Here is an 87770-nt window from a genome sequence, read left to right as displayed (position 1 = left end):
GCTGCTGATCGCCGCGCCCGCGCCGGTGGTGGACCTGTTCCCCGCCACCCCCGCAGTCCATACCATGGCGATCGCGATGCTGCCGGTCTGGGGGCCGTTCATCCTGTTCGACGGGATGCAGGTGGTGTTCGTCTATGCGCTGCGCTCGCTCGGCGATCAGGTCGCGGCGGGCGTCAACGGCATCATCGCCTTCTTCGTCATCACCGGCGGCGTCGGGCTATGGCTCGTCCATCTCGACATGGGCCCCAACGCGCTGGTCTTCGCCTCCGGCATCGGCATGGTCGTCGCCGCCCTGCTCAACGGCAGCCGCCTGGCCTGGGTTGGGGTCCGCATTCAATACCGGCGATGGCCGTGATCGCCCGGAGAGCGGCGCTGGCAAGGAGCGCCGCGCAGTCGCGTAGCTGAAGCTACGCGCAAGCAAGCGACGCCGTCCAGCGCAGCTCTCCGGGCGACCGCAAAGCGGCGGGCGGATTGGGCGCACGGCGGCGTCGCTCGTCGGTCACGATGCTTCGGCATCGCTCCCTCCTCACTCCTGGCCGTGCGCCCAATCCGCTCCGTCACGACCGTCGCCGGTATTGAATGCGGACCCTAGCCGCCGATTTCGCTCGCAAAGCTGAGCTGCACCACCTTGGCGCTGGCCGGCACGTCCACCTTGGCGCCGTTGAACTCGATCGTGCCCTTGCCGTCGAGCGCGCGGACCTGCGGGGTGATCCGCCAGCTATAGACCAGCCGGTCATGCGCGTCGGTCAGCTCCACGCGGATATCGGGCACCGATTGCCTGCTGCCCGTGGGATTGACCACCTTGCCCGAGACCATGAACAGCTCGCTGCCATTGGCCATGGTCCGCCGCTCCACCGCCTTGTCGGTGAAGAGCAGGGGCGTATTCACTTCGCCGCCGATGCCGAGCCCCAGCTGCGCGGCGATCCCCGGCGCGCCCGAATAGAGGATGGCGGCGGTGCCGAGCAGCATCGACACGCCGGCGACGATCGCCGCCACGGTCCAACGCCGCGCGGGATTGCGGCGCGGCTTGAACGGCGGCTGCGGCGCGAAGGGATCGTAATCGGGAACGTCCGGCGCGGCTGCCACCGGATCCTCGAAGACCCGGGGCGGCTCGGGTGGCGGCGGCGTGGCCTCGCGCTGGACGGCAGGCGCCGGCTGGCCGTCGCCCGGCGCGGCGCGGGTGGCGAGGTCGAGGATCTCGGGCGCCTGGAACCAGCTATGCTTGCAGCTCGCGCACCGCACCGTGCGCCCCTCGCCGATCGCGCTGTCGGGGACGAGGTACCGGGTACGGCACTGGCTGCATTCCAGGATCATTGCTTGTTCTCGCTGAGCGGCAACCCCTGGCCGCTGAACGCGATTCTAACCCCAACGACTCGGCGCAGCAAGAGTCACGCCATCTTTGCCTCCAGCCGGACGACTTGAGCCTCCCCGGCGGCTGTGCGATGGCTGGCCGGCCGAACGGATAGGGAGGACGGCCGAGCGGCGCATGGCGAACATCGTTCAATTCGAGAATGTCGGCCTGCGCTACGGGACGGGACCGGAGACGCTTTCGGACGTGAGCTTCACGCTCAGCACCGGCGCCTTCTATTTCCTCACCGGCCCCTCCGGCGCGGGCAAGACCTCGCTGCTCAAGCTGCTTTACCTCGCCCAGCGGCCGACGCGCGGCACGGTTCGCCTGTTCGGCGAGGATGCCGGCGCGCTCCCCCGCCAGCGCCTGCCCGGCTTCCGCCGCCGCATCGGCGTGGTGTTCCAGGATTTCCGGCTGGTCCCGCACCTTTCCGCCTATGACAATATCGCCCTGCCGCTGCGCGTCGCCGGCGTCTCCGAAGGCGATATCGAGGCGCCGGTGCGCGAGATGCTCGAATGGGTGGGCCTCACCGATCGCGGCCGCGCGCGCCCTCCCACGCTGTCGGGCGGCGAGCAGCAGCGCATCGCCATCGCCCGCGCGGTGATCGGCCGGCCCGAGATCCTCGTCGCCGACGAACCCACCGGCAACGTCGATCCCGACATGGCCGAGCGGCTGCTCCACCTGTTCGATTCGCTCAATCGGCTGGGCACCACCGTCGTCGTCGCCACGCACGACTTCCACCTCATCAACCGCATCCCGAGCGCACACATGATGCGGCTGGAGAAGGGGCGGGTGAGCGATCCCACCGGCGCGCTGCGCAATCCGCCGGGGCGGCCATGAGGCTCCAGCTCAATCCCAACGCCGCCGATCGCCGCCTGCTCGACGAAGGGCGGCGCACCCGCGCGATGATCTGGATCATGGCGATCATGGTGTTCCTCACCGTGCTGGCCGGCGCGCTGGGTCTCGGCATGTTCGCCGCCACCGCCCAGCTCGACCGCGATCTCGCCGGGCGGCTGACCGTCCAGATCGTCGAGCCCGATCCCCAGCGCCGCGACGCCCAGGCCGCCGCCGTCCTCGCCGAGATCCGCAAATTGCCGGGCGTCACCCGCGTCCGCGAAGCCGATCGCGCACATCTGGCCGAGCTGCTCAAGCCCTGGCTCGGCGATGCGGGGCTCGATCCCGACCTGCCGATGCCGGCGATGATCGACGTCGACTTGGCACGCGGCGACAGTGCCGCCGTCGAACGGGCCGCGCGGCGGATCGCCCCGGGCGCGCGGGTCGATCGCCACGCCCAATGGCTGTCGCCGGTGCGCGATTTCATGACGACGATGACGCTGCTCGCCGCCGGGCTGATGCTGCTGATCGCCGCCGCGACCGCCGCCGTCGTGCTGCTCGCGGCACGATCGGGGCTGGACACGCACCGCGACACGATCGAAGTGCTCCACATGCTCGGGTCCACCGATATCCAGGTCGCGCGCCTCTTCCAGCGGCGCATCGCCTTCGACACGCTCGTCGGCGGGCTCGGCGGCACCGTGGCGGCGATGGCGCTCGTCTGGCTGCTCCAGTCGCGGATGGCTGCGCTCGGATCGGAGATGCTGGGCGGCGTCGCGCTCCAGCCGCGCGACTGGTTCCTGCTGCTGCTCCTGCCGCTCGGCTTCGCGCTGCTCGCGACGGTGGCGGCGCGGCTGGCGGTGCTCGGCGCGCTGCGGAGGATTCTGTGATCTGGCGCCTCGTCGTGCTGCTGGTCCTCGCCTGGGCGGTGGGGTTCGGCGTCTTCCTGCTGACGCTCGGCAAGCCGCTCGACGGGCGCAGGACCGATGCGATCGTGGTGCTGACCGGCGGCTCCGGCCGCATCGCGCGCGGGCTCGACGTGCTGCGCGCCGGCGATGCCGAGCGGATGCTGGTGAGCGGCGTCGATCCCGATGTCCGCCCGCACGAGCTGGCTGCCCAGTTCAAGAACGACCGCGAGCTGTTCGCTTGCTGCGTCGATCTCGGCCATGAATCGGTCGACACCCGCTCCAATGCCGAGGAGACCGCCCGCTGGGTGCGCCAGCATCGCTACAAGAGCGTGCGGCTGGTGACGTCGGACTGGCACATGGCTCGTGCCCGGATGGAGCTTTCGCACACGCTGGCCGGCGTGGAGATCGTCGGCGACGGGGTGCGCAGCCGCCCCGGCTATGCGATGCTGTTCCGCGAATATCACAAGCTGCTGGTGCGCCGCGTGGCGCTGTGGCTGGGCGCCGACTGATGGCCTGGCTGCGCACGCTGGCCTTCGCGATCGTCTTCTACGGCCTGTCGGTGCCGATGGTGCTGTTCGTGCCGGTCGTCGGCCTGGTGGGCGGGATGGCGCTGCGCCGCTATGCGATGGCCTGGGTGTCGCTGCTGCGCTGGTCGGCGGCGAGCATCCTCGGCATCCACACGCGGATCGAAGGCACGATCCCGCCCGGCCCGGTATTGTTCGCGGCCAAGCATGAATCGATCTTCGAGGCGATGGAGCTCACCCGCCTGCTCGGCTCGCCCGCCACGGTGATGAAGCGCGAGCTGACGATGATCCCGATCTGGGGTTGGGCGGCGCGGCGCTACGGCGTGATCGTGGTCGATCGCACCGCCAGCGCGTCGGCGCTCCGCGCGATGATGAAGGACGCCAAGGTGGCGCTGGCCGAGGGCCGCTCGGTGATGATCTTCCCCGAGGGCACCCGAGTCCTGCCCGGCGAGGCGCCGCCGCTGCGCTCGGGCTTTGCCGGCCTTTACCGGATACTCGGCCTGCCGGTCGTGCCGATCGCCGTTAGGAGCGGCCATGTCTGGCCCCGCAAGGGTCCGAAGCGCGCCGGCATCATCACCTTCCGCTTCGGCGAGCCGATCCCCCCCGGCCTCCCCCGCGCCGAGGCCGAGGCACTGGTCCATGCCGGGATCAACCGGCTGAACGATTAGGCTTCCAATGTAGGATTTCGCCTGCCAGCCTCCGCGCGGCTCTTTCTCATCGCTGGTCCCCCGGAATCCGAAAATCGGGGAAGAAGGATTTTTCGCAATACCGGTGTCAACCGTGTCAACCGATCCGGGCCGGGATCAATCGTGCGCGCGTCCGAAATCGGGTGCGGCATCGTCCTGGCCCTGCTCGATGATCGAGCGGCGGATGGCGCGGGTCTTGGTGAACAGGTCGAACAATTCGTCGCCCTTGCCCCAGCGTATCGCCCGCTGGAGCGCGCTCAGATCCTCCGAGAAGCGCTGGAGCATGTCGAGCACCGCTTCGCGATTGGCGAGGAACACGTCGCGCCACATCGTCGGATCGGACGCGGCGATGCGGGTGAAATCGCGGAAGCCGCCCGCCGAATATTTGATGACCTCGGACTGGGTGACTTCCTCCATGTCCGAAGCGGTGCCGACGATGGTATAGGCGATGAGGTGCGGCAGGTGGCTGGTGACCGCGAGCACCCGGTCGTGATGGTCGGGCGCCATCGTCTCGACCAGCGCGCCCAGCCGCCGCCAGAATTCGGAGACCCGCTCGATCGCGAGTGGATCGGTCCCCTCGGGCGGGGTGACGATGCACCAGCGATGGTGGAACAGCGTGGCGAAGCCGGCCTCCGGCCCGCTGTTCTCGGTGCCCGCCACCGGATGCGCGGGCACGAACACGGTGTTCGGAAGCACCGCGCGCACCGCCTCGATCACGCTTTCCTTGCACGATCCGACATCGCTGACGATCGCCTCGGCCGGCAGGTCCGCCGCGATCTCCGCCGCCGCCTCGCCCATCGCGCCGACGGGAACGCACAGGATCACCAGATCGGCGTCGATCACCGCCGCGCCGGCGCTGTCGGCCACATCGTCGCAAAGCTCGATGCGCACGGCGGTCTCGCGCACCGCCGGATCGGCGTCATAGCCGGTCAGCCGCACCGTCGGCATGTTCTGCCGGACCGCGCGCGCGATCGACGAGCCGATCAGGCCGAGGCCGATGACGGTGACGCGGGCGAAGGGCAGCATCGCTCAGCCGCCCACGATCTCGCGCAGCGCCGCGGCGACGCCCCGGATCTCGTCCTCGGTGCCGATGGTGATGCGCAGCCCATGCGGCAGGCCCTGCCCGGGCAGCCAGCGGACGATATAGCCCTTGTCCATCAGCGCCTTGTACGCCGTCTCGGCGCGCGCTTCGCCTTCGAACAGCACGAGCTGGAAATTGGCCTTGGACGGGACCGCGCGCAGCCCCTTGTTGCCCAGCGCCTCGATCTGCCCGGCGAACCAGCCGCGCCACTCGCGATTGTGGCGATAGCTCCGCTCGACGAAGTCGGTGGCGCCCAGCGCCGCGATCGCCGCCTTCTGCGCCGCGGTCGAGAAGTTGAACGGCGCGCGGATGCGGTGCATCGCCCCGATCATCTCCGCCGCGCCATAGCCCCAGCCGACCCGCTCCGAGGCGAGGCCGAAGATCTTGGAGAAGGTGCGCGTGACCAGCACGTTCCCGGTCGTCCGGGCGAGCTCCAGCCCGCCATCATCGTCCTCGGGATCGAGATATTCGGTATAGGCCTGGTCGAGCACCAGCAGCACGTCCGCCGGCAGCCCCGCATGGAGCCGGGCGATCTCGGCCCTGGTCGTGTAGGTGCCGGTCGGGTTGTTCGGATTGGCGACATAGACGATCCGCGTCCTGTCGGTCACGCAGGCGAGGATCGCATCGACGTCGGTCGCATAATCCCTGTCCGGCGCGACCACCGGCGTCGCGCCGACGCGGCGCGCGGCGATGTCGTAGACCGAGAAGCCGTAGCGGACGTAGATCACCTCGTCGCCCACCCCGGCAAAGGTGCCGGCGGCAAGGTGCAGAACCTCGTCCGATCCGGTGCCGTAGATGATCCGCGCCGGATCGAGCCCGTAATGCGCGCCGATCGCCGCGCGCAGATCGGCGGCGGCGGCATCGGGATAGCGCTCGAGCTGCGTCGCCTCGGCCGCAAAGGCGGCGCGTGCCGCGTCGGACGTGCCGAACGGGTTCTCGTTGGACGAGAGCTTGGCGACCTTGCGGCCGTCATCGGTGGTCGACCGCCCCGGAATATAGGGGGCGATTCCCATGATCCACGGCTTGGGTGTAGGTACGTTCATGGCCGGGCGGATTGGCGGAATGCCCGGCGAATGGCAAGCTGTGCAAAACTGTGCGGAGGGCGGCATGCGGGCAGGCACCGGTTTGTGGCAGGCGCTGGAGGCAGCGCGGCGAAGCAATCTGCGCGAGGCGGGCGAGGCACCGCCGACAGCCGGGAGCCCGGGCACGACACGGCGGGCTTTGCTCAAGGGGCTGGTCGCGGCGGGGCTGGTCCCCGCGCTTCCCCGCCCAGCCCACGCCTTTCGCGGCGGCCGCGTCGCGATCGTCGGCGGTGGAATGGCGGGGCTCAGCGCGCTCCACCATCTGCGCGAGGCGGGCGTGGACGCGCATCTCTACGAGGCGCGCGGGCGGAGCGGCGGGCGGATGTTCACGCATCGCCCGGCTCAGGGCACGCCGTTCGAAGCGGGCGGGCAACTGGTCAACACCGATCATGCCGACATGCACGCGCTGGCCGGCCGGTTCGGCATCGAACTGATCGACCGCAAGGCCGAGCCGCACCGCACGCTGATCCTGGCGGGCAGCCATGTGGTGGCCGAGGATTCGCTCGCCGAGGCGCTGCGCCCGATCGCCGCGCAGATCGCCCGCGACGCGGACCGGATCGACCGCAGCCCGCGCATCGCCGCCGAGCTCGATCGCCTCTCGATCCGCGGCTATCTCCAGCGCCACGCCGCACTGATGCCGGACGCCTGGGTCCTCGACCTGCTCGAAGCGACCAGCCGCACCGAATATGGCGTCGAGCCTGACAAGGCATCGGCGATCACGCTGATCTGGAACCTGCCCACGGTCGACGGGCAGCGCATCGAAGTGCTCGGCGAATCGGACGAACGCTTCGCGATCCGGGGCGGCAGCAGCGCGCTGGTCGAGGCAATGGCGGAGGCGCAGCGCGGTCGGATCAGCACCGGCAAGCGCCTGCTCGGCATCCGGTCGGCGCGGGAGGACCTCACTCTCTCCTTCCTCGACGGCTCGACCACCGAAGCAGAGACTGTGATCCTCGCCGTCCCCGCGCCGATCACGCGGCAGATCGACTTCGCGGTGCCGCTGCCTTCGGCCTGGCGGGCCTATATCGCGGCAATGGAACTGGGCCGGAACGAGAAGGTGCAGGCCCGGGCCACCGAGGCCGTCTGGAAGGCGCCGATGGGTACAGGCGGCGAGCTTTGGCAGAGCGCGGCGGATGCCGGCTATGCGCTGGGCTGGGATGGCAGCGTCCACCTCACCGATACCGTCGATCCCGTCTGGACCTGGTTCCTGGGCGGCAACGAAGTCGATGCGGACGACAGTCCCGAGGCGCTGGCCCAGCACTTCGCCGCCAGCGCCGAATCCGCCCTGCCGGGTATCGGCGCGGCGACTCGCACAGGTCCGTTCCGCCGCACCGCCTGGCATCGCGACCCGCTGACGCTCGGCGCCTATTCGACCTTCGCGCCCGGCCAGCTCACCCGCTTCGGCCATCTGATGTGGCTGGAAGACGAAGGACACGGCGCCACCCAGGTCGCCGGCACCGGCAGCATCCTGTTCGCCGGCGAGCATCTGTCGGACGCCTGGCCCGGCTATATGAACGGCGCCGCGCAGACCGGGCGGCTCGCGGCGGAAGCCGTCACCGGCAAGCGGGCGCTGCGCCACGCCGCTTGAACCGGGGACCGCGCATCCCTAGTCAGGCGCCATGTCCGACGATCCGCGCTTCGGCCCAAAGTTCGGGCTTGCCCGCTCGGTGACGCTGCCGGGGCCGCTGCGCCTCGATGGCGGCGTGCTGCTGTCGCCGGTCGATATCGCCTATGAAACCTATGGCACGCTGGCACCCGACGGCGGCAATGCGATCCTCGTCTGCCATGCACTGACCGGCGACCAGCATGTCGCCTCCACCCACCCCGTGACCGGCAAGCCCGGCTGGTGGGCGCGGATGGTGGGACCGGGCAAGCCGATCGACACCGACCGCTATTTCGTCATCAGCTCGAACGTGCTCGGAAGCTGCCTCGGCTCGTCGGGGCCGGCCAGCATCAACCCCGCCACCGGCAAGCCCTGGGCGATGACCTTCCCCGTCATCACCATCCGCGACATGGTGCGCGCCCAGGCGATGCTGCTCGACCATCTCGGCGTCGCGCGGCTGTTCGCGGTGGTCGGCGGATCGATGGGTGGGATGCAGGCGCTGAGCTGGGCCGCGACCTGCCCCGAGCGCGTTGCCTCGGCCGTGGTGATCGCCAGCGCCGCGCGGCATTCGGCGCAGAACATCGCCTTCCACGAAGTCGGCCGCCAGGCGGTGATGGCCGATCCCAAATGGCGCGGCGGCGATTATTACGAATCCAACGATCCGCCGACCGCCGGCCTCGCGGTGGCGCGGATGGCGGCGCACATCACCTATCTCTCCGAAGCGGGCCTCACCGCCAAGTTCGGCCGCAAGCTCCAGAGCCGCGAGAGCAAGACCTTCGGCTTCGACGCCGATTTCCAGGTGGAGAGCTATCTGCGCCACCAGGGGCTGAGCTTCGTCGATCGGTTCGACGCCAATTCCTATCTCTACATCACCCGCGCGCTCGATTATTTCGACCTGGCCGAGGAGCATGGCGGGATGCTCGCCAATGCGTTCCGGGGCTCGCCGCCGCGCTTCTGCCTGGTGAGCTTCGACACCGACTGGCTCTATCCCACCTCCGAATCGCGCACGATCGTCCATGCGCTGAACGCTGCGGGGGCGCGGGCGAGCTTCGTCGAACTGAAGTCGCCCTTCGGACATGACGCCTTCCTGCTCGAAAGCCCCGAGCTCGATCGGGTGATCGGCGGCTTCCTCCGCGCGGGAGAGGCATGATGGGTTACCGGCTTTCCTTCGATCCCGCCGACCAGCAGATCGACCTGATCCATGCCTTCCTGAGCGGCGCCTATTGGTCGAAGGGCATTCCGCGCCACATCGTCGAGGCCGCGGTGGCGAACAGCCTGTGCGTCGGCATGTTCGACGAGGAGAACGAGCAGGTCGCGTTCGCCCGGCTCATCACCGATCGGGCGACCTTCGCCTATCTGGCCGACGTGTTCGTGCTGCCGGCGCATCGTGGCCAGGGGCTGGCACGGCAGATGCTAGAGGCGCTGCAGGGGCATCCCGAGCTCCAGGGCCTGCGCCGCTGGCTGCTGTTCACCCGCGACATGCAGCCGGTCTATGCCAAGCTCGGCTGGACGCCGATCCCGCATCCCGAGCGCTGCATGGAACGGCACTTCGTGGATTTGTACGAGCGATGAGCCTGCGTCCCGACCTTGCCGTCATCGCCGCCAATGTCGCGCCCGGTGCCCGTGTGCTCGATGTCGGCTGTGGCGACGGGGCGCTGATGGCGGCACTGCGCGACGAGCGCGGCGTCGATGCGCGCGGGCTGGAGATCGATCCCGACAATGTCGCCGCCGCCATGGCCCGCGGGCTTTCGGTGGTGCAGGGCGATGCCGAAAGCGACCTGGCCGACTATCCCGATGCCAGCTTCGACTATGCGATCCTCAGCCAGACGCTCCAGACGACGAAACGGCCCGACTGGGTGCTGGAGCAACTGCTGCGCATCGGCCACCAGGCCTTCGTCTCCTTCCCCAATTTCGCGCATTGGCGGGTGCGCGCCTCGCTGCTGTTCGGTGGGCGGATGCCGGTGACGCGGCTGCTGCCGCTCAAATGGTATGCCACGCCCAATATCCACCATGTCACGGTCGACGATTTCCGCGCGCTGCTGAAGGAGCGCGGGATCGCGATCCAGGGCTGCTGGTTCCTCTCAGGCGACCAGCAGACCGGATCGGCGATGGCGAACCTGCTCGCAGAACACGCCGTGTTCCTGCTCGGCAAGGAAGAGGCATGACCCGCCGCACCGTGATGCGCCTGCACCCCGCGATCCGCGACGATATCGGCGACCTGGTGACGCACCGGCCGGTGCCGGGGCCTGCGATCGGCAATGTCGGCGCCTTCCTGTTCCTCAACCATCATGGACCGCAGCTCTATCCGCCGAACAATCGCGGCCTGCCCTTCGGTCCGCATCCGCATCGCGGCTTCGAGACGGTGACCTTCATCCTGGAGGGCGAACTGGCGCATACCGATTCGGCCTGGCATGAGAGCGTCATCCGCAAGGGCGGCGTGCAGTGGATGACCGCGGGCAGCGGCATCGTCCATGCCGAGGTCTCGCCCGCCGATTTCCGACGCGACGGCGGGCCGATGGAGATCCTCCAGCTCTGGGTGAACCTGCCAGCCCGGCTGAAGATGACGCGCCCGCGCTATGTGGGCGTACAGGCCGATGCGATCCCGGCGGTAGAGACGGACAAGGCCAGGGTCCATCTCGTTTCAGGCGAATTCGAGGGGCAGGCCGGTGCGATCGAATCGCTGAGCGGTGTATTCCTGACCTGGGTCGAGGTGCGGCCCGGCGCGGAAGTGACGTTCGAGGGGCTGCTTGGGCGCGACGTGTTCCTCTATTCCGCGCGCGGCGCCATCGAGGTGGCGGGCACCCGCATCCCGCAATTCAACCTGGCCGAGCTGGACGAGGGCGGCTCGGTGACGATCGCCGCGCATGAGCCCGCGCTGTTCCTGTTCGGCCATGCCGATCCGATCGACGAGCCGATCGCGGCACACGGGCCGTTCGTGATGAACACGATCGAGGAGATCCACCAGGCCTATGCCGATTATCGGGCGGGCAGGTTCGGCGTGGCGGAGATCGTCGAAGCCTGATCGGCCCGCAGACCCAGGCGGTATCCTGCGTGGTAAGGGATTGTTCGCCCGGCCTAGATGTCCTTGCCCCAGTTGACGGTCACGCGGGTCTGGCCGTTCACCGTATCGACGACCACCATCAGGCTGCGCCGGCGTTCCTCCCCGGCGGAATACATCTTGTCGGTGGCAAGGCGCTGGCCGAGGCCCGAGGCATTGGCCTGGCCGCGCGACCAGCCGAGCACTTCGGCGGGCTTTGCCTTGGTCAGATAGACGATCGTGCCGCTGACATGATTCTTCTGCCCGTCCGGCCCGGAGATGCAGGTAGTGATCTTCGCATCGGTATAGAGCGGCACGAAATCGGGCGGCGCCTGGCCGCAATCGGTGGCCGCGGTGAGCGCGGCAGGCGTGCCCCCGGCAGCCGCCACGGCGACATTCTGGGCGACCGGATCGTCGGTGGACTTGGGAGAGCCGCCGCACGCCGCCAGCAACAGCCCCGCCGCCAGCACCGCCTGTCGCATCGCGCTCTCCCGGACCCGGCTCAGAACGGCACGTCGTCGTCGAGATCGTCGGGGAAGCCACCGCCGCCGAAGCCGCTTCCACCGCTGCCGCCGGGAGCGGCGGCGCCACGCTGTCCGCCACCGTTGAAATTGCCGCCGCGGCTGGAGGACTGGCCGGAGAATTCGTCGCCACCGCTGCCGGCCCAATCGTCACCGCCGCTGCTGCCGCCGCGCGCCGCGCCGCCGCCCTGGCCGGGCGCGCCGTCGAGCATGGTCAGCACCGAATTGAAGCCCTGGAGTATGATCTCGGTCGAATAGCGGTCCGCACCCGACTGGTCCTGCCACTTGCGGGTCTGCAAGGCGCCTTCGATATAGACCTTGCTGCCCTTGCGCAGATATTTCTCGGCGACATTGGCCAGGCCTTCGTTGAAGACCTTTACGGTATGCCACTCGGTCTTTTCCTTGCGCTCGCCGGTGGCGCGGTCCTTCCAGCTTTCCGAGGTGGCGATGCGCAGCTCGACCACCTTGCCGCCGTTCTGGAAACTGCGCGATTCGGGATCGCGGCCGAGATTTCCGACCAGGATCACCTTGTTAACACTGCCCGCCATGGAAACTCCGCCTTGAAATCTGTAATCGAGTAGAGGGACGATATGGCCGAGATCATCAATCTGAACAAGGCGCGCAAGGCCAAGGCACGGGCGGACAAGCCAGTTCGTGCACAGGAAAATCGCGTGCGCTTCGGCAGGACCAAAGCGGAGAAAGCCGCGGACTCCGCCGAGACCGCGAAGATCGACCGGCTGCTCGACGATTCGAAGCGGGATTGAGACCCTAAAGTCCCAGCCCCACCGCGCTCCAATAGGTGATGCCGGCCGCGACATAGGCGAGCGCGAACAGATAGCCGACCATGAAGGCGGGCCATTTCCAGCCATTGGTCTCCCGCCGCGTGACCGCGATCGTCGAGATGCATTGCGGCGCGAAGACGAACCACATCAGGAAGGCGAGCGCGGTGGGCAGCGTCCAGTGCGCCTGGAGATTCTGGCGGATCGTTGCCTCACCCGCCGCATCGTCGGGATTGTCGACCGCATAGACGGTGCCGATCGCGGCGACCGCGACTTCGCGCGCGGCCATCGCCGGGATCAGCGCGAGCGCGATGTCGCGGTTGAAGCCGATCGGCGCGACGAGCGTCTGGAGACCGTTGCCGATGCGGCCGGCAATCGAATAATCGACCTTGGAGATACCGCTCCCCTCGGGCGGCTTGGGGAAGCTCAGCAGCGCCCAGAGCACGACCGTCGTGAACAGGATGATCGTGCCGGCACGCTTGAGGAATATCTCGGCGCGCTGCACCAGGCCGAGCGCCACGTCGCGCAGGCGCGGGAGCTGGTATTTCGGCATCTCCATCATGAAGCCGCTGGTCGCGCCCTTGGTGACCGTGCGGCGGAGCACCAGCGCCGCGCAGAAGGCGCCGACGATGCCGAGGATATAGAGCGCGAACAGGACAAGCCCCTGCAGGCCAACGCCGGGCAGCACGTTCCGATCGGGAATCATCGCGCCGATGATGATCGTATAGACCGGAAGGCGCGCCGAGCAGGTCATCAGCGGGGCGATCAGGATGGTGGTGAGCCGGTCCTTCTCGTCCGCGATGGTACGCGTCGCCATGATGCCGGGGACGGCGCAGGCGAAGCTGGAGAGCAGGGGAATGAAGGCGCGGCCCGACAGGCCGACGCTCGCCATCACCCGGTCCATCAGGAAGGCGGCGCGGACCATATAGCCGGTCGCCTCCAGCACCAGAATAAAGGCGAACAGGATCAGGATCTGCGGCAGGAACACCACCACCGCGCCGACGCCGGCGATGACGCCGTCGATTATCAGCGAGTGCAGCACCCCCTGGGGCAGGATGCCGCCGATCGCATCGGAGAGCCAGGCCATGCCGCTCTCGATCCAGCCGATCGGCGTCTCCGACCAGGCGAACACCGCCTGGAACATCAGGAACATCAGGCCGAGCAGGATGATCGGCCCGGAAACGGGGTGGAGCGCGATGGCGTCGAGCCGGTGGGTCCAGCGGCGCGCGGCGGTCTCCGAGACGGTGACGGCGGTGGCGATCTGGCGGGCGCGGCGCTGGAGGACGACGATATCGTGCTCCACGCCCGGGCTGGGGCGCACCTTGTGGACGGTCCTCACCACTTCGCCGAGCCGGGTCTTGAGATCGTCGAGCCCGCGGCGGCGCACGGCGACGGTGGGAACGACGGGCACGCCGAGCTCGCGCTCCAGCGCCTGCGCGTTGAGCACCAGCCCGTCGCGCTCGGCGAGATCGACCATGTTGAGCGCGACGACGATCGGCAGGCCCAGCGCGATGAGCTGGAGCGTGAAGCGCAGGTGATTGTCGAGGTTCGACGCATCGATCACGGTGAGGATCGCATCGGGCAGCCGCTCCCCGGCCTGGCGGCCGAACAGCACGTCGCGCGTCACCGCCTCATCGGGGCTCGACGGATCGAGGCTGTAGGCGCCGGGCAGGTCGAGCAGCTCGACCGGGCGGCCATCGGGCAGCGACAGGCGGCCGGCATGGCGCTCGACGGTGACGCCGGGATAGTTGCCGACCTTCTGGCGCGCGCCGGTCAGCGCGTTGAACAGCGCGCTCTTGCCGGCATTGGGGTTGCCGACCAGCGCAACCAGCGGTGCAGGGTTCATGTCAGGCGGCCGGCGGCAGGACGTGAATCGCGGCGGCGACATGGCGGCGCAGCGCCACGGTCATGCGGCCGATCCGGCAGGCCACGGGTCCGCCGCCGAGCAGGCCCGAACGGTGAAGCAGCTCGACCTCGACGCCTTCGTCGAGCCCCAGCTCGCGCAGGCGCCGCGCCTCGGGCTCGGCAAGCCGATCCCAATCGACGGACGAGACCGTGCCGGGATGCTGGCGCGGGAGATGTGCGAGACGAACGGGCACGGGAATCGCAGCGGGGGCATTCATGCTGCGACTAATTATCAATAACCGGAGGGTCGCGCTAGTAGGGCAATTCCCGATTGCGATCAGACCACGGGATAACGCAGCCGGCCGATGAAGCGCGACAGGCTGGGGCGATGGGCGGCGCGGACGAGGAACTGCGCCTTGGTCTTCTCGAAGCGCATGATGCCTTCGATCCGCCGCGCGAGGAAGGCGCTGGTATCGGCATGGCCCTCGCTCTCGTCGTTGAGGAACACGGTGACGGTGGCGCCATAGACGCCGGCCAGGATCGCGCGCTTGGTATAGTGGTTGTAGTCGGTCGCGGTGTCGCCCGCGGCGCGCCACATCGCATCGGCGGCGCGCCAGCCGAGGCGGGCGGCGCGGGCGACGTTCTGGGGCATGGCAAGGATCGCGAGCGCGCGGCCGAGCGCATCGCGATGCGCCGCGACCAGATCCAGGCGCGCCTCGACCAGGGCGGTGATGCGCTCGCGGATCTTCATCGCCGCCAATTGCTCGGGCGTGAAGCGGGCGCGCATGGCGGCATCGACATGCGCGAACCAGGCATCGATCATTGCGAGCGGGCCGCCGGAAAAGGCAAGATGCGCGACGTCGCGGTCCACGCCGGCAGCGTCGGCGGCGGCATCCACGGCGCGCGCGTTCCAGCCGTCGAACGCGGCATTGGCGGCCACGGCAGGCGCCAGAGCGGAGCGGATTTCGTCGAGAGTCGCGTCAGCCAAGTCCATCATGCCGGTTTAGGCTCCCCGTCGGCCGAAGCAACCCGCGGCCCGCCGGCGCGGACCAGCACCAGCGCGATCGCCACCAGCACCGCGCCGATGAAATCGGGCAGGCCGAGCCGCTCGCCATAGGCCAGCCAGCCCACGGCGCCGGCGACGATCGGCTGGGTGAGCAAAGCGATGCCGATAACGAGCGGGGAGAGATGGCCGATCGCATAGATCATCAGCCCCTGGCCCAGCACCTGGCTGGCGAGCGCGAGCCCGATCAGCACCCCCCATTTCTCCGGCCAGATCGTCTCATGAAGCGCCAGCGCAGTCAGAAGCAGCGGCAGCGCGCTGGCGAGAGTCGCCAGGGCAAGCACCGGGATCGGCGCCATCGCCGAGCGGACGCGGGACATCAGGATGATATAGACGGTGTAGACCGTGCCCGCGATCAGGCAGAGCAGATCGCCGGCGAGATTCTTGGGCGAAAGCTCATAGGAGCGGCCGAGCAGCAATGCGGCACCGACGGCGGCAAGGAGCAGCGCGATCCCCTGCGAGCGGGTGGGCCAGGCGCGCGCGACCAGGAAGCCGTAGATCGGAAACATCAGGATCGCCGAATTGCCGAACAAGGTGGCGTTGGCGAGGGTGGTGCGCAGGATGCCGAGATGCCACATCCCCAGATCGCCGGCGAAGGCGATGCCGCTGAACAGCACCGGCAGCCAAAGCGCGCGCACATGCGCGAACGGCCGCCGCGACGTGGCATAGGCGAGCGCGACCAGCACCGGCGCGGCGAGCGCGATCCGCCAGAATCCGGCCGCGACCGGCCCCACATCGGCGAGCCGGACAAACCACGGACCAAAAGCGAGCGCGATATTGCCCCCGAGCAAAGCGGCGAGCGGCAACATATGCGCTGTTTCGTTGCGGAGAGTTTTTCTTGGGGGGCCGGAATCGTGCATGGCGCCCTGTAGCGCCCTATTTTCGCTGCGTCACAACAGAAGGGATTATCCTGGATATGCCGAGCCTGTTCGATCCCATCCAGCTCGGCGCGATCCGCGCGCCGAACCGCATCTTCATGTCGCCGCTCACCCGCGGCCGCGCGACGCGCGAGCATGTGCCGACGCCGATCATGGCCGAATATTACGCCCAGCGCGCCGGGGCGGGGCTCATCATCTCCGAGGCGACCGGCATCAGCCGCCAGGGACTGGGCTGGGCCTATGCGCCCGGCATCTGGACCGACGAGCAGGTCGAGGCATGGAAGCCGGTGGTGCAGGCGGTCCACGATGCCGGCGGGCGGATCGTCTCGCAGCTCTGGCATATGGGCCGGCTGGTCCATTCGGACTTCCTGGGCGGCGAGCCGCCGGTCTCCGCCTCGGCGACCACCGCGCCGGGCAAGGTGCGCACCTATCCGGCCGAGGACAGCGGCGAGATCCAGCGGCCCTATAGCCAGGCGCGGGCGCTACGGGTCGATGAGATCCCCGGCATCCTAGACGACTATGCCCATGCCGCGAGCAACGCGATCCGCGCGGGCTTCGACGGGGTGCAGATCCACGCCGCAAACGGCTATCTGATCGACCAGTTCCTGCGCGACAATTCGAATTTCCGCGACGACGAATATGGCGGGTCGATCCCGAACCGCATCCGGCTGCTGCGCGAAGTGACGCAGCGCGTGGTCGACACGATCGGCGCGGATCGCACCGGCGTCCGCCTATCGCCCAATGGCGAGGTGCAGGGCGTCAACGACAGCAACCCGGCGCCCTTGTTCGAAGCGGCCGCGGCGGCGCTGGACGATATCGGCATCGCCTTCCTGGAGATGCGCGAGCCGCGTCCCGGCGGCACGCGCGGCGCGCCCGACCATCCGCCGATCCACCCGCTGATGCGCAAGGTGTTCAAGGGGCCGTTGGCACTCAACGCCGATTATCATGGCGACGATGCCCAGGCGGCGCTCGACGCGGGCGAGGCCGATGCGATCGCGTTCGGCCGCACCTTCCTCGCCAATCCGGACCTGCCGCGCCGCATCGCCGAGAAATTGCCTCTCAATCCGCCGCGCGAGAACCTGTTCTATGTCGGCGGGGCCGAGGGCTATACCGATTATCCGCGCTGGGACGAGGCTCAGGCGGCCTGATCGAAGCCGTCGATCCAGCGGGTGACCGCGCCGCGCGCCTGCTTGTGCAGCTTCGGCTGCACAAGCGGCACGGCGAACAGGATCAGTGAAAAGGGCCAGAACAGGAAGAGCAGCACCACAAAGATCGCCGCCGCCAGGGCGATGGCGAAGCGGATATTCTTGATCCGCTGGCGCGTCGCATAGTTCAATCGGACGGTGCGCGGCGCCTTTTCGTCATACCAGGCGCGGGTGATGAAGACCGAACCGTCATCGACCCCCGCGGGGCTGCGCCGGACCGGCTGGGCGGGCAGCGTGCCGTCGCCATGCTCGCTGACCGGAGCACCGGTCAGCGTATCGATCACCACGAGCCGCCGGCCCTTCTCCACGACGCGGTAGCGAGTGGCAGGCGGCTTCATGCGCGTCAGCCGAAGCGGCTCTTGAGCGCCAGCATCGCCAGCGCCGCCTTGGCCGCCTCGCCGCCCTTGTCCTTCTCGTCCGGCTTCGCGCGCGTCAGCGCCTGGGCCTCGTTCTCGACCGTCAGGATGCCGTTGCCGACGCACAGCCCGTCCATCGACAGCGCCATCAGCCCGCGCGCGCTTTCGCCCGCGACGATCTCGAAATGATAGGTCTCGCCGCGGATCACCACGCCCAGCGCAACGAAGCCGTCATAGCGGCCGCTCTCCGCCGCCATCGAAACCGCGCCGGGAATCTCCAGCGCGCCGGGGACGGTGATCGTCTCATGGCTGTGCCCCGCTTCCTCGATCGCGGCGCGGGCGCCCGCCAGCAGCAGGTCGTTCAGGTGCGCATAGAAACGCGCTTCGACGATGAGAATCTTTGCCATCAGCTATCCGTATCGATCGGCCGCTCGCCGACGATCGACAGGCCATAGCCGTCGAGACCGATGAGGGTGTGGTGGGTGTTGGTGAGCAGGACCATGTCCTGCACGCCGAGCTCGGTAAGGATTGACGCGCCGACGCCGTAATCGCGCAGCTCGTCCATATCCTTGGCAGCGATCGTACCCTCGCGGGCCTGGAGCGCCAGGGTGAACTGGTCCGGCCGCGGCTTGTTGATGACGACGACGACGCCGGCGCCTTCCTGGCCGATGATTTCCATCGAGCGGCTGAGCAGCCCGCCGCGATCGCCCGATTCGCCGAAGATGTCGCCGAAGGGCGAAAGCGCGTGCATCCGTACCAGGGTCGGCTTGGCAGGATCGACCTTGCCCTTGACCAGGGCGACCTGCTCGCTGGCGGTCGCCTTGTTCCAGAAGGTGACCGCAGTCCATTCGCCGCCCCATTCGCTGGTGAAGCGGGTCTCGGCGCGCTTCTCGACCAGATGATCGTGGCGGCGGCGATAGGCGATCAGGTCGCGGATCGTGCCGATCTTGAGATTGTGGAACTGGGCGAAGGGGACGAGATCGTCCATCCGCGCCATCGTCCCGTCGTCCTTCATGATCTCGCAGATCACGCCGGAGGGATTGAGCCCTGCCAGCCGCGCGACGTCCACCGCCGCCTCGGTATGGCCGGTGCGGACCAGCACGCCGCCGTCGCGCGCGACCAGCGGGAAGACATGGCCGGGAGTGACGATGTCGTCCTTGCCCTTCGACGCATCGATCGCGACCGAGACGGTGCGCGCGCGATCCGCCGCGGAAATTCCGGTGGTGACGCCTTCGCGCGCCTCGATCGAGACGGTGAAGGCGGTTTCGTGCCTTGTGCCGTTGGCGCGGCTCATCAGCTCCAGGCCGAGGGTGTCGACGCGCTCCTTGGTGAGCGCCAGGCAGATCAGGCCGCGGCCATATTTGGCCATGAAGTTGATCGCATCGGGCGTCGCCATCTGGGCGGGGATGACGAGATCGCCTTCATTCTCGCGATCCTCGTCATCGACCAGGATGAACATGCGGCCGTTGCGCGCCTCGTCGATCAGCTCCTCGGGGCTGGAGAGAAAGCCGTGGCGCAGGCGGCTGAGAGCATTGGATCGTTCAGGACTTGGCACGAAGCGCCTCCATGCGCTGGAGATAGCGCGCGAGCACGTCGATCTCGAGATTGACCGCCTGGCCAGGCTTCAGATCGCCGAAAGTGGTGACCGACGCGGTATGGGGGATGATGTTGAGGTAGAATTCGACGCCCTCGGCCGTGTCGCGCACATCGTTGACGGTCAGCGAGACGCCGTCGACGGTGATCGAGCCTTTCGGCGCGACATAGGGAGCGATTTCGGGGCCGGCGGCGATGGTGACGCGGTGCGAGCCGCCCTCCTCGTGCACATCCTTCACCGTGCCGATGCCGTCGACATGGCCGGTGACGATATGGCCGCCCAGCTCGTCGCCGAGGCGTAGCGCGCGTTCGAGATTGAGGCTGCGGCCGGCGGTCCATTGCCCCTCGGCGGTGCGCGAGATCGTCTCTCCCGAGACGTCGAACGCCATCCAGCCCGGCCCCTTGTCGACCACCGTCAGGCAGACGCCCGAACAGGAGACGGAGGCGCCGAGATCGATGCCGTCGGTTTCATAGGCGGTGGAGACGCGGACGCGCAGGTCGCCCTGGCGATCCGCGGCCTCGATCCGGCCGATATCGGAGACGATTCCAGTAAACATCAAGCGCGCTCGTAGACTTCGAGCCGGTCGCTGCCAAGCGTGCGCGCATCGGTCAGTTTCCAGCGGTTATGCGCCGTAGCAAGATCGGTGAGCCCGATATCACCGAGCGCGGATTTGCCGGCGCCGATCAGGATCGGCGCGCGGTAGAGAAGCAGGCGATCGACCAGGTCGGCGCGGAGGAAGGCAGCGGCGGTTTCGGCACCGCCTTCGACCAGGACGTGATCCACGCCCTCCAGATCGGCGATGCGCTCGGGAGCGGCAACGGCTTTCCAGCCCTCCGGCGCCGTCCCGGTCGAAAGCAGCAGGCGGCGCGGCGAGCGGCCTTCCAGTCCGGCCAGGCGGACGTCGAGGCTCGGCGCGTCGGCGTCATATGTGCCCCGCCCGACCAGGATCGCTTCGTGGCGCGCACGTTCGAGATGGGCATGGGCGCGGGCTTCCGGCCCGGTGATCCAGCGGCTCTCGCCCGAAGCAAGCGCGATGCGGCCGTCGAGCGACGTGGCGAGCTTGAGCGTGACCTGGGGACGGCCCTTCGCCCGGCGTGTGAGGAAGCCGGCCATCGCCCGGCGCGCGGCGCCTTCACCGATGCGTTCGGAGATTTCGATGCCTGCCCCGCGAAGGCGAGCGATGCCCTGGCCGTCAGTGCGCGGATCGGGGTCGCCGAGCGCGACCGCCACGCGGGCGACGCCCGCCTCGACCAGCAGGCCGCTACAGGCGGGGCCGCGCGGCGAGGCATGGGCGCAGGGCTCCAGCGTCACATAGGCGGTGGCGCCGCGCGCGGACTCGCCGGCCTGAGCCAGCGCCATCGCCTCGGCATGGGGACGGCCGCCGGGCTGGGTCCAGCCGCGGCCGACGACGCGGCCGGCCTTCACGATCACGCAGCCGACATTGGGATTGGGCGCAGTGCGGCCGCGGGTGCGCTCCGAGAGCGCGAGCGCCGCCGCCATCCAGCGGACGTCGCTCAGAAGCCGTGGCTGGTCAGCCAATCGTCGACCTTCTGGAACTCCGCCTGCTTCGCCTTGCGGCGCTTCTCCAGCTCTTCCTCGGCGATATGCTTCTTGGCCTGATCGATCTTCTGCTGGGCGCGGATCTGCTCGTCGGTGCGGGTGATCGGCCAGGATTCCACATAGATGATGTTGCGCTTGTACGGAGATTCGATGTGCGAATCCTTCACGAACATCCACAGGATCACGAAAGTGATCGCCATCGACAGCATCATGAACCAGAGCTCATGCTGCTTGCGCTGCGCGAGGAAGAATCTCAGGTCGCGAATCGCGCGCAGGGGGGACAGGGATTTGAGGAACGTCATCTCCGGGCGAAGATAGGGATGCGGGGGCGTCGGGACCAGCCCCCGCATTCAACGCCTGTGCTACCGGGCGTTTTCGAGCTCGAAGCGGACGTTCATCACCTTCCAGCTTTCCTCGGGAACGCCGCCGCGCGTGGCGGGCTTGAAGCGCCACTTGCCGAGCGCCTGGCGCTTGGTCGCCTCGAAGAATGCGGTGCTGGTGGCGCGGATCTGCTCGACCGCCTTCACGCGCCCGTCGATGCCGATCAGGATGCGGACGCTGACCTGGCCGTCGCGCTGGGCGCGCAGCTCGGACGAGGGATATTCCGGCTGGAAGTCGCGGAGATAGCGCGGATCCTGCGCCGCGCCGACCAGCGGCGGCAGCGCCTTGGGCGGCTCGGGCTGGGCCACCGGTCCGGTGTCCGAAGCCGGGAGCTGAGGCGGCAGCGGCGGATAGATGATCGGCGTCGTCTCCGTCGGGTTCTCCGACCTGGTCGGGATGATCGGATCGGGCGCGGTGGGGAGCGGCGCCCGGGCGACGTCGCGCTGGTCTACCTTGGGTTGCGGCTTGGGCGGTTCGGGCTGCGGCTTCTCGATCGGGATGTTCGTGCCGGTGAGCACCGTCGGCGGCGGCTTGGGCAGGAAATCGGGCGCCGAGAAGATCAGGCCGGCGATGAGCGCCGCGTTGAGCACAAGCGCCGCACTGAAGCTGACGCCGCGCGAATGCGGGGGCTGGTATCCTTGATTGGCGTACATTTCTTGCACTCCATCTCCTGTGCCGGTCTGATGCGCCGGCCACAGTGATGTTACATCATGACATGTGATAGGCAAATAGTTTCGTGTTCACACGGCCGAGAGGCGGGCGATCGCACGATCCTTGCCGATCAGCGGCAGCAATGCGGCCATGTCCGGCCCGTGATCGCGGCCGGTGAGCGCGAGGCGCAGGGGGAGGAAGAGCGCGCGGCCCTTGCGATCGGTCTCTGCCTTGAGCGCGGTGGTGAGCGCGTGCCAAGGATCCGCGGACCAGTCGATCGCGGCGGCGATCGCGGCGGCGCGGGCGAGGAAGGGGCGATCCTCCTCTGCCGGCGCGGGCGACTCGACGGGGCCTTCGACCACCGCCCACCAGTCCGCGGCCGCGGCGACGGTGGAGAGATTGGGGCGGATCACTTCCCATGCCGCAGCGTCCATGCCGGCGGGGAGGCGCGCGGCGACGCGGTCGAAGCCGAGCTGGTGGACGATCCGGGCGTTGAGCTGGGCGAGCTCGGCTTCGTCGAAACGGGCGGGCGCACGGCCGAAACGGGCGAAATCGAAGCCCTCGATCAGCGGGGCGGGATCGGCGAAGGGCTCGACCGGATCGCTGGTGCCGAGCCGGGCGAGCAGCGCGATCAGCGCCTGGGGCTCGATGCCGATCTCGCGGAAATGCGCGACGCCGAGCGAGCCTAGCCGCTTGGAGAGCTTGCCTTCATTGCCGGTGAGCAGCGCTTCATGGGCGAAGGCCGGGGGCGTGGCACCCAGCGCGGAGAACATCTGGAGCTGGGTCGCGGTGTTGGAAACATGATCCTCGCCGCGCACGACATGGCTGACGCCCATGTCGATATCGTCGATCACCGAGGGCAGCAGATAAAGCCAGGAGCCGTCGGCACGGCGGACGACGGGATCGCTCATCGTCTTCGGATCGAAACGCTGGGGGCCGCGGACGAGATCGTCCCATTCGATTCCCGCTTCGTGATCGAGCCGGAAGCGCCAGTGCGGCTGCACGCCCTCCACCTCCAGCCTGGTGCGGTCGGCGTCGCTCAGCGCCAGCGCGGCGCGGTCATAGACCGGCGGCAGGCCGCGGCCGAGCAGCACCTTGCGCTTGAGGTCCAGTTCCTCTGCGGTCTCATAGGCCGGATAGACGCGGCCTGCCGCGATCAGATCGGCGAAGCGTGCCTCATAGCGATCGAAGCGGGCGGACTGGCGCTCCTCGCCATCGGGGATGAGCCCCAGCCAGGCAAGATCGGCGCGGATCGAATCGACATGGCGCTCCTCGGATCGCGCCAGATCGGTATCGTCGATGCGCAGCAGGAACCGCCCGCCATGCCGGCGCGCGAACAGCCAGTTATGGAGCGCCGTTCGCAGATTTCCGACGTGCAGGCCGCCGGTCGGGCTGGGGGCGAAGCGGGTGGTGACCGTCATGGCCGCGACCTAGGGGCTATCCCGGTAAGCGGCAATGCCCCTTTACCTCGCCCGACTGCGGTGCCTAAGAGGCGGCCAACGGGAGATCACGAAAATGAAATTGATGGCCGGCAACTCGAACCTGCCGCTCGCCTCGGCGATCGCGGACTATCTCGAGATTCCGCTCACCAAGGCGAATGTCCGCCGCTTCGCCGACGAGGAGATCTTCGTCGAGATATTGGAGAATGTGCGCGGCGAGGACGTGTTCGTGCTCCAGTCGACCGCCTATCCGGCGAACGACAACCTGATGGAGCTGCTCATCATGATCGACGCGCTGAAGCGCGCGTCGGCCAAGCGGATCACCGCGGTCCTCCCCTATTTCGGCTATGCCCGCCAGGACCGGAAGCCCGGACCGCGCACGCCGATCTCGGCCAAGCTGGTCGCCAACCTCATCACCACCGCGGGCGCCAATCGCGTGCTCTCGGTCGATCTCCACGCCGGGCAGATCCAGGGATTCTTCGACATCCCGACCGACAATCTGTTCGCCGCGCCGGTGATGTCCGCCGACATCCAGACGCGCTTTCCGGACAAGCAGTGGATGGTCGTCTCGCCCGACGTGGGCGGCGTGGTCCGCGCCCGCGCGCTCGCCAAGCGGCTCGACAACGCGCCGCTGGCGATCGTCGACAAGCGCCGCGAGCGGCCGGGCGAATCCGAAGTGATGAACATCATCGGCCAGGTCGAGGGGCGCTTCTGCATCCTGATCGACGATATCGTCGATTCGGCCGGCACGCTCTGCAACGCCGCGGCGGCGCTGAAGGCGGCGGGGGCCGAGGACGTGGTGGCCTATTGCACGCACGGCGTGCTTTCGGGCGGCGCGGTGGCGCGGGTCGACAATTCCTCGCTGCTGGAGCTGGTCATCACCGATTCGATCGGCAACCACGCCGTGATCTCGGAGAGCAAGAAGATCCGCCACCTGACGATCGCGCCGCTGCTGGCCGAGGCCGTGCGCCGCATCGCGGACGAAAGCTCGGTCTCCAGCCTGTTCGACTGATCCTTTCCATCCAAAGTGCGCGGTGATGCGGGCCATTCGTGCACTTTGCCGCCGCCTGCCCCATCGCGGACGCGCAGGGGGAGGTGCGGGGTGATGTACATGCCCGCGATCAGATCACGGCAAATCCTACATTGGAAGCATCAAATGAGCGCTTCCCAGATCAGCGCCGCGCCGACCAGGATCATCAGCAGGTAGATCGCGGTATAGAAGCGATCGGGCGACACGCGGCGGACCAGCCATACGCCGGCCAGGGTGGAGGCGAGCGCCAGCGGAAGCAACGCCGCCGAGGTGAGCAGGTTCGCCCGGGTGAACTGGCCGAGCGCGGCATAGGCCGGCACCTTCATCCAGTTGGTCACGGCGAAATAGATCGCGGCGGTGCCGACCAGCATGTCGCGCGACAGGTTTCGCGGAAGCACCCAGAGCTGGAAGGGCGGCTGGCCGGCATGGGCGACCTGGCTGGTGAAGCCCGAGAGCAGGCCGAACACCGACCCCACCCATTCCGGCCAGCGTGCCGCCTCGCGCGGAACGGCATGCGATTCCGCCCAGAGCCGATAGACGCCGAACAGGATCGAGATCGCGCCCACCAGCGCCATCACCGCGACCGGGGAGACGCTGGCGGCAAAGGCATAGCCGAGCCAGATGCCGAGCACCGAGCCCGGCATCATCCAGCCGATCAGCCGCCAGTCCACCGTGCGGCGAAACGCCCAGACACTGACGAGATCCTGCGCGATCAGGATCGGCAGGGTGATCGCGGCGGCGCGCACCGGATCGATCGCGAAAGCGAGGAGAGGCAGCGACAGCGCGCCCATCCCGACGAAGCCGCCCTTGGACAGGCCGAGCAGGATGACGGCGGGGATGGCGAGCGCGTAGAAATGCCAATCGGTAATCATCGTCGTGCGGCTACCCCCGGGTTTTCGCGGACGCAGGAGCACGGGAAAGCCGAAAAGGCCAGCCGACTTTGCCTCGGCAGCCAAAATGCCTAATCGAGGTACATGACCGACCGCACCGGGCAGATCGCCGTGATCTTCGTATCGGAGCGCACGCTCGACGACGATACGGGCTATGCCGAGGCGGCAACCCGGATGGCCGAGCTCGCCGCTATCCAGCCCGGCTATCGCGGCGCCGACGATGCGCGCGGCGAGGACCGGATCGGCATCACCGTCAGCTATTGGGCGGACGAGGCGAGCGCCATCGCCTGGCGCAGGCATCCGGAACATGCGGCAACGCGCGAGGCCGGGCGCGGGCGATGGTATCGCTGGTATCGTCTCCACGTGGCCGAGATCGGCCGCAGCTATGGCTGGGATCGCGGATGAAGGCGCGCGGCTTCGACGGCATTTTCGCGCTCCTCTTCACGGTGATGCTCGCGATCGCGGCGGGAAACACCGCGCTGCAATCGGTGCTGCCCGCGCTCGGACGCTCGCTGGGCGCCGCCGACAGCGCGGTCGCGGCGGTATTCTCGGTCTCCGCGCTGCTCTGGGTGATTGCCGCGCCCTTCTGGGCCAATCGATCGGATCGGCACGGGCGGCGCGCGATGGTGCTGCTGGGCGTGGCGGGGTTCACCGTGTCGCTGGGGCTTTGCGGCATCTTCCTGGCGCTGGGCATCAACGGCGTGCTGGGGCCGGCGGCGACTTTCGCCGCATTCATCGCCGGGCGGATGATCTATGGCATCTTCGGATCGGCAGCGCCGCCGGCGGTGCAGGCGCTGGTCGCCGGGCGCACCAGCCGCGAGGAGCGGACCAAGGCGCTGACGCTGCTGGCCTCCGCCTTCGGGCTGGGCACAATCCTGGGTCCGGCGATCGCGCCCTATCTGGTGATGGGGAGCCTGTGGGAGGGCGGCCCCCGGATCGGGCTCGCCGGCCCCGCCTTCGCGGCGAGCGCGATCGGCGTAGCGATCTGGATCGCGGTGGTGCGGCTGCTGCCGCGCGCGGAAAACGAATGGCACGGCGCGGCGGTCGCCTATCCCTCGATCGGCGGGCAGGGTTCGGGCGCGAGCGTCACCGCCGCCGTCTCGGACGCGAGCCAGCCGGTCGGCTATTTCGATCCGCGCATCCGTGCCTGGATCGTCTGCGGGCTGGTGATCGGCCATGCCCAGGCGATGACCGGGCAGGCGATCGGGTTCCTCATCATCGACCGGCTGCGCGTCTCGCCGCTCGAAGCGCTGCAGCCGACCGGGCTGGTGCTGATGATGGGCGCCCTCTCCTCGCTACTGGTCCAATGGGGGCTGATCCCGCTGTTCGACCTGAAGCCGCGCGCGCTGATGCTGATCGGAGTCGCGCTGGGCGCGCTGGGCTGCATCGCGACCGGCAGCGCGCTTTCACTCTACGGGATCGCGCTGGGCTATGCGCTGACCTCGCTCGGCATGGGCTTCGCGCGGCCGGGCTTCACCGCCGGCGCCTCGCTCGCGGTGGGACAGGAGGCGCAGGGATCGGTGGCGGGCAAGGTGACGTCGGTCAACGGCGCGGCGTTCGTGCTGGGGCCGTCGATCGGAGTGGGGCTGTACGAGCTGTGGCGGCCGCTGCCGTATCTGACGGCTGCCGGATGGCTGGCATGTCTGTTCGTCTATGCATTCCTGGCGACCCGCCGGGAGGCAGGCGCAGCGGCCTCATAGCCGTCATCCCCGCGGAGGCGGGGATGACGGCTATAAGATTGCCTCAGCCCTCGCCCTTCGGGCCGTGGCCGCGGAGCATCCCCGGCGCGATGAAGCCGATCGGCTGGATCGCCGATGCCTGCTGCTTCAGCCGGCCCGACATGGCCTGATACTCGTCCTCCATCTCGGGCGTGACGGTGGCGCGCGAATCCTTCAGCGCCGCTTCGAAATGCGCCATCGTGACTTCGCGCGTATCGAGCGAGCTGCGGAGCGCCACCAGGCCGGCGCGGCGCACGACATCCTCCAGATCGGCACCGGTATAACGCTCGGTCCGATCGGCGACGACCGCGAGATCGACGTCGCCGGCGAGCGGCATCTTGCCCGTCTGGATGCGCAGGATGCGTTCGCGGCCGGCCTTGTCGGGCACGCCGACATAGACGAGCTCGTCGAACCGGCCCGGGCGGAGCAGCGCCGGATCGATCAGGTTCGGCCGATTGGTCGCGCCGATCACCACCACCGACTGGAGCTCCTCCAGCCCGTCCATCTCCGACAGGATCGTGTTGACCACCCGCTCGGTGACCTGCGGCTCGCCCATTCCGCCACCGCGCGACGGCACCAGCGAATCGAGCTCGTCGATGAAGATCACGCAGGGCGCGACCTGGCGGGCACGGGCGAACAGCCGCGCGATCTGCTGCTCGGACTCGCCATACCATTTGGAGAGCAGGTCCGAGGACTTGGTGGCGATGAAGTTCGCCTCCGCCTCGCGCGCGACCGCCTTTGCCAGCAGCGTCTTGCCGGTGCCGGGCGGGCCATAGAGCAGGAAACCCTTGGCCGGGCGGATGCCCAGGCGGCGGAACGCATCGGGATCCTTGAGCGGGAGCTCGACGCCTTCCTTCAGCCGCATCTGCGCATCGTCTAGGCCGCCGACATCCTCCCAGCGGACCTGCGGCGCCTGGACCATCACCTCGCGCATCGCCGAAGGCTGGACGCGCTTGATCGCCTCCAGGAAATCCTCGCGCGTGACCGACAGCGTATCGAGCACCTCGGGCGGGATGCTGCGATCCTCGAGGTTGAGCTGCGGCATCAGCCGCCGCACCGCCTCGATCGCCGCCTCGCGGGTGAGCGCCGCGAGATCGGCGCCGACAAAGCCATAGGTGGTGCGCGCCAGCTCGTTCAGATCGACATTGTCGGCGAGCGGCATGCCGCGCGTATGGATGCCCAATATCTCGCGGCGGCCGCGATCGTCCGGCACGCCGACGACGATCTCGCGATCGAAGCGGCCGGGGCGGCGCAGCGCCTCGTCGATCGCCTCGGGCCGATTGGTGGCGGCGATGACGACGATGTTGGCGCGCGCCTCCAGCCCGTCCATCAGCGTGAGGAGTTGGGCGACCAGGCGCTTCTCCGCCTCGCCCGAGACCTGGCCGCGCTTGGGCGCGATCGAATCGATCTCGTCGATGAAGACGATCGATGGCGCGGTCCTGGCCGCTTCCTCGAACACCTGGCGCAAGCGCGATTCGGACTCGCCATAGGCGGAGCCCATGATCTCGGGACCGTTTATCAGGTGGAAGGTCGCATCGCTTTCGTTGGCGACCGCGCGGGCGAGCCGCGTCTTGCCGGTGCCGGGCGGGCCATGGAGCAGCACGCCCTTGGGCGGGTCGACGCCCAGGCGCTGGAACAATTCGGGATAGCGCAGCGGCAGCTCGACCATCTCGCGGAGCTGGTCGATCGTCGCGGCCATGCCGCCGATATCGTCATAGGTGACGTCGGCGCGGCGGCTTTCCTTGGCCTCCTCATATTCGGCGCGCAGCTCCACCTCGGTATTCTCGTCGATATGGACGATGCCGCGCGGCGTGGTGGAGATCACCGCCAAGCGGATCTCCTGGAGCGCATAGGCCGGCGCGCGGACGAACTGCGCGACATTGGGCGGCACGTCGGCGCGCTGGTGGCCGACGGTGGCGATCGTATCGCCGGCGGTGAGCGGCCGCGCGAAGAAGGTGCGCTTGAGCGCCTCGCCCGAGCCCTGGAGGCGCAGATTCTCCTGTGCGGGCGCGAAGACGACGCGTGTCGCCGGCTTCGATTCGGCGCGGCGCACCTCGACGAAATCGCCCGAGCCGACGCCGGCATTGGCGCGCTGGAGCCCGTCGATGCGGAGCAGCTCCAGCCCCTCATCCTCGGAATAGGGCAGCACCGCGCGGGCCGGCGTCGTCCGCTTGCCGACGATCTCGATCACATCGCCTTCGGTGATGCCGAGCGCGCCCATCAGCGCGCGGGGAATATGGGCCAGGCCGCGGCCGCTGTCCTCGGGCCGGGCATTGGCCACCTGCAGCTTGCGCACCTGTTTTTCGTCGTCCGCCAATTCTGATCTCCCCAGGCGTGGAACGGGCAACCTAGGAACGGCGAAGACAAAAAAAAGGGCCGCCCCGCAGGACGGCCTTGGAAAGTTTTAGGAGAGGATGCCTGAAAGGCACGTCCTATGTGCAGTGCGGCACGATTTTGTGCAAGTGCGAAATGATTTACTGTTGAATGCACATCTTGCAATCGCCATTAACCGGAACGATAGTTGGTTCACAGGGCAGCAACGCTGTTGCCAAGCCGGATTCGCTTGCCAAGTTTGTGACGCACCGCACAAAGAAGAGAGAATGCGCCGCCTTCCACCCCTCACCGCCATCGAAGCCTTCGTCCAGGTCGCCCGGCTCGGCTCGATCAAGGCGGCCGCCGAGGAACTCGCCCTTTCCTCCCCCGCGCTCAGCCGACGCGTCCAGTCGCTGGAGCGATTCATCGCTAAGCCGCTGTTCGAGCGGCGGCACCAGGCGCTCAAGCTCAACGATGACGGCGACCGGCTGCTGGGGCTGATCGCGCCGGCGCTCGACGCGATGACCGACGCCGTCGAGGCGATGACGAGCGGAACCGAATTGCTGCGGCTGCGTCTGGGGGTGCTGCCGCTCTATGCGACCCAGCAGCTGTTGCCGCGGCTGCCCGAATTGAAGCGCCGCCATCCCGAGCTGCACCTCGACGTCGATACCGCGGGCCACGGCGTGGCGCGGCTGGGCGACGGGCTCGACGCGGCGATCGTGATCGCGCGCGACATCGATCCGGGGCTTTACGCGCGGCGGCTCGATCGCAACCGCGTGCATGTGATCGGTGCGCGCAGCCTGATCGAAGGGCCGGACCCGATCACCAGGCCCGAGCATCTCGCCCGGCTGACCGCGCTGGTGCATCGCGACATGCCCGAGACGTTCACGGCATGGCGCGCGGCAGCGGGCGTTCCCGAGCTGGAGCCGGCGGCGATCGACCATTTCGATTCGGGCAACCTGATGCTGGAGGCCGCCGCGCAGGGACTCGGCGTCGCCTTCATGCTCGAATCGCACTTCGAGGCGGCGCGCGACGAGCGGCTGGTCCAGCTCTTCGACCTGACGGTGGAGAGCCATTACAGCTATTGGTTCGTCTGCCGCCCGCGGGCGCTAGCGCTGCGCCCGGTCAAGCTCTTCCACGACTGGCTGGTGGAAGCGCTGAGCGCGTCGGACCTGTAAATCGACATTTGACGCTCCCCTCCCTGCAAGGGAGGGGAAACGGCTGGATGGCTTACTCGGCGCGGGCCTTGACGATCTTGCCGGGGTTGCGCGGCGGCTCGCCCTTGGGGAGCGCGTCGACATGCTCCATGCCCTCGGTCACTTCGCCCCAGACGGTGTACTGGCCGTCGAGGAAGGTCGCATCGTCGAGGCAGATGAAGAACTGCGAGTTCGCGCTGTTCGGATCCATCGTGCGCGCCATCGAGGCGACGCCGCGGACATGCGGCTCGCGGCTGAACTCGGCGGGCAGGTTCGGCTTGTCCGAACCGCTCGTGCCGGTGCCGGTGGGATCGCCGCCCTGGGCCATGAAGCCGTCGATCACGCGGTGGAAGACGACATCGTCATAAAAGCCCTCGTTCGCGAGGGTGGCGATGCGCTCGACATGCAGGGGCGCGAGATCGGGACGCAACCGGATGTGCACGTCGCCGGTTTCGAGAGTGAGGACGAGGTTGGTGGGATCGGACATGGGATGCTCCAGAGGCAGGGATTTTCCGCCAACTAGGCGTGCAGCCCACGACTTGCAAATCCCGGCGGGTGATGGCAGCGCCTCCCGCACGGGGCCGGCGAAGGAGGTCGAACGATGAGCGAGACCGAACTTCACGCCGGCGATGCCGAAGCGTCCGAAAGCGAGCTGGACGAGGACGACCGGCTGAAGCCGGAATTCGTCAGCGCGGTGCTCGAAGCGGTCGAGGCCGGCGACTTCGAGGCGGCGCATGCGCTGGCCGCACCGCTCCACCCGGCCGACATCGCCGATCTGGTCGAGCTGACGCCCTCCGAGCAGCGCCCGGCGCTGGCCGCGGCGATCGCCGACCTGATCGACGGCGACGTGCTCGCCGAGATGAACGACTGGGTGCGCGAAGCCCTGGTCGACGCGCTCGAGCCGCACCAGGTGGCCGACATCGCCGCCGAGCTCGATACCGACGATGCCGTCGCGATCATCGAGGACATGGACGCGGACGACCAGCGCGAAGTGCTCCGCGCGCTGGACCCCGACGACCGCGCCGCGATCGAGGAAGCGCTTTCCTATCCCGAGGAATCCGCCGGCCGCCTGATGCAGCGCGAGCTGGTCGCGGTGCCCGAGCATTGGACCGTCGGCGACGTGCTCGACTATCTGCGCCGCGACGAGGATCTGACGACCGATTTCTGGGAGATCTTCGTCGTCGATCCCTCGCACAAGCCGGTCGGCACCTGCACGCTCTCCTGGATCCTGCGCACGCCGCGCGCAGTGACGGTGAGTGACGTCATGAAGCGCGAGCAGACGCTGATCCCGGTCGACATGGACCAGGAGGAAGTGGCGCTGCGCTTCCAGAAATATGCGCTGATCTCCGCCGCGGTGGTCGATTCGAGCGGACGGCTGGTCGGCATGATCACGGTGGACGACGTGGTCCACATCATCTCCGAGGAAGCGGGCGAGGACATCCTGCGCCTGTCGGGCGCGGGCGAGGGCGACATCAACCAGCCGATCGCGCTCACCGTGAAGACGCGGATCACCTGGCTGGTGGTCAATCTGGGCACGGCGATGATCGCGGCCTCGGTCGTCGGCTTCTTCCAGGGCGAGATCGCCAAGTTCGCGCTGCTCGCGGTGCTGATGCCGATCGTATCCGGCATGGGCGGCAATGCCGGCACCCAGACGCTGGCGGTGGTGGTGCGCGCGCTCGCCACCAACCAGCTCACCAGCTCGAACACGGTGCGGATGGTGGCGCGCGAGTTCCAGATCGCCGCGACCAACGGCGCAATATTGGCGCTGCTGATCGGCACCGGCACGATGATCCTGTTCGGCAGGCCCGACCTGGCGATCGTGATCGGGCTGGCGATGATCATCAACAATCTGATCGCGGGGCTTTCCGGCGTGCTGGTGCCGATCACGCTGGAGCGCGCCGGAGTCGATCCGGCGGTTTCCTCGGCCGTGTTCGTGACGATGATGACCGATGTGATGGGATTCTTCTCGTTCCTGGGCCTTGCCGCACTGTGGGGCCTGGCCGGCTGACTTGATCGCAGGCGCCTGCGCGCCCAAATCGCGGTGGTGCCGCTACATCTGACCAAAGTCGCCTATGGCTGCGACAGCATCGAGTACCTCCAGGAGCGCCTGGCGCTGAAGGCCGCGCACCAGCCGGCCTTCCTGACGACGCGCTATCTGCCCAAGCGTCACGCGGAGATAGTGGGTGAAGATGTTGGGGGCGGATCGCTGTTCTGGATCATCAAGCACCAGCTCATCGGCCGATCGCCGATCCTGGGCTTCGGCGAGGCCGAGGGCGGGCGCGTCGCCATCTATCTGGAACCCAGGCTGGTGCTCGTGCAGGCTCGGCCCAAGCGCGCGCACCAAGGCTGGCGCTATCTGGCAGGCACGGACGCGCCGCCCGATCTGGGCGAAGCGGGGGCGGGGATCGCCGAGCTGCCGCCCGGACTGGTGGGCGAGCTGGCGGGACTCGGGCTGATCTGATTATCGTCACCCCGGCGCGGGGGAGCGTCAATTCACCAGTTGCGGGAAGGCGTTGCGGAAGGCGGTGACCTTCGGCTTGTCCCAGCGGACGATGTAGGGATGCGTCGGGTTCCGCCAGAAGAAGTCCTGGTGATAGGCTTCGGCCGGATAGAAGGCGCCGGTCTCCAGCTTCGTCACGATCGGCCGGGGCCAGGCCTTGGCCTGGCCGAGCTGGGCGATGTACGCGGCGGCGACGCGGCGCTGCTCGGCATCCTGCGGGAAGATCGCCGAGCGATAGCTGGGGCCGCTGTCCGGATACTGGCGGTTGAGCTGGGTCGGATCGTGCGCGACCGAGAAATAGATGCGCAGCAGCGTGCCGTAGCTCACCTTCCGCGGATCATAGACGATGCGGACCGCCTCGGCATGGCCGGTGCGCTCGGTCGAGACCTGGGCATAGGTCGCGGTGGCGCGGGTGCCGCCGGCATAGCCGTCGGTGACCGACTGGACGCCCTTCACCGACTGGAACACCGCCTCCATGCCCCAGAAGCAGCCGCCCGCGAGCACTGCCACCTGCGGCTCCCTGGCCGGCGCGACATCGGCGGCGGGCGGAGGAATCGGCACCGCCCGTTCGGCGCCACCGGCCCCGGTGGCGGCAAGCAGCAGCGCGCCGGCGAGAATCGCGGCGGGGAGGGCGATCTTGACCATCGCCGATAGATCGGCGCTTGGCCGCCTCAACGCAAGGCGGCGCAGGCCGTCTGGATGCGGGTGCACGCCTCGGTCAGCAGCGCCTCGGACGTCGCATAGCTGATCCGCAATGCCGGCGAGAAGCCGAAGGCCCCGCCATGCACCGCCGCGACGCGGGCCTCGTCGAGCAGATAGCCGACCATCGCCTCGTCGCTGTCGATCACCTGGCCCTTGGGCGTGGTCTTGCCGATCAGGCCCGCGAATTCGGGATAGACATAGAAGGCACCTTCGGGCCGCGGGCAGGTCATGCCGTCGATCTGGTTGAGCATCGACACGACCAGATCGCGGCGCCCCTGGAAGGCGGTGACGCGCTCCTTGAGAAAGCTCTGGTCGCCGTTCAGCGCGGCGACCGAGGCCGCCTGCGAGATACTGCACGGATTCGAGGTCGACTGCGACTGGAGCTTGCCGATCGCCTTGATCAGCCAGGCCGGGCCGCCGGCATAGCCGATGCGCCAGCCGGTCATCGCATAAGCCTTGGACACACCGTTGGCGGTCAGCGTGCGATCGTGGAGCGCCGGACAGACTTCGGCGATCGTGCGGAACTCGAAGCCGTCGTAGAGGATGTGCTCATACATGTCGTCGGCATAGATCAGCACATGCGGATGCCGTTCGAGCACTTCGCCCAGGGCCTTGAGCTCCGCCGCGCTATAGGCGGCGCCGGTGGGGTTCGAAGGCGAGTTGAGCACCACCCATTTGGTCTTGGCGGTGATCGCCGCTTCGAGCTGCTCGGGCTTGATCTTGTAGTTCTGGGCCGCGCCGGCGCTGATGAAGACGGGCGTGCCGCCCGCGAACTCGACCACGTCCGGATAGCTCACCCAATAGGGGGCGGGGACGATGACTTCGTCGCCCGGATCGATCGTCGCGCAGAACGCATTGAACAGCGTATGCTTGCCGCCCGAGTTCACGCTGATCTGGTTCTCGGCATAGGTCAGGCTGTTGTCGCGGGCGAACTTGCCGACGATCGCCTGCTTGAGCTCGGGCGTGCCGTCGACATTGGTATATTTGGTCTTGCCTGCGCGGATCGCCTCGATCGCGGCTTCCTTGACGAAATCGGGCGTGTCGAAATCGGGCTCGCCGGCGCCGAGACCGATCACGTCGATCCCCTGACGCTTCAGCTCGAACACGCGGCTCGTCATCGCGAGCGTGGCGGAGGGCTGGATGCGCTGGAGCGCGGCGGAAGTCTGCATGGGAGGCGCCTTTTCCGGGAGGGACGCGCGCCTATAGGTCCGGCTACGGCTTTTCCGCAACTGTAACGGCTGAAACCAGTCCGCGCAGCGTATTGCCCAGGAAGAAGCCGCCCTTGAGATCGGCGGGGGTGAGATCGCCTTCGACCGCGCGGCCGCTCTCGATCAGCTCGGCGCGGAGCACGCCGGGAAGCAGGCCGCGCGAGAGCGGCGGGGTGACCAACCTGCCGTCCCGCTCGACGAAGATCGAAGTGAAGCTACCTTCGGTGAGGAAACCCTGATCGTCGGTGAAGACCACTTCCCAGGCGCCGGAGGCGGCGCGGGCGCGGTCCAGGAATCCCCGGCGCGTAGTCTTGTGGGCGAGGCGGAAGTCGTCTGGCGCGACTTCGCGGCGGGCAATCGCCACCGCGACTGGTCCCTCGGGCGGTTGGGCAAGCGGGGCGATGCCGATCGCGATCGCGCCCGAGGGGCCGAGCAGCAATCGGACGCGCGCCGGATCGCGCAACCGAAAGGTCGCCGCCTGAAGCTCGTTGCGCGCCGAATGGCGATCGAAGGAGAAACCCAGCGCCTCGGCGCTCGCCTTGAGCCGGGCGAGGTGCCGTTCGAGGAGCGGCACGCCCTCGTCCGGATCGAAGCGCATCGTCTCGATGAGGTCGAAGGGGATTTCTCCAGCCGTCACGAACGCTCCCTTGGCAAGGCACTCCTCCCATTCGGCCGGCGCGATCGAATCGGCGACCACGCCCGATCCGAGCCCGAGCCGCGCGATCCCCGGGCCGGCAGGGGCCAGCGTGCGAATCGCGACATTGAACATGGCATCGCCATCGGCGTCGATCCTTCCGATCGAGCCCGTATAGGCGCCCCGCGCGTCTTTCTCGACCTCCGCGATTATCTGCATCGCGCGGATCTTGGGCGCGCCGGTGACCGAGCCGCAGGGAAAGAGCGCCGCCAGGGCATCGACCGGGTCGAGCCCCTCGGCGAGATCGGCAGTGACCGAGGACACCATCTGATGGACGGTCGGATAGGTCTCGACCTCGAACAGCGCCGGCACCGCGACGCTGCCGGGGCGGGCGACGCGGGCGAGATCGTTGCGCATCAGATCGACGATCATCAGGTTCTCGGCGCGCTGCTTGGGATCGCTGCGGAGCGTCTCGACATTGGCGCGATCGATCGCCGGGTCGGCGTCGCGGACGGCGGTGCCCTTCATCGGGCGGGCGGTGAGCCGGCCCTTTTCCAGAGCGAAGAAGAGTTCGGGCGAGAAGCTGAGCAGCCATTCGGCGCCAGTCGCGACCAGGGCGCCATAGCCGGCGCGGGCGCGGGCGCGGAGCAGGGCATAGAGCGCGGGTTCGCTGCCGGCGGTGCGGACGGTGGCGCGAAAGGTGAGGTTCGCCTGATAGATGTCGCCGGCCGCTATATAGTCGAGCACGCGCGCAAGGGCGGCGTCATAGTCCGCGCGGGCGATCTCCGGCTCCGGGGCGCCGGCCCAGGCACCGGCGGGATCGGGCAGCAGGGCGGGTATGTCCTTGGCGGGAATTTCGCGGTGGCCCTCGAAGAGGCCGAACCAGAGCAGGGGCGCGGCGCCCTCCTGTCGCGGCGCGGCGGGCTCCAGCGCGGGGCCGGCTTCGTAGGAGAGATAGCCGGCGGCATCGAGACCTCGAGCCCGGGCGGCGCGGAGCATCTCCAGCGCGGGGCGCACCTGATCGAGACTGTCGGCGCGGACGATCTCGACCGGATCGGCATAGAGCCGCGCGGGCACGCCGTTCGGCCGGGCATCATCGAGCAATATGAAGGGCGGTACGGGCAGGCGCATTCTCCGGCGGGCATGCCGCCCCGGGGCGCATCGGGCAAGCCCGTGTTGCCGTGGGTGCCTGGGGCAACTACCTGAACGCCATGTCCGAACCGACCTCTCCCCCGATGCGCGCGGCGATCGTGCCGGTCACGCCGCTCCAGCAGAACTGCACATTGCTGTGGTGCACCGAGACGATGCGGGGCGCCTTCTGCGATCCGGGCGGCGACCTGGAGAAGCTGCGCGCCGCGGCGAAGCAGCATGGCGTGACGATCGAGAAGATCCTGGTGACGCACGGCCATATCGACCATTGCGGATCGGCGGACGAGTTCGCCCGGGAACTGGGCGTGCCGATCGAGGGGCCGCACGAGGCCGACCGCTTCTGGATCGCGCGGCTGGAGGATGACGGACGCAATTATGGCGTGCGAGGCATGCCGTTCGAGCCCGATCGCTGGCTGGCGAACGGCGATCAGGTGACGGTCGGCAATCTCACGCTCGACGTCTATCATTGCCCGGGGCACACGCCGGGCCATGTCGTGTTCCACCATCCCGAATCGAAGCTGGCGCTCGTCGGCGACGTACTGTTCCAGGGATCGATCGGGCGGACCGACTTCCCGCTGGGCAATCACCAGGATCTGATCGACGCGATCACCGGGCGGCTATGGCCACTGGGGGGCGACACGGTGTTCGTCCCCGGCCATGGCCAGCCCAGCAATTTCGCGCATGAGCGCCGGACCAATCCGTTCGTCGCCGATTCGGTGCTGGCCGGGCGCTGATTCCTCTCAGCGCAGCGGGTTGCCATATTGGTGGGCGAGGAAGACGGCGTAGAGACCGAGGCCCAGCATCACCAGCAGCGTGGAGATGATCCCCGCCTGGCGGCCGAACTTCCAGCCGTCCATGCCGATCGGGTGCAATATCCGCCCGAGCAGGAACAGCACCGAGGCAGCCCAGAGCCAGAGCTGGCTCCCCGCGCCGAATTCGATCAGCGCGATCAGGAGCAGCACGACCGGCGCATATTCGGCGAAATTGAGATGCGCGCGCATCCGGGCGATCAGCCTGGGGTTGCCGCCGTCGCCCGTCCAGATCTTCTCCGCCTGGCGCGTCCGGCTGACGCGCACGCCCAGCCAGAGGTTGATGAGCGCGGCGGCGCCGGTGGTGGTGAGCGCGACAGGTAACAGCATTGGACCTCCCCTTTACGAAGCCCCTCCCTCGCACGGCCTTGCAACATGGACAAGAATCGCTATACGCGCGGGCTCGCTTCGTGACCTGCCTGCTGGTCCCGGCGAGCGGCCGGCCCAGCCGTCGCTTGCCCGGTGCATCCCGTGGGCGTATCGCGACTTTGATTCTAGTCTTTTATAAGGTGCCGAAATGGCCGTTCCGAAGAGAAAGACCTCGCCCTCGCGGCGTGGCATGCGCCGGGCGCACGATGCGCTGAGCGTCGAGGCGTTCCAGGAGTGCCCGAACTGCGGCGAACTGAAGCGTCCGCATAACCTGTGCAACGCATGCGGCCATTATAACGGCCGCGAGATCACCTCCGTCGAAGGCTGAGAAAACGGAGCTTAACGGGGGCGTGCCAACATGACTTTTCCCTCGCGAATCGCCGTCGATGCGATGGGCGGTGACGAGGGGATCGCCGTCATGCTGGCCGGTGCCGCGCGCGCGCGTCGCCGGTTCGAGGGGATGGAGTTCATCCTTGTCGGCGACGAAGCCCGGATCCGTGAAGGCCTGAAGACTCATCCCAACCTGACAGCGGCGTCGGAGATCGTCCACGCCGAACAGGTCGTCGCGTCCGACGAAAAGCCGAGCCAGGCGATTCGCCGCGCCAAGACCACGTCGATGGGAATCGCCATCGACCTGGTGAAGAAGGGCCGCGCGGGCGCCGCCGTCTCCTCGGGCAATACCGGCGCGCTGATGGCGATGGCGAAGCTCTCGCTGCGGACGATGCCGGGCATCGACCGCCCAGCGCTCGCCGCGCTGATGCCGACGCTGGGCGAGAACGACACGGTGATGCTCGATCTGGGCGCCAATACCGAGGTCGATGCGCGCAACCTCGTCCAGTTCGCGGTGATGGGCGCCGCCTATGCCCGCACCGCGCTCGACCTGGAGCGGCCCCGCGTCGCGCTGCTCAACATCGGCACCGAGGAGATGAAGGGCACCGACATCATCCGCGATGCCGCCGCCCAGATCCGCGCCGCCACGCATCTTCCGCTCGACTTCACCGGCTTCATCGAGGGCAACCGCCTGTCGCGCGGCGAAGTCGACGTGATCGTGTGCGACGGCTTCTCCGGCAATATCGCGCTCAAGACGGTGGAAGGCACCGCCCGATTCGTGGCGGACCTGCTCAAGCGCGCATTCAGCAGCTCGACCCGCTCTAAGATCGGCTTCCTGATCTCCAAGCCGGCGACCGAGCTGCTGCGCCACCATCTCGATCCGAACAACCATAATGGCGCCGTGTTCCTGGGGCTGAACGGCATCGTCGTGAAGAGCCATGGCAGCGCCAACGAACTGGGCGTGGATACTGCGATCGGCTTCGCCGCGAAGATGCTGCGCGACGACCTGACCCGCCGAATCGCCGAAGACCTCGGAAATTTCGAGGCCAAGGCAGCGTAATGACTCTAGTGGAAGGCGTGAAATGACCGTGCGTTCGGTGATCCTCGGCACCGGATCGGCACTGCCGCCGCGGCGCGTGTCGAATGCGGAGCTGGCCGAGCAGGTCGATACGACCGACGAGTGGATCGTCGAGCGCACCGGCATCCGCTTCCGCCATATCGCCGGCCCCAACGAGACGACCGGCACGCTGGCGACCCAGGCCTGCAAGGCTGCGCTGGAGGCCGCGGGCGTGGAGGCGGCGAGCATCGACCTGATCGTGCTGGCGACCGCCACCCCCGACCAGACCTTTCCCGCCACCGCGACGCGCGTGCAGGCGGCGCTGGGCATCGACGATTGCGTCGCGTTCGACGTGGCGGCGGTCTGCTCGGGCTTCCTCTATGCGCTCCAGGTCGCCGATTCGATGATCCGCTCCGGCGCGGCGAAGCGCGCACTGGTGATCGGAGCGGAGACCTTCAGCCGCATCCTCGACTGGGAGGACCGCGCGACCTGCGTGCTGTTCGGCGACGGCGCAGGCGCGATCGTGCTCGAGGGCCAGGACGTGGCCGAGGGCGGGCGCGGCATCCTGGCGACCAAGCTCCATGCCGACGGTCGCTATAACGACCTGCTCTATGTCGATGGCGGCCCCTCGACCACCGGCACGGTGGGCAAGCTGCGCATGAAGGGCCGCGAGGTGTTTCGCCACGCCGTGGTCAATCTCGCCGCAGTGATGGAGGAAACGCTGGGTGCCGCCGGGTTCACCTCCGCCGATATCGACTGGCTGGTGCCGCACCAGGCCAATGCCCGCATCCTCGACGCGACCGCGCGCAAGCTCAACCTGGCGCCGGAAAAGGTGATCGTCACGGTCGATCGCCACGCCAATACTTCGGCCGCCTCGGTGCCGCTCGCGCTAGACGCCGCGGTGCGCGACGGACGTATCAAGCGGGGCGATCTGATAGTGCTGGAAGCCATGGGCGGCGGCTTTACTTGGGGCGCCGCAGTCGTCCGATTTTGAATGTTTCCGTGCCGTGTCTGATTGTTGCTAGACATGTGCCCCAGCGATTTGCTAGATAAACACAATCTGGCTAGAGCTTGATCAACATAGATCAATTGGGGACTTGCCAAGATGACTGCTGTGGGCACGCTGACCAGGGCCGATCTCGCTGAATCGCTGCATCGCGAAGTCGGTCTTTCGCGCGCCGATGCTTCGCGCCTGGTCGAACAGATACTCCAGCACATGTGCGAAGCATTGGCGAAGGGCGAGAACGTCAAGATCTCGGGCTTCGGCAGCTTCATCCTGCGCGACAAGGGCGAGCGCGTGGGCCGTAATCCCAAGACCGGCGTCGAAGTACCGATCGCGCCGCGCCGCGTCCTCACCTTCCGGGCCAGCCAGATGATGCGCGACCGCATCGTGGCTGGTAGCTGATAGACCTATGCCGGCGACCGAAAAGGCCGCTGGCGCCTTGCGCACGATTGGCGAGCTGGCCGACGAGATCGGCCGCCCCCAGCATATCCTGCGCTATTGGGAGACGCGCTTTCCCCAGCTCCGGCCGCTGACCCGCGCCGGCAACCGCCGCTATTACCGGCCCGACGACGTCGCGCTGGTCCGCCGCATCCACCATCTGCTGAGCGACGAAGGCTATACGATCCGCGGCGTGCAGAAGCTGCTGGCGGAGGAGAAGGCCACCCGGTCTCCCAAGGGAGCGAAGGGGCTGAAGGACATCCGCGATTCGCTTGCCAAGGCGCTGGAGGACGACAAGGCGTAGATAGTCGCCGGTTGACCAAGTTGACTCGACTCGATGTGTTTTCCACGCGGCGAGCGCGTGCTTTTCCGAACACCGACGATGAGAAAGAGCCGGTCCCTCGCTCGGCCCTCAAATCCTACATTGCAAGCCCGGCGCAACCGCCTAGCGGGCGGCCGGCCCCAGGCTGGGATCGAGGTCGCGGGGGCGGACGAAGCGGGCCAGCACGCCTTCGCCGGGAGCCACGTCTTCCCAGCGGCGCACGCCGAAGCGCAGTTCGGCCAGGCTGGCAGTGGGGAACTTGATCTCGACCTGGTCGCGCAGCGGATCGGCATCGTCGGCGCTCAGCAGCAGCACCAGCTCCTCCAGCCCGGGATTGTGCCCGGAAAGAAGCACGCGCTCCGCCTCGTCGGGGAGCTCGCGGACGATATCGAGCAACGTCGTGGCCGAGGCGAGATAGGCGCGCGGCTCCCAGGCGGGCGCCAGATCACTGCCATAGCCTTCGCCGACATGGCGCAGCGTCTCGATCACCCGGACGGCGGGCGAGGCGACGACGTGATCGAAGACGAGCCCCAGGCTGCGCATGTGCCGCCCCATCATCGCGGCGGCGCGCTGGCCCTTGGGATTGAGCGGCCGATCGAAATCGCGCGCGACGGGATCGTCCCAGCCGGACTTGGCGTGGCGCAGCAGAGTCAGCGTCTTCATGCGTCCCCAGGGGCTCGGGCGGTCTCCGGCGCCTCATGCCGCAACCCGCTCCCCAAGGAAAGACGTACCCGCTCGACGGCTTCGTCGAGCGTCACCCGCGCGATCGGGGTGCCGGCGGGAAAGGCCGACAGCAGCCGCGAGGGCATGGCCGAGGAGAGCAGGACGAAGGCGCCGCGATCGTCGGCGCGGCGAATCAGCCGGCCGAACGCCTGGGCCAGACGGGCGCGGACGATGCGATCGTCATAGGCAGTGCCGCCCCCCGCCAGCCGCCGCGCAGCGTGGAGCACGGTGGGCTTGGGCCAGGGCACGCCCTCCATCACTACGAGGCGGAGCGAATCGCCGGGGACATCCACTCCGTCGCGCAAAGCATCTGTGCCGATCAGCGAGGTGCGGGGATCGTCGCGGAAGATGTCGACCAGGGTGCCGGTGTCGATCGGATCGACATGCTGGGCGAGCAGCGGCAGCCCCTCGCGCGCCAGGCGATCGGCGATTCGGGCATGGACGGCGCGCAGGCGCCGGATCGCCGTGAACAGGCCGAGCGTGCCGCCCCCCGACGCCACGATCAGCCGGGCATAGGCATTGGCGAGCGCGGGCAGATCGCCGCGCTTGATATCGGTGACGATCAGCACCTCGGCCTGGGTGCCGTAATCGAAGGGGCTCGGCGCCTCGAAACGCTGGGCGGGGCGGAGCAGGTGGCGGGCGCCGGTGCGCGCTTCGGCCACGTCCCAGTCGCCGCCGGCACGCAGCGTCGCCGAAGTGATGAGGGCACCGTGCGCGGGCTCGAGCACGGTCTTGGCGAAGGGGCGCGAGGGATCGAGCCAGTGGCGGTGGAGGCCGACGTCGTACTCGCGGCCCTCGACGCGATCGACCGCGAGCCAATCGACATATTCGGGATCGGCCGGACCGCCGATCCGGGCGATCAGCGCGAGCCAGGCGCCGACCGTATCGGTGCGCCAGCCGAGCGAGGCGATCGCGCCTTCGATCCGGGCGCGGGCAGGGCCGTCCATCCAGTCGGGCGATTCGGCGAGCACCGCCTCCAGCCGGCGGCCGAGCGTCACGAGCGGGCGGACCAGCGCATCGAGCGCGGCACCGGCAGGGCCGGCGGCCTCGACCAGCGCGGCATCGGGCTCGGCCAGCTCGGTCTCCAGGCCGTAGCCGGCTTCCGCCGCGCCATGGGCGTCGCGGGCATAGACGAGGCCCCGCACCGCCGCGAGCAGCGATTCCACGGGTCCGAAAGGCTCGCCCTCCGCCAGCCGCTGGAGCCATTGGTCGGTCGGCAGCCTCTGCGCGGCATCGACCGCCTCGGCGATCGCGAGGCCGCCCGCCTCGTCATAGCTGGCGACGTCGGACAGGCGCGCGGCCAGCCCGCGCCGACGGCCGCGCGCGCCCTTTTCGGGGCCGGTGATCCAGCGGCGGATCTCGATCGCCTCCTGCCCGGTGAGCGCGGCCGAGAACATCGCATCGGCCGCGTCGAACAGGTGATGCCCTTCGTCGAACACATAGCGGGTGGGGCGATTGGCCGATTCGCGGCCGCGCGCGGCGTTGACCATCACCAGGGCATGGTTGGCGATGACGATGTCCGCCTCGGCGCTGGCGCGGGCGGCGCGCTCGATGAAGCATTTCCGGTAATGCGGACAGCCGGCATAGATGCACTCGCCACGGCGATCGGTGAGCGCGGTCGATCCGTTGCGGCGGAACAGGATGGGAAGCCAGCCGGGCAGGTCGCCGCCGATCATGTCGCCATCGGCAGTATAGGCGGCCCAGCGGGCGACGAGCTGCGCGAGGATCGCGGCGCGGCCGGCGAACCCGCCCTGGAGCGCATCCTCCAGATTGAGCAGGCAGACGTAATTCTCGCGGCCTTTCCGCGTGACGATCTTGCGCTTGCGCACCGCCGCGTCGGGGAAGAGGCGTTCGCTCTCGTGCGTCATCTGGCGCTGGAGCGCCTTGGTGAAGGTGGAGACCCACACCGTGCCCTCGGCCTGCTCGGCCCAGAGCGAGGCGGGGGCGAGATAGCCGAGCGTCTTGCCGATGCCCGTACCCGCCTCGGCCAGCACGAGATTGGGCGAATCGCGGACTTCGCGGGGCGCGAAGGCCTGCGCCGCGGCGGCGGCATAGTCGCGCTGGCCCTGGCGGCGCTCGGCGGCGCTGCCGGTGAGCGTGGCGAGGCGTTGGGCGACGTCCGAATCGTCGAGCGTCACGGTGCGCGGGGCGGCGCGGGGGGCGTGCTCCTCCCATTCGGGGAGCTTCGAGAAGAGCCAGCGCTCGGCCTGGCCGGGCTTGGCAACCCGCTGCGACAGCGCGGGCGCCCAAGGCCAGCGCAGACGGAACAGCGACTGGAGCCCGTTCCAGGCGCCCTCGCGCTCGGGCCAGGCGCCGTCGGGCACCGCCAGCAGCTTCTCGGCGGCGGCGCGGAGGAAGCCAGCGATATCCGAATCATTGGCGGGCACGTCGAGCCCGGTGATGCGGGCGAGGCCCTTGGGCGTCGGCACCATGAAGCGGGCGGGGTGGAGGAAGGCGAACAGTTCGAGCAGGTCGAGCCCCGAAATCTCGGGATGGCCGAGCCGCTGGCCGATCAGCGGCGCGTTGAGCAGGATGGTGGGCGTATCCGCCGCGATGCGGATCGCCTCGCCCCGGCTGACCGCGCGGCTATCGCCCTCCGCGGTGGCGATCCAGATGCCGCTGTGGCTGGCGTGCAGCGCGGGATAGGGGAGGGCCGGGATCATCGACACAGGGCGATTCCGTACACTTTTCGTTCCGGTTGACCAGCCCGGTTGACGGCAAAGTGCGCGGACTCGCGCTGTATTCGTGCACTTTGCCGTTCACCGCCCGCGGGAGCCCGGCGGGAACACATCCATCACCCGCAGCGCTGCCATCGCCATCCGGTTCTCGACACCATGCACCGTGCCGACGAACTTGCCGCGATAGAAGCGTGGCCGTGTCGCGCCATTGATGACGTGCTCCATCATATAAGCGAGCGCGCGCTCGCGCGCCTCGTCCGCCACCATATCCCAGGCGATGGCGAAGCTTTCCGCGCCCGGCCTGCGGCGCAGGACATAAGCCGACCTTGCACCCATCCCGACCGACTGCGCCGCCCTTGCGACAAGGCCGGTTTCGGCAAGCGCGGCAATGAAGCCGCGCTGGCGCTCGGGCGTCCAGCCATCGTGTCGGCTGCGCGCCAATGGGACGGGGGTGAAGGCGGGGAGGTCATCCTCGTCTTCCGATGGATCGGGAAGCGTCGCCTCGTGCATCGACAAGTCTATGCGAAATCAAATCCTACATTGGAAGAGCCTGATCGCGGCGGCTAGCGACCCAGTTGCGGACAACTGGACTGACATTATGCTGGAGTGATGTGGCAACTGACCCTGCTTGCGTTGGCGTTTGCAGCGCCACGAGAAGCAGTACCTTGGAGACGGTACACGAACCGTACTCATTGAGCAGATCCTGGGTGTCGTGGGTCGGGACGGCGGGATTAAACGCTAACGCCGATATCCGAAGCGGCTGCTTTCGAACGACACTATGGCCCCTGCGTTGTCGCCAAGGGGAATTTCAGCCGTGCCATAGATGCCGCGCGTGCCGTGCGATCCGATCATGGCGCCGATCTCACCGTGGATGCCCCGCTCGAGGCTCCTCGATTCCCCTAGTTCGCCGCGGGCGGCAGCGGCCTTTTCCTCGGTGTTGTTGTCCACAATCTCCCGTCGCTGCTCGTCCGTCAGGCGACGCGTATCGGTCGAGGACAGCATGGGCTGTGTCGTCGGCGCCGGTGTCGATTGCGCGAAGGACGCGGTCGACCAGCAGGAAGCTCCCGCAACAAGGGCAAGCGCGATCGGGAGGCCACGAAAGTGCGGTGAGGTCGAACAGGTCATCCCTGCCTTATAGACCGGATAGACCGGACCGTAAAATGAACGGAAACGGGGCAACCATGTGCCGCGTAGCGGAATGGCTGCAATCCACCACAAGCAGACATTTCCCCGCAACGCTGGCCCCCTCCGCCACTCTTCGCTAGACGCGCGGGATCATGACCGACATCGCTCCCGAACTGCGCGCCGCCGCGCTCGACTCCAAGGCCTGGCCCTTTGAAGAGGCCCGCAAGCTGCTGAAGCGCTATCCGGACGGCGCGCCCGCGAAAGGCCATGTGCTGTTCGAGACCGGCTATGGTCCCTCGGGCCTGCCGCATATCGGCACGTTCAACGAAGTGCTGCGCACGACGATGGTGCGGCGCGCGTTCGAGACGCTTTCGGACGTGCCCACCCGCCTGATCGCGTTCAGCGACGACATGGACGGGCTGCGGAAAGTGCCCGACAATGTGCCGAACAAGGAGATGCTGCGCGAGCATCTCGGCAAGCCGCTGAGCCGCATTCCCGATCCGTTCGGCACGCATGCAAGCTTCGCCGCGCACAACAATGCGCTGCTGCGGCAGTTCCTCGATCAATTCGGCTTCGAGTATGAGTTCGCCTCGTCCACCGATTATTATGCCGATGGCCGCTTCGACGCGACGCTGAAGGCAGTGCTGCGCAATTACCAGGCGATCCTTGACGTCATGCTGCCAACGCTCGGCGCCGAGCGCCGCGCGACCTATTCGCCGGTGCTGCCGATCAGCCCCAAGTCGGGGATCGTACTCCAGGTGCCGGTCGAGGTGGTGGATGCCGATGCCGGGCTGATCGCCTTCGACGATGCGGGCGAGCGGATCGAGCAGACGATCCTCGGCGGCCATGCCAAGCTGCAATGGAAGGTCGACTGGGCGATGCGCTGGGTGGCGCTCGACGTCGACTACGAGATGGCGGGCAAGGATCTGATCGATTCGGTCGTCCAGTCGTCCAAGATCGTGCGGGTGCTGGGCGGGCGGCCGCCCGAGGGCTTCAATTATGAGATGTTCCTCGACGAGAAGGGCGAGAAGATCTCCAAGTCCAAAGGCAATGGGCTGAGCCTGGAGCAATGGCTGACCTATGGGCCGGAGGAGAGCATCGCCTTCTACGCCTATCGCGAGCCGAAAAAGGCCAAGCAGCTCCATCTGGGGGTGATCCCGCGCGCGATCGACGAATATTGGCAGTTCCGCGCCAATTATTCGGGCCAGCCGATCGAGCAGAAGCTCGGCAATCCGGTGCACCATGTCCATAACGGGCCGCCGCCCGAGGAAGCGCTGCCGGTCACGTTCGGGCTGCTGCTCAACCTGGTCGGCGTGATGGGCAATGCGACCAAGGAACAGGTGTGGGGCTATCTCGCCAACTATCTGCCCGACGCGACGCCCGAGAAGCATCCGGCGCTCGATCGGTTGATCGGCTATGCGCTGGCCTATGCCCGCGATTTCGTGGCGCCGACGCTGAAGAAGCGGGCGCCGGCGGGTGTCGAGATCGAGGCGTTGCAGCGGCTCGATGCCGAGCTGGCGACGCTGCCCGCCGATACCCCGGCCGAGGCTATCCAGAACATCGTCTATGAGATCGGCAAGACCGGCGGGTTCGAGACCCTGCGCGACTGGTTCAAGGCGCTGTACGAGACGCTGCTCGGATCGGAGCAGGGGCCGCGCATGGGCAGCTTCATCGCGCTCTACGGGATCGAGAACTCGCGGAAGCTGATCGCCGAGGCTTTGGCGCGGGCATGAGCGCCGGTGGCGCGGAGGCAGGTGACAAGCCCGAATCGGTGCTGCGCGATTTCCTGAAGAGCGAGGCGGCGGGCGGCATCCTGCTGATCGCCGCAGCGGCGCTGGCGATGCTGGCGGCGAACCTGCCCGGCGTGTCCGAAGCCTATTTCGCCGCGCTGCATTTCGCGACCGGGCCGGAGCTCGGCCATGGGCCGATGACGGTGCATCTGTGGATCAACGACGGGCTGATGGCGCTGTTCTTCCTGCTCGTCGGGCTGGAGATCAAGCGCGAGCTGGTCGACGGGCAGCTTGCGAGCTGGGAGCGGCGGCGGCTGCCCTTCGTCGCGGCGGCGGCGGGGATGATAGTGCCGGCGCTGATCTATCTGGCGGTGACGCGAGGGTCGCCCGGACTGGGCGCGGGCTGGGCGATCCCGGCGGCGACCGATATCGCCTTCGCGATCGGCGTGCTTGCATTGCTCGGCAGCCGGGCACCGGCGAGCCTCAAGCTGTTCCTGACCACCGTGGCGATCGTCGACGACATGGGCGCGGTGGCGATCATCGCGCTGGCCTATACCGCGCATATCAGCCTGGCGGCGCTGGCCGGAGCGGCAGTGGTGCTGGCGGCGATGCTGCTGCTCAATCGGCTGGGGGTGGTGCGGCTGTGGCCCTATCTGCTGCTCGCGGTGCTGCTGTGGGTGCTGGTGTTCCTCTCCGGCGTGCATGCGACGATCGCGGGGGTGGCGGCGGCGATGACGATCCCGATCCGCGAGGACGAGCACCGTTCGCCGCTGCATCGGCTGGAGCATGGGCTGCATCCCTGGTCGGCCTATCTGATCGTGCCGCTGTTCGGGTTCGCCAATGCCGGCGTGTCGCTGACGGGAGTCTCGCCCGGGGTGCTGCTGGCGCCGCTGCCGCTCGGCGTGGCGCTGGGGCTGTTCCTGGGCAAGCAGATCGGCATCTTCGGGAGCATCTGGATCGCGGTGAAGACCGGGTTCGCCCGGCGGCCGGGCAAAGCGGGCTGGACGCAGATCTATGGCGTGGCGCTGCTCGCGGGGATCGGCTTCACGATGAGCCTGTTCATCGGTGGGCTGGCCTTTCCCGGGCGGCCCGAGCTGGTCGACGAAGTGAAGATCGGCGTGCTGGCCGGATCGATCCTGTCTGCGCTGGCCGGCTATCTGGTGCTACGCTTCGCGCCGCGGCGGTCGCTCAGCATCGCCACGACGCAGAGCGCGAGCCCGCCGAGCGCGAGCAGCGAACCGACCCAGCCGGTGGACGTCCAGCCGTAACCCGCGGCGATCGCGATGCCGCCGAGCCAGGGGCCCAGCGCATTGGCGGTGTTGAACGCAGAGTGGTTGAGCGCGGCGGCGAGCGCCTGGGCATCGCCCGCGACGTCCATCAGCCGGGTCTGGAGCACAGCGCCCAATGCGCCGGTGAAGCCGATCGCGAACACGTCGAGGCAGATCGACCAGAAATGCGGCGCCGCGAACGGATAGAGCGCGAGCGAGACGGCGCTGCCGAGCAGCAGCACCGCGCCCGTGGGCATCAGCGCGCGATCCGCGAATCTCGGGACGATGAGGTTGCCCGCGGTCATTCCCACGCCGAACACGGCGAGGATGATCGGGATCGTCGTCGCGGGCGTGCCGGTCACTTCGAGCAGAGTCGAGGCGACATAGGTATAGACGCAGAACAGCCCGCCGAAACCAATCGCGCTGATGCCGAGCGTCAGCCAGACCTGGCCGTTGGCGAGCGCGCCCAGCTCGCGCAACGGGCTGGCGCCGGCCTGGGGGCGATCGTGCGGGGCGAAGGCGGCGACCAGCGCGACGGTGAGCAGCGCGAGCACCGCCACCACCGCGAAGCCCCAGCGCCAGCCGACCGCCTGGCCGAGCCAATTGGCGAGCGGCACGCCGATCACCGTGGCGATCGTCAGGCCCAGCAGCACGCGGCCGACCGCCTGCGAGCGCCTGTCCACCGGGACCAGCGAGGCCGCGACCAGCGCGGCGATGCCGAAATAGGCGCCGTGGGGCAGGCCGCTCAGGAAGCGGAACAGCAGCATCCAGTGATAGCTGGGCGCCAGCGCGCTGAGGCCGTTGAACAGCGCGAACGCCGTCATCAGCAGGATGAGGAGGGTGCGGCGCGGCAGCTTCGCCGACGCCACCGCGAGCAGCGGCGCGCCGACCACGACGCCGAGCGCATAGGCGCTGATGGCATGACCGGCGGTCGGCTCGTCGATATGCAGCCCGGCCGAGAAATAGGGCACCAGGCTCATCGTCGCGAATTCGGTGGTCCCGATCGCAAACCCGCCCATCGCCAGCGCGAAATGGACAAGACCTACGGGCGCGGTGGGGCGAAGGGGTGCATGCATATGCCGCAGTTGGTGCTGCGGCGCAGCATCGTCAATCGCGATTATCTATTCCGCCGGAAAAGCGCCCAGCGCACCGCTGTTGCTCGGCGCGCAGAAGAGGATTTCCCAGGCGATATCCTCGCCTTCCTCGGGCGACGCCGCGACGGCGGCTTTCACGCCATAGCTCTGGTTGGCGATGGCCGCGCGCGCCTTCAGCGCCATGCGGCGGATCGGATCGGCTTCGATCGCCACCAGTGCGAGGCAGAGTTGGGCAAGCGGGCGCTTGTTGTGCTTGAGCCAGGACGCCCGCGCCTTGCGCGCCTCATGCGGTTCGGTGCCGTCCACGCGGTGCAGGATCACGAAAGGCGAGCCCTGCGCCACCAGCGCATCCATCTCGGCCTGCCATTGCCGCGCATCCGCGGCGTCGCGCACGGGGGCGCCGGTCCAGACCAGCGGAAAGCCGGCAACGTCGTGCAGCCGGAAACGATCGGAATCGAGCCACATTGCGAATCTCCCTGCGGCCGATATAGGACGGACGAAAACTGACCTGATAACGGTATTAGGACAAATAATAATGAAGATCGGCCACACGATGGACAAAAGCTTCGCGCAGTTCGACGTGGCCGACGGGCCGCCGCTCGTCGCCTTCTGGGGCAAGGAAATACCGGAGGGCGACATGCATCTGCACCAGATGGAAGTCGATTGGCACTCGCATGTGCGCGGCCAGCTCTTCTGCGTGGAGAATGGGCTGCTGCGCGTCGAGGCGCGGCACGAAGCCGTGCTCTACCCGCTCCATCGCCTCGGCTGGATGCCGCCGAACCTCGACCACAGGATCGTGATAAGCGGCACGATGCGCGGCTGGGGCATGCTGCTGCGCCCCGATCTTTGCGCCTGCCTGCCCCCGGAACCCTGCGTGATGGGGACGAGCACGCTGCTGCGGGCGCTGGTGGAGCGCGCCGCGGGCTGGGCCGATCCGGCCGATGTGACGCCGGATCGCGCGCGGCTGATCGAAGTGATGCTCGACGAGATCCGTGCCGCGCCGCGCCAGCCGCTGCACTTGCCGATGCCGCGCGATCCGCGCGCGCTGCGGATCGCCGAGCGGCTGGTGGCGTGCCCGGACCGGCAGGATACGCTGGAGGAACTGGCGCGCTGGGCCGGGCTGTCCGAGCGCACGGCGCGGCGCGTCTTCCATGCCGAGACCAGCATGCATTTCAGCCATTGGCGCCAGCAGATGCGGCTGACGCTGGCGATGGAGCGGCTGGCACAGGGCCAGCCGGTGAGCGATGTCGCCGATGCGGTGGGCTATGCCAGTCCGAGCAATTTCATCGCGATGTTCCGCCGCGCCTTCGGCGTTTCCCCGGCGCGCTTCTTCGCCAATCGTGGCGCGCCGGCCTGAATCGTCAGACGCCCAGCCACAGGAGACCCGCCGGAAGCGAGTCCGCCGAATAGTCGATCTGGAACACCCGCCGATGGCCGGCGCGGTCCGAAGCGGCGGAGGCGTGGACGATCGGAGTCGCATAGACCCAGATGTCGCCCGGCTCGGCAAGGCATGTGGCGGCGCCGCATTTCTCGACCACCGATGCGAGATCGGCCTCGGCGATCCGGCCGAGGCGATGCGAGGCCGGCGCGATCAGCAAAGGCGCGTTGTCATCGGGGACGGCGTCGAGATGGACGCGGATCGTCACCATGCGCTCGATCACCGCGAAGGGTGGTTCCACGTGGATCATTCCCGACTTGATCGACCAGGGGCCGAAACCGGGGACATCCACGCGCTTTCGAACCGCGATGGTGCGATCCTGATGCCAGCCGAGCCCCCAATTCGTCGCGGGAGTCTTGTCGAACAGGATGGCGCGCACCGGCCGGGCCTTCGGGCCGAGCAGGCGCCCCGCCTCGCTGCCCAAGGCATGCGGTCCAAGCAAATCGGCGAGGGCGGCGATTCCGTGGAGGCGGATGCCGGCGCGATCCGCAGGGAGATCGGCCGCGACGGCATGGAGCGCATCCAGAAAAGGGGCGGCCGCGCCGTACCGGCGGGCCGCCCCATGTTCTTCGAACGTGAGATTCACGCTCAGAGCTTTTCGGTGAGCTCCGGGACGATCTTGAAGAGGTCGCCGACCAGGCCGATGTCGGCGACCTGGAAGATGGGGGCGTCCTCATCCTTGTTGATGGCGATGATGGTCTTGGAGTCCTTCATGCCCGCCAGATGCTGGATCGCGCCGGAGATGCCGATCGCGATATAGACTTCGGGGGCGACGATCTTGCCGGTCTGGCCGACCTGATAGTCGTTCGGGACATAGCCCGCGTCCACCGCCGCGCGCGAGGCGCCGACCGCTGCGCCAAGCTTGTCGGCGAGCGGCTCGATCACGCTGTGGAAGTTCTCGCTGTTCTGGAGCGCGCGGCCGCCCGAGACGATCACCTTGGCCGAGGTCAGCTCGGGACGCTCGGACTTGGCGATCTCCGCACCGACGAAGCTGGAGATGCCCTTGTCGCCTTCGCCCGACACCGCTTCGACCGTGCCCGAGCCGCCCGAGGTCGCCGCCTTGGCGAAGGCAGTGCCGCGCACGGTGATGACCAGCTTCTTGTCGCTGGTCTGGACGGTCGCGATCGCATTGCCGGCGTAGATCGGGCGGGTGAAAATGTCCGGACCCTCGACGCTGAGGATATCGCTGATCTGCATCACGTCGAGCAAAGCGGCGACGCGCGGGGCGATGTTCTTGCCGTTGGTGGTGGCCGGGAACAGCACCGCGTCATGGCTGTCCATCAGCTTCGCGATCAGCGGCGCGACATTCTCGGCCAGCGCATGGCCATAGGCCGCATCGTCGGCGAGATGGACCTTACCGACGCCCTCGATCTTCGCGGCTTCGTCGGCCACGGCCGCGCAACCGCTGCCGGCCACGAGGAGATGGACTTCGCCCAGCTTGGCGGCGGCAGTCACCGCAGCGAGCGTCGCGTCCTTGACGTGGCTGTTGTCGTGCTCGACCCAGACAAGCGTCTTCATTTCGCGACTCCCAGGCTCTTCAGCTTCTCCACCAGCTCGTCGACCGAGCCGACCTTGACGCCGGCGGTGCGCTTCGCCGGCTCGACCACCTTCAGCGTCTTGAGGCGCGGGGTGACGTCGATGCCATAGTCCGCGATCGTCTTCTTCGCGACCGGCTTGGTCTTGGCCTTCATGATGTTGGGAAGCGTCGCATAGCGCGGTTCGTTGAGGCGCAGATCGGTGGTCACGATCGCGGGGAGCTTGAGGTCCACCGTCTCCAGGCCGCCATCGACTTCGCGGGTGACGGCGACGCGATCACCCGAGATTTCGACCTTCGAGGCGAAGGTGCCCTGCGGCCAGCCGAGCAGCGCCGCCAGCATCTGGCCGGTCTGGTTGCTGTCGTCGTCGATCGCCTGCTTGCCCAGGATGACGAGCCCGGGCTGTTCCTCCTCGGCGACCTTGGCGAGCAGCTTGGCCACGGCAAGCGGCTCCACCTCGTCCTCGGTCGCGATCAGGATCGCCCGGTCCGCGCCCATCGCGCGGGCGGTGAGCAGCACGTCGGTCTCGGCCTTGGGCACGCCGATCGTCACCACCACGACCTCGGTCGCGACGCCCTTTTCCTTCAGGCGCACCGCTTCCTCGATCGCGATCTCGTCGAACGGGTTCATGCTCATCTTGACGTTGGCCAGATCGACCCCCGTCCCGTCCACCTTCACGCGGGGCTTCACGTTATAGTCAAGCACCCGCTTGACCGGCACCAGCACCTTCATTGCACTCTCCTGCGTTCCAAACCGTCCCTGGGGAGGAGAGGTTCAGGCGGCCTTCTGCACTTCGGCCACGATCTTCCTGGCGGCGTCGCCGAGGTCGTTCGCGGGAACGATGGCGAGGCCCGAATTGGCGAGGATCGCCTTGCCCTCGGCGACATTGGTGCCTTCGAGGCGGACGACCAGCGGAACCTGGAGGTTCACTTCCTTGGCGGCCGCGACGATGCCCTCGGCGATGATGTCGCACTTCATGATGCCGCCGAAGATGTTGACCAAGATGCCCTTCACGTTCGGATCGGCGAGGATGATCTTGAACGCCGCCGTCACCTTCTCCTTCGAGGCGCCGCCGCCGACGTCGAGGAAGTTGGCCGGGAACATGCCGTTGAGCTTGATGATGTCCATCGTCGCCATGGCGAGGCCGGCGCCGTTGACCATGCAGCCGATATCGCCGTCGAGCTTGATATAGGCCAGGTCGTACTTCGAGGCTTCGAGCTCGGCCGGATCCTCCTCGGTCTCGTCGCGGAGCGCCAGCAGATCCTTGTGGCGGAACATCGCGTTCGAATCGAAGCCGACCTTGGCGTCGAGCACCATCAGCTTGCCGTCCTCGGTGACGGCGAGCGGATTGATCTCGATCTGCGCAGCATCGGTGCCGAGGAAGGCGTCATAGAGCTTGGAAGCGGTGTTCGCCGCCTGCTTGGCGAGATCGCCCTTGAGGCCGAGCGCGTCGGCGACCGAGCGGCCGTGATGCGGCATGAAGCCGGTCGCGGGATCGATGTCGATCGTGTGGATCTTTTCCGGCGTGTCGTGCGCGACGGTCTCGATATCCATGCCGCCTTCGGTCGAGACGACCATACCGATCCGGCCCGAGGCGCGGTTGACGAGCAGGGCGAGGTAGAATTCCTTGGCGATATCGACGCCGTCGGTGACGTAGAGGCGGTTGACCTGCTTGCCGTGCTCGCCGGTCTGGACGGTCACCAGCGTATTGCCGAGCATGTCGGCCGCGGCGGCGCGGACCTCTTCGGCGGTCTTGGCGAGGCGGACGCCGCCCTTGGCCTCGGGCGGGAGCTCCTTGAACTTGCCCTTGCCGCGGCCGCCGGCATGGATCTGCGCCTTCACGACATAAAGCGGCCCGGGCAGCTTCTTCGAGACTTCGACGGCCTCCTCGACGCTCATCGCGGCGAAGCCGGCGGGCACGGGGACGCCGAACTTGGCGAGGAGTTCCTTGGCCTGGTATTCGTGAATGTTCATGGGAGCGATCCGCCTCTAATTCGAAGATCGGGAATGGGACGGGCTCGCCTTAAGCACAGCGGGGCGGGGGAATCCACCCTTTCCAGCGCAAATGCGATTGCGATTGAATTGCAATAAATAATGGGTTTGACGTGCTGACTTCCCTGGTCACCCCGGACGAAGTGCCGGGGTCCACCAGGATGCTGGGAGAGCGGCTAGAGGCTCAAGGGGCTCTCTGGAGGAGGAGTGGACCCCGGCACTTCGGCCGGGGTGACGGATAGAGGAGAGCGCATGCCAAGCGCCGCCTAGTGGGCGAGGCCGGTGGCGCAGAGCGCGGCCGAGCTGGTGGTGACGCCGACGATTTCCGAGTCGCCCAGCGCGCGGATGCGGTGGAGGAACTGCTCGATCGACTCGGACCTGGACGCCTTGGGCAGATCGGCTATCCGCATGAGCTGCTTGAGCGAGAGCCGGTCGACCATCCGATCGGCCATGCAGGCGGAAAGCGGCTTGGGCAGGCCGGCGCGGACCAGCCCGGCGCGCAGCCGCGCCTCGGGCACCGCGCAGCCGGCGAGCGAAAGGGCGAGGCCCAGCAGAATCGCAGCTCTTATAGCCATGGTCCGACGCCGCTATATCGCGGCCGCGCGCCCCGCAATCGGAATCCTGCCGTCCGCGGCGGCATGAAGCGGATCATCGTCAATCCGGATTGACGGAAGGCACGGGCGAGCACACATCGGGGCCATGGAGCATCTGAATCTCCCCGAGTCCGAGTGGCGCAAGCGCCTGAGCCCAGAACAATTCCATGTGCTGCGCGAAGCCGGCACCGAACGCGCCTTTTCCGGCCGCTACAACAACAACAAGGCCGACGGCATCTATCGCTGCGCCGCGTGCCAGCTCGAACTGTTCGACAGCGTCGACAAATATGATTCGGGTTCGGGCTGGCCGAGCTTCACCCAGCCGATCGCGGCGGACCATGTCGTCGAGCATGCCGATGTGAGCCATGGCATGCGCCGCATCGAGGCGCGCTGCGCGCGCTGCGACGGGCATCTTGGCCATGTCTTCCCCGATGGGCCGCCGCCGACAGGGCTGCGTTACTGCATGAATTCGCTGAGCCTGGAGTTTCGTTCACGTGGCGGCAACGCGGACGGCGCTAGCGGCAACGAGGCGGACCACTCCTAATCCTTGTGAGTTGGCCGGATAGGCAGTATCCGACCACCCTTCGATGGCATCCAGATCCAAATCTTCCCGCAAATCCTGGTGGCGCAGGGGCTCCGCGTGGAAGCGCATCTTCCTGTGGACCTTCATCGCCGGCGGCACGCTGGCGCTGGTCGCGCTGATCGGCCTGGGCATCGCGGTCTATTCGACCAAATCGTCGCTGCCGAGCTATGACGAGCTGAAATCCTCGCCCAACGGCCAGATGATCCGCGTCCACGCCGCGGACGGGACGGTGCTCGTCTCGCTCGGGCCGAGCTATGGCGAGTGGATCTCCTATGACCGGATCCCCAAGGTGATGCGCGACGCGATCGTCGCCGTGGAGGATCGCCGATTCGAATCGCATTGGGGCGTCGATCCGATCGGCGTCGCGCGCATGCTGTGGGTGGCGAAGCGGCTGCACGACGAGGGCCGGCGGCTCCAGGGCGGATCTACCATCACCCAGCAGGTCGCGCGGACGATCTTCCTGTCGAACAAATATAATCTGGGCCGCAAGTTCCGCGAGGGCATCCTGGCGCTGGCGATGGAGCGGAAATTCTCCAAGCACCAGATCCTGGAGCTCTATCTCAACAAGGTCTATTTCGGCGGCGGCGCCTACGGCATCGACGCGGCGAGCCGGAAATTCTTCGGCCATCCGGCGACCAACCTGACGCTGGCCGAGGCGGCGGTGATCGCCGGGCTGGTGAAGGCGCCGTCGCATTATTCGCCGACCGCCGATGCCGAGGCCGCGGTGAACCGCGCCAGCGTGGTGCTCGACGTGATGGTGGACGCGGGCAAGATCTCCCGCGCCGAGGCTGACGCGACCGATCCCAAGTCCGTCCAGCTCGCGCCCGAGCCCAAGCAGAACAGCGTGCGCTACTTCACCGACTGGGCGCTGCCCCAGCTCGAAGTGCTGATCGACGAGACCGAGGCGCCGCTGGAAGTCTGGACGACGCTGGACCTGGGCATGCAGCGCGCCGCCGACGATGCGATCCGCAAGAACGCGCCGGGCAATGCCCAGGGCGCGCTGGTGAGCCTAGACCGCGACGGCGCGGTGCGCGCGCTGGTGGGCGGCAAGGACTATGTCGCGTCGATCTACAACCGCGCGACCCAGGCGACGCGCCAGCCGGGTTCGGCGTTCAAGCTGTTCGTCTATCTCGCGGCGCTGGAGGCCGGCCACAAGCCCGACGACACAATCGTCGACGAGCCGGTCACGATCGCCGGCTGGAGCCCGCGCAACAGCTCGGGCCGCAACAGCGGCGAGATCACGCTGCGCACCGCCTTCGCCTATTCGATCAACACGGTCGCGGCGAAGCTGGGGCAGGAAGTCGGCTTCGGCACCGTTGCCGACATGGCCAAGCGCTTCGGGCTGACCACGCCGATCGATACCCATCCGGCGATGGTGCTCGGCACGTCCGACGTGCGGCTGATCGACATGACGCGGGCCTTCGCCTCGGTCGCCAGCAAGGGCGTGGCGGTGACGCCCTATGGCATCACCCGCGTCACTGCGAACGGCAACGTCATCTACCAGCATGAGGTGGATACCAGCCATGTGCTGGTCGCCCCCTATGTCGCCGCGCAGATGACCGACCTGCTCCAGACCGCGGTCAATACGGGCACGGGCCGCGCCGCGCAGATCGGCCGGCCGGTGGCGGGCAAGACCGGCACGACGACGTCGAACAAGGACGGCTGGTTCGTCGGTTTTTCCAGCGGGCTCACTACCGGCGTATGGATGGGTCGCGACGATGCCCGGGTGGTGCCCGGCCTGCAGGGCGGCACCGCGCCGGCGCGCGCCTTCTCCGCCTTCATGGGCAAGGCGGTGGCGAACCGGCCGGTCGAGCAGTTCGATACCCAGGTGACGCTGCCCGAATATCAGCTCGAGCCCGAGGAGGACGCCTATGGCGCGCCCGACAACGGCATGTTCGTCGACCAGGACGGCAATCCGCTGCCCGAGGACCAGCAGCCCCAGACCGACGGGAGCGAGCAACAGCCCCAGCCGGAGGGCCAGGCCCCGCCGACGCCCGAGGACAAGCTCGACCAGAGCTGGATCGACCGGATGACCGGCAAGGGACCGGCGCCGCAGCCGACTCCGACCCGGGCGCCGCTACGCCAGCCACCCGCCGTCCAGCCGCTGCCCGATCGCGCGCCGCACGACGGACGCCTCCCTCAGGAGTAGCGCCCGATCCAGTGCAGCGCGGCACCACTCTGGCGCAGCCAGGCCCGCGCGGGGGTGGGATCGGCTTCGAACAGGGTTTCCACCAGCCGATGGAAGGCCGGGCCGTGGTTCATGTGGACGCGGTGGGCGACTTCGTGCGCCACCGTGGCGCGGCGGACGAAGGCGGGCGCGAGGATCAGCCGCCAGCTATAGCGGATCGCACCGGACGAGGCGCAGCTTCCCCAGCGGCCGGTGGGATCGCCGATCGAGACGCGGGTGACGGTGACGCCGGCGCGTTCGGCATATTCGGCGGTTTCCGCGCTCAGCACCCGCAGCGCCTCGCGCTTCAGCCAATGTTCGACGCGGCGCTCCAGACCCTCGCGCGGGCCGCCGCAGAGCAGGCGATCGCCCTCGAGACGCGGCGTCCGCGCGCTGCCGGCGGGCCAGACGATCTCGATCTCGCGATCGGCGAACGGGAAGTGCGTGTCCGGCTCGAACGGCGTGCCCTGCGGCAAGGCGGCGCGCTGGGTGGCGATCCAGGCATGCTGCTCGTTCGCCCAGGCGAGCCCCTTCTGGAGCGAGGCGCGCGGCGGCAGCGTGAGCCGCACCTTGCCGCTGCGCGGATCGACCGCGAGGCGCATCCGCCGCGCCCGGGCGTGGCGGACGACCTCGACGTCGCTCACAGCTCGCGATCCACCAGATGGTTCTCGAAATCGCCGGCATCGTCCTCGGAGATCGTCCAGCCGCGCGTCGACTGGCCGGCGGCATGGACCGCCTCGGGATCGCCGCACACCAGATAATGCCATCCGGGCAGCGGCTCGCCCGCCGCGCGCAGGCGATAGGCGCAGGTAGAGGGCAGCCATTCGATCTCATGGACGTTGCGCGAATTCAGCCGCACGCATTCGCTGACATAGGCGTGGCGATGCTTGTAGTCGCTGCATCGGCCCATCCGCCGATCGAGCAGGCGACAGGCGACATTGGTGGCGTGGACCTCGCCGGTATCCTCGTCCTCGAGCTTGTGGACGCAGCATTTGCCGCAGCCGTCGCACAGCGCTTCCCATTCCGCCCGGTCGAGCTTGTCGAGCGGCGTATCTTCCCAGAAACGCCCGCTCACCGGACCCAGTGCCTGAGATCGGCGGCGACCGCATCGCCGTCCTTGTCGATCGGCAGCGAGGCGATCGGCTCGCCTTTCGGCCCCATCAGGAAGGCGACCGCGAGGTGATCGACCAGATAACCGCCGCCGGCCGAGACCGGCTGCTTCTTGAAATAGACGGCATAATCCTTCGCGACCCGGGCGATCGCATCGGGGCTGCCGGTCAAGCCCACCACACGCGGATGGAAATTGGCGACGAACTGCTTGAGCACCGGCGGCGTATCGCGTTCGGGATCGACGGTGATGAAGATCGGCACGATCTTGTCCGACAGGGCGGGATCGCCCTTGTCGAGGATGCGCATCGCCTGGCCGATCTTCTGCATGTCCGTCGGGCAGACATCGGGGCAATAGGTGTAGCCGAAATAGACGATGCGATATTTGCCGGCGAAATCCGTGTCATGCACCGTCTTGCCGTTCTGATCGGTGAGCGCGAAGGGGCCACCGATCCGCGCGCCGGCAAGCGGCGGCTGCTGGGACTGGCCGCAGCCGGCAAGCGCGGAGGCTGACAAGAGCAGCGCTAGGGCGGGAAACATCCTATTCATGGCACCGCCTGCCATGATCTGATAGGGACTCGGTTGCAAGAATTCCTGGCATCAAGGGTTTTACGCGTATCATGAAGGTTCGTGTCTTTCGCGTTGCGGCAGCGGCCGCACTCGTCCTCGCCGCTACGCCGGCCGCAGCGCAGCATTTTTCCGACAGCTATGAGTTCCTGGAAGCCGTCCGCAAGGCCGACGGCACCAAGGTCAATAATTTCCTCCAGGACAAGACGCTGCGCATCGTCAACACCAAGGATCGCAACACCGGCGAGGCTGCGCTTCATATCGTTATCAAGCGCAGCGACGCCACCTATCTGACCGTGCTCATCAATCAGCCCGACGTGAACGTCAACATCCAGGACCGCGAGGGCAATACGCCCCTGCTGGTCGCCGCCGAGCGCGGCTGGCAACCGGGCGTCACCGCGCTGCTCGCCAAGAAGGCCAATGTGAACCTGGCCAATGCCGGCGGTGCGACGCCGCTGATCCGCGCGGTGCAGGTGCATGACATCGAGATCGTGCGCGCGCTGCTCGACGCCGGCGCCGATCCCGACAAGGCCGATTTCGGCGGCGGCCTCTCGGCGCGCGACTATGCCCGGCAGGAAGCGCGCTATCCCGCGATCGCCAAGCTGCTGGCCGATGCGCCGAAGGTGAAAGTGCGGGCAGTGGCCGGGCCGAAGCTCTGAATCGCCGGGATGACGAACTTGGGCCGAACAACCTAAAACGGTTGCTCGGCTTCGGGATCGACGAGTTGGATCAACCGGCGCGCGGCACGGCGGCCAAAGGCTAGCGTGCATTTCTTGCGCGTCGGGATGGCGAGCGGGACCGTCGCGGCCTCGCGCACCACGGCAGCGTCGTAGCGATCGGCGACGATCAGCCCGGCGCGCTCGGGCAGGAAGCCAGGCTGCTCGAACGGGCGGAGATCGAAACCCGATGGAACCGCCCAGAAGAAGCGATCGCAATGGGCGAGATAATCGGTCCATTTGCCGTCGCCAAGCAGATCGGCCCGCGACACCTTGATCTCGACGATGACGATGTTGCCGCGCGAATCGAGCGCCATCAGGTCGGCGCGGCGACCCCCTTCGAGCGGCACTTCGGGGATCGCCATGCAATCGTGGCGCAACAGCATGCGCGTGACGCCGCGCGCCACATCGGCCGCCAACAGAGGGGAAGCGGCCGGCAAGGCCGCGAGCGGGGATGGCTCTGTGCGCATCCCCGCTCGCTAGAACATTTCACGAACGAGGGGAAGCCCGCCGGGCCGCCCCTGCGACCCCATCAGCGATAGAAGACGTGGTTGCCGACGGTTGCGACGCGGGCGCGGCCCCAGCTCGCCTTGGAATAGCGCGCATGGAAATAGAGCGCGTCACCGGCGGGGCTGTCCCACAGATCCTTCCTGGCAACCTGGGCGACCGCGATCGCCCGGCGCCACTGCGCGTTGGCCGGCGGGGTCGGCAGCTTGCCGCCGCGCACGAACGAGAACTGGCCCGGCTGGGTGATTACCGAGCAGACCGACTTGGGGAAACGGCCCGAAGCGGTGCGATTGAGGATGACATCGGCCACGGCGAGCTGGCCGGCGAGCGGCTCGCTCTTGGCTTCGTAATAGATGCCGGTGGCGAGGCAGGTCAGCTCGCGGTCGGAATCGGAATCGGAATCAGCTTCCTGCGAAGCGACGGCATCGGACAGGGACGCATAATCGGCGTCTTCCTCGACCTGATCCTGGGGAAGGGGCTGAACGACTGCGCCCTGCTGGGAAGCCGCCGCCGACTGGGGCGCGGGAACATCCTGGGGCTGCGAGACGTTGATTTGCTTGACCGGCACATCCTGCGCCAGGGTCAGCGGAGTTGCATCGAGCGTGGCTGCATTCGCAAGTGCGCCAGCGCAGAAGGTCACAGCCGCGAAAGTCGCGGCGCGTGGCAGAAACTTCATTGAGATTCATTACTATGCGGTTGGTGCGCGGCGAATCCCCGCCTTTGCTTTGGGATCCTCCGGGCTTTCCCCCCGACTGCGTAACCGTTCGATCTCTGACCCCGAGCGGCACAACGCTATGGAAAGTGGAGTGCCTGTGCCCGCCAGGCGCGCGCGCGTCAACCGATCCCCATCGTTTCAGCGGCGAACCGTTCCGCCTCTGCGATATCCAGTTCGACCACCCACAGGTCCGAATCGCGCGATCGGCGGCGTTGCCAATAGGCCGTGACCTCGGTTTCGTCCGCAATTTCGGCAGGCCCCGAGGGGAGCAAGGCGGGCATTCCGTCCGGCCCGATGCCGCGTTCCAGGAAGCGGGGATGGGCGCCGCGCTCAAGCGTCAGCAACAGGATCGCGCCCGCAGTCTCGTCGCCGCGGGCGAGGACCATCGCCGATCCGCCCTGCTGGTTCACCCGGCGGACCAGCGCGCTGACGAGCATGGCGCTGGTGAGCCGCGCCGCCATCACCCGGCCCGATAGCCGGGCAGGCTGGCGAGCGGGATACGCGAACGCATGAAGGTGCCCGTGCCGCGCGCCGCTTCCTCGCCGTTCGCGTCGATCAGCCGCGATTCCGCGACGAACACCCGGCGTTGGCCGCTCACCCAACGGCCCTCGGCGACCACCGGGCCAGGGCCGAGCGGCTTGGTGAGCAGCAGGTTGAACGCCGTCGTCAGCAGGAAGCGATCGGTGACCAGGCTGTTCGCCGCATAGAAGGCGGCATCGTCGAGCATCTTGAAATAGCTGGTGCCATGCGCCGCGCCGCCGGCGTGGAAGAAGCGCTCGTCGATCATGAAGCGGATCCGCGCGATGCCGGGCTCGGGTATTTCCAGCACCGATTCGAACAGCCGGTTGATCGGCGCGGCCGCATAGAGCGATTCGAGCGCGCGGAAATGCGCTTCGGCGCCGGTCGGCTCGCCGCCTGGCGCAGGCTCAGGCGGCGTCACGCGCTTCGACGCCGGCGAGGAGCGCGAACAAGGCGTCGGGCGAGCCCGCCCCGCGCAGCTTGGCCGCGAAATTGCGGTCGCGCAGCCGACGCGAGACGCTGGCGAGCGCCTTCAGATGGTCGGCACCCGCGCCGACGGGCGAAAGCAGCATGAACACCAGATCGACCGGCAGATCGTCCACCGCGGCGAAATCGACCGGCTGCTCCAGGCGCGCGAAGACCGCGACGACATGGGCCAGCCCCTCGATCCTGGCGTGCGGAATCGCGATTCCGCCGCCGAAGCCGGTCGATCCCAGCTTCTCGCGCTCGGCCAGCCGCTCGGCGACGAGCTTGGCGTCGAGATGATAAGCCTGCGCCGCCGCCGCGCCCAATTGCTGGAACAGCGTCTTCTTGTTGGCAGCAGTCACGCCGGCGAGCACCGCCTCCGGCACGAGCAGATCGCTCAAATCGGTCATCGGTAATCCAAATGCTTTGGCCCGCCCCGGCGGGGATGCGCTTAGGCCGGTGCGCGGTTGGGCTCAACCCATCCGATCGTCCCGTCGCCGCGGCGATAGACCATGTTGAACGCACCCGTGCCGGTGTTGCGGAAGAGAAGCGCATTGGTGTGGCGCAGATCGAGCATCATCACCGCGTCCGAGACCGTGGCTTCGGGCACGTCGACGCGCGTCTCGGCGATGACAAGCGGTGCATCCGAGGGCTCCTCCTCCTCGGCCGTCTCCTGGAACAGCGTGTAGCCGGCATCATAGGCACCCACTTCGGCCAGCGCATTGACGACGCCGTTCTGGCGATCCTTCAGCCGGCGCGTGTAGCGGCGGAGCTGCTTGTCGATGCGATCGGCCGCCCCGTCGAACGCGCCATGCGCTTCATTGCCGCTGTTGGTCGCCTTGAGCACCAGGCCCTGCATCACGTGCATGACGATGTCGCAGGTGAAGCCGAAATCATGCGGCCCCTTGCCGAAGGTCGCCTGGGCCGAAAGCGCCCGGGAGAAATATTTGTCGGCGATACCCTGGAGTCGATCGGTCACCTGCGTCTTGAGCGCATCGCCCGTATCGACCTGATGCCCCGAAATGCGGATATCCATGACAAAACCTCCACTTGACTAGAGAAAGCAACTGGGAACGCGGCCCCGGTGCGTCAAGTTGACGCGACCGAGCCCCAAAGCGGCTCCTCCATGGACTTGAGAAAGGCTGCGTGGCGTTCAAGTTCCGCCGGATCGGCGGCAAAATGGCGCGCCGGACGCACATGCACGCGATTCGGCGCCTCGGCCGGGGTCTCGCGCATCACCGGCGTATCGACCGCAAGGCCGAGCGTGATCTGGCGCCCGCCGGTGAGCTCGACATAGACCTGAGCCAGCAATTGCGCGTCGAGCAGTGCGCCATGCAGCGTGCGCTGGCTGAGATCGATGCCGTAGCGGGAGCATAGGGCATCGAGCGTGTGTTTGGCGCCGGGATGGCGGACCCGGGCGATGCCGAGCGTATCGACCATCCGCGCCAGATCGACATGCGGCCGGCCGCAGCGGCCGAGCTCGCCGTTCAGGAAGCCGAAGTCGAACCCGGCATTGTGCGCCACCATCGGGCTTTCGCCGATGAATTCGAGCAGATCCTCGACCACGTCGTGGAACAGCGGTTTATCCGACAGGAAACGCTCGGACAGGCCGTGGACGTTGAACGCCTCGACCGGCATCGGCCGCTGGGGATTGATATAGGCGTGGAAGCTGTTGCCGGTCATCACCCGGTTGATCAGCTCGACACAGCCGATCTCCACCAGTCGGTCACCGCTCGAAAAACTGAGTCCGGTCGTTTCGGTATCGAACACGATTTCGCGCATGGCTGTGCTTATCCTCCCGCCGGCGGCGCTAGGCAAGCGATGAGGTTACTTACGTATTCGCGCGTCTCCGCCAGCGGGCCGCCGGTGGGGATGACGAAATCGGCGCGGGCGCGCTTCTCCGCATCGGGCATCTGGCGGGCGAGAATCGCCTCAAACCGTTCGGTCGTCATGCCGGGCCGGGCGAGAACGCGGGCGCGCTGGACCTCGGGCGGAGCCGATACGACGGCGATCCTGTCGACATGGCTCCAGCCGCCGGCTTCGAACAGCAGCGGCACATCGAGCACCACGAACGGCTCCGCGGCGTGATCGGCCAGGAACTTCTCCCGCGCCTGCGCGACGGCCGGATGCACCAGCGCCTCAAGCCGGGCCATGGCGGCATCGTCGCCCAGCACGGTTTCGCGCAGCAGCGTGCGGTTGACGCCGAGCTCGGTCGTCGTGTCCGGAAACTCGGCCTCGATCGCCGCGACCAGCGCGCCGCCCGGCCCCTGGAGCTGGTGGACCATCGCATCCGCGTCGAACACCGGCACGCCCGCCTCCGCGAACATCGCCGCGACGGTCGACTTGCCCATGCCGATCGAGCCGGTGAGGCCCAATGTAATCATGACGTCAGCAGGGCGCGCAGTTCCTCGTCGCGGTCGCGCGGCGGTTCGGCGCCGAAGAACAGCTCGAAGGCGAGCGCCGCCTGGCCGATCAGCATGTCGAGCCCGTCGACCGTATCGAGCCCGCGGGCGCGGGCCTGGGCGAGCAGGGGGGTCTCCAGCGGGACATAGACGATGTCGTATACCACGGCGTCCTCGGGCAGCGGCGACAGGTCGATGTCGAGCGGCGGCTGGCCAGCCATGCCAAGCGGGCTGGCGTTGACGACCAGCGCGGCGGGCGGGAGCGGCGCGGTAAGCGGGAGGGCATCGCCCTTGAGCTCGAAGCTCGACAGGAGCGCGGCGCCCTTGAGGACGTTGCGATTGAGGATCGTCACGCGGCCGATACCGATCTTGGACAGCGCGAACAGGATCGCGCGGGCGCCGCCGCCGGCACCGATCACCACGGCATGGCCGCCCTCCAGGTCGAGCCCGGCGATCGGCGAATAAAAGCCGCCGGCATCGGTATTGGTGCCGATCAGCGCGCCGTCCTCCGCGCGGATCACGGTGTTGATCGCGCCGATCGTCGCGCGGATGCCGCCGCGATCCTCGACATGGTCGAGCGCGGCCTGCTTGTGCGGGATGGTGATGTTGCAGCCGCGCCAGGCCGGATCGATGCGGCGGGAATCGAAATAGGCGGCGAGGCTGTCGGGCCTCACATGCGTCGCGCGATATTCGGCGTCGATATCGAGCACGTCGAGCCAGAAACCATGGATTGCGGGGGACTTGGTGTGGCCGATCGGATCGCCGATCACTTCGGCATAGGGCGTCATGACGTCAATACTCCGCGAACGCGCAGAAATTCGAGGATCGGCAGCAGCGGCATGCCGAGGATGGTGAAGTGGCTGCCCTCGGTCCGGCTGAAGAGCTGGACGCCCGGTCCCTCGATCCGGAAACAGCCGACACAGCCCGCGATCGCCGGCCATTCGAGATCGAGATACTGCGCGATGAACCCCTCGGACAATGGCCGGACATGCAGCCGCGCGCGATCGACGTGGCGCCAGACCGGGCGGCCGCCCTCGGCGATCACCGCGGCGCTGTAGATATCATGCGTGCGGCCCGACATGCGGCGGAGATGTTCGGCCGCCTGTTCGCGGCTCTCGGGCTTGTCGAGCTGGTTGCCGTCATCGAGCGCAACCAGCGAATCCCCGCCCAGCACCAATGCCTGGGGAACCAGCCGGGAGACCTTGAGCGCCTTCAGCTCGGCCAGCGCATCGGCCAGACCGCGCGCGGAGATTCCCGAAGCGACCAGCGATTCCTTCGCCGAAGCTTCATCGACCTGCGCGGCGACAGCCTCGTGCGGCACACCGGCGGCATCGAGCATCGCCCGGCGCGAAGCGCTTTGCGAGGCGAGAACGAGGTTCATGCCTTCGCCTGGAGCGTGCGCTCGTTGCAGAGCTGGATGATCGCCGCGGCGGTCTCCTCGATCGAACGGCGGGTGACGTCGATCACCGGCCAGCCATTGTCGGCGAACATGCGCCGCGCATAGGCCAGCTCGCGCTGGACCGAATCCTGATCGACATAGCTCGTCTCCGCCGCCTGGTTGAGCGAGAGCAGGCGGTTGCGGCGGATCTGGACCAGCCGGTCCGCGCTGGTAGTGAGGCCGACGATCAGCGGGTGCCGAAGCGCGAACAGCTCCGGCGGCGGCGGCGATTCGACCACAATCGGGATATTGGCAGTCTTGTAGCCACGATTGGCGAGATAGATCGACGTCGGCGTCTTGGACGAGCGCGAGACGCCGGCCAGCAGGATATCGGCTTCCTCCCAATCCTCGGCGAGGATGCCGTCGTCATGCGCGATGGTGAACTGGATCGCATCGACGCGGGCGAAATAGGCGGCGTCGAGCGTGTGCTGACGGCCCGGGCGGGCCTTGGCTTCCTGGCCGAGCAGGTTGGACAGCGCATGGCTCACCGGATCGAGCGGCGCGATCGCCGGCAGGCCCATCGCGCGGCAACGGCTCTCCAGCGTGCGGCGGGTGTCGCTGTTGACCAGGGTGAAGATCACCAGCCCGGGATTCTGCGCGATCTCCTGAAGGATGCGCTCCAGATGCGCTTCGCTGCGCACCATCGGCCAGAAATGACGAAGCGTCTCGACATCGTCGAACTGCGCCAGCGCGGCCTTGGCGATATTCTCCAGCGTCTCGCCGGTAGAGTCCGAGAGGAGGTGGAGATGGAGCCGCATTCAGGCCGTGGGGGAATCTGTGGAGAACATGATGGACAGGCGCTAGCGCAACCCGGCGCGGCGGCCAAGCAGGACGGAACCGGGACTCCGGCTGGTGATTCGTCCACAGCCGCATCCCCAGCCGCGCGATCCGATCCACAATCTGTGGAAAACGGGGACGGCGGTTCCGAATCCGGGCGGCGCCGTGGGGGCGATGGAGTCAAGCTGTTGGCAAGTTCAGGGCAAGCGCATAAGCCCCGGCTTTCACGCACCAACTGACTCCAACAATCCTTAGATTCCTATTTTATAGAGTTAGGATAGAGGCCCTGATCTCCCCGTCCCCCAAGCCGTTGCTTGCGACCCTGCAGGGGCAGAAGCAGCCAATCCCGCCCGTGTGGCTGATGCGCCAGGCGGGACGGTATCTGCCCGAATATCGCGCGCTGAGAGCCGAGAAGGGCGGGTTCCTCGCGCTGGTGAACGACAGCGAGGCCTCGGCCGAAGTGACGCTCCAGCCGATCCGGCGCTTCGGCATGGACGGGGCAATCCTGTTTTCCGACATCCTGGTCGTGCCGATGGCGCTGGGACAGGATCTGTGGTTCGAGACCGGCGAGGGGCCGCGGCTGGCACCGGTGGTGCAGGCGCGGGCGGCGCTGGAAGGCCTCGAAGCTGCTCCTGGGGCGCTGGAGCCGGTCTATGAGACGGTGCGGCGCGTCGTGGCGGCATTGCCTTCCGGCACGACCTTTCTGGGCTTTGCAGGCAGTCCCTGGACCGTGGCGACCTATATGATCGCCGGGCAGGGCAGCCGCGAGCAGAGCGAGGCGCGGCGGCTCGCCTATCGCGATCCCGTGCTGATGCGGGATCTGATCGACCGCATCGAGACCTGCACGATCGATTATCTGCTTGGCCAGATCGCGGCGGGCGTCGAGGCGGTACAGCTTTTCGATAGCTGGTCGGGCAGCCTTTCCCCCGTCCAGTTCGAGCAATGGGTGATCGCACCCACAGCGCGCATCATCGCCGCGCTCAAGGCGAAGGCGCCGCAGGTACCGGTGATCGGCTTCCCCAAGGGCGCGGGCGGCAAGCTGCCTGCCTATGCGCGCGAGACCGGCGTCGATGCTGTCGGCGTGGACGAGACCGTCGATCCGGCCTGGGCGCATGTATCGCTGCCTGCCGGATTGCCGGTGCAAGGCAATCTCGATCCGCTTGCGCTGATCGCGGGTGGCGTGGTGCTCGACGAGGCGGTGGACCGTATCCTTGCGGCCTTTACCGATCGTCCCCATGTCTTCAATCTTGGCCATGGTATCCAGCAGGATACCCCGATCGCGCATGTCGAGCAGTTGCTCGCGCGAGTAAGGGGGGAGCGATGACCGGATTTCTGGGCGGCGCCTATCTGTGGGTCAAGGCGTTCCACATCATCTTCGTGATCTTCTGGATGGCAGGGCTGTTCCTGCTGCCGCGCTATCTGGTCCATCATCAGGAATCGCTGGGGACACCCGAGGCCGAGGCCTGGACCAGGCGCGAGGCGCTGCTGCGCCGGATGATCCTTTCGCCCTCGCTGATTATCGTCTGGATATTGGGGCTGAGCCTGGCCGCCAATCTGGGCCTGTTCGAGGGCGGAGCAGGGCTCGGCTGGCTTCACACGAAGGTGTTTCTGGTCGTCCTGCTCTCGGGTTATCACGGCTGGGCCGTCGCTTATTCGAAGAAGCTCGCACGAGGGCAGGGAGCCATCCCGCCACGGACATTGCGCATGCTGGGTGAATTGCCCGCGCTCGCCGTCGTGCTGATCGTGATCCTGGCGGTCGTCAGACCCTTCTAAGTCGGTTGACTTGGGGCGAGGCCCCACCTAATTCCGCCTTGTGCCCCGGTTCGCTGGCGCATCCCTCCTTCCAGCATCGTTTCTCGTGCGCAATTCGCCGGCCGACGCTCCCCCCTAAAGTTCCGGACTCCCTAAATGCATCTCAAGGATCTCAAGAAGAAAGCCCCCGCCGAGCTGGTCACCATGGCCGAGGAGCTGGGCGTCGAGAGCGCGTCGACGTTGCGCAAGCAGGATCTGCTCTTTGCCATCCTCAAGGCCCAGGCCGAGAATGGCGATCAGATCATGGGCGAAGGCACGATCGAAGTGCTGCCCGACGGCTTCGGCTTCCTGCGCAGCCCGCAGGCGAATTATCTCGCCGGCCCCGACGACATCTATGTCTCGCCCAACCAGGTCCGTAAGTTCGGCCTGCGCACCGGCGACACGGTGGAAGGCGAGATCCGCGCGCCCAAGGACGGCGAGCGTTATTTTGCGCTGACCCGGCTGGTCTCGGTCAATTTCGACGATCCCGATGCGGTGCGTCACCGCGTCAATTTCGACAATCTCACGCCGCTTTACCCTGAGAGCAAGCTGACGCTCGACACGCTCGATCCGACCCAGAAGGACAAGTCGGCGCGGGTGATCGACATCATCAGCCCGCAGGGCAAGGGACAGCGCACGCTGATCGTCGCGCCGCCGCGCGTCGGCAAGACGGTGATGCTCCAGAACATCGCCCGCGCGATCACCGAGAACCATCCCGAAGTCTTCCTGCTGGTGCTGCTGATCGACGAGCGGCCCGAGGAAGTGACCGACATGCAGCGCAGCGTGAAGGGCGAGGTCGTCTCCTCGACTTTCGACGAGCCGGCCACGCGCCACGTGCAAGTTGCTGAAATGGTTATAGAAAAAGCTAAGCGTCTGGTCGAGCACAAGAAGGATGTCGTGATCCTGCTCGATTCGATCACCCGCCTGGGTCGCGCCTACAACACCGTCGTCCCAAGCTCGGGCAAGGTGCTGACCGGCGGTGTCGACGCCAATGCGCTCCAGCGGCCGAAGCGCTTCTTCGGCGCTGCGCGCAACATCGAGGAGGGTGGCTCGCTCTCGATCATCGCCACCGCGCTGATCGATACCGGCAGCCGCATGGACGAAGTGATCTTCGAAGAGTTCAAGGGCACCGGCAACTCCGAGATCGTCCTCGACCGCAAGGTGGCGGACAAGCGCATCTTCCCGGCACTCGACGTCGGCAAGTCGGGCACGCGCAAGGAAGAGCTGCTGGTCGACAAGACCAAGCTTTCCAAGATGTGGGTGCTGCGCCGCATCCTGATGCAGATGGGCACGATCGACGCGATGGAGTTCCTGCTCGACAAGATGAAGGACTCGAAGACCAACGAGGACTTCTTCGACAGCATGAATTCCTGAGTTATTTCCCTTTTCTCCCCGCAAGAGAGCGGATCAGGGGATGGGTTTGGAAAAGGTCGGGGTTTGATACCCCGGCCTTTTTTTATGGAGCCGTTGTCGGCGTCGTTGACGCCCGCACCCAACCCCCCAGCCCTTCCCTTGCAGGGAGGGGAGTCAGATGGCAGGGCAGCACCATGCACTTCAACTTCGCCGCTATCGCCACGCCCAGCGGGCTTGCCAGCCTGGGCCAGATCATCCTGGGCGACCTGACCATGGCCGGCGACAATGTCGTCGTGATGGGATCGCTCGCCTCGGGCCTGCCCGAGAAAGACCGGCGGCGGGTGCTGCTGCTCGGCGTCGGGATCGCGTTGGTCTTCCTGATCGGCTTCTCGCTGATCGCGGTCGAATTGCTCCAGGTCACCGGGCTGGTGCTGGCCGGTGGGTTGCTGTTGCTATGGGTGGCCTACAACATGTTCCGTGAGTTGCGCGAAGCCGCGCGGCGCGGCCATGCGGCGGAAACGGGCGAGGAGGCACCGCCCAAGGTCGCCAAGACCTTCCTTCAGGCGGCGATCCAGATCACGCTCGCCGATCTTTCGATGAGCCTCGACAATGTGCTGCTCGTCGCCTCGATCGCGCGCGAGAATCCGGCGCTGCTGTTCATCGGGTTGAGCTTCTCGGTGCTGCTGATGGGCCTGGCCGCCAATTTCGTGGCGCGGCTGATCCAGCGTTACCACTGGATCGGCTATATCGGGCTGGTCGTGATCCTGTGGGTCGCCGGGCGGATGATCTATGAAGGCGTGGTCGACAACAAGATCGGCATTCTCCATTTGCTCGTCTGAGGCTTGCCGAGGCGCGCATGGGTTCGTAACCCGGTGCGCATGTTTTCCTTCCTGACTCCCGAAGCGCTTCAGGCGCTGGGCGAAGTGATCGTGATCGATCTGGTGCTCGCCGGCGACAATGCGGTGGTGGTGGGCGCGCTTGCCGCGGGCCTGCCGGCGAAGCAGCAGCGCCAGGTGATCCTGGTCGGCATCGGCGCGGCGCTGGTGATGCGCATCGCCTTCGCGCTGATCGCGACGCAGCTGCTCCAGGTCGTGGGGCTGCTGTTCGCGGGCGGCTTGCTGTTGTTCTGGGTCGCGTGGCGGATGTGGCGCGAGCTGCGTGCGGGCAAGCAGCATGAGGAGATCACGACCAAGCCGCCCAAGAGCTTCCTCGCCGCGGCCTGGTCGGTCGCGCTGGCGGATGTCAGCATGAGCCTGGACAATGTGCTGGGGGTCGCCGGGGCGGCGCGCGAGCACCCCGGCATCCTCGTCTTCGGCCTGATCTTCTCGGTCGCGATGATGGGCCTCGCCGCCAATTTCATCGCACGCGTGATCGACCGCTATCGCTGGATAGGCTTTGTCGGCTTGGTCGTGATCCTGTGGGTCGCGGTGCGGATGGTCTATGAAGGCGTGGTCAACCACGAGACCGGATTGGCCGCTTTGGTCTGATCCCTCAGCCCAGATTTGCCGCGAAGAAATCCTCGGTCCGCCTGTCGGCCAGCTTCGCCGCCTCATCGTTGCGGCGATTGCCCGATTCGACCGCGAAGCCGTGATCGACGCCGGGATAGGTTTCGAGCGTTACACGGGGATGATGATCGAGGCCCTCATGCATCTTCGTCTGGACGTCGGGCGTGACGAAATGATCGGCGCCGGCGATGTGGAGCAGCAGGGGACGCGCGATGCCGTGCTTCTCGCCGAGCAGATTATCGATGCCGACGCCGTAATAGCCGATCGTCGCGTCGATATCGGTGCGTGCGGCGGTCATGTATGCCAGCCGGCCGCCCAGGCAATAGCCGACCGCGCCGACCTTGCCGCCGCCCAGCTTCGCGCGGGCCGCTCGGATAGTCGCCTCGATGTCGCGGATGCCGGCGTCCTGGTTGAACTTGCCCATCAGCGCGAGCGCCTGCTGGAACTGGTCGGGCACGTCGGGATCGAGCTGGACCCCCGGCTCGATCCGCCAGAAGAGGTCTGGGGCGAGGGCGAGATAGCCCTGGGCCGCCCATTTGTCGCATTTGTCGCGGATGCCGGAGTTCACGCCGAAGATCTCCTGGATCACGACGATCGCCGCGCGCGGGGTGCCTTCGGGTTCGGCGACATAGGCGTCGAAGCTGCCGGTGTTGTCGATCGTGTCGATGCGGATGGTATCGCTCATAACAGGGTTCCTTTTGCGAAGCGCCGCTCATGCTCGAGCAGCCAGGATTTGGTCTTGGGCCCTTCGCCCGCCGAATAGGCGCCGAGCGCGCCGCCGGAGCCCAGCACGCGGTGGCAGGGAACGAGGATGGGGAAGGGATTGCGCGCGCAGAGCTGGCCGATCGCGCGCGGGCTGGAACCGAGCTGGCGGGCAAGTGCGCCGTAGCTCAGCGTCTCGCCATAGCCGACCGCGATCAGCCCGGCGCGAAGCTCCTCGCCGCGCGGTGTGGCGGCGGGGGCCAGCGGCACGGTGAAATCCTGGCGCTCGCCGGCGAACCATTGTTCGAGTTGCTCGGCTGCCTCGCGCACGGCAGCGGCGGCGCCTGGTGAAGCAGCGTCCTCGGCACCAATTCGTACCGCTGTTACCTGCGCGTCGTCGCCCTCGATTCGGATCGTGCCGAGAGGCGTTGCGATCAAGGCATGGTCGCGCGCATACATGGCGCAGGGCCTAGCAGTCGCGCGGCACGGCGCTCAAGCGGAGAAGCATTTCCATGAAGATCAACGTCGAAGTCGAATGCACGCCCGAAGAGGCCCGCCGTGCCATGGGCTTGCCGGATCTTGCCCCGGTGCATGACCGCTATGTCGCGATGATGGTGGAAGCCATTGAAAAACAAGGAACTCCCGAGGGGTTCGAGCAGATGATGCGTGGCTGGGCACCGATGGGCGAGGCGGGGATGAATTTCTGGCGCGGATTGTTCGACGCGAGCACGGGGACCAAGTCCGGCGGCTGATTCCATGGACACGATTTTCGCGGTCTCCAGCGGTGCGCCGCCAGCCGCTATCGCGGTGGTGCGGCTGAGTGGATCGGGTGCGTTTGCGGCGGCACAGATTCTTGCGGGCACATTGCCCGAACCGCGCCGGGCCGGACTGCGGGTGCTGCGGGATCCTCGCGACGGTGAGCTGCTCGATCGCGCGCTCCTGTTGTGCTTCCCGGGGCCGGATAGCGCGACGGGGGAGGATATCGCCGAACTGCATCTCCATGGCGGACGCGCGGTAGTGCGGGCGGTCGAGGCGGCGCTGGGCGCGTTGCCCGGAATGCGGGCCGCCGAGCCGGGTGAGTTCACGCGGCGCGCGCTGATGAACGGGCGGCTCGATCTGAGTGAGGCCGAGGGGCTGGGCGACCTGCTGATGGCCGAGACCGAGAGCCAGCGCCGGGCGGCGATGCGATCGGCGGAGGGCGCGCTTCGCCGCGAGGTCGAGGGATGGACCGGGCGGCTGCTGGAGCTTTCCGCGCGGGTGGAAGCGGTGCTCGATCATGGCGACGAGGATGACGTCGCGAGCGGCGATCCGCTGGCAGGGTTGCAGGATCAGGCGTCACTGCTGGCCGAGGCGATCGGGGAGGTGGTTTTGCGGCCGCCGGTCGAGCGGTTGCTCGATGGGCTTCGCGTGGTGCTTGCCGGGCCGCCCAATGCGGGCAAGTCGACTCTGCTCAATGCGCTGGCCGATCGGGATGCGGCGATCGTCTCTCCGATCGCGGGCACGACGCGAGACCGGATCGAGATTCCGGTGGTCCGGAGCGGTATCGCCTATCTGTTGGTCGATACCGCCGGGCTGACCGACTCGTTGGATCCGATCGAAGCGATTGGCGTGGATCGGGCGCGTGCTGCGGTTGACGAGGCGGACATCATCTTGTGGCTGGGGGAGGAGGCGCCGCCGCTCCCCAACGCATTGTGGCTGCACGCGCGTGCCGATGTGCCGGGCCGGGAGCCGGCGAGAGGACAGGATCTGTCGATCTCCGCGATCGAGGGAGCGGGGATGGCGGAACTTTGGGAACGGATGGCTGCGCTAGCCCGGACCCTGCTTCCGCCGCCTGATCTGGTGGCGCTGAATGCGCGGCAGCGGGAATTGTGTGGAAGGGCGGCGGAGGCGCTGGAGCGTGCGGCTCTGCAATCCAATCCGATCCTCTATGCCGAGGAGCTTCGTGCCGCGCGCGCCGCGCTTGATGCGATCACCGGACGGGCGGGCACCGAGGATGTGCTCGACGCGCTGTTCGGCCGCTTCTGCATCGGGAAATAGGTACGTTTCACGTGGAACAGTTTTGACGCGAGGGGTTCGAGCTACTAGCGAGCCGGGCATGGAATTAGACGTGATCGTCATTGGCGGTGGCCATGCCGGCACCGAGGCCGCGGCTGCAGCGGCACGGCGCGGCGCGCGCACGGCGTTGTTGAGCTTCGACCTGGCCAAGCTCGGCGCGATGTCATGCAACCCGGCGATCGGCGGGCTTGGCAAGGGGCATCTGGTCCGCGAGGTCGATGCCTTTGATGGGCTGATGGCGCGCGCCGCCGACGCCGCCGGCATTCATTACCGGATGCTCAATCGCAGCAAGGGCACTGCCGTACAGGGGCCGCGCGTGCAGGCGGATCGCGTCCGTTATGCTGCGGCGATCCAGGCAATGCTGGCGGAGACGCCGGGCCTGACCGTCGTGGCGGGGGAGGCGGCCGAGCTGGCGCTTGAGGGCGGTCGTATCGCCGGAGTGCGGCTCGCGGACGGAAGCGCGATTAGCGCGCGCGCGATCGTGCTGGCGACGGGCACCTTCTTGGGCGGGCGTATGTTCCGGGGCGAGGAACGGTTCGAGGGTGGGCGCGTCAATGAATCGGCTGCTGTCCGGCTTGCCGAGCAATTGCGCGGGCTCTCGCTGCCGATGGGTCGGCTGAAGACGGGGACACCGCCGCGCATTGATGGCCGCACGATCGACTGGACGTGCACTGTCGAGCAGTCGAGCGATAAGGAGCCCTGGACCATGTCGCCGGTATCGGACGGCAGGGTGTTGCCGCAGCTCCATTGTGCGGTGACGCGCACTACCGCTGCCACGCATGATGCGATCCGTTCAGGGCTCGATCGGTCGCCGCTGTTCACCGGCGCGATCGATGCGCAGGGGCCGCGCTATTGCCCGTCGATCGAGGACAAGGTGCATCGCTTCGGGGATCGCGACGGCCACCAGATATTCCTGGAGCCGGAAGGGCTCGACACGCATCTGATCTACCCGAACGGCATGTCCACCTCGCTCCCCGTCGATGTGCAGGAGGCGATGGTGTCGTCGATTCCGGGGCTGGAGCGCGCCGAAATCGTCGTGCCCGGTTATGCGGTGGAATATGATTATATCGATCCCCGCGCCCTGGATCGGACGCTGGCGCTGGCGGCGATCCCGGGCCTGTACTTCGCCGGGCAGATCAACGGGACGACGGGTTATGAGGAGGCGGCTGGGCAGGGACTCGTCGCCGGGGCCAATGCTGCCGCGCATGCGCTCGCGCTGGAGCCTTTGCTGCTTGATCGTGCGACGAGCTATCTGGGCGTGATGATCGACGATCTCGTGCTCCAGGGCGTGACGGAGCCGTATCGCATGCTGACGGCGCGTGCGGAGTTCCGCCTGCGGCTGCGTGCGGACAATGCCGAGACGCGACTGTCCTCCGTCGCTGAAGCGCTGGGCTGTCTGGGGTCCGAGCGGATCGTGCGGCGGCGGGAGCGTAAGGCGCAGCGTGCGACTCTCGATAGCGCCTTTGCCGTCGAGCTTACCGCCAGTGCCTTGCTCGCGCGGGGTGCGGTGGTGGCGCAGGACGGCGCCCGGCGATCGGCGCGTGACTGGCTGCGTTTTCCCAGCGTGTCGTTGGAACATCTGGACCTCGAAGCCGATGTGGATCCGGCGTTTCTTGCGGAGTTCGTGGAGGATGCCCGCTATGCGCCCTATCTGGAGCGGCAGGAGGCCGAGGTTGCGGAACTGCGCAGCAATGATCGCGTCCGCCTCGATCCCGCATTGGACTACGCCGGGGTACCGGGGCTCTCCATCGAGATGGTCGAACGGCTGGGCGCGGCGAGGCCCGAGACATTGGGCGCGGCTTCGCGCGTTCGGGGGGTGACCCCGGCCGCGCTCAGCGCGATCCTCCTTCACGCGCGAAGGTTCGCCGCGTGACGGAGGAGGAGGCCCGGGAATGGGTCCGCTCGAACTTCGGTGTTTCACGTGAAACGCTGTTGGAACGCTTCGCGGCGATCCTGACGCGCGAGGCGGCGCAGCAGAATCTGATCGCGGCATCGACGCTCGATTCGATCTGGGCGCGGCATCTGGTCGATTCGGCGCAGCTCGTTTCCCTGGCGGTGGGTGCTGGGCGGGGAAGCTGGCTCGACGTGGGAAGCGGAGCCGGGCTTCCGGGGATCGTCGTCGCGATATTGCTCGATCGACCGGTGGTGTTGGTGGAGCCGCGCGCCAAGCGCGTTGCGTTTCTCCGCGCTGCCGCAGCGGAGCTGGGGCTGGACAAGCGCGTGGCCGTGCAGGGCAGCAAGATCGAGAGCTATCATCCGATAAACCGCGCGGCCGTGGTTTCCGCGCGCGCGGTGGCCGAGCTCTCGCAACTCATCCTATCCACGCAACACTGCACAGATTCATCCACAGTCTGGTTGTTGCCAAAGGGCCGAAATGCGCATTCGGAGGTGGAAGCGGCGCGCGCGAACTGGCAAGGTTCGTTCCACGTGGAACCAAGCATTACGCAACCGGATTCGGGAATCGTGATCGCGCAAGGGATACGCCCAAGATGATCTGCATCACGATCGCGAACCAGAAGGGCGGCGTCGGCAAGACCACGACGGCGATCAATGTCGGCACGGCGCTGGCCGCAACGGGCATGCGCGTACTGCTCATCGATCTCGATCCGCAGGGCAATGCATCGACCGGCCTAGGCATTCCCAGGGCCGAACGCGAGCGTTCGAGCTACGATCTGCTGGTGACCGAGGCCACGCTGGAAGAGGTCGCCATCAGCACGCGGGTTCCGGGGCTCGACATCATTCCGGCCGTGCAGGATCTATCCGGCGCCGAGATCGAGCTGATCGAATTCGAGGCGCGGACGCATCGGCTGGATGCGGCGATCGCGCGCCATCATGCTGGCCGTTGGGACGTGGTGCTGATCGATTGCCCACCGTCGCTGGGGTTGCTGACGATCAACGCGATGGTGGCGGCGCACGCGCTGCTGGTGCCGCTGCAATGCGAGTTCTTCGCGCTGGAGGGGCTCAGCCAGTTGCTCAACACCGTCGAGCGCATCCGCAGCCGCTTCAATCCGGGCCTTTCGATCCTGGGCGTGGCGCTGACCATGTATGATCGCCGCAATCGGCTGACCGATCAGGTGTCCGACGATGTGCGCGCGGTGCTCGGCCGCGTGGTGTTCGATACCGTCATCCCGCGCAATGTGCGGCTGTCCGAAGCGCCCAGCCATGGCGTGCCCGCGCTGATCTACGATTATAAGTGCGCCGGCTCCGAAGCCTATATCGCGCTCGCCCGCGAAGTGATCGATCGCCTGCCCAAGCTCAAGAAAGCCGCATGACTGAAAGCCCTGCCGCCTCTCGTAAACCGCGCCCTGGCCTTGGCCGTGGCCTTTCCTCGCTGCTCGGCGACAATATCCGCGAAGAACCGATCGCCGGCACGCCCGAGGCGAATTCGGGCATCCGCATGCTGCCGGTCAGCTCGCTGGTTCCCGATCCCAACCAGCCGCGCCGCCATTTCGATGAGGAAGCGCTGGCGAGTCTTGCCGAGTCTATCGCCGCGCGTGGGCTGATCCAGCCGATCTTCGTGCGGCCGCATGGCCATAGCTATCAGATCGTCGCCGGCGAGCGGCGCTGGCGTGCGGCGCAGCGGGCGCGGCTGCACGAGGTTCCGGTCATCGTGCGCGAGCTGAGCGATGCCGAGACGCTCGAGATCGCGCTGATCGAGAATATCCAGCGCCAGGATCTGAACGCGATCGAAGAGGCCGAGGGCTATGCCCGGCTGATCGGCGAGTTCGGCCACACCCAGGAAGTGCTGGGCAAGATTGTCCACAAGTCGCGCAGCCATGTCGCCAATCTGCTCCGGCTGCTCGATCTGCCGTCCACCGTGCGCGAGATGGTGGTGCAGGGTGAGATCGACATGGGGCATGCCCGCGCGCTGCTCGGCGCACCCGATCCCGAGAAGCTGGCGCGCGAAGTTGTCGCCAAGGGGCTATCGGTGCGCGAGACCGAGAAGCTGGCGCGGGCCGCCAAGCCCGCCGCCAAGCGCCGCGATGGGGGGGAGGTGAGCAGCCGCGATGCGGATATCGCGGCGCTGGAGCGGCAGCTTGGCGATGTGCTGGGGCTCAACGTCCGCGTCGCCTATGGCCCCAAGGGCGGGACGCTGACGCTCAGCTATTCGACGCTCGACCAGCTCGACATGGTTTGCCAGCGCCTGAGCGGGGAGCGGATCTAAAAGAATCGTGGCGAACGGATCTAGCCGCGCGCCCTGGCTGCTGCGCGGGCGATCGCGGTGCATTCGGCTTCGGCCAGCACTTCGCCGGCGCTTTGGGAGTGCATCAGTGCCCGTTCGGTCTGGCGGACCCGGTCGATCGCGCGGGCAATCTGCGCAGCGTTCCAGCGGCGTAGCGCGCGGCTGTAGGCCGGCTTTTCCCTGAAGAATATTCTATGCTTTTCAAGTACTTCATCGGAGGATGCACCGGCATCCATATCGGTGCGCAGCTCGGCCAGCGTCATCAGCCGGCGGGCGAGCTGGCGTAGCAGCGGGATCGTCGAGCTGCCGCCTTCGCTCAGATGGGCGAGCTCGCTGCCGATATCGGCAACGCGGCCGTCAATCACCGCGTCGATTGCGTGGTGGAGCTCGACATCGTTCAGATCGGCGCCGATCGCGTCGAGCGCCTGGCTGTCGGCATCGCGTGGGCGATCGGACGCGGCGTCGAGATAGAGCGCCAGCTTCTCGATCTCGCGCGCCAGGATAGCCCGATCCCCGCCGCTGGCCGAGGCGAGGCGCTGGGGCACGTCGCCGGTGAGGCGGAGGCCATATTCGCGCGCCACGGTGGACGCCAGGCGCGCCGCATCCGCGCCTTCGGGTACGTAACAGGCATGCGCCATCGCGCTGGGCGCGGCGATGGCCATCTTGACCAGCTTGCCGCTCGCCTTGAGGCCCGGACCGATCGCCACCACGGGACTGCCGGCGCGTTCGGCGCCCAGCAGCAGCGTGACCGCCTCGGCCGCGCCTTCCTCGATTCCGCTCACGCGGACATAGCGGACGCCGCCGAACAGCGAGAGGGATGCCGCCTCATCGGCCAGTCGTCCGGGCTGATCGCGCAGGGCCTTCATGTCGATGTCGATCCGCTCGGCTTCGGGTCCGAGCGCCCGCGCAAGCCGCGCGGCGAGCTCGGAAGCGCCGGCTTCGTCGGGACCGTGGAACAGGTAGAGCCGCGTATCGGGCTTGGGCGCATCGACGGCGGCGCGGATCTGGGCCGCGCTTGCCTTCATTGCCCGGATTCGGATGCCGCGGACGAGGACCGCGCATAGCGGCCGACACGCGCGATGATCTGATCGGCGACGATGCCCGAAAGCCGTTCGAGCGCGCTGCGTTCCGCGGCGATCGTCGCATATTCGGAGCCGACCACGTCGATGCCGGCATCCGAGCCGGCGGTCGCGTCGAGCACGACGGTTCCGTTGTTCAGATCGACAAGCTGGTAGCGCGCGCGCAGCGTGCGGCGCTCGCGCGCGACCGAATCGTCGCGGCGCACGCCCAGACCGGCGATCGAATCGTCGAGCCGCACCTGGAGCTCAAAACGCGCGGTCGATTCGCCGCCCGCGCCGAGCCGGTCGCGCAGCGCATTGGCGACCAGCCAGCCCGATTGGCCCTCGATCGGGGCCACCTTGATCGCCGTCAGCGTCGATTGCACCGCGCCCGTCGATCCGCCCCCGTACAGGGGACGCAATCCACAGCCCGAAAGCGCCGCGGCGGCAGCGAGCAGGAGCGCGGCGCGCTTCATGCGACCAGGTTCACCAGACGATCGGGCACGACGATCACTTTCCTCGGCGGCTTGCCTTCCAGCACTCGAACGATCTTGTCGGACGCAAGTGCCGCGGCTTCGACGACATCTTTCGGCGTGCCCTTGGGTATCACCAAAGTATCGCGCAGCTTGCCGTTGACCTGGATCGCGATCGTCACTTCGTCATCGACGAGCAGAGCGGGATCGACTTCGGGCCAGGCGGCGTCGGCGATCATCTCCGCATTGCCCATCGCGGCCCAGGCTTCCTCGGCCAGATGCGGCACCATCGGCGCGACGACGCGGGCGAGGGTGCGGATCGCGTTGCTGCGCGAGGCGGAGGGCTGCGCCTTTTCGATCGCGGCCGTCAGCTCATAGAGCTTGGCGACGGCCTTGTTGAAGGTCAGCGCCTCGATATCCTCGGCGACGCCGGCGATCGTGCGGTGGAGCTTGCGGTCGAGATCCTTGTCCTCGCCGGTTGCATCCTCGAGGCCGTCGAACAGTCGCCAGAGCCGCTGGACGAAGCGCCAGGCGCCCTCGATGCCGTTCTCGCTCCACTCCAGGTCGCGCTCGGGTGGCGAATCCGAAAGCATGAACCAGCGCACCGCGTCCGCGCCGTACTGGTCGACGATCGGCTCGGGATCGACGGTGTTCTTCTTGGACTTGGACATCTTCTCGATGCGGCCGACTTCCGCCGGGTCGCCCGAGGCGATTTCGAGCACGCCGGCGCTGTCCTTGCGGATCTCCTCAGGGGAGAGCCAGCGGCCGTCCAATGACTTGTAGGTCTCGTGCGTCACCATACCCTGGGTGAACAGGCCCGAGAATGGCTCGGCCACGTCGAGCTTGCCGAGATGGTTGAGCGCGCGCGTGAAGAAGCGGGCATAGAGCAGGTGCAGGATCGCATGCTCGACGCCGCCGATATACTGGCCGACCGGCAGCCATTGCTCAGCCACCGCCCTGTCGAACGGCTTGTCCCTGGGCTGGCTGGCGAAGCGGATGAAATACCAGGACGAATCGACGAAGGTATCGAGCGTGTCGGTCTCGCGCCGCGCGGGCTGCCCACATTTCGGGCAGTCGACGTGCTTCCAGCTCGGATGCCGGTCGAGCGGATTGCCGGGCACGTCGAAGCTGACGTCCTCGGGCAGCTTGATCGGCAGCGATTCGCGCGGGGCGGGGACGACGCCGCAGCTCTCGCAATGGATGATCGGGATCGGCGTGCCCCAATAGCGCTGGCGGCTGACGCCCCAGTCCCGCAGGCGCCATACCGTGGTGCCGGTACCCCAGCCGCCTTCCTCGGCGCGGCGGATCACCGCACGCTTGGCGTCGGCGACGTCCATGCCGTCGAGGAAATGCGAATTCACCAGCGTACCGGGGCCGGTATAGGCCTCGGTGTCGTGGAATTCGGGATCGGTCTTGTCGCCTTCAGAGACGACGCGGCGGATCGGCAGCTTGTACTTGGTCGCGAACTCGAAATCGCGCTGGTCGTGCGCCGGCACGCCGAACACGGCGCCGGTGCCGTAATCCATCAGCACGAAATTCGCGATGTAGAGCGGCAATTCCCATGCCGGATCAAAGGGATGTGCGGCGCGGATGCCGGTATCGAAGCCCAGCTTTTCCTGCGTCTCCAACTCGGCGGCGGTGGTGCCGCCCTGCTTGCATAGCTCGATGAACGCGGCGGCCTGCGGGTTCTCCGCCGCCAGCTTCTGCGCGATCGGATGGTCCGCCGCGATCGCGACGAAGCTGGAGCCGAAGATCGTGTCCGGGCGGGTGGTGAAGACCTCCACCTCGCCGCCGTCCGAAAGCCCGAAGCGGAACTGCAGCCCTTCGGACTTGCCGATCCAGTTCTCCTGCATCAGCTTGACCTTGTCGGGCCAATGCTCGAGCGCCTTCACGCCCTCCAGCAGCTCATCGGCGAACTGGGTGATCTTGAGGAACCATTGGCTGAGCTTGCGCCGCTCGATCAGCGCGCCCGAGCGCCAGCCGCGCCCATCGATCACCTGCTCGTTGGCGAGCACGGTCATGTCGACCGGATCCCAGTTGACCGCCGATTCCTTGCGATAGACCAGGCCGGATTCGAAGAAATCGAGGAACAGCGCCTGTTCGTGGCCGTAATATTCGGGCTCGCAGGTCGCGATCTCGCGCGTCCAGTCGAGCGCGAAGCCCAGGCGTTTGAGTTGCGCCTTCATCGTCGCGATATTGGCGCGGGTCCAGGTGCCGGGATGGACCTTCTTTTCCATCGCGGCGTTTTCGGCGGGCATGCCGAATGCGTCCCAGCCCATCGGATGGAGCACTTCCATGCCGCGCATCCGGCGGAAGCGCGCGAGCACGTCGCCCATCGTGTAGTTGCGGACATGCCCCATATGGATGCGCCCCGAGGGATAGGGGAACATTTCGAGCACATAGCTCTTGGGCTTGGGCGAATTGTCACGCGCGGCGAAGGTGCGGCGTTCTTCCCACGCCTTCTGCCACGTCGCGTCCGCCTTTAGCGGGTTGAAGCGCGACGCCATGGGCTTGTCCGTTTAGTTCGCGATCGCGGCGCGGCGCAGGTCGCGGGCGCGGGTGAGGATGATGTCCTCCAGCTTCTGCACCGTCGCCGCCTGGACCGGGGCAGCCACCCAGGCGCCCGAGCGATTGATCTCGCGTAGAGCGGCGACGCGCAGCGCATCGGCGCGCAGATCCTGGTCGAGCACGGTGACGGTCACCTTCATCCGCTCGGTCGGCGTGTTCGGATTCACATACCAGTCGGTGACGATCACGCCGCCGTTCGAATCGGTCTGGAGCAGCGGCATGAAGCTCAGCGTGTCGAGGCTGGCGCGCCACAGATAGGAATTCACGCCGATCGTCGTCACCTTGGACGCCGCAAGATCGGCCTCCGGCCGGCTCTTGCCGCCGCAGGCGGTGATCGAAAGAGCGAGCGACCCCAGGATCGCGGTGCGCAACAGGCGGTTCATCGAGAGATTCCTACAGGGCAAGGGATTAGCGGAGAGCATCTATAGGGGATGGTGTGGCGGGAGCAAGGCGGCGCGAATCTGTGGGAGTCTGGCAACACTGGCACTATATTTGTGCCACTGGTGGAACCTGGGTTCCGAATCATGATAGGCGCTCCCATAGAAGAGGTATGCGAATGCGTGTCGGACGTTGGATGGCGGGATTGGGGCTGGGGGCGATTTGCGCCGCCGGCATCCTCGCGTCGCCTGCGCTCCAGGCACAGGAGCGGAGCCGCGATCGTGCGATCGCTCTGCGGAATACGCTTCCGCTGAGCGGTGGACTGGGGGCCTTCACGCCCGCCGCCGCCGATCCGAAGCTCGCCGCGATTCTCGCCCGCAGCGGCCTGCCCGACAACGGCTTCCGCTTCACCCCCGCCGAATCGCGCCGCGGCACCGGCCGCGCGGTGACAGTCGCGGTGCGTGCCCGCTCGTCTCGCGCGCTGCAGACTGCCAGCCGCCTGCCCGGCGCAGCGGCGCCTTCGGTCAGTCTCGCGCCGATCGCCTATAATCTGGGCGTCTCGGTGGGCTGGAAGCGCTTCGCCGTCTCGGGCGACGTCACCCATGTCGATCTGATCGCCCAGCCGGGCGGCCGCGAACGCGCCGATGTGGGCGTGAGCTATAGCGGCAAGCGCGTCAGCGGCCGTCTCCAGGCGACGAGCGATCGTCCGTTGGCCGACACGCCGATCCTGATCGGCGACAAGCCGAGCTATTCGGTCGATCTCGGCGGCTCCTATTCGCTGACCCGCAACCTCGATGTGACTGCGGGCGTGCGCTACAAGAGTGAGCGTGATCGCCTGCCCAAGATCACCGACGACCGCCGCGACAGCCAGGCGGTCTATGTGGGCACGGCCTTCCGCTTCTAATCGGTCCAGGCGTCGATCGCTGCCCAGCCATGAATGCCGATTCGTTTGAGGCTGGCGGCGCGCCTTGCGTCCATTCCGCCGAGAGCGATCACCGGGGTTCCCAATTCCCGGGCCAGCAGGCCGAATCGGGTCCGGCCAAGTGCGCGGGCGCCGGGATGCGACCGTGTAGCGAAGACCGGCGAGACGAAGACGGCATCGGCACCGGCACGAATCGTGGCGATCGCTTCGCGGCGGCTATGGGCGGGGCGGGTGAAGAGGCCCTGTTCCCGGCGATTCGTGCCGTGCGTTCCGGCCTCATCCCGCCCGAGCTTGCTTGATCCGGCGCGGAGCAGCACCAGGCGGCGCCGTCGCGCTACCCTGGCGACTCGCGCGAACAATGCCCGGCGCTCGGCGAGCGGCAGCGCATAATGGCGGAAGATCACGCCGCTGCCCGCCGGCAGCCGTTCGAGCGCATCCCATAGCCGTTCGCCCATCCGCTCATCGGTCATCAGCCAGAGGCGCGGGAGGGGGTGGCGGCGGCGCATCGCCCTGCCTATAGCGCCGCCCATGCCCATAGACGATGCCAGCCAGAGGCTCGCGGAAGTTCAGACCGCGATTCGCCGCGCCGCGAAGATTGCCGGCCGCAATGCCGAGTCGGTGACGCTCATTGCGGTGTCCAAGATGCACGATGCCGAGGCGATTCGCCCATTGATCGCTGCTGGCCAGCGCGTGTTCGGCGAGAATCGCGTGCAGGAGGCTGCGGCGAAATGGCCGGAGTTGCGCGAGACGACTTCGGGGATCGCGCTGCATCTGGTCGGCCAGCTCCAGTCGAACAAGGCCGAGGAGGCGGTGGCGCTGTTCGACGCGATCCATTCGGTCGACCGCCCATCACTGGTGACGGCGCTGGCGCAGGCGATGGACAAGGCCGGCAAGCGCCCGCCCTGCTTCATCCAGGTCAATATCGGCGACGAGCCGCAAAAGGGCGGCTGCGCGGTCGAGGCATTGTCCGGGCTGCTGGCCGAGGCGCGGGCGGCGGACCTGCCGGTCGCCGGGATGATGTGCGTGCCGCCGGCGGATATCGAACCCGCCCCCTATTTCGCGCTGCTCGCCAAGCTGGCGCGCGACCATGGGCTGGCGGGGCTCAGCATGGGCATGTCGGGCGATTACGAGACCGCGGTGACGATCGGCGCCACGCATGTCCGCGTCGGCACGGCCTTGTTCGGAACGCGCGCATGAGGTTCGAGGGCATTATCTTCGATTTCGACGGGGTGCTGCTCGAAAGCGAATATGCGGGCAACCGCCAGATCGCCGAATATCTGACGAGCATCGGCCATCCGACGACCCCGGAAGATTCGATGGCGAACTTCATGGGGCTGGCGGGCGCGGACTTTCTCGCCGCGGTCGAACGCTGGATCGGCCGGGCGATCCCCGAGGATTTCCACACCGCGCGCGCCGAGGAGGATCGCCGGGCGCTGGAGGAAGGACTGCCCGAAGTCGCGGGTGCGATCCGCTTCGTCTGCGATCTGCCGCCGGTGCTGCCGCGGGCGATCGCCTCGTCGAGCCCGACCCGGTGGATCACCCGCCATCTCGAGCATCTCGGCATTCGCGACGTGTTCGGCGACAAGATCTTCAGCGGGCGCGAACATGTGACGCGGGGCAAGCCGGCGCCCGATCTCTATCTCCATGCGGCGCAGGCGATCGGGGTGGACATCGCCCGCACGGTGATCCTGGAGGATTCGCCGGTGGGGGTGACCGGCGCGGTCGCTTCGGGCGCGCATGTCATCGGCCTGTGCGCGGGGGCGCATTGCGCGCCGGATCATGCCGACCGGCTGCGGGCGCTGGGCGTGCGGGACATCGCGCATGACTTCGACGAAGTGGCGCGGCTGATCGGCTGAAAGTGCCCGAGTCGCGGCATCCGGTTACCCAAAATGGGCAGACCGGTTGACCAAGTTGACTCGCTCAACGCGCGCCGGCGCACATGCGCGCGGGTGCGCGCGACCGGGGCAGTATAACGATAAGAAAGAGCCTCGCTTGCGTTGCAGGCGAAATCCTACATTGCAAGGGGCGTATCGGTGGCGTTCTACCGCCCTTCGCGCTTCAGGATATAGGTGCGCAGCGCCGCGGCGTCGCTGAGGGCATTGTGCGGCGTTTCGCTCAGCGCCGTACTGTCGAAACCGAAGGCATCGCACAGCTCGAACCGGATACGATCGATCGCGTGGCGATGGCCGGGGCCGGCGATCAGCATCATCGCGGCATGGGCGATGTCCTCCGGCCAGTCGGCGACCAGCAGCGGATCGGGATCGTTGCCGAGATAGGCGGCGAGGTTGCGGCCAAGGGTGAAGCGATCGACCGGCGCGATGCCGAGCGCGGGAAGGATGTGCTCGGCCACCCATTCGGTGGGGTTGGGGCAGTCCAGCGCGGCGTAGAAGGGCGGGAGCGACGAATCCTCGGGCATCAGGGCTAGCGAGATCAGTGCGCCGCAAAAGCCGTTGAACTCGGTATCGAGGAAATAGCGCACCGGGATGGGCTCCTGAAACGAGAATGTCCGCTGTTGGGTGGTTAGGCGACCGGCAGCTTTCGGGCAGCAAAGGCGCGAAGCAGACGCTTGTGCAGGGCTTTAAAACCGATTGCCGGCGGCACCGAAGTGGACCTCCGATGTGGTGCCTTTGCCTTCATCATACAGGTAGAGGGTCACAGGGCAGCGTTGTTGGTTCGCCCACTCGACTGCTTCCGCGAGGGAAACCCCTTCAAGTTGATCGTAATCCACGACTTGCGAAGGGTCAGCGTGAGGAGCTTCATCGGCGTCGGCAACGCTATTGTCGTGTTCGATCGCTTCAACGATCGCGTTGACGCGTTTCCAGCGATAAGGGCGGTCCCTCCGATCGATGATGTTCCAGATCATCCCGGGGGTATAGTTCCACTCACGCCGGTTTCCAACGGCGGCTTTCGGAACCTCGTCGTGGCAAGCTGAACGTCCGCAAAGGGGCGAAAGCGGCCCATTCCTGGCTAAAACTCATGTCCCGTGCGATCCCGCTTGGTGGCGAGATAGCGGGCATTGTGGGGATTGGCGGGCAGGACGTGGGGCACGCGTTCGATCACATCGACGCCGGCGGCGCGCAGCGTCTCCACCTTTTGCGGATTGTTGGTCAGCAGTCGGATTCGGCGCTGGCCGAGCAGCGCCAGCATCCGCGCGGCGATGCGGAAATTGCGGGCATCGACCGCGAAGCCGAGCCGGGTGTTGGCATCGACCGTGTCGAAGCCCTGATCCTGGAGCGCATAGGCCCTGAGCTTGTTGATGAGGCCGATCCCCCGGCCTTCCTGGCGCAGATAGAGCAATATGCCCCAGCCGCTCCCCTCGATCGCATGGATCGCGGCGTGGAGCTGCGGCCCGCAATCGCATTTGAGGCTGCCGAGCACGTCGCCGGTCAGGCATTCGCTGTGGAGGCGGACCAGCGGCGGGCGGCCGTCGGGCTGGCCGATCAGCAGCGCGACATGCTCGCCGGGCATCTCATCGGTACGGAAGGCGACGATCTCGGCATCCTCGGCACCCTCGACCGGCAGGCGAGCGCGGCCGACGATGCGCAGGCGATCGGCGTCCTCATGCGCATCGATATCGGCGAGGGTGATCGCATGGGGATCGTCGCC

The 87770-nt window shown here is 67.5% G+C and carries 102 protein-coding genes and 1 pseudogene (1 of these 103 only partly in view); 44 read left to right on the top strand and 59 right to left on the bottom strand.

Annotated features, from left to right (window positions below):
* Positions 1–355, top strand: a pseudogene (locus HB724_RS04140) (MATE family efflux transporter); the annotation flags it as partial.
* Positions 356–588: 233 nt separating this feature from the next.
* Here the strand turns inward: HB724_RS04140 and HB724_RS04135 are convergent.
* The gene (locus tag HB724_RS04135) at positions 589–1314 is read right to left on the bottom strand and encodes an MJ0042-type zinc finger domain-containing protein (RefSeq protein WP_213979637.1); all 726 of its coding nucleotides are present in this window, start codon (positions 1312–1314) and stop codon (positions 589–591) included.
* Between the two features lie 172 nt (positions 1315–1486).
* Between HB724_RS04135 and ftsE the strand changes: the two genes are divergently transcribed.
* From ftsE to HB724_RS04115, 4 genes are read left to right on the top strand one after another with little or no spacing between them, the layout of a single operon-like run.
* A complete protein-coding gene (ftsE, locus tag HB724_RS04130; protein WP_213979636.1) occupies positions 1487–2188 on the top strand; it encodes a cell division ATP-binding protein FtsE in 702 nt (233 codons plus the stop codon).
* Entirely contained in the window at positions 2185–3069 is an 885-nt protein-coding gene (locus HB724_RS04125; protein ID WP_213979635.1) for an FtsX-like permease family protein, read from the top strand. Before ftsE ends, HB724_RS04125 begins: the two co-directional genes overlap by 4 nt.
* Positions 3066–3596, top strand: a complete 531-nt coding sequence (locus HB724_RS04120) for an ElyC/SanA/YdcF family protein (RefSeq protein WP_213979634.1) — start codon at positions 3066–3068, stop codon at positions 3594–3596. Before HB724_RS04125 ends, HB724_RS04120 begins: the two co-directional genes overlap by 4 nt.
* Positions 3596–4279, top strand: coding sequence for a lysophospholipid acyltransferase family protein (locus tag HB724_RS04115; protein WP_213979633.1), 684 nt, complete (start codon positions 3596–3598; stop codon positions 4277–4279). The genes HB724_RS04120 and HB724_RS04115 overlap by 1 nt, the downstream gene beginning before the upstream one ends.
* 135 nt (positions 4280–4414) lie before the next feature.
* Here the strand turns inward: HB724_RS04115 and HB724_RS04110 are convergent, their stop codons facing one another.
* Together HB724_RS04110 and hisC are read right to left on the bottom strand one after the other, a co-directional pair.
* Positions 4415–5323 (bottom strand): prephenate/arogenate dehydrogenase family protein, encoded by a 909-nt coding sequence (locus HB724_RS04110; RefSeq protein ID WP_213979632.1) that lies wholly within the window; start codon positions 5321–5323, stop codon positions 4415–4417.
* Positions 5324–5326: 3 nt separating this feature from the next.
* On the bottom strand, positions 5327–6421 hold the full coding sequence (hisC, locus tag HB724_RS04105; RefSeq protein ID WP_213979631.1) for a histidinol-phosphate transaminase: 1095 nt from the start codon (positions 6419–6421) through the stop codon (positions 5327–5329).
* 64 nt (positions 6422–6485) lie between these two features.
* On the opposite strand from hisC, the gene HB724_RS04100 reads away from it, so the two are divergent.
* From HB724_RS04100 to HB724_RS04080, 5 genes are read left to right on the top strand one after another with little or no spacing between them, the layout of a single operon-like run.
* Positions 6486–8045, top strand: a complete 1560-nt coding sequence (locus HB724_RS04100; protein ID WP_213979630.1) for an NAD(P)/FAD-dependent oxidoreductase — start codon at positions 6486–6488, stop codon at positions 8043–8045.
* Positions 8046–8076: 31 nt separating this feature from the next.
* Positions 8077–9210 carry a homoserine O-acetyltransferase gene (locus tag HB724_RS04095; protein ID WP_213979629.1) on the top strand — a complete coding sequence of 378 codons (1134 nt, stop codon included), beginning with the start codon at positions 8077–8079 and terminating at the stop codon, positions 9208–9210.
* Positions 9210–9632 (top strand): GNAT family N-acetyltransferase, encoded by a 423-nt coding sequence (locus HB724_RS04090; RefSeq protein ID WP_213979628.1) that lies wholly within the window; start codon positions 9210–9212, stop codon positions 9630–9632. The genes HB724_RS04095 and HB724_RS04090 overlap by 1 nt, the downstream gene beginning before the upstream one ends.
* On the top strand, positions 9629–10225 hold the full coding sequence (metW, locus tag HB724_RS04085) for a methionine biosynthesis protein MetW (protein ID WP_213979627.1): 597 nt from the start codon (positions 9629–9631) through the stop codon (positions 10223–10225). Before HB724_RS04090 ends, metW begins: the two co-directional genes overlap by 4 nt.
* Positions 10222–11082 carry a pirin family protein gene (locus HB724_RS04080; RefSeq protein WP_213979626.1) on the top strand — a complete coding sequence of 287 codons (861 nt, stop codon included), beginning with the start codon at positions 10222–10224 and terminating at the stop codon, positions 11080–11082. Before metW ends, HB724_RS04080 begins: the two co-directional genes overlap by 4 nt.
* A gap of 53 nt (positions 11083–11135) precedes the next feature.
* Here the strand turns inward: HB724_RS04080 and HB724_RS04075 are convergent, their stop codons facing one another.
* Together HB724_RS04075 and ssb are read right to left on the bottom strand one after the other, a co-directional pair.
* A complete protein-coding gene (locus tag HB724_RS04075) occupies positions 11136–11579 on the bottom strand; it encodes a hypothetical protein (RefSeq protein ID WP_213979625.1) in 444 nt (147 codons plus the stop codon).
* A gap of 20 nt (positions 11580–11599) precedes the next feature.
* A complete protein-coding gene (gene ssb, locus HB724_RS04070; protein ID WP_213979624.1) occupies positions 11600–12166 on the bottom strand; it encodes a single-stranded DNA-binding protein in 567 nt (188 codons plus the stop codon).
* Positions 12167–12208: 42 nt separating this feature from the next.
* Here ssb and HB724_RS04065 point away from each other — a divergent pair, with 42 nt between their 5' ends.
* Positions 12209–12382, top strand: coding sequence for a DUF4169 family protein (locus tag HB724_RS04065; protein ID WP_213979623.1), 174 nt, complete (start codon positions 12209–12211; stop codon positions 12380–12382).
* A 4-nt stretch (positions 12383–12386) separates the two neighbouring features.
* On the opposite strand, the gene HB724_RS04060 is transcribed toward HB724_RS04065, so the two are convergent.
* From HB724_RS04060 to HB724_RS04045, 4 genes are read right to left on the bottom strand one after another with little or no spacing between them, the layout of a single operon-like run.
* The gene (locus tag HB724_RS04060; RefSeq protein ID WP_213979622.1) at positions 12387–14243 is read right to left on the bottom strand and encodes a ferrous iron transporter B; all 1857 of its coding nucleotides are present in this window, start codon (positions 14241–14243) and stop codon (positions 12387–12389) included.
* Position 14244: 1 nt separating this feature from the next.
* Positions 14245–14520, bottom strand: coding sequence for a FeoA family protein (locus HB724_RS04055; RefSeq protein ID WP_213979621.1), 276 nt, complete (start codon positions 14518–14520; stop codon positions 14245–14247).
* 59 nt (positions 14521–14579) lie between these two features.
* Complete coding sequence (locus HB724_RS04050) at positions 14580–15236, bottom strand: COQ9 family protein (protein WP_213979620.1); 657 nt, start codon at positions 15234–15236, stop codon at positions 14580–14582.
* The gene (locus HB724_RS04045; protein WP_256731305.1) at positions 15236–16114 is read right to left on the bottom strand and encodes a DMT family transporter; all 879 of its coding nucleotides are present in this window, start codon (positions 16112–16114) and stop codon (positions 15236–15238) included. The genes HB724_RS04050 and HB724_RS04045 overlap by 1 nt, the downstream gene beginning before the upstream one ends.
* A gap of 107 nt (positions 16115–16221) precedes the next feature.
* Here HB724_RS04045 and HB724_RS04040 point away from each other — a divergent pair, with 107 nt between their 5' ends.
* Positions 16222–17331, top strand: coding sequence for an alkene reductase (locus HB724_RS04040; RefSeq protein ID WP_213979618.1), 1110 nt, complete (start codon positions 16222–16224; stop codon positions 17329–17331).
* Here HB724_RS04040 and HB724_RS04035 read toward each other — a convergent pair.
* The 8 genes from HB724_RS04035 to gltX all read right to left on the bottom strand — a co-directional run bounded on the left by HB724_RS04035 (position 17319) and on the right by gltX (position 23351).
* A complete protein-coding gene (locus HB724_RS04035; protein ID WP_213979617.1) occupies positions 17319–17726 on the bottom strand; it encodes a hypothetical protein in 408 nt (135 codons plus the stop codon). The genes HB724_RS04040 and HB724_RS04035 overlap by 13 nt on opposite strands.
* A 5-nt stretch (positions 17727–17731) precedes the next feature.
* Positions 17732–18151 carry a 6,7-dimethyl-8-ribityllumazine synthase gene (gene ribH, locus HB724_RS04030; RefSeq protein WP_213979616.1) on the bottom strand — a complete coding sequence of 140 codons (420 nt, stop codon included), beginning with the start codon at positions 18149–18151 and terminating at the stop codon, positions 17732–17734.
* Positions 18151–19299 carry a 3,4-dihydroxy-2-butanone-4-phosphate synthase gene (gene ribB, locus HB724_RS04025; RefSeq protein ID WP_346344662.1) on the bottom strand — a complete coding sequence of 383 codons (1149 nt, stop codon included), beginning with the start codon at positions 19297–19299 and terminating at the stop codon, positions 18151–18153. The genes ribH and ribB overlap by 1 nt, the downstream gene beginning before the upstream one ends.
* A complete protein-coding gene (locus HB724_RS04020; protein ID WP_213979615.1) occupies positions 19286–19894 on the bottom strand; it encodes a riboflavin synthase in 609 nt (202 codons plus the stop codon). Before HB724_RS04020 ends, ribB begins: the two co-directional genes overlap by 14 nt.
* Positions 19894–20838, bottom strand: a complete 945-nt coding sequence (ribD, locus tag HB724_RS04015; RefSeq protein WP_213979647.1) for a bifunctional diaminohydroxyphosphoribosylaminopyrimidine deaminase/5-amino-6-(5-phosphoribosylamino)uracil reductase RibD — start codon at positions 20836–20838, stop codon at positions 19894–19896. The genes HB724_RS04020 and ribD overlap by 1 nt, the downstream gene beginning before the upstream one ends.
* Before the next feature lie 14 nt (positions 20839–20852).
* Positions 20853–21200 (bottom strand): hypothetical protein, encoded by a 348-nt coding sequence (locus HB724_RS04010; protein ID WP_213979614.1) that lies wholly within the window; start codon positions 21198–21200, stop codon positions 20853–20855.
* Positions 21201–21260: 60 nt separating this feature from the next.
* Complete coding sequence (locus HB724_RS04005; RefSeq protein WP_213979613.1) at positions 21261–21932, bottom strand: energy transducer TonB; 672 nt, start codon at positions 21930–21932, stop codon at positions 21261–21263.
* A gap of 87 nt (positions 21933–22019) precedes the next feature.
* Positions 22020–23351, bottom strand: a complete 1332-nt coding sequence (gltX, locus tag HB724_RS04000; RefSeq protein ID WP_213979612.1) for a glutamate--tRNA ligase — start codon at positions 23349–23351, stop codon at positions 22020–22022.
* A gap of 94 nt (positions 23352–23445) precedes the next feature.
* Between gltX and HB724_RS03995 the strand changes: the two genes are divergently transcribed.
* Complete coding sequence (locus HB724_RS03995; RefSeq protein WP_213979611.1) at positions 23446–24381, top strand: ribose-phosphate pyrophosphokinase; 936 nt, start codon at positions 23446–23448, stop codon at positions 24379–24381.
* 140 nt (positions 24382–24521) lie between these two features.
* On the opposite strand, the gene HB724_RS03990 is transcribed toward HB724_RS03995, so the two are convergent.
* Positions 24522–25271 carry a sulfite exporter TauE/SafE family protein gene (locus tag HB724_RS03990; protein WP_213979610.1) on the bottom strand — a complete coding sequence of 250 codons (750 nt, stop codon included), beginning with the start codon at positions 25269–25271 and terminating at the stop codon, positions 24522–24524.
* 102 nt (positions 25272–25373) lie between these two features.
* On the opposite strand from HB724_RS03990, the gene HB724_RS03985 reads away from it, so the two are divergent.
* Together HB724_RS03985 and HB724_RS03980 are read left to right on the top strand one after the other, a co-directional pair.
* Positions 25374–25694: an antibiotic biosynthesis monooxygenase gene (locus tag HB724_RS03985; protein ID WP_213979609.1), complete on the top strand. Its 321-nt coding sequence runs from the start codon at positions 25374–25376 to the stop codon at positions 25692–25694.
* Positions 25691–26989: an MFS transporter gene (locus HB724_RS03980; protein WP_213979608.1), complete on the top strand. Its 1299-nt coding sequence runs from the start codon at positions 25691–25693 to the stop codon at positions 26987–26989. The genes HB724_RS03985 and HB724_RS03980 overlap by 4 nt, the downstream gene beginning before the upstream one ends.
* A 43-nt stretch (positions 26990–27032) precedes the next feature.
* Here HB724_RS03980 and HB724_RS03975 read toward each other — a convergent pair whose 3' ends face one another.
* Positions 27033–29324, bottom strand: coding sequence for a CDC48 family AAA ATPase (locus HB724_RS03975; RefSeq protein ID WP_213979607.1), 2292 nt, complete (start codon positions 29322–29324; stop codon positions 27033–27035).
* A gap of 283 nt (positions 29325–29607) precedes the next feature.
* Between HB724_RS03975 and HB724_RS03970 the strand changes: the two genes are divergently transcribed.
* Positions 29608–30498, top strand: a complete 891-nt coding sequence (locus HB724_RS03970; RefSeq protein ID WP_213979606.1) for a LysR substrate-binding domain-containing protein — start codon at positions 29608–29610, stop codon at positions 30496–30498.
* 52 nt (positions 30499–30550) lie between these two features.
* Here HB724_RS03970 and HB724_RS03965 read toward each other — a convergent pair whose 3' ends face one another.
* Positions 30551–31003, bottom strand: coding sequence for a peptidylprolyl isomerase (locus HB724_RS03965; protein WP_213979605.1), 453 nt, complete (start codon positions 31001–31003; stop codon positions 30551–30553).
* Positions 31004–31117: 114 nt separating this feature from the next.
* Here HB724_RS03965 and mgtE point away from each other — a divergent pair, with 114 nt between their 5' ends.
* Both mgtE and HB724_RS03955 read left to right on the top strand, forming a co-directional pair.
* Positions 31118–32524, top strand: coding sequence for a magnesium transporter (mgtE, locus tag HB724_RS03960; RefSeq protein ID WP_213979604.1), 1407 nt, complete (start codon positions 31118–31120; stop codon positions 32522–32524).
* Between the two features lie 36 nt (positions 32525–32560).
* Positions 32561–32977, top strand: a complete 417-nt coding sequence (locus HB724_RS03955; protein ID WP_213979603.1) for a DUF1489 family protein — start codon at positions 32561–32563, stop codon at positions 32975–32977.
* 27 nt (positions 32978–33004) lie between these two features.
* Here the strand turns inward: HB724_RS03955 and msrA are convergent, their stop codons facing one another.
* From msrA to pabB, 3 genes are read right to left on the bottom strand one after another with little or no spacing between them, the layout of a single operon-like run.
* Positions 33005–33661, bottom strand: a complete 657-nt coding sequence (msrA, locus tag HB724_RS03950) for a peptide-methionine (S)-S-oxide reductase MsrA (RefSeq protein WP_213979602.1) — start codon at positions 33659–33661, stop codon at positions 33005–33007.
* 26 nt (positions 33662–33687) lie between these two features.
* The gene (locus tag HB724_RS03945) at positions 33688–34887 is read right to left on the bottom strand and encodes a pyridoxal phosphate-dependent aminotransferase (protein ID WP_213979601.1); all 1200 of its coding nucleotides are present in this window, start codon (positions 34885–34887) and stop codon (positions 33688–33690) included.
* Positions 34888–34930: 43 nt separating this feature from the next.
* Entirely contained in the window at positions 34931–36691 is a 1761-nt protein-coding gene (pabB, locus tag HB724_RS03940) for an aminodeoxychorismate synthase component I (protein ID WP_213979600.1), read from the bottom strand.
* Between the two features lie 80 nt (positions 36692–36771).
* On the opposite strand from pabB, the gene HB724_RS03935 reads away from it, so the two are divergent.
* Positions 36772–37443 carry an MBL fold metallo-hydrolase gene (locus HB724_RS03935; RefSeq protein WP_213979599.1) on the top strand — a complete coding sequence of 224 codons (672 nt, stop codon included), beginning with the start codon at positions 36772–36774 and terminating at the stop codon, positions 37441–37443.
* Positions 37444–37449: 6 nt separating this feature from the next.
* Here HB724_RS03935 and HB724_RS03930 read toward each other — a convergent pair whose 3' ends face one another.
* A complete protein-coding gene (locus HB724_RS03930) occupies positions 37450–37848 on the bottom strand; it encodes an MAPEG family protein (RefSeq protein ID WP_213979598.1) in 399 nt (132 codons plus the stop codon).
* A 187-nt stretch (positions 37849–38035) separates the two neighbouring features.
* On the opposite strand from HB724_RS03930, the gene rpmF reads away from it, so the two are divergent.
* From rpmF to HB724_RS03905, 5 genes are all read left to right on the top strand, one after another.
* Positions 38036–38215 carry a 50S ribosomal protein L32 gene (gene rpmF, locus HB724_RS03925; protein WP_213979597.1) on the top strand — a complete coding sequence of 60 codons (180 nt, stop codon included), beginning with the start codon at positions 38036–38038 and terminating at the stop codon, positions 38213–38215.
* A 30-nt stretch (positions 38216–38245) separates the two neighbouring features.
* The gene (gene plsX / locus HB724_RS03920) at positions 38246–39277 is read left to right on the top strand and encodes a phosphate acyltransferase PlsX (RefSeq protein ID WP_213979596.1); all 1032 of its coding nucleotides are present in this window, start codon (positions 38246–38248) and stop codon (positions 39275–39277) included.
* A gap of 22 nt (positions 39278–39299) precedes the next feature.
* Complete coding sequence (locus tag HB724_RS03915) at positions 39300–40268, top strand: beta-ketoacyl-ACP synthase III (RefSeq protein WP_213979595.1); 969 nt, start codon at positions 39300–39302, stop codon at positions 40266–40268.
* Between the two features lie 111 nt (positions 40269–40379).
* Positions 40380–40679, top strand: a complete 300-nt coding sequence (locus tag HB724_RS03910; RefSeq protein ID WP_213979594.1) for an integration host factor subunit alpha — start codon at positions 40380–40382, stop codon at positions 40677–40679.
* A gap of 7 nt (positions 40680–40686) precedes the next feature.
* Positions 40687–41019: a MerR family transcriptional regulator gene (locus tag HB724_RS03905; RefSeq protein WP_213979593.1), complete on the top strand. Its 333-nt coding sequence runs from the start codon at positions 40687–40689 to the stop codon at positions 41017–41019.
* A gap of 141 nt (positions 41020–41160) precedes the next feature.
* Here the strand turns inward: HB724_RS03905 and HB724_RS03900 are convergent, their stop codons facing one another.
* The 4 genes from HB724_RS03900 to HB724_RS03885 all read right to left on the bottom strand — a co-directional run bounded on the left by HB724_RS03900 (position 41161) and on the right by HB724_RS03885 (position 45563).
* The gene (locus HB724_RS03900; protein WP_213979592.1) at positions 41161–41700 is read right to left on the bottom strand and encodes a histidine phosphatase family protein; all 540 of its coding nucleotides are present in this window, start codon (positions 41698–41700) and stop codon (positions 41161–41163) included.
* On the bottom strand, positions 41697–44423 hold the full coding sequence (locus tag HB724_RS03895) for an ATP-dependent DNA helicase (protein ID WP_213979591.1): 2727 nt from the start codon (positions 44421–44423) through the stop codon (positions 41697–41699). Before HB724_RS03895 ends, HB724_RS03900 begins: the two co-directional genes overlap by 4 nt.
* Before the next feature lie 96 nt (positions 44424–44519).
* Entirely contained in the window at positions 44520–44948 is a 429-nt protein-coding gene (locus HB724_RS20380; RefSeq protein ID WP_256731304.1) for a hypothetical protein, read from the bottom strand.
* Positions 44949–45176: 228 nt separating this feature from the next.
* Positions 45177–45563 carry a hypothetical protein gene (locus tag HB724_RS03885; protein WP_213979590.1) on the bottom strand — a complete coding sequence of 129 codons (387 nt, stop codon included), beginning with the start codon at positions 45561–45563 and terminating at the stop codon, positions 45177–45179.
* Positions 45564–45715: 152 nt separating this feature from the next.
* Here HB724_RS03885 and HB724_RS03880 point away from each other — a divergent pair, with 152 nt between their 5' ends.
* Together HB724_RS03880 and nhaA are read left to right on the top strand one after the other, a co-directional pair.
* Positions 45716–47296 (top strand): lysine--tRNA ligase, encoded by a 1581-nt coding sequence (locus HB724_RS03880; RefSeq protein ID WP_213979589.1) that lies wholly within the window; start codon positions 45716–45718, stop codon positions 47294–47296.
* On the top strand, positions 47293–48561 hold the full coding sequence (nhaA, locus tag HB724_RS03875) for a Na+/H+ antiporter NhaA (RefSeq protein WP_213979588.1): 1269 nt from the start codon (positions 47293–47295) through the stop codon (positions 48559–48561). Before HB724_RS03880 ends, nhaA begins: the two co-directional genes overlap by 4 nt.
* Here nhaA and HB724_RS03870 read toward each other — a convergent pair.
* The gene (locus HB724_RS03870; RefSeq protein WP_213979587.1) at positions 48447–49637 is read right to left on the bottom strand and encodes an MFS transporter; all 1191 of its coding nucleotides are present in this window, start codon (positions 49635–49637) and stop codon (positions 48447–48449) included. The genes nhaA and HB724_RS03870 overlap by 115 nt on opposite strands.
* Positions 49638–49682: 45 nt before the next feature.
* Positions 49683–50120, bottom strand: coding sequence for a hypothetical protein (locus tag HB724_RS03865; RefSeq protein WP_213979586.1), 438 nt, complete (start codon positions 50118–50120; stop codon positions 49683–49685).
* A 70-nt stretch (positions 50121–50190) separates the two neighbouring features.
* On the opposite strand from HB724_RS03865, the gene HB724_RS03860 reads away from it, so the two are divergent.
* On the top strand, positions 50191–51012 hold the full coding sequence (locus HB724_RS03860) for a helix-turn-helix transcriptional regulator (RefSeq protein ID WP_213979585.1): 822 nt from the start codon (positions 50191–50193) through the stop codon (positions 51010–51012).
* 4 nt (positions 51013–51016) lie between these two features.
* On the opposite strand, the gene HB724_RS03855 is transcribed toward HB724_RS03860, so the two are convergent.
* The 5 genes from HB724_RS03855 to HB724_RS03835 form a co-directional block, all read right to left on the bottom strand.
* Positions 51017–51679, bottom strand: coding sequence for a phytanoyl-CoA dioxygenase family protein (locus tag HB724_RS03855; RefSeq protein WP_213979584.1), 663 nt, complete (start codon positions 51677–51679; stop codon positions 51017–51019).
* A 2-nt stretch (positions 51680–51681) separates the two neighbouring features.
* Positions 51682–52611 (bottom strand): electron transfer flavoprotein subunit alpha/FixB family protein, encoded by a 930-nt coding sequence (locus HB724_RS03850; protein WP_213979583.1) that lies wholly within the window; start codon positions 52609–52611, stop codon positions 51682–51684.
* A complete protein-coding gene (locus HB724_RS03845; RefSeq protein ID WP_213979582.1) occupies positions 52608–53360 on the bottom strand; it encodes an electron transfer flavoprotein subunit beta/FixA family protein in 753 nt (250 codons plus the stop codon). The genes HB724_RS03850 and HB724_RS03845 overlap by 4 nt, the downstream gene beginning before the upstream one ends.
* A gap of 42 nt (positions 53361–53402) precedes the next feature.
* The gene (gene sucC / locus HB724_RS03840) at positions 53403–54602 is read right to left on the bottom strand and encodes an ADP-forming succinate--CoA ligase subunit beta (protein WP_213979581.1); all 1200 of its coding nucleotides are present in this window, start codon (positions 54600–54602) and stop codon (positions 53403–53405) included.
* A gap of 284 nt (positions 54603–54886) precedes the next feature.
* On the bottom strand, positions 54887–55195 hold the full coding sequence (locus tag HB724_RS03835) for a hypothetical protein (RefSeq protein ID WP_213979580.1): 309 nt from the start codon (positions 55193–55195) through the stop codon (positions 54887–54889).
* A gap of 124 nt (positions 55196–55319) precedes the next feature.
* Between HB724_RS03835 and msrB the strand changes: the two genes are divergently transcribed.
* Together msrB and HB724_RS03825 are read left to right on the top strand one after the other, a co-directional pair.
* Positions 55320–55757, top strand: coding sequence for a peptide-methionine (R)-S-oxide reductase MsrB (msrB, locus tag HB724_RS03830; RefSeq protein ID WP_213979579.1), 438 nt, complete (start codon positions 55320–55322; stop codon positions 55755–55757).
* Positions 55758–55800: 43 nt separating this feature from the next.
* Positions 55801–57945 carry a PBP1A family penicillin-binding protein gene (locus tag HB724_RS03825; RefSeq protein ID WP_213979578.1) on the top strand — a complete coding sequence of 715 codons (2145 nt, stop codon included), beginning with the start codon at positions 55801–55803 and terminating at the stop codon, positions 57943–57945.
* On the opposite strand, the gene HB724_RS03820 is transcribed toward HB724_RS03825, so the two are convergent.
* Genes HB724_RS03820 through HB724_RS03810 form a run of 3 tightly spaced genes read right to left on the bottom strand, consistent with a single transcriptional unit; the run spans position 57936 to position 59619 of the window.
* Positions 57936–58565: a SprT family zinc-dependent metalloprotease gene (locus HB724_RS03820; RefSeq protein WP_213979646.1), complete on the bottom strand. Its 630-nt coding sequence runs from the start codon at positions 58563–58565 to the stop codon at positions 57936–57938. The two genes, HB724_RS03825 and HB724_RS03820, sit on opposite strands and share 10 nt — an antisense overlap.
* 38 nt (positions 58566–58603) lie before the next feature.
* Positions 58604–59047, bottom strand: coding sequence for a YcgN family cysteine cluster protein (locus HB724_RS03815; RefSeq protein ID WP_213979645.1), 444 nt, complete (start codon positions 59045–59047; stop codon positions 58604–58606).
* Positions 59035–59619: an SCO family protein gene (locus HB724_RS03810; RefSeq protein WP_213979577.1), complete on the bottom strand. Its 585-nt coding sequence runs from the start codon at positions 59617–59619 to the stop codon at positions 59035–59037. Before HB724_RS03810 ends, HB724_RS03815 begins: the two co-directional genes overlap by 13 nt.
* Before the next feature lie 71 nt (positions 59620–59690).
* Between HB724_RS03810 and HB724_RS03805 the strand changes: the two genes are divergently transcribed.
* The gene (locus HB724_RS03805; protein ID WP_213979576.1) at positions 59691–60296 is read left to right on the top strand and encodes an ankyrin repeat domain-containing protein; all 606 of its coding nucleotides are present in this window, start codon (positions 59691–59693) and stop codon (positions 60294–60296) included.
* 32 nt (positions 60297–60328) lie between these two features.
* On the opposite strand, the gene HB724_RS03800 is transcribed toward HB724_RS03805, so the two are convergent.
* The 11 genes from HB724_RS03800 to HB724_RS03750 all read right to left on the bottom strand — a co-directional run bounded on the left by HB724_RS03800 (position 60329) and on the right by HB724_RS03750 (position 67157).
* Entirely contained in the window at positions 60329–60823 is a 495-nt protein-coding gene (locus tag HB724_RS03800; RefSeq protein ID WP_213979575.1) for an MmcB family DNA repair protein, read from the bottom strand.
* A 62-nt stretch (positions 60824–60885) separates the two neighbouring features.
* Positions 60886–61536: a cell wall hydrolase gene (locus tag HB724_RS03795; RefSeq protein WP_213979574.1), complete on the bottom strand. Its 651-nt coding sequence runs from the start codon at positions 61534–61536 to the stop codon at positions 60886–60888.
* A 158-nt stretch (positions 61537–61694) separates the two neighbouring features.
* The gene (locus HB724_RS03790) at positions 61695–62036 is read right to left on the bottom strand and encodes a DUF1491 family protein (RefSeq protein WP_213979573.1); all 342 of its coding nucleotides are present in this window, start codon (positions 62034–62036) and stop codon (positions 61695–61697) included.
* A complete protein-coding gene (locus tag HB724_RS03785) occupies positions 62036–62515 on the bottom strand; it encodes a PaaI family thioesterase (protein WP_213979572.1) in 480 nt (159 codons plus the stop codon). The genes HB724_RS03790 and HB724_RS03785 overlap by 1 nt, the downstream gene beginning before the upstream one ends.
* Positions 62502–62969, bottom strand: a complete 468-nt coding sequence (locus tag HB724_RS03780) for a PTS sugar transporter subunit IIA (RefSeq protein ID WP_213979571.1) — start codon at positions 62967–62969, stop codon at positions 62502–62504. The genes HB724_RS03785 and HB724_RS03780 overlap by 14 nt, the downstream gene beginning before the upstream one ends.
* A gap of 41 nt (positions 62970–63010) precedes the next feature.
* On the bottom strand, positions 63011–63595 hold the full coding sequence (raiA, locus tag HB724_RS03775) for a ribosome-associated translation inhibitor RaiA (RefSeq protein WP_213979570.1): 585 nt from the start codon (positions 63593–63595) through the stop codon (positions 63011–63013).
* 53 nt (positions 63596–63648) lie between these two features.
* Complete coding sequence (gene dnaQ, locus HB724_RS03770; protein WP_213979569.1) at positions 63649–64341, bottom strand: DNA polymerase III subunit epsilon; 693 nt, start codon at positions 64339–64341, stop codon at positions 63649–63651.
* Positions 64342–64349: 8 nt separating this feature from the next.
* The gene (gene coaE / locus HB724_RS03765; protein ID WP_213979568.1) at positions 64350–64943 is read right to left on the bottom strand and encodes a dephospho-CoA kinase; all 594 of its coding nucleotides are present in this window, start codon (positions 64941–64943) and stop codon (positions 64350–64352) included.
* Positions 64940–65749, bottom strand: coding sequence for a shikimate dehydrogenase (gene aroE / locus HB724_RS03760; protein ID WP_213979567.1), 810 nt, complete (start codon positions 65747–65749; stop codon positions 64940–64942). Before aroE ends, coaE begins: the two co-directional genes overlap by 4 nt.
* Positions 65746–66342, bottom strand: coding sequence for a nucleoside triphosphate pyrophosphatase (locus tag HB724_RS03755; protein ID WP_213979566.1), 597 nt, complete (start codon positions 66340–66342; stop codon positions 65746–65748). Before HB724_RS03755 ends, aroE begins: the two co-directional genes overlap by 4 nt.
* A complete protein-coding gene (locus HB724_RS03750) occupies positions 66339–67157 on the bottom strand; it encodes a pyruvate, water dikinase regulatory protein (protein WP_213979565.1) in 819 nt (272 codons plus the stop codon). The genes HB724_RS03755 and HB724_RS03750 overlap by 4 nt, the downstream gene beginning before the upstream one ends.
* 308 nt (positions 67158–67465) lie before the next feature.
* On the opposite strand from HB724_RS03750, the gene hemE reads away from it, so the two are divergent.
* The 5 genes from hemE (at position 67466) to HB724_RS03725 (ending at position 71807) form a co-directional block, all read left to right on the top strand.
* A complete protein-coding gene (gene hemE / locus HB724_RS03745; RefSeq protein WP_213979644.1) occupies positions 67466–68500 on the top strand; it encodes a uroporphyrinogen decarboxylase in 1035 nt (344 codons plus the stop codon).
* Positions 68497–68949 carry a CopD family protein gene (locus HB724_RS03740; protein WP_213979564.1) on the top strand — a complete coding sequence of 151 codons (453 nt, stop codon included), beginning with the start codon at positions 68497–68499 and terminating at the stop codon, positions 68947–68949. The genes hemE and HB724_RS03740 overlap by 4 nt, the downstream gene beginning before the upstream one ends.
* A 135-nt stretch (positions 68950–69084) precedes the next feature.
* Positions 69085–70341, top strand: coding sequence for a transcription termination factor Rho (gene rho, locus HB724_RS03735; RefSeq protein ID WP_213979563.1), 1257 nt, complete (start codon positions 69085–69087; stop codon positions 70339–70341).
* A 173-nt stretch (positions 70342–70514) separates the two neighbouring features.
* A complete protein-coding gene (locus HB724_RS03730) occupies positions 70515–71159 on the top strand; it encodes a YjbE family putative metal transport protein (protein ID WP_213979562.1) in 645 nt (214 codons plus the stop codon).
* 39 nt (positions 71160–71198) lie between these two features.
* Positions 71199–71807: a TerC family protein gene (locus HB724_RS03725; RefSeq protein WP_213979561.1), complete on the top strand. Its 609-nt coding sequence runs from the start codon at positions 71199–71201 to the stop codon at positions 71805–71807.
* A 4-nt stretch (positions 71808–71811) separates the two neighbouring features.
* Here HB724_RS03725 and HB724_RS03720 read toward each other — a convergent pair whose 3' ends face one another.
* Together HB724_RS03720 and HB724_RS03715 are read right to left on the bottom strand one after the other, a co-directional pair.
* Positions 71812–72510, bottom strand: a complete 699-nt coding sequence (locus HB724_RS03720) for a dienelactone hydrolase family protein (protein ID WP_213979560.1) — start codon at positions 72508–72510, stop codon at positions 71812–71814.
* Positions 72507–72986, bottom strand: coding sequence for a methylated-DNA--[protein]-cysteine S-methyltransferase (locus HB724_RS03715; RefSeq protein ID WP_213979559.1), 480 nt, complete (start codon positions 72984–72986; stop codon positions 72507–72509). The genes HB724_RS03720 and HB724_RS03715 overlap by 4 nt, the downstream gene beginning before the upstream one ends.
* Positions 72987–73039: 53 nt before the next feature.
* On the opposite strand from HB724_RS03715, the gene HB724_RS03710 reads away from it, so the two are divergent.
* Genes HB724_RS03710 through HB724_RS03685 form a run of 6 tightly spaced genes read left to right on the top strand, consistent with a single transcriptional unit; the run spans position 73040 to position 78747 of the window.
* Complete coding sequence (locus HB724_RS03710; protein WP_213979558.1) at positions 73040–73279, top strand: DUF6489 family protein; 240 nt, start codon at positions 73040–73042, stop codon at positions 73277–73279.
* A 4-nt stretch (positions 73280–73283) separates the two neighbouring features.
* Positions 73284–74564 carry a tRNA uridine-5-carboxymethylaminomethyl(34) synthesis GTPase MnmE gene (gene mnmE, locus HB724_RS03705; RefSeq protein WP_213979557.1) on the top strand — a complete coding sequence of 427 codons (1281 nt, stop codon included), beginning with the start codon at positions 73284–73286 and terminating at the stop codon, positions 74562–74564.
* Positions 74565–74622: 58 nt separating this feature from the next.
* Positions 74623–76455, top strand: a complete 1833-nt coding sequence (gene mnmG, locus HB724_RS03700) for a tRNA uridine-5-carboxymethylaminomethyl(34) synthesis enzyme MnmG (RefSeq protein WP_213979556.1) — start codon at positions 74623–74625, stop codon at positions 76453–76455.
* Positions 76452–77075, top strand: coding sequence for a 16S rRNA (guanine(527)-N(7))-methyltransferase RsmG (rsmG, locus tag HB724_RS03695; protein ID WP_213979555.1), 624 nt, complete (start codon positions 76452–76454; stop codon positions 77073–77075). The genes mnmG and rsmG overlap by 4 nt, the downstream gene beginning before the upstream one ends.
* Positions 77072–77854, top strand: coding sequence for a ParA family protein (locus HB724_RS03690; protein WP_213979554.1), 783 nt, complete (start codon positions 77072–77074; stop codon positions 77852–77854). The genes rsmG and HB724_RS03690 overlap by 4 nt, the downstream gene beginning before the upstream one ends.
* Positions 77851–78747: a ParB/RepB/Spo0J family partition protein gene (locus HB724_RS03685; protein WP_213979553.1), complete on the top strand. Its 897-nt coding sequence runs from the start codon at positions 77851–77853 to the stop codon at positions 78745–78747. The genes HB724_RS03690 and HB724_RS03685 overlap by 4 nt, the downstream gene beginning before the upstream one ends.
* Before the next feature lie 20 nt (positions 78748–78767).
* On the opposite strand, the gene holA is transcribed toward HB724_RS03685, so the two are convergent.
* The 4 genes from holA to HB724_RS03665 are packed head-to-tail and all read right to left on the bottom strand — an operon-like array spanning position 78768 to position 83247.
* Complete coding sequence (holA, locus tag HB724_RS03680; protein ID WP_213979552.1) at positions 78768–79790, bottom strand: DNA polymerase III subunit delta; 1023 nt, start codon at positions 79788–79790, stop codon at positions 78768–78770.
* Positions 79787–80299, bottom strand: a complete 513-nt coding sequence (gene lptE, locus HB724_RS03675) for an LPS assembly lipoprotein LptE (protein WP_213979551.1) — start codon at positions 80297–80299, stop codon at positions 79787–79789. The genes holA and lptE overlap by 4 nt, the downstream gene beginning before the upstream one ends.
* On the bottom strand, positions 80296–82803 hold the full coding sequence (gene leuS, locus HB724_RS03670; RefSeq protein WP_213979550.1) for a leucine--tRNA ligase: 2508 nt from the start codon (positions 82801–82803) through the stop codon (positions 80296–80298). Before leuS ends, lptE begins: the two co-directional genes overlap by 4 nt.
* 12 nt (positions 82804–82815) lie before the next feature.
* On the bottom strand, positions 82816–83247 hold the full coding sequence (locus HB724_RS03665) for a DUF3576 domain-containing protein (RefSeq protein ID WP_213979549.1): 432 nt from the start codon (positions 83245–83247) through the stop codon (positions 82816–82818).
* Between the two features lie 173 nt (positions 83248–83420).
* Here HB724_RS03665 and HB724_RS03660 point away from each other — a divergent pair, with 173 nt between their 5' ends.
* Positions 83421–84146 carry a hypothetical protein gene (locus tag HB724_RS03660; RefSeq protein WP_346344661.1) on the top strand — a complete coding sequence of 242 codons (726 nt, stop codon included), beginning with the start codon at positions 83421–83423 and terminating at the stop codon, positions 84144–84146.
* On the opposite strand, the gene HB724_RS03655 is transcribed toward HB724_RS03660, so the two are convergent.
* Positions 84143–84670 (bottom strand): thiamine phosphate synthase, encoded by a 528-nt coding sequence (locus tag HB724_RS03655; RefSeq protein ID WP_213979548.1) that lies wholly within the window; start codon positions 84668–84670, stop codon positions 84143–84145. The genes HB724_RS03660 and HB724_RS03655 overlap by 4 nt on opposite strands.
* A 22-nt stretch (positions 84671–84692) precedes the next feature.
* Here HB724_RS03655 and HB724_RS03650 point away from each other — a divergent pair, with 22 nt between their 5' ends.
* On the top strand, positions 84693–85361 hold the full coding sequence (locus HB724_RS03650; protein ID WP_213979547.1) for a YggS family pyridoxal phosphate-dependent enzyme: 669 nt from the start codon (positions 84693–84695) through the stop codon (positions 85359–85361).
* Positions 85358–86020: an HAD family phosphatase gene (locus HB724_RS03645; protein ID WP_213979546.1), complete on the top strand. Its 663-nt coding sequence runs from the start codon at positions 85358–85360 to the stop codon at positions 86018–86020. The genes HB724_RS03650 and HB724_RS03645 overlap by 4 nt, the downstream gene beginning before the upstream one ends.
* Before the next feature lie 185 nt (positions 86021–86205).
* Here HB724_RS03645 and HB724_RS03640 read toward each other — a convergent pair whose 3' ends face one another.
* The 3 genes from HB724_RS03640 to ribA form a co-directional block, all read right to left on the bottom strand.
* Complete coding sequence (locus HB724_RS03640; protein ID WP_213979545.1) at positions 86206–86643, bottom strand: hypothetical protein; 438 nt, start codon at positions 86641–86643, stop codon at positions 86206–86208.
* 99 nt (positions 86644–86742) lie between these two features.
* Entirely contained in the window at positions 86743–87027 is a 285-nt protein-coding gene (locus HB724_RS03635) for a hypothetical protein (protein WP_213979544.1), read from the bottom strand.
* A 104-nt stretch (positions 87028–87131) separates the two neighbouring features.
* Positions 87132–87770: the 3' portion of a GTP cyclohydrolase II gene (gene ribA, locus HB724_RS03630; protein ID WP_213979543.1), read on the bottom strand. Its footprint extends 420 nt past the window's final position; the window shows 639 of its 1059 coding nt (coding positions 421–1059); the start codon falls outside the window, past its right edge; the stop codon is at positions 87132–87134.

It is taken from the genome of Sphingomonas sp. dw_22, from assembly GCF_018449795.1.
Classification (GTDB): domain Bacteria; phylum Pseudomonadota; class Alphaproteobacteria; order Sphingomonadales; family Sphingomonadaceae; genus Sphingomonas.
This window is presented reverse-complemented; position numbering and strand designations above follow the sequence as displayed.

Bases quoted from the DNA above. Each gene is read 5' to 3' on its own strand.
- HB724_RS04135 (WP_213979637.1), bottom strand. From the start codon at position 1,314: ATGATCCTGGAATGCAGCCAGTGCCGTACCCGGTACCTCGTCCCCGAC.
- ftsE (WP_213979636.1), top strand. From the start codon at position 1,487: ATGGCGAACATCGTTCAATTCGAGAATGTCGGCCTGCGCTACGGGACG.
- HB724_RS04125 (WP_213979635.1), top strand. From the start codon at position 2,185: ATGAGGCTCCAGCTCAATCCCAACGCCGCCGATCGCCGCCTGCTCGAC.
- HB724_RS04115 (WP_213979633.1), top strand. From the start codon at position 3,596: ATGGCCTGGCTGCGCACGCTGGCCTTCGCGATCGTCTTCTACGGCCTG.
- HB724_RS04110 (WP_213979632.1), bottom strand. From the start codon at position 5,323: ATGCTGCCCTTCGCCCGCGTCACCGTCATCGGCCTCGGCCTGATCGGC.
- hisC (WP_213979631.1), bottom strand. From the start codon at position 6,421: ATGAACGTACCTACACCCAAGCCGTGGATCATGGGAATCGCCCCCTAT.
- HB724_RS04100 (WP_213979630.1), top strand. From the start codon at position 6,486: ATGCGGGCAGGCACCGGTTTGTGGCAGGCGCTGGAGGCAGCGCGGCGA.
- HB724_RS04095 (WP_213979629.1), top strand. From the start codon at position 8,077: ATGTCCGACGATCCGCGCTTCGGCCCAAAGTTCGGGCTTGCCCGCTCG.
- HB724_RS04090 (WP_213979628.1), top strand. From the start codon at position 9,210: ATGGGTTACCGGCTTTCCTTCGATCCCGCCGACCAGCAGATCGACCTG.
- metW (WP_213979627.1), top strand. From the start codon at position 9,629: ATGAGCCTGCGTCCCGACCTTGCCGTCATCGCCGCCAATGTCGCGCCC.
- HB724_RS04080 (WP_213979626.1), top strand. From the start codon at position 10,222: ATGACCCGCCGCACCGTGATGCGCCTGCACCCCGCGATCCGCGACGAT.
- HB724_RS04075 (WP_213979625.1), bottom strand. From the start codon at position 11,579: ATGCGACAGGCGGTGCTGGCGGCGGGGCTGTTGCTGGCGGCGTGCGGC.
- ssb (WP_213979624.1), bottom strand. From the start codon at position 12,166: ATGGCGGGCAGTGTTAACAAGGTGATCCTGGTCGGAAATCTCGGCCGC.
- HB724_RS04065 (WP_213979623.1), top strand. From the start codon at position 12,209: ATGGCCGAGATCATCAATCTGAACAAGGCGCGCAAGGCCAAGGCACGG.
- HB724_RS04060 (WP_213979622.1), bottom strand. From the start codon at position 14,243: ATGAACCCTGCACCGCTGGTTGCGCTGGTCGGCAACCCCAATGCCGGC.
- HB724_RS04055 (WP_213979621.1), bottom strand. From the start codon at position 14,520: ATGAATGCCCCCGCTGCGATTCCCGTGCCCGTTCGTCTCGCACATCTC.
- HB724_RS04050 (WP_213979620.1), bottom strand. From the start codon at position 15,236: ATGGACTTGGCTGACGCGACTCTCGACGAAATCCGCTCCGCTCTGGCG.
- HB724_RS04045 (WP_256731305.1), bottom strand. From the start codon at position 16,114: ATGTTGCCGCTCGCCGCTTTGCTCGGGGGCAATATCGCGCTCGCTTTT.
- HB724_RS04040 (WP_213979618.1), top strand. From the start codon at position 16,222: ATGCCGAGCCTGTTCGATCCCATCCAGCTCGGCGCGATCCGCGCGCCG.
- HB724_RS04035 (WP_213979617.1), bottom strand. From the start codon at position 17,726: ATGAAGCCGCCTGCCACTCGCTACCGCGTCGTGGAGAAGGGCCGGCGG.
- ribH (WP_213979616.1), bottom strand. From the start codon at position 18,151: ATGGCAAAGATTCTCATCGTCGAAGCGCGTTTCTATGCGCACCTGAAC.
- HB724_RS04020 (WP_213979615.1), bottom strand. From the start codon at position 19,894: ATGTTTACTGGAATCGTCTCCGATATCGGCCGGATCGAGGCCGCGGAT.
- ribD (WP_213979647.1), bottom strand. From the start codon at position 20,838: ATGGCGGCGGCGCTCGCGCTCTCGGAGCGCACCCGCGGCCGCACTGCG.
- HB724_RS04010 (WP_213979614.1), bottom strand. From the start codon at position 21,200: ATGACGTTCCTCAAATCCCTGTCCCCCCTGCGCGCGATTCGCGACCTG.
- HB724_RS04005 (WP_213979613.1), bottom strand. From the start codon at position 21,932: ATGTACGCCAATCAAGGATACCAGCCCCCGCATTCGCGCGGCGTCAGC.
- gltX (WP_213979612.1), bottom strand. From the start codon at position 23,351: ATGACGGTCACCACCCGCTTCGCCCCCAGCCCGACCGGCGGCCTGCAC.
- HB724_RS03995 (WP_213979611.1), top strand. From the start codon at position 23,446: ATGAAATTGATGGCCGGCAACTCGAACCTGCCGCTCGCCTCGGCGATC.
- HB724_RS03990 (WP_213979610.1), bottom strand. From the start codon at position 25,271: ATGATTACCGATTGGCATTTCTACGCGCTCGCCATCCCCGCCGTCATC.
- HB724_RS03985 (WP_213979609.1), top strand. From the start codon at position 25,374: ATGACCGACCGCACCGGGCAGATCGCCGTGATCTTCGTATCGGAGCGC.
- HB724_RS03980 (WP_213979608.1), top strand. From the start codon at position 25,691: ATGAAGGCGCGCGGCTTCGACGGCATTTTCGCGCTCCTCTTCACGGTG.
- HB724_RS03970 (WP_213979606.1), top strand. From the start codon at position 29,608: ATGCGCCGCCTTCCACCCCTCACCGCCATCGAAGCCTTCGTCCAGGTC.
- HB724_RS03965 (WP_213979605.1), bottom strand. From the start codon at position 31,003: ATGTCCGATCCCACCAACCTCGTCCTCACTCTCGAAACCGGCGACGTG.
- mgtE (WP_213979604.1), top strand. From the start codon at position 31,118: ATGAGCGAGACCGAACTTCACGCCGGCGATGCCGAAGCGTCCGAAAGC.
- msrA (WP_213979602.1), bottom strand. From the start codon at position 33,661: ATGGTCAAGATCGCCCTCCCCGCCGCGATTCTCGCCGGCGCGCTGCTG.
- HB724_RS03945 (WP_213979601.1), bottom strand. From the start codon at position 34,887: ATGCAGACTTCCGCCGCGCTCCAGCGCATCCAGCCCTCCGCCACGCTC.
- pabB (WP_213979600.1), bottom strand. From the start codon at position 36,691: ATGCGCCTGCCCGTACCGCCCTTCATATTGCTCGATGATGCCCGGCCG.
- HB724_RS03935 (WP_213979599.1), top strand. From the start codon at position 36,772: ATGTCCGAACCGACCTCTCCCCCGATGCGCGCGGCGATCGTGCCGGTC.
- HB724_RS03930 (WP_213979598.1), bottom strand. From the start codon at position 37,848: ATGCTGTTACCTGTCGCGCTCACCACCACCGGCGCCGCCGCGCTCATC.
- rpmF (WP_213979597.1), top strand. From the start codon at position 38,036: ATGGCCGTTCCGAAGAGAAAGACCTCGCCCTCGCGGCGTGGCATGCGC.
- plsX (WP_213979596.1), top strand. From the start codon at position 38,246: ATGACTTTTCCCTCGCGAATCGCCGTCGATGCGATGGGCGGTGACGAG.
- HB724_RS03915 (WP_213979595.1), top strand. From the start codon at position 39,300: ATGACCGTGCGTTCGGTGATCCTCGGCACCGGATCGGCACTGCCGCCG.
- HB724_RS03910 (WP_213979594.1), top strand. From the start codon at position 40,380: ATGACTGCTGTGGGCACGCTGACCAGGGCCGATCTCGCTGAATCGCTG.
- HB724_RS03905 (WP_213979593.1), top strand. From the start codon at position 40,687: ATGCCGGCGACCGAAAAGGCCGCTGGCGCCTTGCGCACGATTGGCGAG.
- HB724_RS03900 (WP_213979592.1), bottom strand. From the start codon at position 41,700: ATGAAGACGCTGACTCTGCTGCGCCACGCCAAGTCCGGCTGGGACGAT.
- HB724_RS03895 (WP_213979591.1), bottom strand. From the start codon at position 44,423: ATGATCCCGGCCCTCCCCTATCCCGCGCTGCACGCCAGCCACAGCGGC.
- HB724_RS20380 (WP_256731304.1), bottom strand. From the start codon at position 44,948: ATGCACGAGGCGACGCTTCCCGATCCATCGGAAGACGAGGATGACCTC.
- HB724_RS03885 (WP_213979590.1), bottom strand. From the start codon at position 45,563: ATGACCTGTTCGACCTCACCGCACTTTCGTGGCCTCCCGATCGCGCTT.
- HB724_RS03880 (WP_213979589.1), top strand. From the start codon at position 45,716: ATGACCGACATCGCTCCCGAACTGCGCGCCGCCGCGCTCGACTCCAAG.
- nhaA (WP_213979588.1), top strand. From the start codon at position 47,293: ATGAGCGCCGGTGGCGCGGAGGCAGGTGACAAGCCCGAATCGGTGCTG.
- HB724_RS03870 (WP_213979587.1), bottom strand. From the start codon at position 49,637: ATGCATGCACCCCTTCGCCCCACCGCGCCCGTAGGTCTTGTCCATTTC.
- HB724_RS03865 (WP_213979586.1), bottom strand. From the start codon at position 50,120: ATGTGGCTCGATTCCGATCGTTTCCGGCTGCACGACGTTGCCGGCTTT.
- HB724_RS03860 (WP_213979585.1), top strand. From the start codon at position 50,191: ATGAAGATCGGCCACACGATGGACAAAAGCTTCGCGCAGTTCGACGTG.
- HB724_RS03850 (WP_213979583.1), bottom strand. From the start codon at position 52,611: ATGAAGACGCTTGTCTGGGTCGAGCACGACAACAGCCACGTCAAGGAC.
- HB724_RS03845 (WP_213979582.1), bottom strand. From the start codon at position 53,360: ATGAAGGTGCTGGTGCCGGTCAAGCGGGTGCTTGACTATAACGTGAAG.
- sucC (WP_213979581.1), bottom strand. From the start codon at position 54,602: ATGAACATTCACGAATACCAGGCCAAGGAACTCCTCGCCAAGTTCGGC.
- HB724_RS03835 (WP_213979580.1), bottom strand. From the start codon at position 55,195: ATGGCTATAAGAGCTGCGATTCTGCTGGGCCTCGCCCTTTCGCTCGCC.
- msrB (WP_213979579.1), top strand. From the start codon at position 55,320: ATGGAGCATCTGAATCTCCCCGAGTCCGAGTGGCGCAAGCGCCTGAGC.
- HB724_RS03825 (WP_213979578.1), top strand. From the start codon at position 55,801: ATGGCATCCAGATCCAAATCTTCCCGCAAATCCTGGTGGCGCAGGGGC.
- HB724_RS03820 (WP_213979646.1), bottom strand. From the start codon at position 58,565: ATGCGCCTCGCGGTCGATCCGCGCAGCGGCAAGGTGCGGCTCACGCTG.
- HB724_RS03810 (WP_213979577.1), bottom strand. From the start codon at position 59,619: ATGAATAGGATGTTTCCCGCCCTAGCGCTGCTCTTGTCAGCCTCCGCG.
- HB724_RS03805 (WP_213979576.1), top strand. From the start codon at position 59,691: ATGAAGGTTCGTGTCTTTCGCGTTGCGGCAGCGGCCGCACTCGTCCTC.
- HB724_RS03800 (WP_213979575.1), bottom strand. From the start codon at position 60,823: ATGCGCACAGAGCCATCCCCGCTCGCGGCCTTGCCGGCCGCTTCCCCT.
- HB724_RS03795 (WP_213979574.1), bottom strand. From the start codon at position 61,536: ATGAAGTTTCTGCCACGCGCCGCGACTTTCGCGGCTGTGACCTTCTGC.
- HB724_RS03790 (WP_213979573.1), bottom strand. From the start codon at position 62,036: ATGGCGGCGCGGCTCACCAGCGCCATGCTCGTCAGCGCGCTGGTCCGC.
- HB724_RS03780 (WP_213979571.1), bottom strand. From the start codon at position 62,969: ATGACCGATTTGAGCGATCTGCTCGTGCCGGAGGCGGTGCTCGCCGGC.
- raiA (WP_213979570.1), bottom strand. From the start codon at position 63,595: ATGGATATCCGCATTTCGGGGCATCAGGTCGATACGGGCGATGCGCTC.
- dnaQ (WP_213979569.1), bottom strand. From the start codon at position 64,341: ATGCGCGAAATCGTGTTCGATACCGAAACGACCGGACTCAGTTTTTCG.
- coaE (WP_213979568.1), bottom strand. From the start codon at position 64,943: ATGATTACATTGGGCCTCACCGGCTCGATCGGCATGGGCAAGTCGACC.
- aroE (WP_213979567.1), bottom strand. From the start codon at position 65,749: ATGACGCCCTATGCCGAAGTGATCGGCGATCCGATCGGCCACACCAAG.
- HB724_RS03755 (WP_213979566.1), bottom strand. From the start codon at position 66,342: ATGAACCTCGTTCTCGCCTCGCAAAGCGCTTCGCGCCGGGCGATGCTC.
- HB724_RS03750 (WP_213979565.1), bottom strand. From the start codon at position 67,157: ATGCGGCTCCATCTCCACCTCCTCTCGGACTCTACCGGCGAGACGCTG.
- HB724_RS03740 (WP_213979564.1), top strand. From the start codon at position 68,497: ATGACCGGATTTCTGGGCGGCGCCTATCTGTGGGTCAAGGCGTTCCAC.
- rho (WP_213979563.1), top strand. From the start codon at position 69,085: ATGCATCTCAAGGATCTCAAGAAGAAAGCCCCCGCCGAGCTGGTCACC.
- HB724_RS03730 (WP_213979562.1), top strand. From the start codon at position 70,515: ATGCACTTCAACTTCGCCGCTATCGCCACGCCCAGCGGGCTTGCCAGC.
- HB724_RS03725 (WP_213979561.1), top strand. From the start codon at position 71,199: ATGTTTTCCTTCCTGACTCCCGAAGCGCTTCAGGCGCTGGGCGAAGTG.
- HB724_RS03720 (WP_213979560.1), bottom strand. From the start codon at position 72,510: ATGAGCGATACCATCCGCATCGACACGATCGACAACACCGGCAGCTTC.
- HB724_RS03715 (WP_213979559.1), bottom strand. From the start codon at position 72,986: ATGTATGCGCGCGACCATGCCTTGATCGCAACGCCTCTCGGCACGATC.
- HB724_RS03710 (WP_213979558.1), top strand. From the start codon at position 73,040: ATGAAGATCAACGTCGAAGTCGAATGCACGCCCGAAGAGGCCCGCCGT.
- mnmE (WP_213979557.1), top strand. From the start codon at position 73,284: ATGGACACGATTTTCGCGGTCTCCAGCGGTGCGCCGCCAGCCGCTATC.
- mnmG (WP_213979556.1), top strand. From the start codon at position 74,623: ATGGAATTAGACGTGATCGTCATTGGCGGTGGCCATGCCGGCACCGAG.
- HB724_RS03690 (WP_213979554.1), top strand. From the start codon at position 77,072: ATGATCTGCATCACGATCGCGAACCAGAAGGGCGGCGTCGGCAAGACC.
- HB724_RS03685 (WP_213979553.1), top strand. From the start codon at position 77,851: ATGACTGAAAGCCCTGCCGCCTCTCGTAAACCGCGCCCTGGCCTTGGC.
- holA (WP_213979552.1), bottom strand. From the start codon at position 79,790: ATGAAGGCAAGCGCGGCCCAGATCCGCGCCGCCGTCGATGCGCCCAAG.
- lptE (WP_213979551.1), bottom strand. From the start codon at position 80,299: ATGAAGCGCGCCGCGCTCCTGCTCGCTGCCGCCGCGGCGCTTTCGGGC.
- leuS (WP_213979550.1), bottom strand. From the start codon at position 82,803: ATGGCGTCGCGCTTCAACCCGCTAAAGGCGGACGCGACGTGGCAGAAG.
- HB724_RS03665 (WP_213979549.1), bottom strand. From the start codon at position 83,247: ATGAACCGCCTGTTGCGCACCGCGATCCTGGGGTCGCTCGCTCTTTCG.
- HB724_RS03660 (WP_346344661.1), top strand. From the start codon at position 83,421: ATGCGTGTCGGACGTTGGATGGCGGGATTGGGGCTGGGGGCGATTTGC.
- HB724_RS03655 (WP_213979548.1), bottom strand. From the start codon at position 84,670: ATGCGCCGCCGCCACCCCCTCCCGCGCCTCTGGCTGATGACCGATGAG.
- HB724_RS03650 (WP_213979547.1), top strand. From the start codon at position 84,693: ATGCCCATAGACGATGCCAGCCAGAGGCTCGCGGAAGTTCAGACCGCG.
- HB724_RS03645 (WP_213979546.1), top strand. From the start codon at position 85,358: ATGAGGTTCGAGGGCATTATCTTCGATTTCGACGGGGTGCTGCTCGAA.
- HB724_RS03635 (WP_213979544.1), bottom strand. From the start codon at position 87,027: ATGATCTGGAACATCATCGATCGGAGGGACCGCCCTTATCGCTGGAAA.